We start from the raw sequence: 113337 nt of genomic DNA on the forward strand, positions 1-113337 counted from the left end.
CCCGCAGCGCGCTCTCGTCGCAGCCTTTGACGAACTCGCCGCTGGCAACCATCTCCGACACTACCATGCCGGCGCCGAAGCGCCGCGCCAGCCGCCGGAACGGCACGTCCGAGATCCCCGAAAGCGGCGCGAGGAACACGCGGTTCGCCAGCCTGTGGCCGCCGACACGCAGCGGCATCCGGACGCGGGGCTGGGCCGGGCCGGAATCGCCCAATGTTTGGGCGTCTACTGAATGTGTCGTTTCTTTCGCCATTTGGCTGTAACTTATCCGGGCATGCACAAAAGACAAGCACGTGCCTTGCATAGCTGCTTCCCTCTATGGTTCACGCGGGCGAGGCAAATGTGACGGGGATCGAACGATGAAGCGGAGCGTGGCTGCGGTCATCGTGGCGGCCGGACGCGGCGAACGCGCCGGCCAGTCGGTGGAAGGCCCCAAGCAGTACCGTTCGCTGGCCTCACAGGCGGTGATCGCGCATACCGTCCGCGTCTTTCTCGACCATCCCGGCATCGACCGTATCGTGATCGTCATCCACAGGGATGATCGCGCGCTGCTCGCCGCAGCCCTCGAAACCACCCTCGACCGCGCCCATGTCACCCTCGGTGGCGCGACTCGCCAGGAATCGGTGCGCCGCGGTCTGACCGCGCTGGCGAACCCTGCCCCTGATGTGGTGCTGATTCACGACGCCGTCCGGCCCTTCGTCGACGCCGGTCTGATCGACCGCACGCTTGCCGCCATTGGCGAGACCGAAGGAGCCATCCCGGCGATCGCCGTCCCGGACACGCTGAAGAAGGCGGACCCCGACGGGCATATCGCCGCCACGGTCGACCGGCGCGACCTGTATGCGGCGCAGACGCCGCAGGGTTTTCCCTTCGCAGCCATCTGCGCGGCCCACGAGGCGGCCGCGGCATCCGGGCGCGACGATTTCACCGACGACGCGTCCATTGCGGAATGGGCCGGCCTTCCTGTTCGTCTCGTCGAAGGCCTCGCCGAAAACGTGAAACTGACGACGGCCCGTGATATCGCGCTGGCCGACGAACGGATGCGGGGAATACGGTCGATGATCGATGTCAGGACAGGCAATGGCTACGACGTGCACCGCCTCGTCGCGGGCGACCACGTCACCCTCTGCGGGATCGCCATTCCGCACGACCAGGCGCTGGACGGCCATTCCGACGCCGATGTGGGCCTGCATGCTTTGACCGACGCGTTGCTGGCGACCTGCGGCGCCGGCGATATCGGCGACCATTTCCCGCCCAGCGATCCGCAATGGCGCGGCGCGCCCTCGCGCATTTTCGTCGAGAAGGCTGTGGAGATCGTCCGGGCCAAGGGCGGGCGTATCATGAACGCGGATATCTCGTTGATCTGCGAGGCGCCGAAAATCGCCCCGCACCGCGCTGCCATGTGCGCGGCGATCGCCGCGATGACCGGGCTCGATGCGGAGCGGGTCTCGGTGAAGGCCACGACCAACGAGACCATCGGCTTCGTCGGCCGCCGCGAGGGCATCGCCGCGATCGCGACGGCCAGCGTGTCCTATGGAGAGACCCGGTGAGCGCCGATGCGACGGTGATCGCGGCGAAGGCACGCGGCGTCATCGAGGCCTATGCGAAGGCGGGGCTCACCATTGCGACGGCCGAATCCTGCACGGGCGGCCTGATTGCAGCCGCCCTCACTGACATTGCCGGCTCGTCCGCCGTGCTCGATCGCGGCTATGTCACCTATTCCAATGCCGCGAAAATCGAGATGATCGGCGTCGATGCCGCGACCCTGGCAGAACACGGTGCGGTGTCCGAACCGGTGGCGCGCGAGATGGCCGAGGGGGCGCGCCGCGCCTCCGGCGCGAGCGTCGCAATCTCTGTCACCGGGATCGCGGGCCCGGGCGGCGGCTCGGCCGACAAGCCGGTGGGTCTCGTGCACTTCGCCTGCGCCGGCCCGGCGACCACCCGTCATCGGGAATGCCGCTTCGGCCCGCTTGATCGGGCGGACATCAGGAGCGCCAGCGTCGGTGTCGCGCTGGACATGCTGCTGGACGCGCTCGCGGATCAGCCGGCGCTCTGAGCGCTCCGGGCGCCGTCGCCATAGATCACGTCCGCCCGCGTCTCGAAGGCCTCGGCGAAGCGCCGGAAGGCGTAGTCGAACATCGAGCCCATCAAAAGTCCCAGCGTGCGGCTCTTGAACTCGTATTCGATGTCGAACTTGACGTCGCAGGCATCCTCGCCGACGGGCACGAAATCCCAGCGATTGTCGAGATAGCGGAACGGGCCCTCGACATATTTGACATCGATGCGGCGCTCGTCAGGCTTCAGCAGCACCTGCGTCGAGAAGGTCTCGCGGACCATCTTGTAGGCCACGGTCATGTCGGCCACGAGCAGCGTCTTGCCGTCGCGTTCGCGGCGCGAGCGCACGTTCAGTTGCTGGCAGAGCGGCAGGAACTCTGGATATTTCTCCACGTCGGCGACAAGCGCGAACATCTCGTCGGCGGAGTGGTGCACGCGCCGGGTGGTCTGGAAATGAGCCATGATCGTCGCTGTCAGGCGGCCGCGCGACGGGCGAGACGCGCCGCCTTCAGCCGTTCGAAATCCTCGCCGGCGTGATGCGACGAACGGGTCAGCGGGCTGGCCGACACGACCAGGAAGCCCTTGGACAGCGCCACGGTCTCGAAGGACTGGAACTCCTCCGGCGTGACGAACCGCATCACCGCATGGTGCTTCTTGGTCGGCTGCAGGTACTGCCCGATCGTCAGGAAGTCGACATCGGCCGAGCGCAGATCGTCCATGAGCTGCAGCACCTCGTTCCGCTCCTCGCCGAGGCCGACCATGATGCCGGACTTGGTGAAGATCGTCGGATCGAGCTCCTTCACCCGCTGCAGCAGCCGGATCGAGTGGAAGTAGCGCGCGCCCGGGCGCACCGTCAGATACTTGGACGGCACGGTTTCCAGATTGTGGTTGAAGACGTCGGGCCGGGCCGCGACCACGGCCTCGAGCGCGCCCGGCTTGCGCAGGAAGTCCGGCGTCAGGATCTCGATGGTGGTGCCGGGCGCCGCGGCGCGAATGGCGCGGATCGTCTCGACGAAATGCTGGGCGCCGCCATCGGCCAGATCGTCGCGATCGACCGAGGTGATGACGACATGGTTCAGCCCCATGGCCGCGACGGCTCGGCCGACGCTCTCCGGCTCGCTCTCGTCGAGCGGCTTCGGCATGCCGGTCGCCACATTGCAGAAGGCGCAGGCGCGGGTGCAGATCCCGCCCATGATCATAAAGGTCGCGTGCTTCTTCTCCCAGCAGCCGCCGATATTGGGGCAGCCGGCCTCTTCGCACACGGTGATGAGGTTGTTGGACCGCGCGATCTCGCGCGTTTCCTGGTAGCCCTTCGAGACCGGCGCCTTGACGCGCAACCATTCCGGTTTGCGCAGGGTCGTCGCCTGATCCGGACGATGGGCTTTTTCGGGATGCCGCGGTCGAGGCTTGGCCTCGACCGCAAGGCGGTTATCGAGCACGGTGACCATGGGCTTCAATTAAGCTCCCGGGAGCCCCGGTGCAATCCACCGCGGCGCAGTCATTCGTGCGGGACCGGTGACTAGCGCCGGAACAGACGCACGATGAAGATCAGCAGGCAGGCGCCCACGAATCCGACGATCAGATATTCCCAGGAGAAGGAAGCGCTCGCGCCCGAGCCCAGCCCTGTCAGACGCAGGATGAGGCTCAGCACGATGGCGCCAACCACGCCGAGGATGATGTTCATGAGAACGCCCATGTCGCTCTTCATGACTTTTTCTGCCAGCCAACCTGCAATGCCGCCAACGATAATGGCTGCGAGAAAACTACCGATCATTCCTGAGACTCCTTGTCGCGTTTGACTTCTCGGACGGTAGCTAGCGCGGGCGAAAACGAGGCAAGAGGGCAGCGGGCGGAATCTACATGTGGATGACGCGGCCATAGGCGTCGAGAACGCTCTCATGCATCATTTCCGACAGGGTCGGATGCGGGAAGACCGTGTGCATGAGCTCTTCCTCGGTCGTCTCCAGCCCCATGGCGATGACGAAGCCCTGGATCAGCTCGGTGACTTCCGCGCCGACCATGTGGGCGCCCAGGAGTTCGCCGGTCTTGGCGTCAAAGACGGTCTTGACCAGCCCCTCCGGCTCGCCGAGCGCGATTGCCTTGCCGTTGCCCTTGAAGTTGAACCGGCCGACCTTGACCGCGTGCCCGGCTTCCTTGGCCTTGGCTTCGGTCAGGCCGACGCTGGCGACCTGCGGCTGGCAATAGGTGCAGCCGGGAATCTCGGTCTTCTTCATCGGGTGGACTTCGAGACCCTTGATCTTCTCGACGCAGATCGTGCCCTCATGCTCGGCCTTGTGCGCCAGCATCGGCGGGCCGGCGACATCGCCGATGGCGTAGACGCCCTCAACATTCGTCTTGCCGTAGCCGTCGATCTTGACGATGCCGCGCTCGATGGCGACGCCGACATCCTCGAGGCCGAGCCCTTCGGTGTTGCCCTGCACGCCGACGGCGGAGATCAGCCGCTCGGCCTTCAGAACCTGCGACTTGCCGTCCTTGGTCTCGACGGTGACGGAGACGCCGTCGCCGCCCTTCTCGACCTTCGCCACCTTGGCGTCGGTGAGGATCTTCAGGCCTTGCTTCTCGAACTGCTTGCGGGCGACGGCGGCGATCTCGGCATCCTCGACCGGCATGATCTGCGGCAGCAGTTCGACCACCGTCACATCGGCGCCCATGGTGCGGTAGAAGGAGGCGAACTCGATGCCGATGGCGCCGGAGCCCATGACGATGAGGCTCTTGGGCATCGCCTTCGGCTTCATCGCCTCGAAATAGGTCCAGATCCGGTCACCGTCCGGCTCGATTCCCGGCAGCACCCGCGGGCGGGCGCCGGTGGCGACGATCACATGCTTGGCCTTGTAGCTGCCCTCGCCGAGAACGCCCTTCGGAACCGGGTTCTGCGGCTCGACGACGGGCTTCTTCATCTTGCCGACCGAGACCTCGACCGGGCCGCCCTTGCCGGCCTTGGTGATCTTCGCCTCACCCCAGATGACGTCGATCTTGTTCTTCTTCATCAGGTAGCCGACACCGCCGTTCAGCTGCGCCGAGACGCCGCGCGAACGCTTGACCACCGCTTCCATGTCGAAATCCGGCTTGGCAATCTTCAGGCCGTAGGCCGTGGCATTCTCGGCATAGTGGAAGATCTCGGCCGAGCGCAGCAGCGCCTTGGTCGGGATGCAGCCCCAGTTGAGGCAGATGCCGCCGAGATGCTCGCGTTCCACGACGGCGGTCTTGAAGCCGAGCTGGGCGGCGCGGATCGCCGCGACATAGCCGCCGGGGCCGCCGCCGATGATGAGGATGTCGTAGGTGTCAGCCATGGGTGGTCTCCTGGGACGCCGAAACTTCGTGGGCCGGGTGTGCGGGCGCAAACCGTGCGTCACCAGGCCGGATGGGTGCGGTCGCGAAGGCTGCCCTGCGCCGGACGCGAGGCAGCGGCGGCCGGCTCATGCCGTCTCGTCGAGCAATGCCTTGACCGGCGCGATCAGCGCCTCGCCGAGCGCGCGGGTATGCTCCGCCGACAGATGGATGCCGTCGAGCGGCGTCGTTTCGCAGACCTCGGACGCGTCGAACATGGCGCATCCATATTCCTCCGCGACCTTCGTGCAGGCCGAACGGAAATGCTGGGATTCCTCGAGCGCATGCCCGAAGAGCAGCGTGAAGTCAGGCTCCGTGGTCGCGCAGAACATCGGCGGCGCGACGATCAGGATCTTCGGTGCGTCATAGCCGCGCTGGTAGGGGAAGGTCAGGATGATCTCGACCAGCCGCTCCATGCCCTGACGCGACTCGAAGACCCGGCCGCCGCCAGTGTGCCGCTTCAGATCGTTGGTGCCCAACATCAGGACGACGAGGTCGAGCGGCTGGTGCGCGCCCAGCGCCGTCGGCAGGGTCTTCACCCCGTTGCGCTCCGCCATCACCATCTGGTCATCGAAGACAGTGGTCCGCCCGTTCAGCGCGTCGGTGATGACCACCACGTCCTCGCCCAGCGCCCTGGCCAGGACGTTCGGCCAGCGGCTGTCGTAGTCGTGGCGCAGCCCGGTCTCGGGGTTGTAGCCCCAGGTCAGCGAGTCGCCGTAGCACAGGACGGTTTTCATCGGCCCGCCCTAGACCAGCATCGACATCGGGTTTTCGATCAGCTGCTTGAACGCCACCGCCAGTTCGGCACCCAGCGCGCCGTCCACCGCCCGGTGGTCGGTCGACAGGGTCACGCTCATCATGGTGGCGACGGTCACGGCGCCGTTCTTGACCACCGCGCGCTGCTCGCCGGCGCCGACTGCCAGGATCGTCGCATGGGGCGGATTGATCACCGCGGCGAAGTCCTTGATGCCGAACATGCCGAGATTGGAGACGGCCGTGGTGCCGCCCTGATATTCCTCGGGCTTCAGCTTGCGGGCCCGGGCGCGCTTGGCCAGGTCCTTCATCTCGTTGGAGATCGCCGAGAGCGTCTTCTCCTCTGCGCGCCGGATGATCGGGGTGATCAGGCCGCCCTCGATCGACACCGCGACGCCGACATCGGCGTGCTTGTGCTGCAGCATGGCCGACTCGGTCCAGGACACGTTGGCCGTCGGCACCGCCTTCAGCGCCAGCGCCATCGCCTTGATGATCATGTCGTTGACCGACAGCTTGTAGGCCGGCTTGTCGCCCGCATCGGTCTTGATCATCGGCGCCGCCTCGTTGAGCTGCTTGCGCAGTGCCAGGAGTGCGTCGAGCTCGCAGTCGAGCGTCAGGTAGAAATGCGGGACCGTGGACTTGGCCTCGACCAGGCGCTTGGCGATGGTCTTGCGCATGCCGTCATGCGGTATCTTCTCGTAGGAGCCCTCTTCGAACAGCTTGAGAACGGCCTCGTCGCTGGTGCCCTTGGCGACAGGCGCCGCTGCCGGGGCCGGCGCGGCCTCGCTCTTGGCAGCCGGCGCATCGGCAGCCTTGCGGGCGCTGCCCGATGCCTTCGCGCTCTCGATGTCGGCCTTGACGATCCTACCGTGCGGACCGGAGCCCTGCACCGCGCCAAGATCGAGCCCGGCATCCTTGGCGAGCCGGCGCGCCAGCGGCGACGCGAAGACGCGATCGCCCGAACCGCCCTGCCCGGACGACGCGCCCTTGGCATCGGCCGCTGGGCGGCTGTCGCCGCGCTTTTCCGCATCCTTCGCGTCGGCTTCCGAACCGGTCACGGCAGCGTCGGCCTTCGGATCGGCAACCATCGCGCCGCCCTTGTCGTCCGACCCCTCAGCCGAGCCGCCGCCCTTGGCCGCATCCTCGACGCTCTCGCCGTCGGCGGCCAGAATGGCGATGACGGCGTTGACCTTCACGCCTTCGGTACCGGCGGGGACGACGATCTTGGCAATTTTGCCCTCGTCGACGGCCTCGACCTCCATGGTCGCCTTGTCGGTCTCGATCTCGGCGATGATGTCACCGGCCGAAACCGTGTCGCCCTCGGCCACCAGCCACTTGGCGAGGTTGCCCTCCTCCATCGTCGGCGAGAGCGCGGGCATCGTCACATTGATGGGCATCCGGAACGTCTCCTCAATGGCCCTTGCGCCGGGCATCATGTTCGTGTGCGTGGTCGGTCAGCCTGGACAGGTGATGCGACCAGCCATTCCTGTGGTCGAGCAGAAGGGCCGCGCGATCCGCTTCGGGCGCAGCCTGCCAGCCCTGATGTTCGATCGTCACCCGCGTGCCGTCCGCCAGCGACTCCAGCGACACCGACACGACGGTGTCGAAGCCCCAGTCCGCGTCGGCCCAGACCATCACCAGTCCGTGCGGCGGGTGATAGGCGGTGACTTCGGCCCGGGTCAGATGCTCGACGCCGTCGGCATCCGTCCACGGCTCCAGCAAATGGCCGCCGAGCCGCGGCTCGAACTCCACGGTCTCGCGCCACCAGCTCCTGAAACAGGCGGGTTCGGTCAGGCACTCCCAGACGGCTGCCGGCGACGCGTCGATATCCTGAACCAGGACAAGGCCCGCATCGTCACCTGCCGCACCGGGATGAGCCGTACCGCTCGCCATGGCATCAGTCCCGATAGGTCACGGCCTTGACCGCATCGATCACGTCCTTGACCGACGGCAGCGCCAGCTTCTCGAGATTGGCCGCATAGGGCATCGGCACGTCCTTGCCGCAGACCTTGAGCACCGGCGCGTCGAGATGGTCGAAGGCGCGGACCATCAGTTCGGAGGCGATATGCTCGCCGACCGAACCCTGCGGCCAGCCTTCCTCGACGGTGACGCAGCGATTGGTCTTCTTGACCGACCGCACGACGCTGTCGATGTCCATCGGACGGATCGTGCGCAGATCGATGACCTCCGCATCGATGCCCTCGGCCGCCAGTTCCTCGGCTGCCTTGACCGCATAGGTCATGCCGATGCCGAAGGAGACGATGGTGACGTCCTTGCCCTTGCGGTGGATGCGGGCCTTGCCGATCGGCACGGTCCAGTCGTCGATCGCCGGAACGTCGAAGCTCTGGCCGTAGAGGATCTCGTTTTCGAGGAAGATAACCGGGTTCGGGTCACGGATCGCCGACTTCAGCAGACCCTTGGCGTCGGCCGCCGTATAGGGCTGCACCACCTTCAGACCCGGAATGTGGCTGTACCACGCGGCGTAGTCCTGGCTGTGCTGGGCCGCGACGCGCGCCGCGGCGCCGTTCGGACCGCGGAACACGATCGGGCAGCCCATCTGGCCACCGGCCATGTACAGCGTCTTGGCCGCCGAATTGATGATCTGGTCGATCGCCTGCATGGCGAAGTTGAAGGTCATGAACTCGACGATCGGCTTCAGGCCACCGAAGGCCGCGCCGACGCCCAGACCGGCAAAGCCGTGCTCGGTGATCGGCGTATCGACGATGCGGCGAGCACCGAATTCGGCCAGCAGGCCCTGGGTGATCTTGTAGGCGCCCTCGTACTCGGCGACTTCCTCGCCCATGACGAAGACATCGTCGTCACGGCGCAGTTCCTCGGCCATGGCGCTGCGCAGCGCCTCGCGCACCGTGGTCGACACCATCTCGGTGCCCTCGGGGATCTCCTGGCCGAACGCGCCGACCTCGTCCTCGGGCTCGGGGTGAACCTTGCCCTCGGCGGGCACCCGGCGCGCCTCCATGTCACCGCCCGAAGACGCGGACGTCTCGGCGGGAGCCGGCGCCTCATCACTCTTCGCCGGCTCGTCGGGCGCGGACTTCGCCGCGGTCGCAGCACCGTCCTCCAGCGCGCTCTCGTCCTCGCCCTCGGCCAGCAGCAGGGCGATCGGGGCGTTCACCCGCACGCCTTCGGTACCGGCCGGGACCAGGATCTTGCCCAGCGTGCCTTCCTCGACAGCTTCGACTTCCATCGTCGCCTTGTCGGTCTCGATCTCGGCGATCACGTCGCCGGGCGATACGGTGTCGCCCTCCTGCTTGATCCACTTGGAGAGGTTGCCCTCCTCCATGGTCGGGGACAGGGCGGGCATCAGGATTTGAATCGGCATGGTCGGTTCCCCTACTCGGCCGCCTGCGGAAGCACGTCCGCATAGATGTCGGTCCACAGCTCGGAGACGTCCGGCTCGGGATCATTCTGGGCGAAATCGGCCGAGTCGGCGACGATCTCGCGGACCTTCTTGTCGATGTCCTTGACGTCGTCCTCGGACATGCCCTGCTCTTCCATGAGCCGGCGCTTGACCTGTTCGATCGGATCGGATTCCGACCGCATCTTCTGGACCTCGTCGCGGCTGCGATACTTGGCCGGATCGGACATGGAATGGCCGCGATAGCGATAGGTCATCATCTCGAGGATGATCGGCCCCTCGCCCGAGCGGCAATGCTCGGCGGCCAGATCGCCGGCGGCCTTGACCGCCCGCACATCCATGCCGTCGACCTGGATGCCAGGAATCTTGAACGACAGGCCGCGATGGGCGAAATTCGTCTCCGCCGAGGCCCGGTTCACCGAGGTGCCCATGGCGTAGCGGTTGTTCTCGATCACGTAGACGACTGGCAGCTTCCACAGCGAGGCCATGTTGAAGCTCTCGTAGACCTGGCCCTGGTTGGCCGCGCCGTCACCGAAATAGGTGATCGCGATCGAATCATTGCCCTTGTAGCGATTGGAGAAGGCCAGCCCGGTGCCGATCGGCACCTGCGCACCGACGATGCCGTGCCCGCCGAAGAACTTCTTCTCCTTCGAGAACATGTGCATCGAGCCGCCCTTGCCCTTGGAATAGCCCGAGCGGCGGCCGGTGAGCTCGGCCATCACGCCGCGCGCTTCCATGCCGGTGGCCAGCATGTGGCCGTGGTCGCGATAGCCGGTGACGACCTCGTCGCCTTCCTTCATCGCCATCTGCATTCCGACGACGACCGCCTCCTGGCCGATATAGAGGTGGCAGAAGCCGCCGATGAAGCCCATGCCGTAAAGCTGGCCGGCCTTTTCCTCGAAGCGCCGGATGAGGAGCATATCGCGATAGGCGCGGATCTCCTCGTCCTTGGAAAAGGTTGCGGGCGCGGGCGCGTCGAAATGCTCGAGCGTCTTGACGATCTCCGCGGACGAATCCGCCGTGGAAACCGCGCCGTCGCCCGAGGGGCCTGCGGCCTTCTTGGATGCGGGTGTCTTGCTCTGCCTGGCCGCCAATGCTGCCTCCGGGTCTTGATCCGCCAATTCGCGGCTACAATTCACCCCGAGTATAGATGCTCCGCACCGCCCATCAAGCGACGCCGCGCTCTTTAATCGAATTCCGGTTTACTTGCTGCAATGCAGCAAATTCAACCGAGATTGCGTTTAAGTCTATGATGGGTCGTTTTCGTGCGCGCAGGCGGTTGTTTGGCGTGCGAATTCGGGTCGGAATACACCGTCCGGCGGCACTGCCGCCGGTCAAACCCGCCATCACTGTGCAGGTGCAATATCGAGCGGCGCCTACCTATCGCAGGATGACGATCTCTTCGGGCGTCGTCACGTTGAGCGCGCGCCGCGCCCGCTCGTCGATCATGTCGCGTTCCAGCGTCCCGTCATGCAGCAGCTGCACCCGGCGTTCGAGACGTTCGCGGCGGCTCTCGAGTTCGTCGAGCCGCGCGCTCTTCACCGCGAGATCGCGTGTCAGTTCGGCCTTCGCCTCGATGCCGTATTTGCCGCTATGGGCGTGGATCGCGAAATAGGCGAGGAAGCTGACGGTGATCGCCGGCACGATGAGGCCGCCGATCCGGCTTTGACGTTTCTGGATGGTGCGCATCGGGCCCTCCTTTTCCCGACCCTTCGCATGTTCCGCTTAAGGCCGCGTAAACCACGGCACGCGCGGTGCAATCCGCACTGGCCAGCGGAATCGAACGCAGGCGCCGCCAGGCGATCTTCCGCAATCGCGCGACGGCGCTAGATGAGCCGCACCGGCGCCCATCCGCCGCGCCCCACTCGAGGATACATGCATGGCTCACGAAGAGGACGACCCGAAGGCGCGCCGCCACGAGGAAGAAGAGGAGGCGATGCGCCGGGCCGATCCGGAGGATTCGCTCGACAACGCGCCGTCCGAGGGCGAGACCCTGTCGGACTTCTTCGCCTTCGAGGAGATTTTCGCGCGGGTGCTGTCCACCGCCGATGACGAACTCGATGCCAACAACCGCTATCTCTTCTGGAGCGGGATCGGCGCCGGCGGCGCGCTCGGCCTGACCTTCCTGGCCCGCGTCGTCTTCACCGACGCCGCCGGCGAGGCGACGCCCGGCCTGTTGGGCAATCTGCTCTATCCGGTCGGCTTCCTGATCATCGTTCTCGGCCGCTATCAGCTCTTCACCGAGAACACGTTGACGCCGGTCGTCCTGGTCCTCACCAAGCTCGCCAGCCTGCGCAACCTCCTGCGCCTGTGGGCTGTGGTGCTGGTCGCCAACATGATCGGCGCCGTCGGCGCCGCCGGCCTCCTCGCCTATTTCGACGTGATGACGCCGGAGCGGCTGGAAAGAGCCCTGGAGATGGGCCACGAGGCCTACGAGACCGGCTGGTTCTCGCTGTTTTCCAAGGGCGTCATCGCCGGCTGGATCGTCGCCGCCATGGTCTGGCTGGTCCATGGCGGCCGCGACACGGTGTCGAAGATCCTGTTCGTCTGGCTGCTGATGTATTTCGTCGGCGTCGGCGGCTTCTTCCACGTCATCACCTCGTCGGTCGAGGTGTTCTTCCTCAGCTTCCGGCTGGAGGAGGTGGCGTTCCTGCCGCTGTTCCCGATGTTCGTGCTGCCGGTCCTGCTCGGCAACACCATCGGCGGCGTCACTTTCGTCGCCGTCCTGAACTACTCCCAGTTCGCCGCCCACGAGGATTCGGCCCTGTTCGAGCGTTATGGCGAGCGCCTGTCCTGGCGCGAATGGATGCTGGGCGCCAAGGGACGGCCGCCCGGCGAGCGTCCCAAGGTGAGCTGACGCAAAGGGCGGTGACCCGCTGTTCACCGCCCGGCTCTGTCGTCGCGGGCGCTCGGCCCCATGTTGGGGACAATGGCCGTCCCGCGGCGGCATCACCGAACGCGAAGATGGACATGGATGAACAGACATCGGCGAAAGCCGTCCATGATGCCGGCAAGCGCCGGCATTCGAACGACGTCACCGAACAGCGGATCGAGAAGGAAGGCTCCACCCTCACCGAGGGCGAACTGCACCAGATCGACGACCGGCTGAAGCTGCGCCCGCTGGCGGTCTACGAGATCGTCCGCCAAGAGGGCGAGGACGAACTGACCCGGCCGACGGCCAGCCTCTGGTGGTCGGGCCTTGCCGCCGGCCTGTCGATCGGCTTTTCGGTCTACACCATGGCGGCGCTCAGGGCGTATCTGCCCGATGCGCCCTGGCGACCGCTGCTGGAATCCTGGGGCTATACGGTCGGTTTCCTGATCGTCATTCTCGGCCGCCAGCAGCTCTTCACCGAGATCACCCTCAGCGCCACCCTGCCCGTCCTGGCGCGGCGACGCTGGAAAGGCGTCGTGGCGCTGGTGCGGCTGTGGACGGTGGTTCTGGCCGCCAACATGGTCGGAACGGCGGTGTTCGGCGCGGGCATCGCCTACGATGTCCTCAATGCGCCGGAGATCCGCGAGGCGGCGCTCACCCTTTCCGCCGAGGCGATGGAGCCGGCCTTCCACTACATGCTGCTGCGCGGCATCGCGGCGGGCTGGCTGATGGCGACGGTCGTCTGGCTGCTGCCCTCGGCCGATCGCTCGGGCTTCCTGGTCATCGCGCTCCTGACCTACCTGATCGCCCTCTTCCACCTCGCCCATGTGGTGGCCGGTTCGGTGGAAGCGATGGCGCTGATGTTCGCGGGCCGGATGTCGGTTGAGGACGCGCTTGTCGGCTTCTACCTGCCGGCCCTGCTCGGCAACGTTCTCGGCGGGTCCGCACTGTTCTCGCTGATCAGCTACGGCCAGGTCGTCAACGAGCTCGATCAGCGCGGCAACTGACCGCGGGACACGAAAAAGGGCGCCGGCTTTCGCTGGCGCCCTTTTTCCATACGTTCTCTGCGCCGCCGAAGCGGCAGGCTTTCAGCCCCGCGCGCGCAGGATCGAGCGACCGGCATAGACCGCCTGGTCGCCCAGTTCCTCTTCGATCCGCAGAAGCTGGTTGTACTTGGCGAGCCGGTCCGAACGGGCGAGCGAACCGGTCTTGATCTGCCCGCAATTGGTCGCGACCGCCAGATCGGCGATGGTCGAATCCTCGGTCTCGCCCGAGCGGTGCGACATCACGGCGGTGTAACCGGCCCGGTGCGCGACATTGACCGCGTCCAGCGTCTCGGTGAGCGTGCCGATCTGGTTGACCTTGACGAGGATCGAATTGGCGACGCCCTTGGCGATACCGTCGCGCAGGCGCTCCGAATTGGTCACGAAGAGATCGTCGCCGACGAGCTGCACGGTGGCGCCGGTCTTCTCGGTCAGCGTCTTCCAGCCGGCCCAGTCGTCCTCGGCCATGCCGTCCTCGATCGAGATGATCGGATAGGCGCCGGCGAGCTCGGCCAGATAGCCGGCCATGTCGTCCGGCGACAGCTTCCGGCCCTCGCCTTCCAGATCATAGACGTCGTTCTTGAAGAACTCGGTCGAGGCGCAGTCGAGCGCCAGGAACATGTCCTCGCCGGGCTTGTAGCCGGCCTTCTCGATCGCCCGCATGACGAAGTCGAGACCGTCCTTCGCCGATGCGAGACCCGGCGCGAAGCCGCCCTCGTCGCCGACATTGGTGTTGTGGCCGGCGTCCTTCAGCATCTTCTTCAGCGTGTGGAAGACTTCCGCGCCCATCCGCAGCGCGTCCGAGAAGCGCTCGGCGCCGACCGGCATGATCATGAATTCCTGGAAGTCGATCGGGTTGTCGGCATGGGCGCCGCCATTGATGATGTTCATCATCGGCACAGGCAGCACATGCGCCGAGGCGCCGCCGACATAGCGGTAGAGCGGCAGCGCCGAGGCATCGGCCGCGGCCTTGGCGACCGCCAGCGACACGCCGAGGATCGCATTGGCGCCGAGCCGGCTCTTGTTCGGGGTGCCGTCGAGCTCGCGCATGGCGGCGTCGATGCGGATCTGGTCCTCGGCCTCGTAGCCGCCGATCGCCTCGAGGATCTCGCCATTCACCGCGTCGACCGCCTTCTGGACGCCCTTGCCCATGTAGCGGCTGCCGCCGTCGCGCAGCTCGACCGCCTCGTGGGCGCCCGTGGAGGCGCCGGACGGCACCGCCGCGCGGGCCAGCGTGCCATCTTCCAGGATGACGTCGACCTCGACCGTGGGGTTGCCCCGGCTGTCGAGAATTTCGCGTCCGATGATGTCGATGATCGCGGTCATGCGGGGTGCCTCCAAATGTGGTTCTGCCAGCCTTCTAGACCAGGCATGTGACGGATTGAACTGATTCTGGTTGCGGTCGGCCGGCGATGGCGCTGACGGCCCTGCCGGCGCCCGGCATGGAGTGTTTCAGTCGAAGCCCTTGGCCACCGCATCCAGGGCCTGCAGGCGCTTCAGGAGCTCTGGCATGCGGTCCAGCGGCACCATGTTGGGGCCGTCCGACGGCGCGTTGTCCGGATCCTCATGGGTCTCGATGAACAGGCCGGCGACGCCGACCGCGACGGCGGCCCGCGACAGCGTCTCGACGAAGCGGCGCTCGCCGCCCGACGAGCCGCCCTGCCCGCCCGGCTGCTGCACCGAGTGGGTGGCGTCGAAGACCACCGGCGCGCCCATCCCCGCCATGATCGGCAAGGCGCGGAAATCGGAAACCAGCGTATTGTAGCCGAAGGACGCGCCGCGCTCGGTCAGGAGCACGTTGGGATTGCCGCTCTCGGTGACCTTGGCGAGCACATTGCTCATGTCCCAGGGTGCCAGGAACTGACCCTTCTTGATGTTGACCACCCGGCCGGTTCCGGCCGCCGCGATCAGAAGATCGGTTTGCCGGCAAAGAAACGCCGGGATCTGCAGGATGTCGCAGACCGTGCCGGCCTCGCGGCACTGTTCCTCGGTGTGGACGTCGGTCAGCACCGGCAGGTCGAAGGTCCGCGCCACTTCCTCGAAGACCGGCAGCGCGTCGGCCAGGCCGATGCCGCGCCGGCCCTTCAGGCTGGTACGGTTGGCCTTGTCGAAGCTTGCCTTGAAGACGTAGCCGATGCCCAGATCGTCGGTGATCCGCTTCATCTTCTCCGCGATCATCATCGCGTGGTCCCGGCTTTCCATCTGGCATGGGCCGGCGATCAGCGCGAAGGGCCGGGAATTGTCGAACACGGTATTGCGAGCCGCGACGGTGCCGTTGGGCGCTGTCATGATGGTCTCTCCTCGAAGGCGATGAAGGGGGTGCTGGCGGGACCGAGCGTGGCGACGATGCGTCCGTCGCGCTCCGTCACGACATCCGGCGCAAGCGCGGCGCGGGCCTGCTCGATATCCGCGACCGCCAGGACCATCCCGGCGAGCCGCAGCCGATCGTCAACGGCCGCGACGCCGTAGCGCGCCTGGGCAAGGGACGGCGTGAGGAACTCCAGAACGACATTTGCCAGGGTCAGTGTCGTGCCGCCGCTGCCGTCGCTTGTCAGCGCCGATCCGGCGATTGTCTCCAGAAGCCGCCGCGTCTCCTCATCCACCGTCCCGACGAGGACGATGCGCAGCAGGCCGTCGGCCCCGTTGGCATGGCGTGACAGCGCCGAGCGATCCGGCGCGACGCTGTGGCGGGCCTCGCAGAAGAACAGCGACGCGACGAATCCGGGCAGCAGGCGGGCGAAGGCGAGACGAAACGACAAGGTCGCCTCGGCGCCATCTCCCTGCCGGAAGGTACGGGAGAAATCGACGGTCGCCGGTTCGGCGAGATCCTGCGCCGTCAGCGCCTCGCGGTCGGCCAGCGCATCGGCAGACCGGAACGCCAGGCCCGAAAAGCCCGGCAGATTGTGTTCGGATCGGAACGCAGCATCCCGCGCGACGAAGACATTCCCCTCCGCCAGCGCTTCGGCCTGCGCCGCCGCGTCCACGACCGCCAGCGGTTCGAGATAGACGCCGTCGGCGAGGAACACGCAGGCATTGCCGGTGCCGAAGGGATGGACGGCGTCCGGTGCAACGGTGAAGCCGAGCGCACCCAGCCGTTCGCGGGCCGTGGCGAGGTCATCGAAGGACAGGACGAGATGATCGATCGCGCGCATGGTCACGGCCTATTCGATCTCCCCCGGCAATTCCAGATGCATGGCGCCCGGCCCGGCCGAGCCCAGATGCCGGACAGCGCCGACAACCGGCATTCCACCAAGGGCGGCATGCTCGTCACGGGGACGCAGCCGCACCGGGTCGGCACGGCCGCAGAGGCCTAGACCAGCCGCGAACGCTCGACGGCGGCGGCGATGAAGCTCGCGAACAGCGGATGCGGCTCGAACGGGCGCGACTTCAGTTCCGGATGGTACTGCACGCCGATGAACCACGGATGGTCGGCCAGTTCGACCGTCTCCGGCAGCAGCCCGTCCGGCGACATGCCGGCAAAGCTCATGCCGACGGCTTCCAGCGGCTCGCGATAGGCGCGGTTGACCTCGTAGCGGTGGCGATGCCGTTCCTCGATGGTGGTGTCGCCGTAGATCTCGGCGATCTTCGAGCCTTCCTTGAGGCTCGCCGCATAGGCACCGAGGCGCATGGTGCCGCCGAGATCGCCCTTCTTGGCGCGCTGCTCCAGCTCGTTGCCCTTCAGCCATTCGGTCATCAGGCCGACGACGGCTTCCTCGGGATCGCCGAATTCCGTCGAGCCGGCGTTCTGGATGCCGGCCAGCGAACGGGCCGCCTCGATCACGGCCATCTGCATGCCGAAGCAGATGCCGAAATACGGCACGTTGCGCTCACGGGCGAACTTGGCCGCGAGGATCTTGCCCTCCGAGCCGCGCTCGCCGAATCCGCCGGGCACCAGAATGCCGTTCACCCGCTCCAGATACGGCGTCGGGTCCTCCTGCTCGAAGACCTCCGATTCGATCCAGTCGAGCTTGACCCGCACCTTGTTGGCGATGCCGCCATGCTGCAGCGCCTCGATCAGCGATTTGTAGGCGTCCTTGAGGCCGGTATATTTGCCGACGATGGCGATGGTGACTTCACCCTCGGGATGGCGAATCCCGTCCGTCACCTGGTGCCAGAGCTGCAGCTGCGGCTTGGGGGCCGGATCGATGCCGAAGGCGGCCAGCACTTCCGTGTCGAGACCTTCGTGGTGATAGGCGATCGGCACATCGTAGATTGTCGCGACGTCCAGCGCCTGGATAACCGCCGTTTCCCGCACATTGCAGAACAGGCTCATCTTGCGGCGCTCTTCCGCCGGCACCTGCCGGTCGGCGCGCACCAGCAGAATGTCCGGCTGGATGCCGATGGCGCGCAGTTCGCGCACCGAATGCTGCGTGGGCTTGGTCTTCAGCTCGCCGGCCGTCGGAATGTACGGCATCAACGTCAGATGGACGTAGATCGCGCCGCCCCGCGGCAGGTCGTTGCCGAGCTGGCGGATCGCCTCGAAGAACGGCAGCGCCTCGATGTCGCCGACCGTGCCGCCGATCTCGCAGAGGACGAAATCGAAATCCTCGTTCCCGTCGAGAACGAATTCCTTGATGGCGTCGGTGACGTGCGGAATGACCTGGACCGTCGCGCCGAGATAGTCGCCGCGGCGCTCCTTGGCGATGATCTCCTGGTAGATCCGCCCGGTGGTGATGTTGTCCATCCGGTTGGCCGAGCGGCCGGTGAAGCGCTCGTAATGGCCGAGATCCAGATCGGTCTCGGCGCCGTCGTCGGTGACGAACACCTCGCCGTGCTGCGTCGGGCTCATCGTGCCCGGATCGACGTTGAGATAGGGGTCGAGCTTCCGCAGCCGCACGCGATAACCGCGTGCCTGCAGGAGTGCACCGAGTGCGGCCGATGCAATGCCCTTGCCGAGAGAAGAGACCACGCCGCCGGTGATGAAGATATATCGCGCCATGGGCCTTCCCGATATCGCGGCGGAGATGATTCCGCCAGTCACTTTTTACACATGCGAAAAACCAGCGGGGCACCCGAAGGTGCCCCGCCGATGACGTTCAATGGGCGAACGAAGCGCTACTGGCCGTTCTGCGGCGTGGCCGGCTCGTCGGACGGACGCGTCGTGCCCGCGGCCGGCTCCTCGACGGGCGGCACGGTCGGCGCGTCTTCGACGCCCGGTGCATCCTCGGCCGGATTGGCGGGAATTTCCTCGACAGGCGCCGCCTCGGTGGCCGGTGCGGGCGCTTCCTCGGCCGCCGGTGCCGGCTGCGCCGGAGCTGCGGTGGTCTCGCCGGTCGGGGCTGCCGGCGCCTCGTCGGGCAGCGACGGAGCCGCGCTCGGTGCGTCGGCGGCGACCGGTGCCGTCTCGGTCGCGGCGCCGCCAGCGGGAGCCTGCGGCTGCTCGGGAAGACCGCCCAGCTGATCCAGCAGGCTGCCACCCTGATCGCTGCCGTCACCGGCCGGCGCACTCTGGCCGCTCTGATTGACCGGCAGGCGGTCCAGGATGTCGGTCGGCTGGGCGCCGTAGCGGGCCAAGATGCCGAGGGAGAGCGAGGTGACGAAGAACGCCGCTGCCAGGATGCCGGTCGTGCGGGTCAGCGCATTGGCGGCACCGCGGGCCGACATCATGCCGCCGCCACCGCCACCGATGCCGAGCGCACCGCCTTCGGAGCGCTGCAACAGAACGACGACGACGAGCGTCACGACGATCATCAAGTGGATGATGATGAGAATGGTTTCCATGGAACTTTCGCAACGCGTCTATTCGATAATTGCGCGCCTTCTACAGAAGCGACGCCCGCTTTCCAACCGTATTCGGCATTTGCGGGCGATTGGGCGCGCGGCCCGTGTCGTTCCGGTCAGGCTGTCGGCGACGCCTGACATATCGCGATGAAGTCCGACGCCTTCAAGCTGGCCCCGCCGACAAGGGCTCCGTCGACATTGTCGATGGCCAGGAGTTCGGCCGCATTGCCCGGTTTCACCGACCCGCCATAGAGGATGCGGACCCCGTTTCCGGCCTCGCCAAAGCGCTCGACCAGCGTCCGGCGGATGAAGTCGTGGATGTGCCGCACGTCGTCCGCCGTCGGCGTCTTGCCGGTGCCGATCGCCCAGACCGGCTCATAGGCGACAACGACGCGGTCGCCGTCCATGTTGTCCGGCAGCGAGCCGGCCAGTTGCCGCGCCAGAACGTCCGTCGTCGCGGCGGCATCGCGTTCCGCCTCGGTCTCGCCGATGCAGATCACCGCGATCAGGCCCGCGGCCATCGCAGCCTCGGCCTTGGCGCGGACCAGTTCGTCGCTCTCGCCATGATCGGCGCGGCGCTCGGAATGGCCGACGATCACGTAGCGCGCGCCGACATCCTTCAGCATCGCAGCGGAAATGTCGCCCGTATGGGCGCCGCTTACGGCCGGATGGCAGTCCTGGCCGCCCACGGCGACATGGTTGCCGAGAATGCCGAAGCTCGCCGACAGCATCGTAGCCGGCGGACAGATCAGGATGTCGCGGCCCTGGTTGAGGCCAGCGCCGGCGGCTTCGGCCAGCGTCTGCAGCTCACCCAGCTCCTTCAGGAGCCCGTTCATCTTCCAGTTTCCGGCAATCAGCGGCGTCGGTGCCATCGTGTATCCTCAGCTCTTTGTCAGGCGCCCAGGGCCCGGCGCGGACCTTACGCATCGAAGGGCGTAAATCAATCGTGCGGGTCGCTTGCGTCCGATGGGCCCGGTTTCCTAAAAGGCACGGAACAGAATGCCCAGGATCGCCTCGCGCGCGACGATCCTTGTCGGGCGAACGGGAGACCATCATGCTCAACACGCTCCGCGGCAGCATTTCCGGCTGGACGGCCAAGATCCTGCTCGGCCTTCTCGTGCTCAGCTTTGCCGTCTGGGGCATCGGCGACGTCTTTCGCGGCGGGGTGGCGAATGCCGTGCTGACCGCCGGCGAGACCGAAGTGTCGCTGCAGGACTATGCGCTGGCCTACAACCGGGCTCAATCCCGCCTCGCCCAGCAGATCGGCCGCCGGCCCACCGCCGAGGAAGCCGAGATGTTCGGCATCGGCCAGTCCGTCATCAGCCAGCTGGTCGCAGGCGCCGTGCTCGATGAGCAGGGCCGCCGCATCGATCTCGGCCTGTCGCAGGACCGCCTCGCCCAGGTGATCGCCGAGGACCCGACCTTCCAGGATGCCTCGGGCAATTTCTCCCGCGCCCAGTTCCAGAATGCGCTCTACAACGCCCGGATCAGCGAGGCCGACTACATTCGCGGCCAGGAGAACCAGGCGGTGCGCAGCCAGATCGTGGACGCGGTCTCGGAAGGCATCGCCATTCCCGACGCCTTCTCCACGGCGCTCGGCCTCTACAATGGCGAGCGGCGCACGATCGAATACGTGACGCTGACCCCCGCCACCATCCCTCCCGTGGCCGACCCGTCGGACGAGGTTCTCGCGACCTATTTCCAGGAGAACAGCGAAACCTACGCCGCGCCGGAATATCGTTCGGTGGCCTACGCGGTGCTGACGCCCGAGGCGATGGCCGACCCGACGACGATCACCGACGAGGCGGTCGCGGCGGATTACGAGCAATACAAGGAGCGCTATACCACCGCCGAGCAGCGCCGGGTGCAGCAGATCGCCTTCCCCGACGAGGCGGCTGCGCAAGGCGCCAAGGCTGAGCTCGAGGCGGGCACCAGCTTTGCCGATGTCGCGAGCGAGGCCGGCCGCAGCGCCGCCGATATCGATCTCGGCCTCGTCACCCGGTCGCAGATTCCCGATGCGACGGTCGCCGAGGCGGCCTTCTCGCTCGCCGAGGGCGAAGTGTCGGACGTGGTCAGCGGCGCCTTCGGGCCGGTGCTTCTGCAGGTCACGGAAATCCAGCCGGAAACCGTGCAGACGCTGGAAGAGGTTTCCGACGAGATTCGCTCGGCACTGGCACTCGTGGCGGCCAGCGATACGGCCAACAGTGCCTACAACGCCTTCGAGGATGCCCGCGCCGGTGGCGCAACCTTCGCCGAAGCGGCGCAGAGTGCCGGCCTGACGGTGCAGACGATCCCGGCCGTCGACCGCGAGGGCAACGGCCCGGACGGCCAGCCCGTCGCCGAACAGCCGTCGGCGCAGGAATTCCTGCCCGGCGTCTTCGAGACCGAGCCCGGCCTCGACAATGTGCCGATCAACTTCCAGTCCAACGGCTACGTCTTCTATGACGTGATCAGCATCGACCCGGCCCGCGACCGCACCCTCGACGAGGTGCGCGACCGGGTGGTGGCCGACTGGAAGGCCGCCGAGACGGACAGGCAGCTCGCCGAGCGCGCCGAGCAGATGAAGACCGAGCTGCAGGCCGGCCAGAGCATGGCCGATGCGGCGGCCGCGGTCGGCGCGGAAGCCCGCACGGCAGCGGCGATCTCGCGCCAGTCCGGCGTGTCGGAACTCGGCCAGGCCGGCGTCAATGCGGCGTTCTCCGGCGGAACCGGCACGGTCGCCACGGCCGCTGGTCGCGAGGCCGGCTCGCAGATCGTCCTGCGCGTCGTCGAGGTTGCGCCCCCGGCTGACCCGGCGGCCAACGTCGCCGCCAACGAGCGCAGCCAGATGACCGGCATGCTGGAGAACGACATTCTGGAGACCTACGTGTCGCTGCTCCAGAACGACACCGCCATCGCCGTTCACCCGGCGGGCATCGAGCGGGCGAAGGCCCTGATCCGTTGAGCCAGAGCCTGAAACCCTTCATCGCCAAGGTCGCGGCGGGCGAGACGCTGGACCGCGCCGAGGCCGGCGAGGCCTTTTCGGTCATGATGTCCGGCGAAGCGACGCCGTCGCAGATCGGCGGCTTCCTGATGGCGCTGCGCGTGCGCGGCGAAACCGTCGACGAGATGGCCGGCGCGGTGGACGTCATGCGCGCCAACATGCTGCGCGTCGAGGCGCCGGCGGGAGCCGTCGACATCGTCGGCACCGGCGGCGACCACGCCGGCACGCTGAACGTGTCCACCTGCTCGGCCTTCGTTCTGGCCGGCTGCGGCCTTGTCGTCGCCAAGCACGGCAACCGTGCCCTGTCGTCCAAATCCGGCGCGGCCGATGTCCTGATGGCGCTCGGCGTCAATGTCGACCTGAAGCCCGACGCCATCTCGCGGGCCCTCGCGGATGCCGGCATCTGCTTCATGTTCGCGCCGACCCACCACGCCGCCATGCGGTTCGTGGGCCCGAGCCGCGTCGAGCTCGGCACCCGCACGATCTTCAACCTGCTCGGACCGATGTCCAACCCCGCTGGCGTCGGCAAGCTGCTCTTGGGCTCGTTCTCGCGGGAATGGCTGGTGCCGATGGCCGAGACGCTGCGCGCGCTCGGTACCGAATCCGCCTGGCTCGTCCATGGCGACGGTCTCGACGAGATGACGGTCTGCGGCACCACCGAAGTCGCGGCGCTGGAGAATGGCGAGATCCGCCAGTTCGCCATCGAGCCGGAGGATGTCGGCCTGCGCCGCTGGCCGCTGGCCGACATCAAGGGCGGCGACGCCGCGACCAACGCGACCGCCTTGCGTGCGGTTCTGGACGGGGCCGACAATGCCTATCGCGAGATCGTTCTTCTGAACGCGGCGGGCGCTCTGGTCATGTCGGGACATTCGGCCGATCTGCGCGAGGGCATCGCCAAGGCCGCCGACGCCATCGACAGCGGCCGCGCCCGCGCCGCGCTGGAGCGGCTGGCCGCGGTCACCCAGGCGATTGCGGGGGAAACCAAATGAGCGATATCCTGCAGCGGATCGAGGCCTACAAGCGCGAGGAGATCGCCGCCGCCAAGCAGCGGATCTCGCAGGCCGATCTCGAAGGCCAGTTCGCCGCCGTCGAGCCGCCGCGTGGCTTTGCGGCGGCGCTCGGCGCGCGCCACCGCGCCGGCGAGTTTGCGCTCATCGCCGAAGTGAAGAAGGCCAGCCCGTCCAAGGGCCTGATCCGCGAGGATTTCGATCCGCCCGCCCTCGCTGCCGCCTATGAGCGCGGTGGCGCCGCCTGTCTCAGCGTCCTCACCGACACGCCGTCCTTCCAGGGCGATCCGTCCTTCCTGACGGCGGCGCGCGCGGCGACCACCCTGCCCGCGCTGCGCAAGGATTTTCACTACGATACCTATCAGGTGGCCGAGGCCCGGGCCTGGGGCGCCGACGCGATCCTGATCATCATGGCCGCGGTCGACGACGCCCTCGCCCGCGACCTCGAAGCCGCGGCCATCGCCTATGGCCTGGACGTGCTGGTCGAGGTGCATGACGAGGCCGAGACCGAGCGGGCGCTTGCGCTCGCATCGCCGCTGCTGGGCATCAACAACCGCAATCTGCGCACCTTCGAGACCTCGCTGGACACCGCCGAGCGGCTCGCCGCCCTCGTGCCCGACGATCGCGTCCTGGTCGGCGAAAGCGGCATCTTCACCCATGCCGACTGCCAGCGCCTCGCCGGACACGGCATCCGCACCTTCCTCGTCGGCGAGAGCCTGATGCGTCAGGACGACGTCGAGGCCGCGACCCGCGCGCTGATCGGCGGCGATCCCGCCGTCACGGTGTCCGCATGAGCGATCCGCGCGACGTCACGCTGACCCATCTCGACGCCACCGGCGCCGCGTCGATGGTCGATGTCGGCGACAAGGAGCGCACGCGCCGCGTCGCCGAGGCCGAAGGCTTCGTGATGATGGAGCCGGCGACGCTCGACTTGATCCTGGCCGGCGAGGCCAAGAAGGGCGACGTCATCGGCATTGCCCGCATTGCCGGAATCATGGGCGCCAAGAAGACCCACGACCTGATCCCGCTCTGTCATCCGCTGATGCTGGAGAAGATCGGCGTCGAGATCACCGCCGAGCCGGCGCTGCCCGGCCTTAGGGTCACGGCGACGGCGCGGGTCGGCGGCAAGACCGGTGTCGAGATGGAGGCGCTGACCGCCGTCTCGGTTGCCTGCCTCACCATCTACGACATGGCCAAGGCGGTCGACCGCTCCATGACCATCAGCGGCATCCGCCTGCTGGCGAAATCCGGCGGCCGCTCCGGCGACTGGTCGGCGGACGCCGCGTCGTGAGTCTCATCCCCGTCGAGGAGGCCTATCGTCTCCTCGTCGAGGACGCCCGGCCCCTCGCCCGAACCGAGACGCTGCCGCTGCGCGACGCCTCGGGCCGCATTCTGGGCGCGGACCTCGCCTCGCTGCGCACCCAGCCGGCCTTCGACGCCTCCGCCATGGACGGCTACGCGGTCCGCGCCGCCGACCTCGGCGACGAAGCGCCCTTCCCCTCCCTGCGGCTCGTCGGCGAATCGGCCGCCGGCCACGCCTATGACGGCACGCTGCAGCCGGGCGAGACCATCCGCATATCCACCGGCGCGCCGGTTCCCGCTGGCGCCGACGCCATCCTGATCCAGGAGAACGCCCACCGTCGGGACAGCACGGTCACCGCGACGGCGCCGGTCGTCGTCGGCCAGCACATCCGCCCGGCGGGAATCGATTTCGCCGCGGGCACGCCGCTTCTCACCGCCGGCACCGTGCTGACCCCGGGCGCCATCGCGCTGGCCGCCAGCGGTGGTCATCCGTCGATCCCGGTACGCGGCCGGCCCCGCGTGGCGATCCTGGCGACCGGCGACGAACTCGTCCTGCCCGGCGAACCCATCGGTCCGTCGCAGATCGTCGCCTCCAACACCTTCGGTGTCGCCGCACTGGTGCGCGAGGCCGGCGGCCTGCCGCTGAATTGCGGGATCGCGCCCGACCGCGAAGCGGCCATCGATGCCCAGCTGACACAGGCGATCGCGGACGGCGCCGACATCTTCGTCACCATCGGCGGCGCATCGGTCGGCGACCACGATCTCGTCGGCAAGGTCTTCGCCGCTCATGGCGTCTCCCTCGACTTCTGGAAGGTGGCCATGCGACCCGGCAAGCCGCTGATGGCCGGCAGGCTGGGCGACATGCGGGTCGTCGGCCTGCCCGGCAACCCCGCCTCCTCCATGGTCGCCGCGACCCTGTTCCTGGCACCGCTGGTTCGGCGCCTCGCAGGCCGTCCCGCGCGTCCGCTGTACCGCCGGGGTATTCTCGCCGCGCCGATGCCGGACAATGGCGACCGCACGGATTTCGTGCGCGCCCGGATCGAACCGGACGGCGCCGGCCCACCCCGCATCGTGCCGTTGTCGCGGCAGGATTCCTCGCTGCTGTCGATCTATGCCGCGGCCGATGCGCTGCTCGTCCGCCCTGTCCGCGCCGCACCGGCCGAAGCGGGCGATCCCTGCGATTACGTCCCCCTGACGGCGCTGGAGCCACTTGCGGAACACAACTAGAACAGATAGGTTTGTTCAGGTTTTGTTTTGAGGAGTCGCCCGGATGCTGACGCGCAAGCAGCACGATCTTCTGGTCTTCGTGAACGATCGGGTGCGCGAGACTGGTGTGCCCCCGTCCTTCGATGAAATGAAGGACGCGCTGGACCTGCGGTCCAAGTCCGGCATTCACCGCCTGATCACCGCGCTCGAGGAGCGGGGCTTCATCCGCCGCCTGCCCAACCGGGCCCGCGCGCTGGAAATCCTGAAACTGCCCGAGTCGATTCAGGGCAACCGCCCGGCCCCAGTCGGGCGCACCGGCTTCAAGCCGAGCGTCATCGAAGGCAGCCGCGACGCGGCCCGGCCCGCACCCGCGGCTCAGCCGGCGCCGGCCAAGGCGTCCGCCTCGACGGCCATTCCTGTCATGGGGCGCATTGCCGCCGGCGTGCCGATCTCGGCCATCCAGCACAACACCCATTCCATCGTCGTTCCGCCGGATATGCTGGGCAGCGGCGAGCATTACGCCCTCGAAGTGAAGGGCGATTCGATGATCGAGGCCGGCATTCTCGACGGCGACACGGTGGTCATCCGCCGGGGGGACACCGCGACTCCGGGCGAGATCGTGGTCGCCCTCGTCGACGACGAGGAAGCGACGCTCAAGCGATTCCGCCGTCGCGGCGACACCATCGCGCTGGAGGCGGCAAATCCGGCCTATGAAACCCGGATCTTTGGCTCGGACAGGGTCAAGGTCCAGGGCAAGCTGATCGGCCTGATCCGCCGCTACTGACCGCTCCGGACGCGACGCGGTCGGCGCAGAACGGGTGATAGGGCCTCGCGACTTGCGCCCGAAGCGTTGAGGCCCGAAACCGGCTCGTCCTCGCTCAGGGCGCAGTCGTCGCGGTTCGGCCTGCGCTGGCCGAGCCGCCATTGCTGACGGTCGCCGACGCGGGTTGCGTGACAGGCACCTGCGGGTCCGGTGCAGCAGGCTTGCGCCAATATTCCGGCCAGGGCGCCAGCCGATGGACGTTCCAGCGTTCGGGTGGATCGCTGATTGCCTGCACGATGCGGGGCCGGCCTGTCGCCGCCTCCCGGCCGATCGCCAGCGAGCCGGTCCGCCGCAGCGTGCGCAGCGTCACCAGAGCCGCGCCGGACCGGCATTCGGCAAGCCGGATCGCCCGTGAGACGATGGCAACATCCGCCTCGTCGCAGGCATTGCCCGTGCGGGCATAATCCTCCGTCCAGACCACCCGCAGGCCGCCGCGCGTGGTGAAGCGGCAGTATTTGGCCGCGCACTCGGCGGGAATCGTCGCACGGATCCGCTCGGTGTCCGTGCCCCGCGGCGCCCGCGCCTCGAAGGCCCGCTCCCATTGTTCCGCGATGAAACCGCTGGGCCTTGCACGAAGGAAAGCAAGCTGGCCCTCCGCCGCGAGAGTCGCGACCTCCTTGCCGTCCTCGAAGATCAGCAGTTCCGGTGGGACCGTCCTGTCGGGCGCTGCGACGAATCCGGCGAGTGCCAGCGGCAGGCCAAGCCAGCGCAACCGGCTTGCCAGACAGGACGCGGTGAGGATCGCCGCCGTCAGCAGCAGAAGTCCCGATGCGGTCATGCGTCCGATCGCCTGGTCCGGCAGCCAGGCATAGACGTTGCGGGCGATCTCGAAGACGAGCCAGAGGCCGGCACCCATCGCCTGGAACGGCCAGGCGTCGAGCCCGAACGGAATCAGCAGCGTTCCCACCAGCGCCAGCGGCATGATCCACAGCGTGAACAGCGGCATGGTCAGGAGATTGGCGACGAAGCCGAAGGCCGCCATCCGGTGGAAGTGATAGGCGGCATAAGGCGCGGTCGCCGATCCCGCGAGAAGCGACGTGACCATGATCGCAGAGAGCGCGACGAGGATCTTGCCGGCGACGCCCCTATCCGTCTCGCGGCCGCGTTCGCGCCCTGCCCGCCATTGCGACAGGGCCGCATAGCCGCCGATCAGCGCCACGGTCGCCGCAAAGCTCATCTGGAAGCTGGCGGTCATCACCGCATGCGGAGCGACGAGGATGACGACGATGGCAGCGATCGCGACGTTGCGAAGCGTCAGGGCGGGGCGGTCGATCAGCACCGCGCCGAGCATGATCGCCAGCATGACGAAGGAGCGCTGGGTCGCGACATTGGCGCCCGAGATCGCCAGATAGATCGCCGCGACCACGAGCGCGACGATGGCGGCGATCTTCTTGGCCGGCAGGCGCAGCGAGATGGCCGGCACGAGCGACAGCGACGACCGCACGGCCAGCATGGCGAAGCCGGCGACGATCGCCATGTGCAGGCCCGAGATCGACAGGACATGGGCGAGCCCCGTGCCGCGCAGCCATTCGCGGGCATCGTCGGGGATACCGGCGCGCTCGCCGGTGATGAGGGCCGCGGCGATGGCGCCCTCGCGGCCTCCGATCACCGTGCTGATCCGCTCGGTCAGGGCGAGGCGCGTCTGCGTCTGCACATGCCGCAGTTCGGCCAGAAGGCCGCCTCCATCGCTGGTCGCCGTGGACGGCATCGGCTCGGCCTCCGGCGCGCCGAGCGAATAGCCATAGGCTCCGATCCCGGCGAAGAACGGCGCCATGGCAAAGTCGTAGCTGCCGGGAAAGGCCGGACCGGACGGCGGCCCGAGCCGAACGAGACCGCGATAGAGGCCGCCGGGCGCGATCGGTTCATGTCGGCTGCCGACGACGATGCGCACACGCTCCGGCGGTCGCGACAGGACCGGCCGCTCGGTTTCCGCGACGGCGATCACATAGCGATAGCGTCCGTCCTCTGTCCGCTCCCGTGAGACGACGGGTCCGGCGATGCGCACCGTGGCCTGGCCGGACAGGATCGTAGTTTTGGTGCGCTGGATCTCGCCGATCGCAAGGGCGGTACCGACGAGGGTGAAGCCAGCCAGGATCAGCATCGGGTGCAGAAAGGGGCGCCCCACCCGGCGCAGCGCGAGGCCGAGGCTGGCGATGGCGGCAAGGACGGTCAGCCAGATACTCGGGGCCCAGCCGGCGCCGTGGACGAGCGCCACGCCGATCATCAGGCCAAGCGGGACCAGCAGGAAACCGGTGCGAGCGCGGGTCTCGGCGGCAAGCTGGTCGGCGAGCCAGTCCCGGCCAAGTCGGCGCCAGCGGGCGCGCGGCGGCAGCACGATCGTCGCCCGCCAGCGCCGGAACGCCGCCCGAACGGCGTCGCGCCGCCCGAAGGCCGCGCCTGCGCGTTCGTCGCGATCGCTGGCGCTGTCCATGCCGTCCGGTCCCGTCGGCTTGTCTCTCCCCTCGCCTATGGTACACAGCCGCCAAGCGAAAGCGATCCATGCCGATCGCTCCCAACACTCAGCGTATCAATATCGGAGAGACCATGACGGACGCCGTCGTGACCCGCTTTGCCCCCTCGCCGACGGGCTTCCTGCATATCGGTGGCGCACGCACGGCGCTGTTCAACTGGCTCTACGCCAGGGCAACGGGCGGCAAGATGCTGCTGCGGATCGAGGACACCGACCGCGCCCGCTCGACCGAGCCGGCGGTCCAGGCTATCATCGACGGCCTCGACTGGATGGGCCTGACCGCCAACGAGCCGCCGGTGTCGCAGTACGAGCGGGCGGACCGCCATCGCGAGGTGGTCGAGGAAATGCTCGCCCGGGGCGAGGCCTATCGCTGCTACGCCAGCCAGGCCGAACTGGAAGAGATGCGCGAGACCGCACGCGCCGAGAAGCGTCCGCCGCGCTATGACGGCCGCTGGCGCGACCGCGACCCGTCCGAGGCCCCCGAGGGCGTCAAGCCGGTGATCCGTCTGCGGGCGCCGCTGGAGGGCGAGACGATCGTCCGCGACAAGGTGCAGGGCGACGTCCGCTTTCCCAACAAGGATCTCGACGATCTGGTGCTGCTGCGCTCCGACGGCAGCCCGACCTACATGCTGGCCGTGGTCGTCGACGACCACGACATGGGCGTCACCCACATCATCCGCGGCGACGACCATTTGACCAATGCCGGGCGCCAGACGCTGATCTACAAGGCGATGGGCTGGGACGTGCCGGTGATGGCGCACATCCCGCTGATCCACGGCGCCGACGGCGCCAAGCTGTCGAAGCGCCACGGCGCGCTGGGCATCGAGGCCTACCAGGCCATGGGCTATCTGCCGGTGGCGCTGCGCAACTACCTCGTGCGCCTCGGCTGGAGCCATGGCGATTCCGAGATCATCTCCACCGAGGAGATGATCGAATGGTTCGATCTGGGCGAGATCAACAAGGGCGCCGCGCGCTTCGACTTCGCCAAGCTGGAAGCGCTCAACGGCCACTGGATCCGGCGCAGCGACGACGCCGATCTCGTCGACATGCTGATGGCCGAGCGCGACGTGCTGCCCAATGGCGGCATCCTGAAGACCCGCTCGGACGACGAGATCCGATCCAAGCTGACCGCGGCCATGCCCGGACTGAAGGAGCGCGCCAAGACCCTCGTCGAGCTGACCGAGAGCACCGCCTATCTGTTCGCCGACCGGCCCTTGTCGTTCGAGGACAAGGCGGCGGCGATTCTCGACGATGGCGGCCGCGAGATCGTCGGCGCGCTCGCCAAGCGCTTCGAGGCGGCCCCGGACTGGTCTGCGGAAGAGCTGGAGGCCATAGTACGCGCCTATGCCGAGGAGAACGGTCTGAAGCTGGGCAAGGCGGCACAGCCCCTGCGGGCGGCCCTGACCGGCCGCACCACCTCGCCGGGCGTGTTCGATGTACTGGCCGTCCTCGGCCGGGACGAATCGCTGGCGCGGCTGGGCGACCAGTCGGCCTGACCAAGGACAGGACTATTGCGGCGCAACACACTGCGTGATCGGAAACTTGTCGCACTCCTGGGTTTGGAGTAGTCAGGCATCTGAACAATCTGTGTGCGCTGCGAGAGGTTGATACCTGAGCGGCTATCATCGAAGGGAAAACGCATGACGGAACAGTCGGCGAAGCTCACATTGGGTCAGAAAGATGCGGATCTGGCCGTTCGCAGCGGCAGCATCGGACCGGACGTCGTCGACGTCACCGCGCTGTACAAGCAGACCGGTCTCTTCACCTACGACCCGGGCTTCTCCTCGACGGCGTCCTGCGAATCCAAGATCACCTACATCGACGGCGACGAGGGCGTGCTGCTGCATCGCGGCTACCCGATCGACCAGCTCGCCGAGCGCGGTGATTTCCTCGAGACCTGCTACCTGCTGCTCTACGGCGAGCTGCCGACGACCCGCGAGAAGGACGATTTCGTCTACCGCGTGACCCGGCACACCATGGTCCACGAGCAGATGAGCCGGTTCTACACGGGCTTCCGCCGCGACGCGCATCCGATGGCCGTGATGGTCGGCTCGGTCGGCGCCCTGTCGGCCTTCTACCACGACTCGACGGATATCGCGGATCCGCACCAGCGGATGGTGGCGAGCCTGCGCATGGTCGCCAAGATGCCAACCATCGCGGCGATGGCCTACAAGTACCATATCGGCCAGCCCTTCGTGTATCCGCGCAACGATCTCGCCTATGCCGAGAACTTCCTGCACATGTGCTTTGCGGTGCCGTGCGAGCCCTACCGGATCAACCCGGTGCTGGCGCGGGCCATGGACCGGATCTTCATCCTCCACGCCGATCACGAGCAGAACGCCTCGACCTCGACGGTCCGGCTGGCCGGCTCTTCGGGCGCCAACCCGTTTGCCTGCGTTGCCGCCGGCATCGCCTGCCTCTGGGGCCCGGCCCATGGCGGCGCCAACGAGGCCGCGCTCAACATGCTGATGGAGATCGGCACCAAGGACCGCATCCCCGAGTTTATCGCGCGGGCCAAGGACAAGAACGATCCGTTCCGCCTGATGGGCTTCGGCCACCGGGTCTACAAGAACTACGATCCGCGCGCCAAGATCATGCAGCAGACCTGCCACGAGGTCCTCGACGAGCTCGGCATCAAGGACGATCCGCTGCTCGAAGTGGCGATGGAGCTCGAGCGCATCGCGCTGACCGACGAGTACTTCATCGAGAAGAAGCTCTACCCGAATGTCGACTTCTACTCCGGCATCACCCTGAAGGCGCTCGGCTTCCCGACCACCATGTTCACGGTGCTCTTCGCCGTGGCGCGCACGGTCGGCTGGATCGCCCAGTGGAAGGAGATGATCGAAGACCCGCATCAGCGGATCGGCCGTCCCCGCCAGCTCTATACGGGCGCCGAGATGCGCGACTACGTCGCGGTCGACGAGCGCGGCTGAGGCGTTTCCGCTTCGAGATCAACGAAAAGCGGGCGCTGCGGCGCCCGTTTCTATGTCTGGATGGACGTCCTGCCGCGCGCAATGCAATCGAGGACGATCGCGGCGGCCGCCTCGCCCGGCGCGACGTCGATCCGCATCATCTCGCGGATGTCGGCAAAGCCAGCGCGCTGCGCCGCCCGCTCCGGCGTCGGCGTCATCAGCCGCTCGAGCCGGCGGGCCAGCATTTCCGGGCGCACGAATTCGTGGAAATGCTCCGGCACCAGCGCGTGCCCGACGATGAAGTTCGGCATCGCCGCCGTCCAGGCCGAGATCAGGTGGCGAAACTGGTAGGCCACCGGGTCGAGCCGGTAGGCCAGCGCCATCGGCACGTCGGCGAGCGCCAGCTCCAGCGATACTGTGCCGGAGGCCGCCAGTGCCGCGTCGGCTTCGGCAAAGGCCGTCCATTTCGCGGTCTCACCGGTGACGATCTCGGGCTTCACCTCCCAGGCGGCGATCTTCTGTTCGATCAGACGACGGTGCCGTACGAGCGCCGGAATGACCGCCGTGACGCCCGGCATACGCCCGCGCAGGACATCGAAGGTACGGCCGAAATCGTCGATCAGCCGGTTGATCTCGCCGCGGCGCGACCCCGGCAGGATCAGGAGACGCGGCGGCGATGCCGGTGTGCGCTCCGGCGCGGTGCGTGCCGGGTCCGCGATCATCTGCGCCAGCGCCGGCACCCGCATCAGCGGATGGCCGACATAGGTCGATGGCGGCCCATCCAGCCGTTCCATGGTGGCCGGCTCGAAGGGCAGGATACAGATGGCGTGGTCCACATAGGCCCGCATCTTCTGGGCCCGCTCCTCGCGCCAGGCCCAGACCGTCGGCGGCACGTAATTGACGATCGGCACGTCAGGCAGCTTTTCGCGCACCCGCTTCGCCACCCGGTGGGAGAAGGTCGGGCTGTCGATGATGACGAGAATATCGGGACGCGCGGCGATCACTGCATCGGCCACTTGAGACAGTCGGCGCATCAGCTGCGGTAGCCGCGCCAGGATCGCGCCGATACCGATGATCGACAATTCGTCGATGTCGAACAGGCTGTCGAGACCCTCGGCCTGCATCGCCTCGCCGCCGAGCCCCACCAGCCGCAATTCGTCGCCGAGTTTCGGACGAAGGGCGCGGATGAGATCGGCGCCGATCCGGTCCCCCGACGCTTCCCCGACCACGAAGGCGATGGTCGTCATGGCCGGTCTCCCCCGTCGTCGCCGTTTGCCATACCGGTATCCTCTTCGAGCCCTACGATGGCGATTCCCGCGGCTTCGGCGGCCTCGAGCACATCGTCGATCCCGAGGACCAGACTGCGCCCGGCCGTCGCCCCGATCACCGTGATGCCGGCTGCGGCCGCCTCCTCGATGGTGGCGCCGCCGATGCTCGGCAGGTCGAAGCGCTCGTCCTGGGTCGGCTTGACGCTCTTCACCAGCACGCAGCGCTCGGAACGTCCGATGCGGCCGCGAATCTTCAGATCGGCGACCCTTTGGAGCATCTCGCGCGTGCCCTCGATCCCTTCCAGCGCGATCACCCGGTCCCGGGACGCAACGACCGCCTGTCCGATGTCGAGCTCGCCCAGCCGCGCCGCGGCCCCGACGGCAAGCACCAGCGCCTGCTGTTCGTCGACATCGGGCATGCGACGGGTCAACGTGCCGCCGGGGGTCAGGAGCTGCGGAACGATGTCCTGCACCGCCAGCATCTCGAAGCCCTGGCGCTCCATGTAGCGCGACAGGGCGCGCAACAGCCGGTCGTCGCCACCCCGCACGATCTTCAGCGCCGCAGGCAGCCGGATCAGGGTCTGGAAACTGGGAATGAGCGAGCGGAAATCGGGACGGTGGCTGACGGTGCCGCAGAACACCATGCGCCGGACCCCGCAGGACTTCATGTAGGCGATCGCGTCGCCGGTACGGCCCCAGGGATAGGCGCCCCCTTCGTAACCCGACCAGTCGCCGGCCATGCCGTCGCCGATACGCACCACGACGACCCGCCAGCCTGAGGCGCGCGCCGCTTCCGCCACCAGTCGCGGCAGCGAGCCGCCCCCCGCCACCAGACCGAGAACGTCGCCCGGCCGATCGGGAGCCAGTCCGGGCATTGTCAGCTTAGCTGGGGATGGCGCGGAAAGCACAGGGCGCGATCGCCGCCCGAGCGGATGAACCCGAGGAGATCCTGCACGAGCGGATCGTTGGGGAACTCGCTCTGCACCTCGTCCATGTTCTCCTTGAACGTCAGATCGAAGGAAAATAGCATCCGATAGGCGCGGCGGACATTGCGGATCGCTTCGCGATCGAAGCCGGCCCGCTTCATGCCGATGACATTCAGGCTCGACAGATAGGCACGGTTGCCCAGCACCATGCCGAAGGGGATGACGTCCCCCTCGACGGCCGCGAGGCCGCCCACATAGGCATGGTGGCCGATCCGGGTGAACTGGTGAATGCCCGAGCCGCCGGCGATCGTGGCATAGTCGCCGATCGTGCAGTGACCGGCGAGCATGACGTTGTTGATCACCGTGACGTTGCGCCCGACGATGCAGTCATGGGCGACATGGGCACCGGTGAAGAAGGCGCAATTGTCGCCGATGGTCGTTTCGGAGCGCCCCTGCACGGTGCCGGGGTTCATCGTCACATGTTCGCGGATCAGGCAGTCGCGGCCGATCACCAGCCTGGTGTCCTCGCCGCGATATTTCAGATGCTGCGGCGCATGGCCGAGCGAGGCGAACGGCCAGATCTGCGCATTCTCGCCGATCACCGTGTTGCCCCACAGCGCCACATGCGAGCGCAGGCGGCTGTTGGCACCAAGCTGCACCTGCGGCCCGACATGGCAGAACGGGCCGATCTCGCAGCCGTCACCGATCACAGCGCCGTCCTCGATGACGGCGCTCGGATGTATGGTCGTCTCGGCCATGATCAGTTCGGGCCGCGGGGCGACAACATTGCGCTGACGACCGCCTCGGCCACCTTGACCCCGTCGACCTGCGCGACGCAGTCGAATTTCCAGATGTTGCCGCGCTTCTTGGACTGGGTCACGTGGTATTCGACCCGGTCGCCCGGAACCACAGGCTTGCGGAACTTGGCGCCGTCGATGGTCATCAGATAGACGAGCTGCGGCGTGCCGCCTCCGGTCGCCCGGGTGCAGATGGCGCCGGCGGTCTGGGCCATTCCCTCGAGAATCAGCACACCCGGCATCACCGGCGCCGTCGGAAAATGTCCCTGGAAATGCGGCTCGTTCGCGGTGACGTTCTTGATCCCGATCGCGCTGCGGTCCCCGTCGATGTCGATGATACGATCGACCAGCAGGAACGGATAGCGGTGGGGTAGAAGCTCCATGATCTCCAGGATATCGGCGCTTTCGAGTACCATCGCGTCGTCACTCATCTGTCTTCCTTGGAGAACGTCCCCGTTGCGCAAGCTCAGATAACGTCATGAGCTCACGAAACCAGTCCCGAACGGGTTTTGCGGGCGTGCCGCCCCAGCGCGCGCCCTTCGGCACGTCGCCGGCGACCGACGATACGGCCGCGATCTGGGCCCCGTCGGCGATGGTCAAATGGCCGTTGATGCCGGTCTGGCCGCCGATCATCACGCCGTCGCCGAGTGTCGTGCTGCCGGAAATGCCGACCTGCGCGACGATCACGCAGTGCCGCCCGATCCGCACATTGTGGGCAATCTGGACCTGGTTGTCGATTTTGGTGCCTTCGCCGATCACCGTGTCGCGAACGCCGCCCCGATCGACGGTCGTATTGGCGCCGATCTCGACATCGTCCTGGATGATGACACGGCCGATCTGCACCGCCTTGACGAGACCGGTGGGCCCCGCCGTGTAGCCGAACCCGTCCTGCCCGATCCGCACGCCGGGATGCAGGATCACCCGATCGCCGACCAGCGCATGGGTCAAGGTCACGTTCGAGCCGATCCGGCAATTGCGGCCGATACGGCAGCCGGCGCCGATGACGGCGCCCGCACCGACGATCGTCCCGCGGCCGATCTCGACGCCGGGACCGATCGACGCGAAGGCTTCCACCGTCACGCCGTCTTCGAGCTTGGCTTCGCGGTGGATGTCGGCCTTGAGCGAGACACCGTGCGATCCGGTGGCCGGCGTCGGCAGGACGGCGCCGGGAAACAGCGCCCGGCCCGCCTCGGTGAAGGCGATCGCGGCACTGTGGGTCACCAGGGCCGGCATGCCCGACGGCAGCAGCCCGACATTCTTGGGAGAGACGAGAACGCAGCCGGCCCGCGTTGCCGCGAGCTCGGCGCTGTAGCGCTTGCTGTCGAAGAAGGACAGGTCCTGCGGCCCTGCCTCGGACAGGGCAGCGATGCCGGTTATCCGCAGAGCCGGGTCGGCCCCCTCGCCCAGGCTGGTGCCCGTCAGGCTTGCCAGCTCCGCAAGGGTGAGACCGTCGCCGCGCGGGAAGAAAGTCAATTCATGCATCGGGACGGTCTGGGCCGGACAAGCCGGCCCCCACATTGTCGATCAGAAGCGGGACGAGAATCCGAAGGAGAATTCCTGCAGCTCGTCGAAATCTTCCTTGGCCAGCGGATGGGCGTAGTTCACCCGCAGCGGACCGAAGGGCGATGCCCAGATCAGGCCGACGCCCGCAGACGCGCGCAGCGAGGCATCGACGCCGATGACACCCGGATCGTTCTCGTACTCACTGCCCCAGAGCGAACCGGCATCCGCGAAGACCGCACCCCGGAAGCCGAGGTCACGCGAGATACCCGGCAGCGGGAAGGTCGCTTCCGCCGAGGCGTTGGCATAATTGTTGCCGCCGATCGACACGCCGTTCTGGCGCGGGCCGATGCCCTTGTAGTCGAAGCCCCGAACGATGTCCTGGCCCTTGAAGAAGTTGTCGAACACCCGCAGGCCGTCGCCGCCGAAGGAGGTGACGTTGCCGCCGCCCGCATTGAGCGAGCCGATCACGTCGTATTCCTCGTTCAGAAGGTGGAAATAGCTGGCCTTGCCGGTCGTCTTGACGAAGTTCGCATCGCCGCCGACACCGGCAAATTCCTGCCCGGCCTGGATGAAGAAGCCGTTGCGCGGATCGTTGGTGTTGTCGAGCGTGTTGTAGGTCAGCGTGTAGGAGACCGACGACGTCAGATACGGGCTTTCGCAGATCGCCTGGTTGATGATCGGCGAGTCCGTATAGGGCGGCGCCACGGCGGCGTTGCCGTTCAGATCGACGATATTGCTGTTCGGGTTCGGCGTGCCGCAGGTGCTCTCGAAGAGATTGCCGCTTCCATCGATCAGCTGCGCATTGGTGAACTGGTTGTAGGTCGTGCCGTTATCGTCGCCGAACTTTTCCTGCTTGATGTTGTAGGCGATCTGGGCCGTCAGGTCCTCGGTGATCGGCGCCGCGATACGGATGTCGCCACCGGTGCGCTCGGAGTCGTAATCGCCCGAGCTGCTCTCGCTGTGATAGACATCGAAGCCGGCGGCCAGACGACGACCGAGGAAATACGGCTCGGTGAAGGACAGGCTGTAGTTCCGGGTGTCGGCACCGAAGCCGGCGGAGACCTTGATGAACTGGCCGCGGCCGAGGAAGTTGCGCTCGGTGACGCCGATCTCGGCGACCGGACCGGAGCTCTCGCCACCGGTCGTGTAGCCGCCGCCCAGCGACAGCTCACCGGTGGCCTTCTCGACCACGTCGACGATCACGATGACGCGGTCCGGCTCGGCGCCGGGCGCGGTCGAAACCGAGACCTTCTCGAAATACTTCAGGTCCTCGAGGCGCTGCTTGGCGCGCTGCACCAGCACCTGGTTGAAGGCGTCGCCCTCGGACACGTCGAACTCGCGACGAATGACATAGTCGCGGGTCTTGGTGTTGCCGCGGATCTCCAGACGCTCGACATAGGCCCGCGGACCTTGGTCGATGACGTAGTCGATGGCGATCGTGCGGCTGGCGAAGTCGCGGTCGCCGCGCGGGGTGACCTGCGCGAAGGCGAAGCCGGCATTGGCGAGGCTGTTGGTCAGGTTGACCAGCGTGTCCTCGACATCCTTGGCGCTGTAGACCTCGCCCGTCTGGGTCTCGATCTCGCCATAGAGCGACTCGGTGTCGACGCCGGCGACGGTGCTGTCGATCGTCACGTTGCCGAAGCTGTAGCGCTCACCCTCGTCGACGGTGATCGTGATGAAATAGCTGTTCTGGCTCTCGTCGAGCTCGGCCACCGACGACACGATGCGGAAATCCGCATAGCCGCGGTTGTAGTAGAAGCGGCGCAGCGTCTCTTCGTCGGTGCGCAGGCGCTCCGGATCATAGATGTCGTTGCGCTGGATGAAGCTCAGGATGCCGCTCTCGCGCAGCGCGATGACCTGCTTCAGCCGGCTGTCGCCGAAGGCGTTGTTGCCGACGAAGCTGATGCTCTCGATCTTGGTGCGGTCGCCTTCCTGGATGTCGTAGATGACATTGACGCGGTTCTCGCCGATCTCCTGCGTGCGCACGGTGACGATGGCGTCGCTGCGGCCGATGCTGGTGTAGGCGGCCTGGATGGCGTCGACGTCGGCCTGCGTGGTCGCGCTCGAATAGGCTGCGCGCGGCTGCGTCTGGACGGCGGCGATGAGCTGCTCGTCCTTCACCTTGGAATTGCCCTGGAAGAGCACCTGGTTGACGATCTGGTTCTCGTCGACCTGCACGATCAGCGTGCCGCCGGACTGGCTGATACGCACATCCGAGAAGAGGCCGGTGGAGAACAGGCGACGGACCGCCTGATCCTGATCGGCTTCGGAGACGTTCTGGCCGGCCGAGATCTGCATGAAGCCGCGGATCGTGTCCGCCTCCACGCGGCTGTTGCCGCGAACGTCGATGCGATTGACGACAGCCGCCTCGGCGACCGTGACAGCGGCAAGCTGGGCCCCGAGGGTCGCAGCTGCAAGAACCGTCGAGGAAAGCGCGACAGCGGAGACCGCGCGCATGATATTCGTTCCAGCCCTCATTGGCCCAGCCACCTTTTCATCATTGTATCGAGACGCAGTGGGAGCAATGCGCATCGTTGCCTTGTACCGGCTTTCCGAGTCCGTTCAAGCAAACTGGCCCGAGTCCCTTTAGGAATCGGAAAAGCCGTTGCAACGTTGTCACGGACATCGTCGCTTTGGTTAACAGTTTGCAAGCCCCCAAGTCCCCCGACCCGGCGGGACTCATCAGACGAGTCCCGAAATATCGTTCCAGAAGGCGAATACCATAAGCAGCATCACCAGTGCGAGCCCAATTCGGAAGCCGACTTCCTGCACCTGTTCGCTCAGGGGCCGGCCACGGATCGCCTCGAATGCGTAGAACAGCAGATGTCCGCCGTCCAGCATGGGAATCGGCAGAAGGTTGAGCAACCCGATGGAGACCGACAGCAGCGCCGCCAGATTGAGCAGCGCGCCCAGTCCTATCGTCGAAACCTGACTCGACACTTGCGCGATTCGGATCGGACCGCCGATCTGGTCGGCGTTCTGGCGACCGGTGATAACCTCGCCCATGAAGTCCACGGTCCGTGTCGTGACGAACCAGGTCTGCGAAACGCCGTAGGCGACCGCCTCCACCGGCGACAGGCTCTCCACCCGGAACGACGAGCCGTCATTGTTCGCCACTAGTCCGACGACCGGCACCTTGAACTCGTTGCCGAACCCGTCCGTCTGGACCTCGCTGCGCGGTGTCACCGTCAGCTCGACCGGCGAACCGTTCCGCTCTACCGTCATGCGGATCGGCGTGTCGGCCCGCGAGGACACATAGCGCTGCAGGTCGGAGAAATAGCGAATCGTCTCGCCGTCGGCGGACAGCACCTTGTCGCCCGGCTTGAAGCCGGCGGCCGCGGCAGGCGAACCGTCCCTCACCTCGGCAACGACCGGATCGCCGACGACGCGTCCCTCGACATAGGCGACGCCGGCGAAGATCACGATCGCCAGGATGAAGTTGGCGATGGGGCCCGCGGCCACCGTGGCGGCACGGCGCCCGACACTCTTGGCCGGAAAGGCCCCGCTGCGCTCGGCGTCCGACATCGCGTCCACCGCGGCTCTGTCCGGTACCGAGGCCGCGTTCTCGTCCCCGAGGAATTTGACGTAGCCGCCCAGCGGCACCGCCGCGAGCTTCCAGCGCGTGCCGCGCCGGTCGTTGAAGCCGATCAGTTCCGGGCCGAAGCCAACAGAGAAGACCAGCGCCTTGATGCCGCACCAGCGACCGACGAGGAAATGCCCCAGCTCGTGGAAGAAGACGATGATCGTCAGGACGAACAGGAACGGGACGATGTAGATGAGGCCTCCGCTCCAGATCTGGGCGAGCCCGACAGGCGATTCCATTCCGCACCCTTTCGCGTTCCAACCCGGACCGCCGGTTCCGGACCGGCATCGACATCCGGTCGGGACGATGCCGCATTCAAATGATCAGACAATGCCCGTGGCTGCGCGCTCTCGAGCGGCGCCGCGGGACCCTTTCCATAGCAGTTGACGAACAAGTCGCAATGATGACGGCGCCCGCGCTGCAATCGATGCGCTCAGAGGGCAAATATGCCACGGGCCGGTTCGCCGAATCCGGCGATTGCCACGCCGACGGCCCAGGTCACGGCCATCGCCACGACGAGGGCGTCGATACGGTCCATCAGTCCGCCATGGCCGGGAATGAGACGGCCCGAATCCTTCACGCCGAAACGCCGCTTGATCCAGGATTCGAACAGGTCGCCCGCCTGCCCGACCACCGACAGGACCGCCGCCAGGACGATGATGAAGGCCCCGACCTCGCCGCTGACGAAATGGGCATAGACCGCACCGAGGATCGTTCCGGCCAGGAGGCCCCCGGCCGCCCCCGACAGCGTCTTCTTCGGCGACACCGCCGGCAGCAGCTTCGGTCCGCCCAGCGTGCGGCCGGTGAAATAGGCGAAGATGTCCGTCGACCACACGACGACGATGATGAATCCGAGCGTCGCAAGGCCGGCAGGATCGGAGCCGCGCAGCATGCCGGGCGCCAGCGCCGCGGCGCCCGCGTAGAACAGGCCCCAATGCACCCAGCGCGCGCTGCGCTCGTCACGGTCCGTCGCGGCGATGAAGATCATCGCCGCACCGACGATCGCCACCGCCAGCAGGCCGAGATCGAAGACCAGCGCGACGACGGCGACGATCAGGGCACCGCGGGCAAAGTGGTAGATCGGCCGGACGCGCTTGGCGCGGGTCATGCGGGCCCATTCGTCGAAGACGATGATGCCGGTGAGCGCGCACAGCACCCGGAACGGCCAGCCGCCGATGGCGGTCAGGGCGATGACGATGATGCCGAGGATCAGCGCGGAGATGACGCGTGACTTCAGGTCGGACCAGCTGCCGGCGAGAAAGAACCGTCGAAGTTCCAGGCCCATCAGATCAGGAAGCGATTTCGCGCGACAACCCGCCGTAGCGACGATCCCGGCTGAAATAATCGGCGATGGCCTCCTCGAACGCCTTGCGGTCGAAATCGGGCCATAGGCACGGCAGGAAGACGAATTCCGAATAGGCCGCCTGCCAGAGCAGGAAATTCGACAGGCGCAGCTCGCCGCTGGTGCGGATGATCAGGTCGGGATCGGGAATGCCGGCGGTGTCCAAGTGCTCGTCGAGATACTCGGCGGTCAGCCCCTCGAGTTCGACCTCGCCCGCCGCGTATTTGGCGGCGACGCGGCGCATGGCCCGGGCGACCTCGTCGCGGGCGCCGTAATTGAAGGCGACCACCAGGGTCTGGCGCTGGTTGTCGCGCGTCAGGTTCTCGGCTTCCTCGAGCAGCGCGCGGATATCCGACGACAGGTTCTCGCGCTCGCCGATCACCCGGACGCGCACGCCCTCCTTGTGCAGTTCGGCGAGGTCGCGGCGGATGAAGTGCTTCAACAGCCCCATCAGCTCCTCGACCTCGGCCTCGGGGCGACGCCAGTTCTCCGAGGAGAAGGCGAACAGGGTCAGATACTGGATGCCGAGCTCGCCCGCCGCGCGGACCGCCTCGCGCACGGCCTCGACGCCCCGACGGTGCCCCATGCTGCGCGGCAGGCCGCGGGCATTCGCCCAGCGACCATTGCCGTCCATGATGATGGCGACGTGTTGGAGATCCCGCACCGTATCAGCCCTTCCCTCGATCATTCCGCCGCGACGACGAGGTCGACGCCCATGGCAGGCTAGACCTGCATGATTTCCGCTTCCTTGACGGCAAGCGCCGAGTCGATCTCGGCGATCGTCTCGTCGGTCATCTTCTGGACGCGGTCCGACTGCTGACGGCTCTCGTCCTGACCGATATCGCCGTCCTTTTCCAGTTTTTTCAAGGTTTCCATGCCGTCGCGCCGCACATGCCGGACCGCGACCTTGGCGCCCTCGGCATACTGGTGCGCCACCTTGACCAGTTCCTTGCGGCGCTGCTCGTTCAGCTCCGGCAGGGGAATGCGCAGCGTCGCGCCGTCGGTGATCGGGTTCAGGCCGAGATTGCTCTCGCGGATCGCGCGCTCGACCTTGCCCACCATCTGCTTGTCCCAGACGGTGACGGTGACCATGCGCGGCTCCGGCACCGAGACGTTGGCCACCTGGTTGAGCGGCATCTTCGAGCCGTAGGCGTCGACATAGATCGGATCGAGCAGGCTCGGCGAGGCGCGGCCGGTGCGAAGGCCCGTCAGGTCGCCCTTCAGGCTGGCGATGGCGCCATCCATGCGGCGCTTCAGTTCGTTCAGATCCATGTCGGCCATGATGTCCTCTTTTCGGCTCTCGACTGCGCGGACGCAGTTATTCGGTAACGATCGTCGCCCGGCCGCCGCCGGACAGGATCTTGGCGAACTCGCCCTTCTCGTGGATCGAGAAGACGACGATCGGGATGTCGTTCTCGCGCGACAGCGCGACGGCCGCCACGTCCATGACGGCCAGGCCCTTCTGCAGGACCTCGTCATGGGTCAGCGTGTCGTAGCGCACCGCGTCGGGGTGCTTCTTGGGATCGGCGGAATAGATGCCGTCGACCTGGGTGCCCTTGAACAGGGCCGCCGCCCCCATCTCGGCAGCGCGCAGCGCGCCGGCGGAATCGGTGGTGAAGAACGGATTGCCGGTCCCGCCGGCGAAGATGACCACCCGGCCCGCGGCCTGGTGCGCCAGCGCGCTGCGCTGGGAGAAGCTCTCGCAGATCTCGGGCATTGCGATCGCCGAAAGGACGATGGTGTCGACGCCCAGCTTGATCAGCGAGGTGCGCAGGGCCAGCGCGTTGATGACGGTGCCGAGCATTCCCATGTGGTCGCCGGTGACGCGGTCGCCGCCCTTGGAGGCCACCGCCACGCCGCGGAAGATGTTGCCGCCGCCGACGACGACGGAGACCTGGACGCCCAGCCGATGCGCCTCGGCGATGTCGGAGGCGATCCGATCGGCCACCGCGACGTCGATCCCGAAGCCCTGCGACCCCATCAAAGCTTCACCGGACACCTTCAGAAGCACCCGCGGGTATCGTATCTCGGAGGCCATTGCTCACCTTGCCTGCGTCCGGCGGCCCGCCCGTCAAGGCAGCGGCGACGGCAACGACGCCGTGCTGCCGGGAGGGCATCTGCGGACGACGCCGCGCCGGACCGGCGGGCGCATGTGGAAATCCGGCGGCAGGTCGTTCTCGCAAACGCCTGCCACGCTTGGGGGATGCGATACAATAAGGGCGCCCGCTTGTGAAGCGGACGCCCTCGATCGGTCTGTCGTGTCGCCGCCGGACGGGTGTCCGGCGTGCGGGACTTACTTCTTGCCGGCGGCGGCGGCGACTTCGGCTGCGAAGTCGGTCTCTTCCTTCTCGACGCCTTCGCCGAGGGCGAAGCGCACGAAGCCGGTGATCTTGGCCGGCGCGCCGAAGCTACCTTCGGCCTCGGCCAGCGCCTTCTCGACGGTCAGGTCGGGATTGATGACGAAGTTCTGCTTCAGAAGGACGACTTCCTCGTAGAACTTGCGCAGGCGGCCTTCGACCATCTTCTCGATGATGTTCTCCGGCTTGCCCGACTGGCGTGCCGAATCGCTGAAGATCGCCTTCTCGCGCTCGACGGTGGCCGCGTCGACTTCCTCGGCGGTCAGGGCCAGCGGGTTGGTCGCGGCGATGTGCATGGCGACCTGACGGCCGAACTGCGCCAGCGCGGCCTTGTCGCCGGTCGATTCGATCGCGACGAGCACGCCCAGCTTGCCGAGGCCGTCCACGACCTGGTTGTGGATGTAGGACGCCACGACGCCGTCATTGACGGTGAGCATGGCCGAACGGCGCAGGGTCAGGTTCTCGCCGATGGTGCCGATCGTGTCCTTGATCGTGTCGTTGACGCTCTTGGTGCCGCCCGGATAGGCAGCCCCGCCGACCGCCTCGACGCTGCCGTCGGTGGTCAGAGCAACCGATGCGACGTCGCGCACGAGACCCTGGAAGGCGTCGTTGCGGGCGACGAAGTCGGTCTCGGAATTGACTTCGACGACGACGGCCTTGGTGCCCTCGGACGCCGAACCGACGAGACCCTCGGCCGCGGTGCGGCCGGACTTCTTGTCGGCCTTGGCAATGCCCTTGGCGCGCAGCCAGTCGATGGCCTCTTCCATGTTGCCGTCGGTCTCGGACAGCGCGGTCTTGCAGTCCATCATGCCTGCGCCGGTCTTGTCGCGCAGTTCCTTCACCATCGAAGCGGTAATTGCCATTTTTGCCTCTTCAGAAATGATTGGGCGCACCGGCTCGGATGGAACGGGTGCGCCAGAATTGTGACGCCGTGATTACGACGCCGGAGACGGGCGCGGGCGTCGGCCGGGCATCCGCCCGACCGCGCCGTTCGCCGCCTCGCCTCAGGCGGCGGGCGTTGCGTTCTCGGCCGGAGCCTCGGCTGCCGGGGCGTCCGCGGCCGGGGCTTCCTCGGCGACCGGCTCGGCCTCGACGACCTCTTCCACCGGCGCTTCTTCCATCGCACCGACATCCATGCCGGAATCGCCCTGCTGGCGCGCGATGCCGTCGACGGCGGCGCGGGCGATCAGGTCGCAATACAGGGTGATGGCGCGAGCCGCGTCGTCATTGCCCGGGATCGGGTAGTCGATCGGTGCGGGATCGCAGTTCGAATCGACGACGGCGACGATCGGGATGTGCAGGCGCTTGGCTTCCTCGATCGCGATCGACTCCTTGTTGGTGTCGATGATGAAGATCATGTCCGGCACGCCGCCCATGTCCTTGATGCCGCCGAGGGCGCGGTCGAGCTTGTCGCGCTCGCGCTGCAGCGTCAGGCGCTCCTTCTTGGTGAAGCCCTGGGCTTCGCCGGCCAGCATCTCGTCGAGCTTGCGCAGGCGCTGGATCGAGTTGGAGATGGTCTTCCAGTTGGTCAGCATGCCGCCGAGCCAGCGGGCGTTGACGTAGTACTGGGCCGAACGGTTCGCCGCATCGGCGACGATGTCGGATGCCTGGCGCTTGGTGCCGACGAAGAGCACGCGGCCGCCACGGGCCACGGTGTCGGAGACCGCCTGCAGCGCACGATGCAGCAGCGGCACGGTCTGGCCGAGGTCGAGGATGTGTATGTTGTTGCGCGCCCCGAAGATGTAGGACGACATTTTCGGGTTCCAGCGATGCGTCTGGTGACCGAAATGCACGCCTGCCTCGAGCAGCTGGCGCATGGAATAGTCTGGCAATGCCATGGTTTTTTTCCTTTACCGGTTGAGCCTCCACGGAAAAGAAGCGGCCGAATGCCGCCACCGGTGGATCGCGGCGTCGGGACATGCCCGAACGTCGAAACCCGAGTTCCGTGTGTGGAATGGAAGCGCCGATACACCAAAAGCCCACGCGAGGCAACACGGCGACGGCGTTCAGGGTCGATATGGGGATCGTGTGCGCGCGGCGCCAGCCCCGTCAGGGACAGGCGGGTGTGTCCAGAAGATCGAGGCTCGCAAGGCCGCCGGCCAGGCGGTAGCCATCGAAGCTCAGCACCAGGTCGTCCGAGATCCCGTTCTCGTAGAGCGTATAGGCTGTCTCGAAGACCGGCATGCCGTCGGCATCGCTGTCGCTGTCATAGAAGGATTCGCTGATCCGCCAAGAGCGAAGACCCGACAGCTGGCTGGCCGGGGACACCTCGACCGCCATGGGGTTTTCGGCTTCGCCGCGGTCGTCATCGTCGTCGCGCATGTCGCCCTCGGCGGTCTCTGATCGCGTGTCCGCCGCCGGAGCCGCTTCGTCTGCGAGCGGCGCGCGTTCCTCCGCATCCTTGGGTTCTGCCGGGCTGTCCGGTGCCGGCCCGATGATCGCGGTCGTGGACAGGCCCTTTTCCGGTGTCGGGTCGCCATCATAGAGCGGCGACTGGACGATCAGCTCGCCGGCCTCCGCCTTCTCGATCAAAGCCAGCGTATGCTGCATCGGAAAGGCTGCCAGCGGCACGCTCACCGAGCGGCTCTCCGGTTCGACGAAGGCGACATGCGTCTCCTCCGCCGTATTGACGGCGGTGCCCCGCACGACCTGCTGCTCTGTGCCGTCGACCAGCGTCCTTGTCCTGAAGGCGAGCGTTCCGTCCGCGAGGTTTTCCAGCGTCTGGGTCTGCTGGTCGGTGACCACCAGCTCCTGCTCCTGCTGGAACCGCGCCACGAAGCGGTAGTCGATATCGTAGCTGTCGCAATCCGGCCGCGTGATCTCGACCGCTATCCGTGCCTGGGCGTCCACCAGATCGCCGCTGCCGTCCATCGCCAGTTCGTAGGAGGCGCGGTGCGGCGCGATCGTCGCGGCGGCCGCAAGAGCCGGTCCGGCGACAAGGCCGATCGCGAGAGGGGCTACGAGGCTGGCGCGCATGGCGGGACGATCTTTCACTGGGTCTGCGGATGGGCTACGCCTCTGCGGAACGGCGCGTCCGGAACGGGCTTGCGGCCATCTGGCCGGCACAGCCCCTCCCCGGCGCTCCTATCCGTCGAGCTAAAGGAAGACAACAACATGGCCGATACCATCGCAAGCCGCCTCGAAGCCGCCGGCGTCACCCTTCCGGAAGCCGCGGCGCCCGCCGCCAACTACGTGCCGAGCGTCATCTATGGCGGCCTGCTGCAGACCTCGGGCCAGTTGCCCCTCGACGGCGGCAAGCTGGCCGTGTCCGGCAAGCTCGGCGCCGGCGTCTCGCTCGAAGACGGCCAGAAGGCCGCGCGGCTGTGCGCCATCAACATCCTCGCCCAGGCGAAATCGGCCGTCTCCGGCGACTGGAGCCGCCTCGGCCGCCTTCTGAAGCTCACCGTCTTCGTCGCCAGCGACGCCGGCTTCACCGAGCAGCATAAGGTCGCCAACGGCGCGTCGGACTTCCTGGTCGAGATCCTCGGCGAGAACGGCCGCCATTCCCGCTCGGCCGTCGGCGTGCCGGCGCTGCCGATGGATGCCGCCGTCGAGATCGAAGCCTTGTTCGAGGTCGCCTGACATGGTGGCCTTCGATGGCGCGCTCGGCTGGCTGACCGCGAACCCGATCGCCCATCGCGGGCTTCATGACGGCAACAAGACGGTGGCGGAGAATTCGATTCCCGCCGCCGAAGCGGCGATCGCCGCCGGCTTCGCGATCGAATGCGACGTGCAGCTTTCGGCCGACGGCACGCCCTTCATCTTCCACGATCACACGCTGCAACGGCTGACCGGCCGCGAGGCCGATTTTCGCGCGCTGGACGATGAAGCGATCGCCGCCCTGCGGCTCGCCGGCACTGATGCCGTCATCCCGACCGTCGCGGACTTTCTTGCAACGGTCGCCGGGCGCGTGCCGGTGGTCATGGAACTGAAGGGCATCGCGCCGGACGTCGATGCAGAGTATTTCGCCCGCCTGCAGCCGGTTCTCGAATCCTACCGCGGCGAACTGGCCCTGATGTCGTTCGATCCCTGGCTCATCGACCAGATGCTGGCAGCCCGCCCCGGCCGTCCCATCGGGCTGACCGCGACGGGACACACGCCGGACGCCTTCGCCGCCCATCGGCAGGTGTTCGAACGCGGCTGCGATTTCTCTTCCTATGACATCCACCACGTGCCGAACCCGTTCACCGAATGGGTGCGCGGCAAGGGCGCGCCGCTGATCTCCTGGACCGTGCGCACCGAGGCGCAGATCCGCATCAGCCGGGACCATTGCGATCAGATGACCTTCGAAGGCATTGCGCCGCAGCAATGACGCCTTGCGCTGCCGGGGGACCGGCATAAATTCATCGCATGACACGCGAATCCGCCACCGCCCCGACCAGCAGCGAAGAGAGCTTCACGATCCGGGTGGTCGATCGGCTCAGCGCGATCGACGCCGCACGCTGGGACGCGCTGGCCGTGGAGCCCGCGCCGGCGTCTCCCGCTTCTACCGCGACTCCATCGGGCGTCGCCAACCCCTTCGTATCGCACGCCTTTCTTTCCGCGTTGGAGGATAGCGGCTGTGTCGGCGAAGCGACGGGCTGGCTGCCCCAGCATCTGGTTCTGGAAGATCCACAGGGCGCGCCGATCGCAGCCGCCCCAGCCTATCTGAAGGGCCACAGCCAGGGCGAATATGTCTTCGACCAGGGCTGGGCCGACGCCTTCGAGCGGGCCGGCGGTCGCTATTATCCAAAGCTGCAGATGTCGGTGCCCTTTACCCCGGCCACCGGGCCGCGGCTGCTGGTCGGAACCGCACCCGGCACGACGATCCGGCGGCAGGCGCTGGCCGAGGGTGCCAGGACCTATGCGGCCCAGACCGGCGTTTCCTCCGTTCACGCCACCTTCCTCAAGCCCGCGGACCGCGACGTCCTGACCGAGGCCGGCTGGCTGCACCGCACCGACCAGCAGTTCCATTTCCGCAATCGCGGCTATGCGACCTACGAGGAGTTTCTGGAGACGCTGGCGTCGCGCAAGCGCAAGGCGCTGCGCAAGGAGCGCCGCGAGGCGCTGGCCAACGACATCTCCATTTCCTGGCTGACCGGCAGCGACCTCACCGAGGCGGCCTGGGACGCCTTCTACGAATTCTACATGGACACCGGCAGCCGCAAATGGGGCCGGCCCTATCTCAACCGCGCGTTCTTCAGCCTGATCGGCGAGCGCATGGCCGACCAGACGCTGCTCGTCATGGCCTCGCGAAACGGCCGCTACATCGCCGGGGCGCTGAACTTCATCGGCGCCGACACGATCTTCGGCCGCAACTGGGGCTGTATCGAGGACCACCCCTTCCTGCATTTCGAGGTCTGCTACCATCAGGCCATCGACTTCGCGATCGCGCATGGCCTCGGCCTCGTCGAGGCGGGCGCGCAGGGACAGCACAAGCTGGCCCGCGGCTATGAGCCCGTGACCACCCATTCGGCCCACTGGATCGCCCATCCCGGTCTGCGCCGTGCCGTCGACGACTATCTCGACGCCGAGCGCGCCGAAATCGCCCATGTCAGCGACGTCCTGTCCGAGCATACGCCCTACAAGAAGGGTGGCTGACGGCGGGCTCAGCCGTCGACAATCGCGGCAATCTGCCTATCGTCCGGTCTGATTCTGATTGTGAAGGACCGGACACCATGAGCGGCTACGACGACGGCAACATCTTCGCCAAGATCCTGCGCGGCGAGATCCCGAGCCAGAAACTCTACGAGGACGACACGGCGCTGGCGATCATGGACGTGATGCCGGAATCGAAGGGCCATTGCCTCGTCATTCCGAAGGCGCCGTCGCGCAACATCCTCGATGCGTCGGACGAGACGCTCGGCGCGGTGATGCCGGTGGTCGCCAAGCTGGCGCGTGCCGTGAAGAAGGCGTTCGACGCCGACGGCGTCCGCATTGCCCAGTTCAACGAGACCGCCGGCGGGCAGACGGTGTTTCACCTGCATTTCCACGTGCTGCCGGTCTATGCCGGCGTGCCCCTGAAGAAGCATTCCGACGGCATGGCCGATCCGGAGATGCTGGCCGAGCACGCGGCCCTGATCCGCGCCGCCATCGACTGAGTTCGGCCGTGGGGCCCCGGCCCCGCAGCACGATCCGCCACAACGAAGAAGGGCCGCCCCGAGGGCGGCCCTTTCTGTTTCGATCAGCGCGACTTGCGCGGGACCTTGGGAACGGTCCCTGCCCGCTTGGCGGCGGCAGATCCCGTGGAGCCCGCTTCGGGCGCATCACCCGCCGGCTCGTCGTCCTCGATGTCCGAGCCGTCCGGCGCCACCTTGGCGCGCTTCCTGGCTGCGGGCTTCTTGGGCTTCGGCGGCAATTCGTCGGCAATGGCTTCCAGATGCAGCGCCTTGGCGCCGTCCTCGCCGTCGACGACGGACACCTTCACCGTGCCGCCGTTCTTCAGCTTGCCGAAGAGCACTTCGTCGGCCAGCGGCTTCTTGATGTGCTCCTGGATCACCCGGCCCAGCGGCCGCGCGCCCATCGCCTCGTCGTAGCCCTTGTCGGCGAGCCACGTGATCGCGTCCTCCGACAGTTCGAAGGTCACGCCGCGTTCGGACAGCTGCGCCTCGAGCTGCATGACGAACTTCTGGACCACCTGGTGGATGACCGGCGTCGGCAGCGGGCCGAACGGGATCGTCGCATCGAGACGGTTGCGGAATTCCGGCGTGAACAGGCGGTTGATTGCCTCCTCGTCGGCGCCCGTCCGCTTGGAGTGCCCGAAGCCGATCGTCGCCTTGGCCATCTCCGACGCGCCGGCATTGGTCGTCATGATCAGGATGACGTTACGGAAATCGATCTGCTTGCCGTTGTGATCGGTCAGCTTGCCGTGGTCCATCACCTGCAGGAGGATGTTGAACAGATCCGGATGCGCCTTCTCGACCTCGTCCAGCAGCAGCACGCAATGCGGATGCTGGTCGACGCCATCGGTGAGCAGGCCGCCCTGGTCGAAGCCGACATAGCCCGGAGGCGCGCCGATCAGCCGCGAGACGGTGTGCCGCTCCATGTATTCCGACATGTCGAAGCGCAAAAGCTCGACTCCGAGTGCCGCCGCCAGCTGGCGGGCCACCTCGGTCTTGCCGACGCCGGTCGGGCCGGAGAACAGGTACGAGCCGATCGGCTTGTCCGGCTCGCGCAGGCCGGCACGGGCCAGCTTGATCGCCGAGGCAAGGCTGCCGATGGCGGCATCCTGGCCGTAGACGACCCGCTTGAGCTGGGCGTCAAGATGTTCCAGCACCTCGGCATCGTCCTTGGAGACGGCCTTGGGCGGGATCCGCGCCATGGTGGCCACGGTCGCCTCGATCTCCTTGACGCCGATCTGCTTCTTCCGCTTGCCGGCCGCCAGCAGCATCTGCGACGCACCGGTCTCGTCGATCACGTCGATCGCCTTGTCCGGCAGCTTGCGGTCGTTGATGAAGCGGGCCGACAGTTCGACCGCCGACTTGATCGCCTCGTTGGTGTATTTGACCCGGTGGAAATCCTCGAAATAGGGCTTCAGGCCCTTCAGGATCGACACGGCGTCGTCGATGGACGGCTCCTTGACGTCGATCTTCTGGAACCGGCGCACCAGCGCCCGGTCCTTCTCGAAGAACTGCCGGTACTCCTTGTAGGTGGTCGAGCCGATGCAGCGGATCGCGCCGGAAGACAGCGCCGGCTTCAACAGGTTCGACGCGTCCATCGCGCCGCCCGAGGTGGCGCCCGCGCCGATCACCGTGTGGATCTCGTCAATGAACAGGACGGCGCCGGGATATTCCTCGAGCTCCTTCATCACCTGCTTCAGCCGCTCTTCGAAATCGCCGCGATAGCGGGTGCCGGCGAGCAGCGTGCCCATGTCCAGCGCGAAGATCGTCGCATCGGCCAGGACGTCCGGCACGTCGCCTTCGACGACGCGCTTGGCCAGCCCTTCCGCGATCGCCGTCTTGCCGACGCCCGGATCACCCACATAGAGCGGGTTGTTCTTGGACCGGCGGCACAGCACCTGGATCGTGCGGTTGATCTCCTCGGCCCGCCCGATCAGCGGATCGATCTTCCCGTTGCGCGCCTTCTCGTTGAGATTGCTGCAATAGGCCGTGAGCGCATCAGGGGCGTTCTTGCGCTTGCCCTCGTCATCCTGTCCCACTGTCGACTGCTCATCCTCGGCGCCGCGCAGCGGTCTGGTCTCGGAGGCGCCGGGGCGCTTGGAGATTCCGTGCGATATGAAATTCACCGCATCGTAGCGCGTCATCTCCTGTTCCTGCAGGAAATAAGCGGCATGGCTCTCGCGTTCGGCGAAGATTGCCACGAGCACGTTGGCGCCGGTCACCTCTTCGCGGCCGGACGACTGGACATGGATCACCGCACGCTGGATCACCCGATGGAATCCGGCCGTCGGCTTGGAATCCTCGTCATGTCCCGTGACGAGGTTGGAGAGTTCGCTGTCGATGTAGGTCGTCAGATTGCGGCGCAGGATGTCGAGGTCGACACTGCATCCCTGCATCACCGCCGCCGCGTCCTTGTCGTCGAGAAGCGCCAGCAGCAGATGCTCCAGCGTCGCAAATTCCTGTTGCCGGTCGTTTGCGAGCGTCAGGGCCGAGTGCAGCGACTTCTCAAGGCTTTGCGAAAATGTCGGCAAGCTTCACCTCAGTTCTTTTCCATCACGCATTGCAGCGGATGCTGGTGCTGGCGGGCGAAGTCCATGACCTGGGTCACCTTGGTCTCGGCGACCTCGTAGGTGAACACTCCGCATTCGCCAACGCCGTGATTGTGCACATGCAACATGATTCTGGTGGCTGCCTCGCGGTCCTTCTGGAAGAACCGCTCGAGGACGTGGATGACGAACTCCATCGGAGTGTAATCGTCGTTCAGAAGGAGCACTCTGTAAAGGCTCGGCTTCTGGGTTTTGGGTTTCGTTCGCGTGATGACCTCGGTCCCGCGATCGGGGACCTGATCGTCGTCCTTCCCGGCCTGGGACCGCACGGCAGGAGCGCCGTTGCCGGGAAACGCGTGCATGCTCAATTCAACCACCTTCGTCATCGCTCTGTATGTATGTGCCGTGGCACGGATTTTAAGACGCAACGCGGGCATGGCAAAGCATCATCGTGCGGCGTCTCGTCCCTGCCCGCGCCAAGGCATGGCCCGGACACGAAAAAGCCCGGCGGGAGAGCCGGGCTTTTCCTCGTACCGAATATGTGGTGCCCGCGGCCGCGGGACAACCGAGGCGCCGATCAGGCAGCCTTGGTCTCGGCGGCCTGCTTGGCGGCAGCGGCCGGCTTGGTCGCCACGGACGTGCCCGCGGTCGACAGCGTCGCGAGCGAGTGCTCGAACGGCTTGTAGGTCTCCTTGGCGACATCGGTGTAGATCTCGCCCATGCGCGTCGCCTGGCTGACCCAGCCCTGATAGGCGGTCTTGGCGTATTCGCTCTGCAGCGCGATGGCTTTGTCCGGCGAACGCACCTGGAAGAGCTTCTCCATGAATTCGGTCTGCTGCTCATAGGCGCGCTTGGCGAATTCGGACGTCTCCGACGCGACCTGCTGGAAGCCCTTGGTCATGGCCGACACCGACTTCAGCGCGCTGTCCATCGCGTCCTTGGAGAACTTGCTGGCATCTTCATATGCGTTCATCTGGATTTCCCTCGGATTGGTGGTGGTTTGTGGAAGGACGTCCATTCAGCAGGAAGTGCCGGTCCGACCGGTGCCCTGAGCTGCGCCCCGCCCAAAGATATTGCACTGCACAATAAGATTCAAGCGGAATGACGCGCCGCACGCTTCCCATAGGGAATTTCACCTCACTCCTGCCCGTTTCGTTTGGCAGGGTACGAGAAATTTCGATCCGGGATGGGAACGGTCCGGCAACCATAAACCGATTGGTAAGCCCGCCGGCATTAATCTGCGGATCGACACCCGAGGGAGTTGCCCGCTGATATTGCACGGCCTTTCCAAGCGCTGCGACGATATCGACCGGCTTCCTCGCCCATTGCCCGAGCCAGAGAGTTGCTGCGTGCGTAACCCGTTCCCCCGCCTCACCACCGCCGCCAGATCGCTCAGCAGGTTCGCAGGCGTCGTCGCCTTCGGCGCCGGCATGCTGCTGACCGGCGCCGGCCATGCCGAAGCCAACGCCAAATATGCGGGCTTCGTCATCGACGCCAACAATGGCCAGGTCCTCTACAACGACCGGGCCGACGAGTACCGCTACCCGGCGTCGCTCACCAAGATGATGACGCTCTACATGACCTTCGACGCGCTGAAGAGCGGTCGGATTTCCATGAAGGACAAGATGCCGGTGTCGGCCTATGCGGCCGGACGTCCGCCGTCGAAGATCGGCCTGAAGACCGGCTCGACCCTCACCGTCGAGGAAGCCGTCTATTCGCTGGTCACCAAGTCGGCCAACGATGCCGCCGTGGTGCTGGGCGAGTTCCAGGCCGGCTCCGAATCGGCCTTTGCCGCCCGCATGACCGCCAAGGCGCGTCAGATCGGCATGCCGAAGACCACCTTCCGCAATGCCAACGGCCTGCCGGATTCCGGGCAGAAGACCACGGCGCGGGACATGGCGACCCTGGGCATCGCCCTGCGCGAGCATTTTCCGGAATATTACAAGATCTTCTCGACCCGCTCTTACAGCTTCCGTGGCCGCCGGCTCGGCAACCACAACCGGGTCCTGGGCCGGGTGAAGGGCGTCGACGGCATCAAGACCGGCTACATCAACGCTTCCGGCTTCAACCTCGTCACCTCGATCGAGCGAGACGGCAAGAGCCTTGTCGCCGTGGTCATGGGCGGTCGCTCCGGCCGTTCGCGCGACGATCACATGGTCGAGCTGCTCTCGCGCTATCTGCCGAAGGCCAGCACTCGCGATTCCGGCATGCTGCTCGCCGCCCGCTCGGCCAGCCCGGCCATCGTCGCTGCGCTTCCCAAGCAGGGCCCGGTTCCCGATTCCCGCCCGGCCATGACCGAGATCGACCAGCGCATCGCAATGGCCTACGGCTCCGAGGCCGCCCCGGCCGTGGCGCGCATGGTCCAGCCGCAGTCCCGTCCGATCGTCGGCCGTGATGCCCTGAAGGCGGCCCTCGTCGCCGAGCGTCCGTCGGTGCGCATGCCGATCCCGGCCGCCAGCCGCGTGCCGAGCGCAGGCGTCCGCCTGCCGCCGGCAGCCGTCCCGGGTGGACGCGATCTCGATCCCTCGACGACCGGTGCAATAAAGGTTGCCAGCGTCTCGGAGACCGTTCGCACGCCGACCTCCCCCTGGGTGGTCCAGATCGCCGCCACGCCGGAAGCCGATGCCGCCATGGAGATGCTGGCCACCGCCAAGCGCAAGGTCGGCGGCGAGCTGGCGGATGCCGAGCCCTTCACCGAGACGGTGAAGAGCGGTTCGCAGACGCTCTACCGCGCTCGCTTCGCCGGCTTTGCCAGCAAGGACCAGGCCTGGTCGGCCTGTGCCGCGCTCAAGCGCAGCTCGTACAGCTGCTACGCCGTCGCCAACTGACACCGGTCCGGCGGCCCTTGTTCCGGGCCGCCGACCTCCTTGTCGCCGCCGTGCGACCGACCAGCCCGTCCGTTCAGACGGACCCTAAGATGTATCGCGTAGGAAGGGTTCCAGCATGACGACCGAGCACCAGGCAGCCAGCTTCGCCAACACGCTCGCCTTCGCCGGCAGCGCGCGGGCCGCCAATCCCCACCCGCTGCAGCAGGCCGCGCTTCGCCTCGGCGAAGCCCGCGACGGCCGTTCGCGGCTGAAGGCAAAGGATCTCGTGGGGCTGCTTCTGTCCCATGGCGCCCGCGCCTGGCGGGCATCGCAGCCGATCGCCTACACGCGGATCAGGACCATCGCGCCCGAAGGGCACGCGGCGATCCACATGCGCTTCGGCTGACAACGAGACAATATGAGTTTCAGGCGACCGCCGGATTCGGCGTCGCCTCAGAACAGCCCGAGCTCGATGAGTTCGCGCTGCATGTCCACGGGCAGGTCGCCCTCGCCCGCATCGCCGGTTCCGATGTCCCGCGGCACGTCGTCGGGCGTCAGGTAGCGCCAGCCCTGAAACGGGCGGCGCGGCTGGCGGGCGGTCCGCACGAAAGTCGGCTCCAGAACGAGCCGGCAACGCCCGACGCCTTCGGCATCCTTGAACGGCGCGATGGCGACGAGCGGCTGGCGGACCTGGATCTGGCCCTTGATCACCCAGTAGAGCGAGCCGCCATCGAGCAGTTCGTCGATCCGCTTGGGAACCATGCGTGTCACATGCGCCTGTTCGGCAGGCCGACCCTGAAGACGCGCCGCGTCGAGACGCGCGGCGACATGCTCCTCGAGGTCCTCGACGCTGCCGATTCCGACGCATAGCTTGATCAGATGCAAAGGCATGGGTGCTTCTCGAAGCAAACGGCCCGCCGCGTCAAGCCGGATCAGGCACCCGTGGCTGCCACCTCAGGACGCCGCCGGGCGGATTCCCCACCAGACGCCCGACACGCAATGTCCTGCCCGGCCATGCCGAACGAAAGCTTCGGCAAGGTTAAGACGGCCCGGCACTGGCGTGCCGAAGCGAAGCGGATCGGATCTGTCGGAAAAAGGTCTGCGTCGGTGGGCGCCTGGCGCCGACCGGTTCGGTCAGCTGGCGGCGATGGCGACGGTCTCGGGAACCGTGAAGAGGAACCCCAGAACGAGGAGCGTAGAGAAGATCGCGACCGTCCATACGGTCACGCCCCAGCACGACTTGCGCACGCTGTCATCCATGTAACTGAATATCCTGAATCGAGATGGCTTGCGAACCGGTCATGACCCCCGTCCAGCGGTTGCAGCTCTTAAATATCCGTTAAGCGACGACGCCACAAGGCGGGTGCGATGCATATTTCCTCATGGCTGCTATGTTCCACGGCAAGCTTGTCCCGGACTGATGCCGGCGTGTCGCGCGTCATCTGGCCTGCGTCCCGTTGCCGCGCTATGAAAACCTCATGGAAATCCGGCCCCTCGCCGCGAGGGGCGAAGCGGGGCGTGGCATTGTGACGATCGATACGGGGGATGGCGCCGCACTCGCATTCTTTCTGGCGGTGTGGCTCGTCTACAATATCGTGACGGAGCACGGGCCGCTGGCAGCCCGTGGCCTGTCCCAGGCGATGAACCGGCAACGCGAATGCTGGATGCAGGTGATGCTGCTGCGCGATCTGCGGATGATCGACACGGCGATCATGGCGGGGCTCCAGCAGGGCACCGCCTTCTTCGCCTCCGCCTGCATCTTCGCCATCGGCGGCTGCTTCGCCCTGTTCAGCTCGGCCGACCAGATCGCCACCATCGCCGCCGAACTGCCCTTCCACGCCCGGCTCGACCGCGCGCTGGTGGAGATCAAGCTGCTCGGCCTGGTGACGATCTTCGCCTATGCCTTCTTCAAGTTCGGCTGGGCCTACCGGCTGTTCAATTATTGCTCGATCCTGATCGGCGCGATTCCCATGCGGGCGGAAGCCGATCTCGACCCGGACGCCGCCGAGCGAGCCCTCGCCAAGGCCACGCGGCTGAACCAGCTCGCCGGCAAGCACTTCAACTCCGGACTGCGCGCCGTCTTCTTCGCCATCGCCTATCTCGGCTGGTTCCTCGGCCCGACGGCACTCGTCGCTGCGACGATCCTCGTCGTGGTGATTCTCGCCCACCGGCAGTTCATGTCGAATGCCCGTCGGGCGCTGCTGGACTGAACCGGCCGCTTACCTGTCTCAGGGCGTCGGAAACAGCGCGTCGGTGCGTCCGCTCAGACGGTAGGCGACGAGCCCCAGATATTCGCGAATGGCGAAATGCACCTTTTCCAGGTTGCGGGTCGTCGTGCTGGAGGGGCGGTACAGGGCCGGCCCCGACGGCGTGCGGTAATCCACCGGATAGGGCACGATGTCGAAGCCGGCGACGCGAAAGCATCCGACGGCACGCGGCATGTGCGACGCCGACGTCACCAGCACCCACGTCTCGGCCGGCTTCGGCTGCGCAAGCTCCTTGGCGAAGACGGCGTTCTCGAAGGTGTCGCGCGCGCGCCCGTCGAGAAGCAGGCGGTCCGGCGCCAAGCCCAGCCCCCGGTAGAGCGCCTCGGCGGCCTCGGTCTCGGGAATGTCCTCTTCCAGGAGCGCCGCCACGCCGCCGCTGAACAGCAGCTTCGCCTCCGGGTAACGCTGCGCCAGCTCCATGCCGGCGGTGACCCGGTCAGCCGCGTCATTCAGCTCGTTCATGCCCCGCGTGCGCGCCACCCGCGTGTCGAAGGCCCCGCCGAGGACGATGATACCGTCAATCGCCGGCGGCAGGTCGGGACGGGGAAACCGGTCCTCCAGCACCGCCGTCATCACGAGGCCCAGCGGCGTCAGGCTGCACACCGCCAGTGTCGCCGTCGCAACAACGAACAGACCCGCCGCGATGCGTGGCCGGCCGAGCCAGCCGGCCAGAAGCCCGAGAATCGCGACGAGCAGGATGGCGGCCAGCGGCTGCAGCACGAACCAGCCGATCTTGGCGGCATAGAAGAACAATGGCGGCCCTCTCCGGTCAGCTCTCGTCGCCGTCCCGGCGTGCGACCACCGGCGCATCCTCGCGCGGCTCCGTCTGTACGACGACCGGCGTGCGCATGAGGATCTCGCGATGCGGGAACGGAATGGCAATGCCGTTCGCCTTGAAGGCATCCCACAGGGCCAGCAGCACGTCACCCCTGACATTGGTCAAGCCGGCCTGCGGGTCGCGGATCCAGAACCGCACGACAAAGTCGATCGACGATGCCCCGAAGCCGGTCATCCAGCAGACCGCCGGCTTGTGGGAGACCACCCGATTGCAGCTCTCCGCGGCCTCCTTGGCGATCCGGATCACCGCATGCGGATCGCTGTCATAGGCGACGCCGAACTCCACATCGATCCGCACCAAGTCGTTCGAGAACGACCAGTTGATCACCTGGTTGGTGATGAAGTCCTCGTTCGGGATCAGATATTCGCGGCCGTCGCGGGTCACCACCGAGACGAAGCGCGCCCGCAATTCTCGGATCCAGCCGAAGGTATCGTCGAGCGAGATCGTGTCGCCCGGCTTGATCGAACGGTCGAGGAGAATGATAATTCCCGAGATGAAGTTCGACACGACCTTCTGCAGGCCGAAGCCGAGGCCGACGCCGATGGCGCCCGACAGGACGGTCAGCGCCGTCAGGTCGACGCCGATCGAGGCCAGCGCGATGGCCAGCGCCACCAGGATGAGGCCGATCTTGAGGAACTTGCCGATCAGCACCCTGAGGGTCGGCGTCAGTTCCTGATTGCGCTGGACGCGGGTGTCGAGGAAATTGCCGGCGACCGAGGCGAGCCACAAAGTGATGCCGATCACCGCGATCGCCTTGATCACCAGAAGCGCCGAGATCCTGCTCTGGCCGACCGTGATCGCCGACTGGTCCAGCACCGACGCCACCGGTTCCAGGAGGTCGAGGATCGAGAGGCCCGCGAGCAGCGAAGCGACGATGGTAATCAGACGGGCCAGAAGCCGGTTGCGCACGATGCGCGAGGCGACGGCGATCACCAGATAGGCCAGCGCCAGGTCGAAGACGACACCGATGATCTGCGAGCGCGGCCCGCCGGCCGCCAGGTCGATCCGGGTCGCCAGCCACAGAAGCAGCACGAAGAAGATCAGCCCCATGCGGCGGCGTACGGCGACGACCAACCGCAGGATCCGGGGGGCGCCCTTGATCCTGCGCGCCTGGACCTCGATCGGTTCGCGGGTCAGGCGATCGAGCACCCAGGCGAGGCCGAGGCAGGCGACGACAACGGCGATCTGGAACAGCGATGACGGCTCGTAGAAGAAGCCGAGCGCATCGCCCGCCCAGTTGGCGAGCGACTCGCCTGTCCGCCGCAGCGTCGCCTCGTCCATCAGGCGCGGTCCCAGTGGGGCGCGAAGGACGGATCGATCAGGCGTTTGCGCTGCAAGGTCAGCTGGTTCAGCGCCGTCCGCTCGGTCTCGGTCAGCTCGAAGTCGAAGATATCGAGATTCTCGCTGAGCCGCTCCGGCGTGCTCGTGCGCGGGATCGCGCCGACGATGTCCTGCTCGACCTCCCATCGCAGGACGATCTGCGCCGGGCTCTTGCCGTGGGCCTTTGCCGCCTCGGTGATCACCGGATCGGCCAGCAGCTCACCGCCCTTGCCGATCGGCGAATAGGCGATCATCGCCATGTCGTGACGACGGCAGGCGGCCAGGACGTTCTCCTGGCTGAGATAGGGATGGTATTCGACCTGGTTGCAGACCAGCGGGGCCGAGGACATGGCGGCCGCCTCGTCGACCATCGCGCTGGTGAAATTGGCGACGCCGATGTGGCGGGTCAGCCCCTCGCCGATCGTCGCGTTCAGCGCATCGATCGATTCTTCCAGCGGCACGTCGGTGTTGGGCCAATGAATCAGCAGGAGGTCGACCGGCCCCTGCCCGATCGCGTCCACCGCCGCCCGGGCGCTGTCCATCAGCTTGTCTTCGGTGATATCCGTCCACCAGATCTTGGTGGTTACGAACAGCTCCTCGCGGGCGATCCCGCTGGCCGCGATGCCGGCGCCGACTTCCTTTTCGTTCCCATACATGCGGGCGGTATCGATATGGCGGTAACCGGCATCGATCGCCTTTGCCACCATATCGACGCAAGTCTGGCCTTCGAGTGTGAATGTGCCAAATCCGATTGCGGGGATGCGGGCTCCGCCTGCCTCGATGATCTTCATGAACTGCCTTTCCGGATTGCGGCGTGCCGGGTCGCTCCGGCCGCTGTCCGTCCTGAAAGATAGGCGGACGGCAAGTGTGTCCAGCGTCAAGGAATGTGCGTGAGCCAGATAGACAACCCGCCCGTCAGCCGCGGGCGTATCGAGATCATCGACATCACGCGCGCCGTCGCGCTGTTCGCGATGGTGATCTACCACTTCACCTGGGATCTGGAGTACTTCAACTATGTCGAGCGCGGGCTGACGGGCCATGGCGGCTGGCGCATCTTCGCGCGCGCCATCGCGTCGTCCTTCCTGTTCCTGGTCGGCGTCAGCCTGGTGCTGGCCAATGGCCGCGGCATTCGCTGGCAGCCCTTCGGCAAGCGTCTGCTGCAGGTCGTGGCCGGCGCGCTCGCCATCACCGTCGCGACGTACTTCGCCACGCCCAACAGCTTCGTCTATTTCGGCATCCTGCATCACATCGCGGTCGCCAGCGTGCTGGGCCTGCTCTTCCTGCGGCTGCCCTGGTTCGTGACGGCGGCACTGGCGATCGCGGTGGTCGCCCTGCGCAGCTTCGTCGCGACGCCGCTACTCGATCCGAAATGGCTCAACTGGATCGGCCTGTTCCAGACCCCGCCGCTCTCCAACGACTTCGTGCCGCTGTTCCCATTCTTCGGGGCAGTCCTCGCCGGCATCGCGACCGCGCGGCTGGCCGTCGACCACGGTTGGATGGCGCGCATGCGCATGTGGAACGCCGGTCTTGCGCCGTTGTCGCCGCTGGGCGCCATCGGCCGCCATTCGCTGCTGTTCTACCTGTTGCACCAGCCGATCCTCTACGGACTGGTCTTTGTTTTCGCCCAGATCGCGCCGGCCGATCGCACCGCGGGCTTCCACACCGACTGCCAGCGCTCCTGCATTGCCGAGCGCGATGCGGCCTTCTGCGAACGCTATTGCGGCTGCGCGCAACGCGAATTGCAGCGGCGGGACCTGTTCGACGTGTTGATGGGCGGCGATCCGAGCGAGACGCAGATGTCGGCCATCCGCGACGTGACCCGCGAGTGTTCGTTCCGGTCAGAGTGACCGTCAGCCGGTTCGCACGCTCTGGCCGACGCCCAGCTCGGCCATGCGGGTGAGACAGGCTTCCTCGGCGGCGTCGAGTTCGCGCAGCAGGTCCTCAATGTCGCGGCGCTTCTGCTCGAGTTCGCGCCGCTTGTCGCTGACCCGCCCGATGATCGCCTTGAGCTGGCCCGCCTCGCCGGGCGGGCTCTTGTACATGCTCATGATCTCGCGGATTTCCGCGATGGAGAAACCGAGGCGCTTGCCGCGCAGGATGTTCTTCAGGAGCTGGCGGTCGGAATGCCGGAAGAGCCGGGTGCGCCCGCGACGGATCGGCGCCAGCAACCCCTCGTCCTCGTAGAAGCGGATCGTCCGCGTCGAGATGCCGAACTCACGGGTGAGCTCCGTGATCGTATAATAGTCTCGCATTCGACGTTCCGTATCCCTCGGTCGGCGCCCTCAGGGTGATGCATGCCGCCAGATTTACGTAAAAGTCAATCCGGGAACTGCCCCATGGTTACCTGACCGGGGGCATCTCTGACGTCAGCCGAGGCCGAACCAGAAGGCGGCCAGCCCAAGAAAGGCGAAAAAGCCCACCACGTCTGTGACGGTGGTCACGAAGGTACCAGACGCGATTGCCGGATCGGCGCCGAACCGGTCGAGAATCAGCGGAATCAGGATGCCGGCGAGCGCTGCGGCCATCATGTTGACCACCATGGCGACCGCGATCACCCCGCCGAGCCCGGCGCTTTCGAACCAGACGGCGGCGACGAGCCCGATGATCAGGGCGAACAGCACGCCGTTGAGGAGCCCCACCAGCGCCTCGCGCCGGATGATCCGGCCGGCATTGTAGAGGTCGATGTCGCGCGCCGCGAGCGCACGCACCGCGACCGTCATGGTCTGGGTGCCGGCATTGCCGCCCATCGAGGCGACGATGGGCATCAGGATCGCCAGCGCCACCATCTGCTCGATCGTGGCGTCGAACAGGCCGATGACGCAGGACGCCAGGATCGCCGTCGCCAGGTTGATCAGCAGCCAGGAGAAGCGCGACCGCGCCGCCGTCAGCACCGTATCGGAAATCTCTTCGTCGCCGACACCGCCGAGGCGCTTGATGTCCTCGTCGGCCTCCTGTTGCAGGATGTCGATGACGTCGTCGATGGTCAGGATGCCGACGAGACGCTCGTTCTCGTCGACGACCGCGGCCGACAGAAGATCGTACTGCTCGATGATTTGGGCGGCTTCTTCCTGGTCCATCTCGGCCGGGATCGCATGCCGCGTCTCGTGCATGATGTCTTCGATCTTCTCCGGCCGCTTGGCGCGCAGGATGCGGTCGAGATCGACGGCACCCTGCAGCTTGAAGCTGGGATCGATGACGAAGATCTGCGCGAAGGATTCGGGAAGCTCCTCCTCGTCGCGCATGTAGTCGATGGTCTGGCCGACGGTCCAGAACGGCGGCACCGCGACGAATTCCGTCTGCATGCGCCGGCCGGCCGATTCCTCGGGATATTCGAGCGAGCGCCGCAGCCGGATGCGTTCGCGAAACGGCAGCCGGTCGAGGATTTCCTTGCGGTCCTCCTCGTCCAGGTCCTCAAGGATGTAGACGGCGTCGTCGGAATCCAGCTCGCGCAGCGCCTCGGCGACCTGCGCGTTCGGCATCGCGTCGACAATGGACAGGCGGATCGCCTCGTCCACCTCGGTGAGCGCGGTGTAGTCGAACTCGTCGCCCATGAGCCGGACGAGCGACTGCCGGGCGTCGTTGTCGAGCGCTTCGAGAAGGTCGCCGAGCTCGGATTCGTGCAGCCGACCGACTTCCTCGCGCAGATAGGCGGGATTCTCGCCGTCGATCGCCGCTTCGATGCGCTCGAGAAAAGCACCGTCGACGAAGCCGCCCTCATCGTAGATGCCCGACAGTGCTTCGGCCTCGGGCACATCGCTTGTAAGCTGTGTGTCAGCCATGCACCCTCCGATTCTTGGGGTTACCAGAGAAACCCGTCGGCAGGGACGGTCGAGACGCGTCTAGAGGAAATGTCCGTCATTCGGAAGCCGCCCGCGGCAGGCATTCCGACGAATGTCGCAATCGATGCCAGTCGTCAGGTCGCGACCGAGGGTGCCGCAGACCGGGGCGGCAAGGCCGCATGACTGTCCGATTGTCGAAAGAAGGCTGGTGCGGTCGAGAAGACTCGAACTTCCACGGGTTGCCCCACAGCGACCTCAACGCTGCGCGTCTACCAATTCCGCCACGACCGCACGCCGTGTAACCGAGGGCCGGTAATGCCGTCGGTGGCGGGCATGTAACAAGAGTCGCGGAACCGCACAAGGGCTTTTCCAATCGCGACGCCGGCATTTGTCGGATCATCGCACGCCGCCGCCCCGGGCCTGCTTTTCGCGCCCTCCCCGAGCCGCTACATAGCAGCCATGACGACGTCTTCCGAAGCCGCGCCGGCGATCCCCCGCCTTGCCACCGTCACCGAACGATTTGCCGCCAAGGCGGGGTCGGACCCGGTCGAATGGCGCGTCGTCGACGGTCTTCTGCCCTATCCGGAGGCGCTGCAGATGATGGAACGCCGGGTGGCGGAGATCGCCGCCGGCACGGCGCCCGAGACCGTGCTCCTGGTCGAGCATCCGCCGCTCTATACGGCGGGCACCGGCGCCCGGGACGACGATCTCGTCGATGCCCGGCGGTTTCCCGTTTTCAAGGCCGGGCGCGGCGGGGAATACACCTATCACGGCCCCGGCCAGCGGGTGGCCTATGTGCTGCTCGACCTGAAGCGCCGCCGCGAGGACGTCCGCGCTTTCGTCGCCGCACTGGAGGCCTGGATCATTGGCACGCTCGACGGCTTTCAGGTCCGCGGCGAGCGCCGCGAGGACCGCGTCGGCGTCTGGGTGCAACGGCCCGAGCGCGCGCGGGCCGCCGACGGCACGATCGCCGAGGACAAGATCGCCGCCATCGGTATCCGGGTGCGCCGCTGGGTGACCTTCCACGGCATCTCGCTGAACGTCGATCCTGACCTCGACCATTTCACCGGCATCGTGCCCTGCGGCATTCGCGGCCACGGCATCACCAGCCTCGCCGATCTCGGTATCCTGGTGTCCATGCCCAAGGTCGACACCATGCTGCGGGCGCAGTTCGAGGCCGTGTTCGGGGACACGGCGGACGCGCGGCTGTAGGCGGCACGAGGCATCGGGCCTGTTTCCGCCGCTTACTGCCAAGCGGGGGGCCGCCTTTGGGTCGCGGCATGTCGGCCCCGGACAGGCGTGCGGCACACCGCCACCGGACACGCGTTGCGATGTCGAGGCATGGGTCCTCGGGTCAAGCCCGAGGATGACGCGCGGTGGCGTGGGGATCGCCCACACGCACAGGCCGCGGGTGACAGGGACGTCGGAGCGGACGCGGTAGAGGATAGGAACGAGCCCGCACTGACACCGTCTCCGACACGCGCATGTGTCGCGAGCCGGGTGGCCATGCCGACGAGCGAGCATGCCTTCGGCCCGATCCCTGCTACAGCACCCAACTGCTTCGAAGAGACCGATCAAACGCGGCGCACGGTGATTGGCGAAACCCTATATCAAGGTCGTCATCCTCGGGCTTGACCCGAGGACCCATGCCAAACCGGTCCCGCTGCACCGACGGATACAAGCAAGCGACAACATCCTGCCGGATCACGAGAATACGTTCGTACGCCCCCGCCCTACGCCGTCGCGCGCACAGCGAATTCTCCGTCCGGCACCTCATCGCTCTCCGCAACATCGACCGCCGACACGGACGCGCTGGACGGCCCCGTCCACAGCGCAGCGAGCATGTCGTCAACGATCGCGGGCTCGCCAGCGATGACGGCCTCGACGTCGCCGGACGCACGGTTGCGCACCCAGCCGGACAGGCCACGCCGCACCGCCTCGTCGCGGCACCAGGCGCGGTAGCCGACGCCCTGAACCCTTCCGGCGACGGTCAAGTGAACGGATTTCATCGACGCCTCGTCAGTGCTTGCGGATCCGGCCGGCAAGCCAGCCCTATTCGAACTCCATGATCACCGCGTCGACGGCGAGGCTGTCGCCCGGCTTGGCGTTGAGCTTGGTCACCGTCGCGTCGCGCTCGGCCCGCAGGATGTTCTCCATCTTCATCGCCTCGACGACGGCCAGCGTCTCACCGGCCTTGACCTCCTGCCCCTCTGAAACCGCGATCGAGACGACGAGGCCCGGCATCGGGCAGAGCAGCATCTTCGAGGTGTCCGGCGGCGTCTTCTCCGGCATCAGCCGGTCGAGCTCGGCAATGGCCGGGGACAGAACCTTGGCCTCGACCCACAAGCCGTCGACGAAGATCGCCGTCACGTTCTCGCGCGAACGCACCTGTGCGGCGAGTTCCTCGCCGTCGAGCGTCCCGAACCAGGGCGACTGGCCCGGCTCGTAGCCGGTCGCGAGCACGCATTCGGCGCCATCGACGCTCATGCGGTACTGCACCGGGCCGCCCGCGGTGCCGGCCTCCGGCACGACGGTCACCGCCAGATACTTGCCGTCGATCTTGGCGACCCAGTCCCGCTGGATTGCGCCGGAATGGACGCGCAGGCGGTCGATATGCCGGTCGAGCCGGGCCTTGCGGGCCATCTCGATGGTGGTGGCCACCAGCGCGGCCCGGCGAAGCGTTTCCGCTGAAGGGGTCGGCCGCGCGAAGCCATCGGGATATTCCTCGGCGATGAAGGCCGTCGACAGCCGGCCCTCGCGCCAGCGCGGATGCTCCATCAGCGCCGCGAGAAACGGAATGTTGTGTTCGATACCCTCGATCTCGAAACGCGACAGCGCGACGCTCATCGCGTCGATCGCCGCCTCGCGCGTCGCCGCGTGGGTACAGAGCTTGGCGATCATCGGGTCGTAGAACATGGCGATCTCCGAGCCCTCGGTGACGCCGGTATCGTTGCGCACGGTGGCGTCGCCGAGCGGCCCCTCCTGCGGCGGCCGGTAGCGGGCCAGACGCCCGATCGACGGCAGGAAGCCGCGGAACGGGTCTTCGGCGTAGATCCGGCTCTCGACGGCCCAGCCCTCAAGCCGCACCGCGTCCTGCGCGATCTGCAGCGTCTCGCCCGCCGCAACGCGGATCATCTGCTCGACGAGGTCGATGCCGGTGACGAGCTCGGTCACCGGATGCTCGACCTGCAGCCGGGTGTTCATCTCGAGGAAGTAGAAATTGCGCTCGGCATCGACGATGAACTCCACCGTGCCGGCGCTCTGGTAATCGACGGCCTGGGCCAGTGCGACCGCCTGTTCGCCCATGGCGCGCCGCGTCTCGGCGTCGAGATAGGGCGACGGCGCCTCCTCCACGACCTTCTGGTTGCGCCGCTGGATCGAGCATTCCCGCTCACCCAGATGGATCGCGTTGCCGTGCGAATCCGCCAGCACCTGGATTTCGATATGGCGCGGATCGACGATGAACTTCTCGATGAACACCCGGTCGTCGCCGAAGGAGGAACTCGCCTCCGATCGTGCCCGGTCGAATCCATCGCGGCATTCCGCGTCGTTCCAGGCAATCCGCATGCCCTTGCCGCCGCCACCGGCAGACGCCTTGATCATCACCGGGTAGCCGATCTCGCCGGCAATCCGCACCGCCTCAGCCGGGTCCTCGATGATCCCCAGATGGCCGGGGACGATGTTCACGCCGGCCTTCTCGGCGAAGAGCTTCGATTCGATCTTGTCGCCCATCGCCCGGATCGCCCTCGGCTTGGGGCCGATGAAGACGATGCCGTTCTCCTCGAGGAGTTCGCAGAAGCTGGCCCGCTCCGACAGGAAGCCGTAGCCCGGATGCACCGCTTCGGCGCCGGTGGCGCGGCAGGCCTCCAGGATCTTCTCGGCGACGAGATAGCTCTCGCCGGCAGGCGACGGGCCCACATGCACGGCCTCGTCGGCCATCGCCACATGGACGGCACGGCGGTCCGCATCGGAATAGACCGCCACGGTGGCGATGTTCATCGCCCTTGCCGTCTTGATGACCCGGCAGGCGATCTCACCGCGATTGGCGACCAGAATCTTCTTGAACATGATGGGGTGCTACTCCGGAACAGATCGTGCATCCTGCAATCGCGTCCGTTTTGACCTCTGGGCCGTCCGACTGCAAGCCGCATGCCCGTCCGCGCCGCGGACCTCGCCTGCGGCCGGCAGCGCCGCGACGGGTCCGGATGCGAACCGCGCCAGGAAGGAAGCAAGGGCCCGATGACGGATATCATGCAGATGGATGGCGATACGATGGGCGGGCGCATTCAGCGCGGCCGCGAATCGCTGGGCATCACCACCGCCGAACTCGCGGCGCGCCTCGGCGTGAAGCCGGAGACCATGCGCGGTTGGGAGCGCGACCGGTCCGAGCCGCGGGCCAACCGCCTGATCACCCTGTCCGGCATTCTCGGCGTCAGCCCGGCCTGGCTGCTCGGCGGCTATGGCGAGGTTCCCGACACCGTCGATCTCGACGAGAACGGCGTGGCCGCCCGGCTCGACAATCTGCGCGCCCGGCGCGATGTGCTGGACCGCGAGATCGCCCGGCTGGAAACCGCCATGGCAAGCGCATCCGCATGACGATACTCGCTACTTCGATGCGCCGACCGAGTCTCTGCCACGCGGCGCCCATGTCCTCCCGCGGATCCCTGTCCCGATGATCAAGGTTCTGATCGACGCCGACGCCTGTCCGGTCAAGGACGAAGCCATCGAGGTCGCCGGGCGCTACGGCGCCGAAGCCGTGCTGGTGTCGAATGGCGGCATGCGCCCGTCCCGCTATCCCGACGCGCGGATCGTGACGGTGCCCGAGGGCCCCGACGCGGCGGACGACTGGATCGTAGAGGCGATCGAGGCCGGCGACGTCGTCGTCACCGCCGACATTCCGCTTGCGGCGCGGGCTTTGGAGAAGAACGCCGCGGCCCTCGGGCCGACCGGCCGCGAATTCACGCCCGAGTCGATCGGCACGGCGCTGTCGATGCGCGCCTTCAAGCAGCATCTGCGGGAGACCGGCGAGAGCAAGGGCTACAACGCCTCCTTCACCAATGCCGACCGCTCCCGCTTTCTGCAAAGCCTCGACCAGATCCTGCGACGGCCGCCGGCCCGCAACTGACACGGAGCAACAATCGCGGCTGCAAGTACCGCGTGCGAACCGCCTGCCCTGTCAATGGGTTGCGACAACGCCAACCATCCCCAGCCCGGCAAAGAGAACAGCCACGAAAACCGGCGGCGTTTCTTTCAATTTTGCTTCAAATTCAAGCGGATGGCGAGACAAGGGCAGCATTTTGCCTGCAACATGGCAGACCGCAGACTTGCTGCATTGCAAAAGTATTGTGCAGAACAATTAATTCGTCAGGAATCTTTATATTCGACCAAGTTGGTTACCGGTCGTTAGGAAAGGGCCACTATCTTCACTTTACGGAAGTTTCAGGGGCACGAAAAATCGGTGTAGATCATTATGTTGGAGTATCGCGAGCAAGGGTTCGCCGTCCAGTTGATGGAACACCTAGTTGTTCCCACCTTCGTCCTGGATGCCAGCGGACATGTCACGATCTGGAATCGCGCCTGTGAGCGGCTGACCGGCGTGCGCGCCGCGGAGGTGATCGGGACCAAACTGCACTGGAGCGGCTTCTACGAGAGCGCTCGCCCGTGCCTCGCCGATCTGGTCCTCAATGGCGAGGACGATCTGGTCGACGAACTCTATTTGGCCAATCGCAGCGAGACCTACCAGCACGGCGCGCTGTCCGCGGAGAACTGGTGCGTCCTGCCGCAATGCGGCGCCCGCCGCTATCTGGCGATCGACGCCGGTCCGATCTATTCGCCCAGCGGCTCGCTGATCGCCGTCGTCGAAACCCTGCGCGACATCACCTCCCAGAAGGAAGCCCAGACGGCGCTCGAGACCCTCGCCAGCCAGGACGGGCTGACCGGCGTCGCCAATCGCCGCATGTTCGACCAGCGGCTGGCCGCCGAATGGCAGCACCCGGCGCATCTGTCGCTGCTGATGATCGATATCGATCACTTCAAGCCCTACAACGATGCCCTCGGCCATCAGCGCGGCGACGAATGCCTGCGGCGCATCGCCGATCTCATCGTCTCGGAGACCCGGCAGGAATGCGATCTCGTGGCCCGTTACGGCGGCGAGGAATTCGCCGTGATCCTGCCCCATGCCGACATGCAGATCGCCCTTGCGGTTGCCCGGCGAATCCTCGCGGCGCTGAAGCGGGCAGCGATCGAGCATCCCTGCCCGGCCTGCCCGCCCTGGGTCTCGCTGAGCATCGGCGCGGCGTGCCGCAGCGATCGCTCCGTCACGCCCGACGCGCTCATCGCCGCCGCCGACGCCTCGCTCTACCGCGCCAAGCAGCTCGGCCGCGACCGGATCATCATCGGCGAAACCGAGATCGCCGCCTGAGTCCGAGACAGTCTGCGAACATCATCGACCCGCGCGACCCGGTCGCGCGCAGCGCACGACGCAAGATTTTTCAGATGAAGAGAGACGGTCCCTGGTCGGACACGAAAGTGGCCGGCCGGTCTTCGTGCGACGGTACGAGGAAACCGCCATTGCACTAGACCGACCGACCGCCCCACGGGACCCAGGAGATGCGGCGGACCTGAGCATTCCATGGGGTAACTGCGAAGATGCCGGGTTAACCCCTTGACCTTCGGTGTAAAGGCAGGTTCGCGCAGAACCTCGCCAAATGCAACGATGTCACGTGCTCACCGCGCATGAAGTTTTAAACAATGGTTAAGATGCGTGCGTACGCGGCGCTTCGTGGAGCGTCAGGCCTCGCCGCAAAGCGCTGCGGAGGCCCGACTCAGGCGGCTTTCGCCAGCCCGACCCGGTTTCGCCCGTCGCGCTTGGCTTCGTACAGCGCCTGGTCGGCCCGCTCGATCAGCGTGGCGGCATTGTCCCGCCCTGCGTCGAAGACCGCGAGTCCTTCGCTGACCGTCACCGTGAGAAGTTCACCGGCTATCTGGAACGGCATGTCGCACACGCTCCGGCGGATGCGGTCGGCCACCGCCATTGCGGTGGTCTCGTCGGCGCCGATCATCAGCACGGCGAATTCTTCGCCACCGAACCGGCAGGCGAGATCGCTGGCCCGCAGGCAGCCGCTGAGCCGCCGGGCAAAGTCCTTGAGCACGAGGTCTCCGGCCGCATGGCCCCAGCCGTCATTGATGCGCTTGAAATGGTCGATATCCGCCATCAGCACGGAAAAGCTGATCCCGGTCTCCCGCGCCCGCACGACCGCCTTGTCCAGATGCGTCTCCATGAAGCGCCGGTTGTGCAGCCCTGTCAGCGGATCGGACAGCGCCATGGCGAGGGTTTCCTCGACGGAGCGGCGCAGGCAATCGTCATAGCGGCGACGGCGCAGCTGCGTGCGAATGCGCGCGACCAGCTCGTTGCGGTCGAGCGGCCGCTGCAGATAGTCGTTGGCGCCGAGCTCCAGCGCCTTGGCCGCACCGACATCGTCGCCGGCGGCCGCAATGCCGATGACCGGCAGATGCCGGGTCGCCGCATTGGATCGGAACTGCGAGACGAGCCGCAACGGATCGCCCGCGCTGGCCGCCAGATCGACGAGGACGACGTCCACCTGGCCGGCGGTGGCCGCTGCCAGGATCGCCGCCGGATCGTCGGTGACCTCGACGGTCGCGATTCCCTTGAGGTGCTTCTGCAGGCGACGCACCTCGTCGGCGTTGTCGGCGAACAGGGCCAGCCGCGTCGATGGCGGAAAGCCGCCGCCGCGCGCATCGTCCTGGCTCACCAGGCTGGCCGCGGTCTCGGCGCGCCGGCGCAGTTCGTCGGTGGTCAGCTTCAGCCGCGTCAGGCTGCGCACGCGCGAAAACAGCGGCAGGTCACGCACAGGCTTGGTCAGAAAATCGTCGGCGCCGGCCTCCAGCCCCGCCACACGATCGGAGGGCTGGTCCAGCGCCGTGATCAGGACGATCGGAAGATGCATCATCTCCGGATCGTTTTTCATCAGCCGGCACACCTCGAAACCGTCCATCTCTGGCATCATCACATCGAGAAGAACGAGGTCGATGCTCTGGTTGCGGCAGATCTCCAGCGCGGCGGCCCCGCTGGTGGCGGTCACCACGTCGTAATATTCGGCCGTCAGGCGCGCTTCCAGGACCCGGAGATTGATCTCGAGGTCGTCGACGATCAGGATCCGTGCGGTCATGACAACTCCTCAGGCGTCGCCGAGAAACGAGCGGATCGTCTCGATGAACTTGGTCACGGAGATCGGCTTGGAAATATAGGCTTCGCAGCCCCCCTGGCGGATCCGTTCCTCGTCGCCCTTCATCGCGAAGGCGGTGACGGCGATCACGGGGATGCGGAACAGCTCGGGGTCCTCCTTGAGCTGACGAGTCACGTCCAGCCCGGAGATCTCCGGCAGCTGGATGTCCATCAGGATCAGGTCGGGTCGATGTTCGCGGGCCAGCTCCGTGGCGGTCAGCCCGCTGCGGGTCTGGACCGTCCGATAGCCGTGCGCCTCGACCAGGTCGCGGAAGAGCTTCATGTTCAGCTCGTTGTCCTCGACGATCATCACGGTTTTCGCCATTGACGGCACTCCTTGCCTCGACCAGCCCTCATGCTTCGGCTATCGATGGCCTCTTCTACTCGGATTTGATTTAAGAAGTGGGAATGGACAGGTTGCCATCTCTTAACGATAACAAAAGGTTGCGGAACGGCGCGCGAGCGCCTGCAATGGACCGGGCCGCGGCCGAGACACTCGCGGTCACGGCCCTCTCCTTCCTTGCCGCCGACCCGAAGCTCTTCGACCGGTTCCTCGCCCTGACCGGCATAGAGATCGGCGCGATTCGCCAGGTGGCCGCCTCGTCCGGCTTTCTGCTCGGCGTCTTCGACTTCATTCTCGGCCACGAGCCGACGCTGATCGCCTTCGCTGAGGATGCCAAGATCGATCCGGCCCGCGTCGTGGCCGCGCGGCAGGCGCTCGCCGGTCCGGGCGAGTCGACCGAATGAGCCGTCCGCTCGTTACCGCAGGCCCGGCCATCGCCAGTCTCGAGCAGCGAAGCGATTCGCTGTTGATCCTCGACATCGACGAGGTGGTGCTGGAGTTCATCGCGCCCTTCGGGGCCCTGCTGGAGGAACACGGCGCGCGCCTCCACCCGGAAAGCTTCAAGCTGACCGGCAATGTACGCTCGATCTCGACCGGGACCGCGCTCACCGGCCACGAACTCGACCAGCTGACCGTCCGACTCTACGAAGAGCAGGAAACCCGCCAGCGTCCCGTCGCCGGCGTGTCCGACACGCTGCACCAACTGGCCCGCCGCACCGACATCCTGTTCCTCACGGCCATGACGCCGAGCTACTACGATGTCCGCCGCGCCCTTCTCGACCGGGAGGGCCTCGCCTATCCGATGATCGCCACCGAGCGCTCCAAGGGCGCCGTCGTTACCGAACTGCGCGAGCGCTGGCGCGGCACCAGCATCTTCGTCGATGATCTGCCGCCCAATCTCGCCTTGGTCCGCAAGAGCGCACCCGATACCCATCTCCTCCACCTCATGGCCAACGACGTCTTCCGCCAGTATCTGCCGGCCCTGCCGACCGGCGCCCGCGCCGCGACCAACTGGCAGGAGGCGAGCATCATCATCGACGAGATTCTCGGCGCCGTCGCCTGAGGGGTCCGCCCGGCTTCGTCCACCGCGCAGCGGCGAAACGCCACTGCGCGTACTGACCGTCGCGATCCCCGACGATCGCGATCCGCGTCATTACCCCACCAGTTCCGGCCGCCAAGGCCGCGGCGGGCGGGGCCCGTATCCGCCCTCGCCTACAGAAGCTCGACGTCGAGGACGCCGGGCGCCGCCTTCACCACACTCGCCATCTGCGGCGATACCCGGTAGCGGCCCGGCAGCGTGATCTCCACCTCCCGCTCGCCGCCGTCGCGGACCAGAACCAGCGAAATCTCGCTGTCGCCGTCGGCGCGCAACTGGCTCCTGAAGGCCTGCAGCGGGTTGGCGTCCCGCATGAACACGCGCAGCGCCTTCTGCATGCGCACGGCCTCGTCCTCCAGCGACTGCACCGACTGGACGCGGAACGAGACCCCCTCCGGCCGCTCCTCGGCCGACACGCCGACGATCACCGAAGACCCCGGCTCGAGCTGGTCGCGAAAGGCATAGAGCGCTTCGGAGAACAGGACGACCTCGTACTGGCCGCTCGGATCGGACAACTGGATAATGCCGAGCTTGCCGCCGCTCCGGGTCTTGCGCTCCTGGCGGGAGGTCACCGTGCCGGCCAGCTTGCCGGCCGTGGCGCCGCGCTTGACCGCATGGATCACCTCCGCATGGGTCTGCACCCGCAGACGCTTCAGCGTCGTCTTGTACTCGTCCAGCGGATGCGCCGAGAGATAGAAGCCGATCGCCTGGAATTCGCGCAGCAGCTTTTCCGACGAGGTCCAGAGCTGCGCGGGATTGAGATGCAGCGGCTCGGGCTCGCTGCCGGCGCCGCCGAACATGTCGTGCTGGCCGGATGTGCGGCCTTCGTGCACGCGCAGGGCATAGGACGCCATCAGGTCAATATTGGCGCACAGCAGCGCCCGCTCGTGGCCGAAACAATCCAGCGCGCCGGCGGCGATGAGGAATTCGAGCGTCCGCTTGTTGACGATCTTCGGGTCGATGCGGGCGCAGAAGTCCTCGAGCGACTGGAAGCTGCCGTCGCCGCGCGTCGCCACGATGTGGTCGACCGCCTGCTCGCCGACGCCCTTGATGGCGGCCAGCGCGTAGAAAATCTTGTTCTCGCCCACCTCGAACTGCCGGAACGAGGTCTGCACCGACGGCGGCACGATCTTGATGCCCAGCCGCATGGCGTCCATGCGGAAATCGTTGAGCTTTTCCGTATTACCGGCGTCCAGCGTCATCGACGCGGCGAGGAACTCGACCGGGTGGTTCGCCTTCAAATAGGCCGTCTGGTAGGCGACCAGCGCGTAGGCGGCGGCGTGGCTCTTGTTGAAGCCGTAGTCGGCGAACTTCGCCAGAAGGTCGAAGATCATGTTCGACTGGGCCTTGTCGAGGCCGTTGGCGACCGCGCCCTCGACGAAGCGGACGCGCTGCTTGTCCATCTCGGCGCGGATCTTCTTGCCCATTGCGCGGCGCAGGAGATCGGCTTCGCCGAGCGAGTATCCTGACAGGACCTGGGCGATCTGCATCACCTGTTCCTGGTAGATGATGACGCCCTGGGTCTCCTTCAGGATCGGCGCGATCTTGTCGTGGATGAAGTCCGGCTCTTCCTCGCCGTGCTTGCGCGCATTGTAGGTCGGAATGTTCTCCATCGGACCTGGCCGATAGAGCGCCACCAGCGCGATGATGTCCTCGAACCGGTCCGGGCGCATGCCGATCAGCGCCTTGCGCATGCCGACCGATTCCACCTGGAACACGCCCACGGTCTCGCCGCGGGTCATCATCTCGTAGGTCCTGGCGTCGTCCAGCGGGATGGCCGACAGATCGATGGTCGGCCCGGTGCGGGCGATCAGCTCGACCGCCTTCTGCAGCACCGTCAGGGTTTTCAGGCCGAGGAAGTCGAATTTCACCAGACCGGCCGGCTCGACCCATTTCATGTTGAACTGGGTGACCGGCATGTCCGAGCGCGGATCGCGGTACATCGGCACGAGCTGCGACAGTGGCCGGTCGCCGATCACGATACCCGCCGCATGGGTCGAGGCGTGGCGGTAGAGCCCTTCGAGCTTCAGCGCGATCGAGATCAGCCGGTCGACGATCTCTTCCTTCTCGCGCGCCTCCTGCAGGCGGGGCTCTTCGACCAGGGCCTGCGCCAGCGTCACCGGATTGGCCGGGTTCTGCGGCACCAGCTTGCAGAGCTTGTCGACCTGGCCGTAGGACATTTCGAGAACGCGGCCGACGTCGCGCAGCACGGCGCGCGCCTGCAGCGTTCCGAAGGTGATGATCTGGCCGACCTGCTCGCGCCCGTATTTCTCCTGGACGTATCGGATCACCTCCTCGCGCCGGTCCTGGCAGAAGTCGATGTCGAAGTCGGGCATCGACACGCGTTCGGGATTGAGGAAGCGCTCGAACAGCAGTGAGAAGCGCAGCGGATCGAGGTCGGTGACCGTCAGCGCATAGGCGACCAGCGAGCCGGCGCCCGAACCACGGCCGGGGCCGACGGGAATGCCCTGCGCCTTGGCCCATTTGATGAAGTCGGCAACGATCAGGAAGTAGCCCGGGAACTTCATCCGCTCGATGATCGACAGCTCGAATTCCAGCCGCTCACGGTAGCTCTCGGCGGTCTCTCCGGGTGCCAGCCCGTGCGCGGCAAGCCGCGCCTCCAGCCCCTCGATGGCCTGGCGCCGCAATTCGGCAACCTCGGCCGCCTCGGCCTCGGCCGCGTCGGCATCGGCGCCGGCAAAGCGCGGCAGGATCGGCGCACGGGTCCGTGGCCGGTAGCTGCAGCGCTGGGCGATCTCGACCGTGTTGTGCAGGGCTTCCGGCAGGTCGGCGAACAGCACCGACATCTCGTTCTGGGACTTCAGGCTGTGATCGCGCGACAGGCGGCGCCGGTCCTCCTGGCTGACCAGACGGTTGCTGGCGACGGCGATCAGGGCGTCATGGGCTTCGAAATCGTCGGCCTTCAGGAAGAAGGGTTCGTTCGTCGCCACCAGCGGCAGCGCCATGTCGTAGGCGAGTTGCAGCGTGTCGGCCTCGACCTTGCGGCTGCGCCCCTCGTGGCGTTGCAGCTCGACATAGAGCCGGTCGCCGAAGACCGGCACCATCCGCTCCATGCGGCTGCGGGCGAGATCGGACCGGTCCGCCGCGATCGCCGAGCCGATCGGGCCGAGCGGGCCACCGGTCAGGGCGATGATTCCCTCGGACCGCGTTTCCAGCCATTCGAACAGCACATGCGGGCGCGGATTGTCGGCATGCCCGAGATAGGCGAGCGAGACGATCTCCACGAGATTGGCGTAGCCGGCTTCCGTCGCCGCGATCAGCACCAGCGGCGCGATCGAGGACAGGCTCCGTTCGCGGCGCCCGCCCCGGCTCTCCTCGCAATCGGAGAACTCGACGTCGATCTGGCAGCCGGTGATCGGCTGGATGCCGGCCTTCGACGCCTTCTCGGAAAACTCCAGGGCGCCGAACAGATTGTTGGTGTCGCAGATGCCGATCGCCGGCGCGTCGTCACCCTTCGCGAACTTGATGATCTGGTCGAGCTTCAGCGCGCCTTCGAGCAGTGAGAAGGCGCTGTGGACCCGCAGATGGACGAATTTGGGTTTGGTATCCGACGCCATGCTGTTGCTCCATCATTCCCGAGCCGGCCATCCGCCGCGGCCGGCTCCGCCTCCCGGCGCTGGCCGCCGGCCATCATCCATCAAGGCAACCCAACGACTAGGCCGAGTGGCCGCCGGAGGGAACCGCCGACCCGCAACGGTGCACAGGAAAGCGGCGGCTACACCACATGAACGAGAAGGCTGAGACTGAACACGAAACCGGACACGACGGCGAGCGACAACAGGTCCTTGGCGATATCGAGCATGATGTTCCTCCTATGTTCTGTGTTCCTGATATGTTCTCGTTTGTTCCAGATTGTCAACCTCCCGGACGGAACGACCGGCGTGCATCCGTCGCGGCACCTCCCGCAGGCAAGAGACTTGTGTCGCCGCGCCAAACGGTTAGCGTGGACGGACGGCGACCTTCGACATGGTGAGGAAGAGATGACGCGTAGGGCAATCTTGCTGCTGGCCGGCCTTGCCGTCCTTGCGGGCGCGTCGGCAACGGCTGAGACGCTGGACGAGACAACTCGCTACTTCGCCATCCGCGGTACGACGTTGGCGGAGCTCGACCGCGATCTCAATCGCCGCGGTCCCTTCGTCGCCGAAACCGGGCTACGCCATCCCGGCGCAACGGAGGTGAAGTTCGATGGGCACGTCACCTACAAGCGCGTCGCGGAAGGCTGCGCCGTCGACATGGCCAATGTGAAGCTGACGCTCAACATGCTTCTGCCGAAATGGGCGCCGCCCCGCGGTGTCGCGCCGGAGACGATCCTGATCTGGCGAACGCTGGAATCGGATATCGAGCGCCATGAGAAGCATCATGCGGACATCGCCAAGAGCTGGCTGAAACGCATGGAGATGGCGCTGCGCAATTTGCGGCCAGAGCCGAGTTGCGCCCGGATGGAAGCCTTGGTGAACCAGGTGACCCAGCGCTATCTCGCCGGCCACGAGCGGGCCCAGGTCGAGTTCGACACCATCGAGGGGCGCGAGGTCAATTTCCGCCTGCGCCGCGCGCTGAGCCGGGCCGTGTCGGACTACCGGCGCTGATCGCACGCCGGACCGGCTCAACCAGGTTCGGACAAGCGATCACGATAAGGGCCCGCGACCACGAAGCCGCGAGCCCTTATCGTGTCTGAACATGCGGCCGCGTCCGGCGCACCGGCCGCAATGCCGTAAAAAATCGTGATCAGGCCTGCTGTGCCGGGACCGTCAGGACGAGACCGTCCAGTTCGTCGCGCATCTTGATCTGGCAGGAGAGACGGGAATTCGGCTGCGGTTCGTAGGCGAAGTCCAGCATGTCTTCTTCCATCGGCTCCGGCTCGCCGGTCTTCGCCGTCCAGGCCTCGTCGACATAGACATGGCAGGTGGCACAGGCGCAGGCACCGCCGCATTCGGCCTCGATGCCGGGCACGTCGTGCTTGACCGCGTTCTCCATGGCGGTGGTGCCGTTCGGCGCATCGATCTCGAAGCGTTCACCCTCCGGGGTGAGGAAAACGAGCTTGGGCATGAATGAGGCTTTCGGCTTGCGGGGTCGGGTCGGCGGCGGGCGCGTCGTGGCAAGGGCCAACGGCATGGCCCGCGCCGCCGCTGATGGTCGCGCTTGGTTAGAGTTCGCACGGGTCGGAAGTCAACCGGTCGCGGTGCCGCGGCGCCTCTCGAAGAGACGCCGCCGACCTATCGTGCGAGGCCCGTGACGAAGCCGAGCGTCTCGTCCACTTCGGCCCGAAGCGCCGCCAGACTGGCCGCGTCGAAGCCCGATCGCTCGCTCGCCTCGGCGGCGTCGGCCAGCGGAAACGCCCCGACATTGCGGCACGCTCCCTTCAGCGTATGGGCGATCTGCCGCAGCTCCAGCCCGCCGGCGGTCTCCAGCCGGACACCGACCAGCTGCAGGTGCCGCACGAACAGCCCGAGCACCTCCTGCTCCAGGCTGCGATCGCCGGCCGTCTGCCGGGCGAGATGCACCAGATCGATGGGCCGCTGACCGGAGGGGGAGCGCAGTGCGCCCTCGCCTGCCGGGGTGAAGGCGTCGTCGGGAAGTGAATGCGCAAGCGAGACCATGGGACCATCCGAACAATCGAGCGATGCGGTCCGGAGCTCATATATAGAGCTCCGTCCTGGACGCAGCTTCGATCATCCGCCGCCGGAATGGAGGAAGCGTTAAGCGCGCTGACCGGAACCTGCCCCAAAGCGTTGCAGATGTGCCATGTCGGCCTAGAATTGGACTCCAGCGGGCCCGGCGCGAATTTCGGTTTATCGTTAACCTTATGTTTAAACTTGTAGGGATCGGGCCCTTTTACGGTTTCTTTCGACGCGGTCGCTAACTAGCATCAATCGTGCGAAACTGTCCGATGGCCTCTGGCCGGGCGTTGACGGTTGACTGCGTCCGAATTCGGCGAGGCCTGAAAACCTGTCGCCGCTTCGGTGGCCCATATGCCGAGCGGGTCCAGAGTAACGAGTATTGAGGCGCGACGGAAATGTCCCAGACCAAATCCATCGACCAGCTTTCAGACGATACGGTCAACGAGATCGAGGAAGCGCTGCGTGAGGATTTCGAGGCCGGCTCCGACGATGGCGCGACAGTCGCTTCGGGACAGCTCGACCAACCCTCCGCCGCCGACCGCACCGATGTCGAGTTCTCCTTCGATGATTTCGAACGGCAGATCAGCGAGACCGCGGGCGAGCTGAGGACCGAGAGCGCCGAGGCCAGGCCCGCGACGGGTGTGCGCCGCGCCTCGCTGGCCGATTTCGTCGCGTTCGACACACCGACCGAGGAGCAGGCTCCGCGCACCGCTACCGAGTACGAGCCGCATACGGCCCGCCCGGCGCCCCGGCGCAGCCCTGCCCCGACGCCCCGCCAGGCACCGCCGGCCGCATCGCGCCCGGCCCGCCAGCCTGCCGCCGACGTGCCGCGCCAGAAGGCAGCGCCGTCGCCGCAGCCAAGCCCGGCCGCCGCTCCGGCGCGCGAACATCCGGCCGCGCAGGCCGCGCCACGCCCCGAAACCGCCGAGCGCCGCCCCGAGCCGAGCGAAGCGCCCCGCGCCTATTCCCAGCCCGCGGCCAATGACGAGGAGCGCCGCACCTCGGTGATGGCCGACGCCCTTCTCAGCCGTCGCGCGTCGATGCTGCCAATCTGGATCGGTGCCGCCGTCTCGGCCGCCTGGGTCGGCATCGTCGGCTATATCAGCTACGACCTCTACGGCTCGGACATCGCGACCCTGTCGAATGGCATTGCCGACCCGTTCCGCCAGTCGGAACTGGCGGTCATGGCCGCCGTGCTGGTCATTCCGGTGCTGCTGATCATGGCCTTCGTCGTGATGGTCCGCCGGTCGGCCGACATGCGCCTGATGAGCCGGTCCATGGCGGAAGTCGCCCTGCGACTGGCCGAGCCGGAATCCATCGCCACCGAGCGCGTCATGAGCGTCGGCCAGGCCGTGCGCCGCGAGGTCGCCGCCCTCGGCGAAGGCGTTGAGCGCGCCCTGGCGCGCACCGCCGAACTGGAGAATGTCGTCCACAACGAGGTGAGCTCGCTGGAGCGCGCCTATGCCGACAACGAGGCCAAGATCCGCGGCCTCGTCAACGATCTCGGCGCCGAGCGCGACGCGATGCTGTCCCACGCCGAGCGCCTGCGCTCGGCCGTCGTCGGTTCGCATCAGCGTCTCGTCGAGGATGTCGATGGCGCCTCCGACCATATCCTGTCGCGGATCGAGGACGCCTCCCGCCGCTTCACCACGCTGCTCGACGAGCGCGGCGACGCCCTCGCCCGCGACTACACCCGGCGCAGCGACGAGTTCGTCAGCCTGGTGGACGAGCACACCCGCAATGCACGGGAAAGCCTGGCGAAGGACAGCGACAGCCTGATCGCGCGTATCACCAAGAGCGCCGACGACGCGACCGGCCGTCTGAGCGAGAGCGGCGACGAGGTTGCCCGGCTGATCGAACTGCGCACGGCCGATCTCGACGACCGCAGCCGCAATCTGATCGAGCGTATCTCCGCCGCCGGCGAAGCGATCTCCGGCCTGCTGCAGACGCGCGGCGACACGCTGGCGGGTGACAGCGAGAAATTCCTCACCGATCTGACCGGCGTTCTCGACGACCGCGCCATCGGCATCGCCATGAATGGCGAGACCTTCCTGTCCAGCCTCGACGGCGCCTTCGAGGAACGCCTGCGCGAGATCGACGAACGCTCCAACGGCTTCGTCGGTCGCCTGTCCGACGTCGGCAACGACATCACCGCCCGCCTCTCCGCATCGGGCGACGCGGTCACTGGTCTCCTCAAGGCCCGCGGCGAAGCGGTCGCCGGCGAGAGCGAGAAGTTCCTCGCCGACCTCACCGGTGTTCTCGACGACCGCGCCATCGGCATCGCCATGAATGGCGAGACCTTCCTGTCCAGCCTCGACGGCGCGTTCGAGGAACGCCTGCGCGAGATCGACGAACGCTCCAACGGCTTCGTCGGCCGCCTCTCCGACGTCGGCAACGACATCACCGCCCGCCTCTCCGCATCCGGCGACGCGGTCACCGGCCTTCTCAAGGCGCAGGGCGACGCGGTCGCCGGCGAGAGCGAGAAGTTCCTCGCCGACCTCACCGGTGTTCTCGACGACCGCGCCATCGGCATCGCCATGAACGGCGAGACCTTCCTGTCCAGCCTCGACGGCGCGTTCGAGGAACGCCTGCGCGAGATCGACGAGCGCTCGAACGGCTTCGTCGGCCGTCTGTCCGACGTCGGCAACGACATCACCGCCCGCCTGTCCGCATCGGGCGATGCGGTCACCGGCCTGCTCAAGGCGCGCGGCGAAGTGGTCGCCGGCGAGAGCGAGAAGTTCCTCGCCGACCTCACCAGCATTCTCGACGACCGTTCGCTCGGTCTCGCGATGGACAGCCAGACCTTCCTGGCGAGCCTCGACGAGGCGTTCGAGACCCGCATGCGCGAGATCGGCGAGAAGAACGGTCTCTTCCTGTCCAGCCTGACGGAGGACATCGACAGCCGCCGCAACCGGCTCGAAGAGGAATCCGGCCGCTTCCTGCAGACGCTGGAATCGAGCCTCGGCGAGCGCACGGAACAGGCCGCGCGGATGCTGTCCGACACGTCCAGCCGCACCCTCGGCGATCTCGACAGCCGCCTCGCGGCGATCGATCACACGCTGACCGAGACCGGCGGCTCGCTCGTTGCCACCATCGAGGCGCGGGCCGAGGCCGTCGACCGGTCGACCGACCGCGTTTCGCAGGTGCTGGCCGAACGTTCACAGGAGTTTGCCGGCGCCCTCGCCGAGCGCTCGCGCGAGATCATGGACGCCTTCGAGCGCGGCCATACCGAACTGACGATGCGCGCCGGCGACGCCGTGACGCTGAGCCAGTCGGCGCTGGAGGAGCGCACCGGCCAGCTCCGCACCCTCTTCGACGAGCGCATTGCGGGCCTCAACGCCATCATGGACGAACGCGCCGGCATGCTTGCCGGAACGCTCGACGATCGCCTTCTCGCCTTCGATCTCGCCAGCGACAGCCGCGTAGAGAACATCCAGGCGCGGGCCGGCGAAATGGATGCCGCGCTCGAGCGGACCGCCGCGCGCCTCGAGGAACTGCTCGGGCAGCGCCGCGAGGAGATCGAGGCCATGGTCGAACGCAGCGCCGAAGGCCTGCGCGCCGCCCTCGACGGACGCGTCGGCGCCATCGAGAAGAGCATCGCCGACCACAGCGAGGACATCGAAGCCGCCTTCGCCTTCTCCCAGCAAAGCCTCATCGGCAGCCTGGACGATCGCGGTGCGTCGCTCACCCAGGCCATCGAGGCGACCGTCGCCAAGATGGAAAGTCTCGTCGGCAGCGCCCAGGGCGCCATGGCCGAGGGCGTCGACGAGAAGACCCGCGAAATGGCCCGTCTCCTCGACGAGCGCCGCGAGGCCATCGAGAGCCTCGTCGCCGACAGCCGTGACGGTCTGGTCAACGGGCTCGACCAGCGTATCGACGCCATTGCCAGCCTTCTGGCCGACCGGGTCGGCCGCTTCCACCAGTCGCTGCAGTCGGAATCCGTCCGCTTCATCAGCGGGCTGGAGGAACAGGGCGGCCGCCTGATCGGCGACATCGACGCCCGGACCGGCAATTTGACCGCCGGCCTCGCCGATCGCATCGCCGCCAACCAGACCCAGATGGCAAGCGCACAGGATGCCCTGCTCGCCGGTCTCGACGACCGCCACGCCGCCATCCGCACCACGCTCGACGAGCGCACCAGCGTCCTGCGCTCGCTGTCGGAGGAAACCCACGGCGCCCTTCTCTCGGCGCTCGACGAGCGCATCGCGGGTATCACCGGCGGGTTCGACGACGCCGTCCGCCAGGTGGCGGACGACCTCTCCGAGCGGGTTCAGGCCCTGCGCAACGTGGTCGAGGAATCGCGCACCGCGATCGTCGGCGACGTCGACAGCCAGACCGAGCGCCTGCGCCAGGAAATGGCCGATCGGACCCAGTCCTTCGGCGACGACATCGCCATCAATGCCGGCGCACAGCTCGTCGCGATCGAGAATGCCCTGTCGATGGTCGTGGAAGGGCTCGAAGAGCGCACCAGCCATCTGCGCAGCGCAGCCGAATCCGTCGAGGCGTCGCTGGGCCAGAGCCTGGACGGCCGCTTCGACCGGATCCGCACCGTCATGGAGCAAGGCCGCGACAGACTGATCGGCGAACTCGACGGCCGCACCTCCACGCTGAACGAGGAAGTCAACGAGCGCGTCATGCGCGTCACCGAGGGCCTCGATGCTCGCACCGCCGCCATGCGCGGATTGCTGGAGGAAGCCCGCACCGTCCTCATCGACGGGCTCGACGAGCGGATGGCCGCCATCCACGGCATGGTCGACGGCTCGCAGAACTCGATCCTCGACGGCCTCGACGAGCGCACCGCGCGGATCAGCCAGGAATTCGAAGCCGGCCGCACGTCGATCGCCGCGGCGATCGAAGAGCGCGTCAACGGCATGACCGAAGCGCTGTTCGAAGCCGACATGCGGCTGTCGGCAGCCCTCGAAGAACGGCGCGACAGCCTCGCCTCGATCGTCGAGGAGGCCGCACGCTCGGCTTCGGCCACCCTGGGCGACCGGGCCGACGACGTGCGCCGGGCCATCGAGCAGAGCGTCGGCGACGTCTCGACCTCGCTGGAAGCGCGCCGCGACGACCTGCTCAGCGCGCTGGAATCGGGTTCCAGCAACCTGACCGGCGCCATCGACCAGCGCTCCGACGCCATCTCGTCGGCACTGGAGCGCGGCCTCGGCAATGTCGAGCGCACCCTCAACACCTCGACGGCCAAGATCGCCGACTCGCTGCGCCATGCGATCGCCGAGGCGACCACGGCCATGAGCCTCGAAGCCAGGCAGGCCCGCGAAGGCCTCGAAGGCGAGACCGCGAAGATCGCCGAGAGCGTCTCCGGCATCGACCGCCTGTTCCAGGCCTCCGGCGAGGAAGCCCGTCTGCGCATTGCCGGCGAGGCCGATCGTCTGGCCGAACGGCTGGCATCCCTCGCCGACGATCTGGCGGGCCGCGCAGCCGAGGCCAGCACCACGCTGGTCGGCGAAGGTGGCCGGATCGCCGAGAACATCAGCGGCGCCGCCGAGGTCATCCGCTCCCTGTCGGAGCAGTCGCGTTCGCGCTTCGCCACCGAAGCGGAGGAACTCGCCCGCTCGATCACCGAGATTTCGGGCACCCTGCGCAGCGAGACCGAAGAGGTCCGCGAGAGCCTGGCGGGGCAGCGCGTTGCGCTCGCCGACAGCCTCTCCGGCATCACCACCACCATCGCCAGCGAGTTCGAGCGCAACACCCGCGACTTCGCCGCCCAGTTCGGCGAGGCCAGCGAGCAGATCCGCTCGGCCGGCGACGAAAGCCGCCAGCGCTTCGTCTCCGATGCCGGCGCGATCGCCGAGCAGGTCGAGGCGGCCACGGCGCGCATGCGCGAGATGACCGAAGCGGCCGAAGTGGCGCTGCGCGAGAACACCGAAGGCTTCACCCGCCGCCTCTCGGGCGCCTCCTACCAGATCCGCGGCGAAACCGAACGGGTCGCCGCGACCCTGGAAGAGCGTGCCGAGCGCTTCAGCGAGGAGCTTGGCGGCGTCACGACGCAGCTCTCGGAGATGCTGGCCAGCAACGCCCTGCGCGGCGAACTCGAAGAGGCGACCCGCCTCATCCGCGACGAGCTGGCCAATGCCTCGCAGTCGATGCGTGACGGCGTCTACGCCGTGGCAACGCAGCTGCGCGGCGATGTCGACAACGCCTCCCAGACCCTCAGCCGCGATGCCGAGAGCGCCCGCGAGCTGATGCTCGCCCAGGGCGGTGAACTGGCCACCCAGTTCGCGTCGATCTCCGCCGCGATCCAGCTCGAGACCGAGCGGGCCCGCCAGGAGCTTCTCGACAGTGCCGGCTCGCTGGGCCAGGACCTGTCGACCCGCATGGGCGAAGCCGACCGCATCATCGCAGCCCGGGCCCGTGTCATGGGCGAGGATATCGACGAGCGGACCCGCACCCTGGCGACCCTGCTCAGCTCGCGCAGCGCCGAAATCAGCCGCATCCTCGACGAGGAAGCTCGGCCGGTATTCGAGCGCCTCGGCGAGAATGGCACCGAACTCGCCCGGATGATCGAGACGACGACGCGCGACGCGTCCGACAAGCTGCGTAGCGAAAATGCGGCGCTGGTCTCGGCCCTCGGCCGCCGTGCGAGCGAAGTGGTGGAAACCCTCAATCGCTCGTCCGGCGACATCATCGGCAGCTTCGAGGAGAAGACCGCCAGCGCCGTCGGCGCCGTGTCGGACATCCGCGACAGCCTGCAGCAGGAGATCGGTTCGCTGGTCGGCCGGCTGTCCCAGACCAGCGGCTCGCTGCGCGGGCTGGTCGACGAGGCCGTCGAGAACCTCGGCGCGATCGATCAAACGCTGCGCGAATCCGGCGCCCGCTTCAGCCAGGAGACGGAGGAAGCGTCCAACTCGATCTCGCTGTCGTCGCGCCTTCTGGAGAGCAACGTCGAACGTCTCGACAAGCTGTCCATGACGGCCTTCTCCAAGGTCTCGGCGATCGCCGACCGCTTCCAGGATCACGGAACGGTTCTCGGCGAGGCAGTCCGCCTCATCGAGACCGGCGAAGCCAACCTCCGCGCGACCCTCGAAGCCGGCCATGGCGGCATCGAGGAATTGTCGGCAGGTCTCGTCAAGCGCTCCGAGGAGATCGGCTCGCTGCTCCATTCCTTCGAGGAACTGATGGGCGGCCTGTTCGATCGCACCGAGCAGCGTTCGCGCCTCATCTCCTCGCGTCTGTCGACCGAGATGGGCGAAACGCTGGTCGAGGCGGACCGTCAGCTGCAGACCACCGAGGAGCGCTCCCGCGCCACCGCCGAGGCCATGCGTCAGGCAATCCAGTCGGTCATCGAGGACGCCAGCGCGCGCTTCGACGGCGCGACCGCGGAGATCCGTCGCACTGCCGAGGAAATCCGCCAGGAGCTGGAAACGGCGCGCGCCGACATCAAGCGCGGCGTGTTCGAGCTGCCGGACGAGGCGCGCGAGAGCACCGAGGCCATGCGCCGTGCTGTCGCCGACCAGATCCGCGCCCTGCGGGACCTGTCGGATGTCGTCTCACATTCGGGCCGTGCCTTCGACGTGTCGAGCCGTGGCCCCGAGCGGAGCCAGGCACCCGCCGAGCCGCGGGCCAGGACCGCGGCGCCGAGCTACAGCCAGTCCGCACCGCGGCAGTCGGCAGCGGCCGCCGTGGCACGCCAGCCCGAGGCTCCGGTGTTCACCGCCGAGGAAGAGCAGGATGTGGAAGACCAGATCGCTGCGTCCTTCATGACCGACGGCAATCTGGCGCATGATCTGCGTGGCTCGAACTACGACACGCCGCCGCGTGCGCAGGCGCCGGCCGCCGAGCCGCGGAGCGAGGCCCCGGCCCGTCCCGCACCGGCACCGGCCCAGCAACGCACCCCCGCGGCACCGCTGCGTGCTCCGGCCCGTCCTGCCGCACCGGCACCGAGCGCTGCGCGCAGCGAACCAGCCGCCGATCGCGGAACAAGTGAGCCCGGCGGTTGGGTCTCCGACCTTCTGCGCCGCGCGTCGCAGGATGAGGACGACAACGCTCCCGTCCAGCCGGCGGCACCTGCCGCGGGCCAGGACCGCAACCCGACGGCGCCGGAAGGCCGTTCGCCCGACCATGTGGTGGAATCCCTGAACTCGCTGTCGGTGGATATCGCCCGGGCGATCGACCACAAGGCGTCGATCGAATTGTGGGAGCGCTATCGCAAGGGTGAGCGCAACGTCTTCACCCGCCGCCTCTACACGATGAAGGGGCAGCAGACCTTCGACGAGATCCGGCGCAAATATCAGCGGGACACCGAGTTCCGTGCCGCGGTCGATCGCTATATTGGCGACTTCGAGACGCTTCTGGCCGACATCGCCAAGAGCGACCCGGACAATGCCCGCAGCCGGACCTACCTCACCTCGGACACCGGCAAGGTCTACACGATGCTGGCCCACGCTTCGGGCCGCTTCGACGCCTGATCCAGACGAACAGGCGGCCGCCATCCGGCGGCTGCTCCCGGCACATCTTCGGCCACGGACGATTTTTTCGTCCGTGGCCGAAGTTTTTTTGGCGGGCGGAAAGCGCTGTGCCGCGCTCCGTTAACAGCCGAGGACACTCTCGAAGGCGCTGACGCGCCTGCAAGCGGCCGGCTGCACCCGTCGCAGGGTCCTGGCGAACATGCACGCACCGACGCGGTTCCTAAGACCGACGACCCTGCCGGCATCCCCAGTGCGGCGTCTCCCATGCGGCCCGGAGCCAGTGCTGTCCCGCTTGCAATCCCCTCGGATTCCGGCTTTCCCGTGCAGATCCCACGATCGAAAGCTCCGACGGGCCCGGCGCCTGGCGACCCGTCCCGGGCGCAGCCACCCCGCTGTCCGCCACCCTGACGCGTCTGCGCAAGTTTCCGGCCCCGCCAGCGTGGTTGCCGAAAGGCAAACGACGACGCTGCAATTTGGCCTGACAGCTTCAGCATCACGAAAGTATACCCGGTAACAAACCGCCTAAAATTCGATGCAAATGCGGTGACTACATTTCGCTTCAAAGTAAAATGGAACGCGCATTGTCTCCTCACGAACGAGGAGAAAGCACATGCAGAACGTCATCAAGCAGGTTGCGATCGCAGCAGGGTTCCTCCTCGCCATGGGCGCGGGGACGACGAGCGCCGCAGCGGCCCCCGCCATGGCCACGACCAGCCAGACCTCCCAGCCGGTCGGCCATTACGAGTTCTGCAAGAGCTACCCCAGCACCTGTACCCGCAACGCCTCTGTTGCCGTGGTCAAGCTGACCCGCGAAGTCTGGGCGCAGATCGTCGAGATCAACACGGCGGTCAACACCAACATCTTCCCGCGCACCGATGCGGAAATGCACGGCGTGCCGGAGCTCTGGTCCTATCCGACCGTCCAGGGCGATTGCGAAGACTTCGTTCTGCTCAAGCAGTACATGCTGGAGCGGGCCGGCATTCCGACCTCGGCGGTGCTGATCACCGTGGTGCGCCAGCCCAACGGCGAAGGCCATGCCGTGCTGACCGTGCGCACCGACCAGGGCGACTACGTTCTCGACAATCTCGACGACCGCGTTCTGGCGTGGACCGACACCGACTACCAGTATCTCAAGCGCCAGTCCGAGCGGAACGCCGGCAAATGGGTGGCCATCGCCGACGACCGCAACCTCCTGGTCGGCAGCGTTCGCTGAGGCGAGCCCGGCGCGGGGCCTGACAGACACAAAAGAGCCGGCCGTTTTCACGGCCGGCTCTTTCGTTTGCCGGGTCGATTCGTCGGGACGTCTACTCGAGGTCGATGTCCAGGATCGTCATGGTGAGGTGGTAGGACAATTCGCCCTCCTCGGTATCCTTCGCGAGCAGTCCGACGAATTCGTCGTTGAGATAGACTTCCGCCGAGTCGGCACTCTTCGGCAGCGCGCGGACCTTGATGTCGGCGGTCTTGAAGCTGCTCCTGAGGTAGGCTTCGAGCTTGCGGATTTCGTCGGGCTTCACAGCATTCTCCTGGATCGTCTGGGACGCCTGTAGCTAGGCGCCGGTCACTCGTTTCAATCCTCGGACGCCGCTCAGTCGTTCCGTTCGAAGCACTGGTCCATCGCCCGGGCCGGCTCGTCGCAATCGCCGGCCGATCCGATGACCCGCGCGGGAATGCCGGCCACGGTGGTGTGCGGCGGCACTTCCTTCAGCACCACCGAACCCGACGCGATCTTCGAGCACTCGCCGACGCGGATATTGCCGAGGATCTTCGCACCTGCCCCGATCAGGACGCCGCTGCCGATCTTCGGATGGCGGTCGCCGAATTCCTTGCCGGTGCCACCGAGCGTGACGTCCTGAAGAATCGAGACGTTGTCGCCTATCACGGCGGTGAAGCCGACGACCAGCCCCGTCGCGTGATCGAGGAAGATCCCGCGGCCCATGCGCGAGGCCGGATGGATGTCGGTCTGGAACACCGCCGAGGAGCGCGCCTGCAGATAGAGCGCGAAGTCGCGCCGCCCGGCGTTCCACAGCCAGTGGGCCAGCCGGTGCGTCTGGATGGCGTGGAAGCCCTTGAAGTAGAGCAGCGGCTCCAGATAGCGCTCGCATGCCGGATCGCGGTCGTAGACCGCCTGGATGTCGGTCCGGAGCGTCGCGCGGAAGCTGTCGTCGGCATCCAGCATGTCGGCGAAGGCCTGGGCGATGGTCACCGCCGGCAGATCCGGATGGTCCAACCGCTGCGAGACGCGGTGAATCAGCGCCGCTTCCAGGCTGCGCTGATTGATGATCGTCGGATAGACGAAGCCGGACAGAACCGGTTCACGCGCCGCGACGTCCTCCGCCTCCAGCCGGACCTGGGCCCAGATCGGATCGACGGCCTGGAGGGTCTCGTGGGAATGCGAGCTCATGCTGCTCATGGAAGTCTCCCGGTCGGGATGCGCCGAAACGGCGCCTGGTCAGTGTCAAAGATAGGCGCGCGAGGCCGTCAGGGGAAGCCGCGGCGGCGGAACGCTGCGTTCCGGCGGCGCGATCGGCCCTTGCGGGGGCTCGGTGCGCGCATCAGCCAGCCGGCGTTGCAAAGCCGTGCCGGGTGAGAAAGTCGAGGATCGCGTCGCCGAAAACGTCGTTGCGGTCGCCCGCCACCATATGCCCCGCACCGGCGATGTCGACGAACTCGGCCGCGGGGACGAGGGCCCGGAATTCGTCGATCTCGGCACTCGTGACCATGTCCGAACGGCCGCCGCGCACCAGAAGCGTTGGAATGGTCAGGGCCTGCGCCGCGGCGATCATTGCCGTGCGCGCCGCGTCCCGGCGCATGGCGACGCTGTTCGGGCCGTCGATGAACGCCGGGTCCCAGTGCCAGCGATAGCGACCATCCGCAGAGCGCCGCAGGTTCTTGGCCAGTCCCTTCGACGATCCCGAGGGCCGCCGGTTCGGCAGATAGGCGGCGACCGCCTCCGCCGCTTCCTCGAGGCTGGCGAAGCCGTCGGCCAGCCGCTCGGTCATGAAGCGGTGGACGCGGGCAACGCCGTCCTCGTTGAGGCTCGGCGTCACGTCGACGAGGATCAGCGCGGCGAAGCGGTCAGCCTCGCCCTGCGCTAGCAGGCTGGCGATGCCACCCAGCGACGCGCCGACCGCCACGGGCTTGGCCCCCGTCTCACGAGCAATGGCATCGGCAAGCGTGCCGGCATCCGCGCCGAAATCGAAGAAGCTGTAGCCGCCACCGGCGATCCATTCGCTGTCGCCATGGCCGCGCTGATCGACGGCGATCGGCGACAGGCCGCGTCCGGCCATAAGGCCCGCGACATGCGACCAGGCCTGCCGGGTCTGCCCGCCGCCATGCAGCAGCAGCACCGGATGGCCGTCCGCCACCGGACGGTCGGCGACGAGACGATGGCCGCCGGCCCCCGCCCATTCCATACGCCGTGTGGTCACGCGGCTGCGCCCAGGAAGCGCAGGACCTCCGCCTTGAAGGTGCGGTCGCCAACCGAGAGCATGTGGTCCCGGCCTTCGATCGCGAAGACCCGGGCGTTCGGCATCAGCGCGGCGAGCGCGTCGGGCGAACCGGCAATGTCGTCGGTGGTGCCGACACCGATCAATGTCGGCTGGGCGATCTGCCCGACCTCGGCCTCGGTCAGTTCCTGCCGCGAGGTGGAGATGCAGGCGGCCAGCGCGTGCCGGTCGCTGCGGGTGCGGTCGGCAAAGGCCCGGAACATGCGCCCGCGCGGATCGGTGACGTCGTCGAGGGACGGTGCCAGCAGCGCCGCGGCGATCGGATCCCAGTCGCCGACACCCTCGACGAGGCCGATGCCGAGACCGCCGAAAACGATCCTCGAGATCCGCTCCGGCGCCGCCAGCGCGGTGAAGGCCGACACGCGCGCCCCCATGGAATAGCCGAAGATCACGGTCTCGCCGATCTCGAGATGATCGAGCAGCTTGACCACGTCGCCGGCCATCTTCTGCGGCGTGTAGGCCGCCTCGTCCTGCGGCTTGGCGCTCTGGCCATGGCCGCGATGGTCGAAGGCGACGACGCGGTAGCCGGCCTCGTTCAGGGTCTTCACCCAGCCCGTGTCGATCCAGTTCACCCGCATCGACGAGGCGAAGCCGTGGACGAGCAGCACGGCGGGCCGGTCGCGCTCGCCGGTATCGGTGAAGGCCAGTTGCAGACCGTCGCTGGTGAAGGTGTCCATGGCTGCCATTCTCGTGTTTTTCCGATCGGACGTCACAGGCGCATTAGAGCCATGACGGAGGTTTCGCCACCCCCTGTTCATTCGCGACCGGCGCCATTATGGTCCGCGCCATAGCGCAACCGAGCCGAGGGCGAGCCGCAATGGCCGGGCACACGATCCCCCATTTCCAGAACGATGCCGGACATGATCTGATCGAGGTCGGCGTCAACGAATTCATGTGCTGCGGCGCCAACCCGCCGCACGACCATCCGCATGTCTATCTCGACATGGGCGACGAGGGTGAGATGGTCTGCAGCTACTGCTCGACCCTCTACCGCTACAATTCCTCGCTGAAGGGCTGGGACACGATTCCCCCCGGCTGCCAGTTCGAAGAGAAGGCCGCCTGACATAGGCGCCATCGACCGGACGCGGCCGGTCGTCATCATCGGTGCCGGCATGGCCGGCCTGACGATGGCGCTGGAACTGGCGCGCCGCGATCGCCCCTCCATCGTCGTCGAGCGTGCCCCCCGGCTGGAAGAGGTCGGGGCTGGCCTGCAATTATCGCCCAATGCGCTCCGGGTTCTCGCCCGTCTCGGCGATCTGGACGATCTGAAGGCGCGCGGCACGGTGGCCGAAACCGTCACCCTGCATGCCGCCCGGACCGGACTTTCAATTGCGTCGGTGCCGGTCAGTTCGGCCGACGGAACGCCCTACCTCTCCATTCACCGCGCCGATCTCCAGGCGTGGCTCGTACGCGCCGCTGCAGCCTCGAGCCGGATCGATCTACGACTCGGCCTAGACATAGGCGCCATCGCACGGGACGGCGCCGATCTACGCGTCGAAGCCATCAGCTCGGGCGGCACCGAAATCCTGCAGGCGCCGCTGGTCATCGCCGCGGACGGCGTGAACTCGCCCACGGCCCTGCGGCTTGGCCTGGGCGGATCGACGACGACGGGCGCCCTCGCCTGGCGCGGCCGTGTTGCCGACGGCGCAACCATGCCGCCTGCCGGTATCGAAGCCTGGCTGGGGCCACGGCGTCATGCGGTGGCCTACCCCATCGCAGGCGGCAGGGAGACGAATCTCGTCCTCATCGAGCCTGCGGGCGCTTCGGCGGACCCGGCAGACCTTCCGGCACGCTTCTCGAAATGGGACCGGCGGCTCGGCGGCCTGATCGCGTCAGTGGACGGTTTCACCGCCTGGCCGCTGAAAGCGGTGCCCGGCGCACGGCCCTGGCGCCATCTCGATGACCGCCTGGTCCTGATCGGCGATGCGGGGCACGCCATGCTGCCCTATGCGGCGCAGGGCGCGGCCATGGCCATCGAGGATGCGGCGGTGCTGGCCGCCCATCTCGACCGCGCCACGGACTTGAGCATCGCGCTTCGCGGCTACGAGACAGAGCGGCGGCCACGGATCGACAAGGTACGGTCGCGGGTCGACTTTCACCGCTTCGTCTATCACCTGCCGTTTCCGCTCAGCCTCGGCCGCAATGCGGTGCTGGCATCGCGCTCGGCGGCCAGCCTCGCCGGCGATCTCGCCTGGCTCTACGACTGGCGCCCGCCCAGGGATTAATCAGCCGGACAGCGCCCGTCGCGGAACAGCGGCACCGGTGGAACGTTCCTGCCTCGCCTCGACATGGGTGCACCGGCCAGCAGGCCGGTAGCCATGGCGGGCGGGAGGACTGGCACCGGACCGCGAAACCGGCCGTGCGACCTCTCAATGCTGCAAGGGACGGTTTCGAAAAGGTCATTTACATGCCGAAAAGTAACAGGACCGGCAGGTTCGTCGGTGTCGCCGCGCTGGCGGCCTCGACAGCCCTCTCAGGGCCCATCGCCGCTTACGCGCAGGAGGCGGCGACTATCCGCGTCGCGCAGGCCGAGGAATTGCTGCCGCAGGACGCGGCCCCTGAGGCCGAAGCTCCGGCTGCACAGGAACCCGCCCCGGTAGAGGAAGCCGCGCCGGTCGAGGAACCCGCCGCCGAGCCGCAGCCCGCTCCCGTCGAGGAGCCGCCGGCCGAGCCGGCACCGGAACCCGAGGCACCGCCGGCCGAAGCGCCGGCAGACCCCGTCGCGCCGGCACCGGAGCCGGCAGCCGAAGCCCCCGCCGATGAACCTCAGGCTGAAGAGCCCCAGGCCGAAGCACCGGAGGCCGAGCCTGAGCCGGCTGTCGAGGAAGCGGCCCCGGTCGAGGCCGAAGTCCCGGCGGAACCCGTCGAGGAAGCGGCTCCTGCAGCCGAGCCGCAGGCCAGCGAACCGACCGCCGAGACGCCGGTAGAGGAGCCCGCCGCCGAACCCGAAGCCCCGTCCGAGCCTGCGGCGGAAGCCGCGCCTCAGGACGTCGCGCCCGAAGCGCCAGCGGCGGAGAATACCGACGCCACGTCGGCCGAGCCGGCCGCCGAGGCACCTGCCGAGGCAGCGGAGCCGGAGACCACGGACGGCGACACCATTGCGCCGACCGATGACGCTGCGCCCGCGGCCGACACCGCCGGACAGCCGGCGGAAACGTCGCCTGACCAGCCGGCCGATGCGGCAACCGGGGAGCAGCCTGCGGCCGACCAGCAGCCCGCTGCCGAAGAACAGCCCGCCGCCGAGACCGCCGCGCAACCCGAGCCGACCGCTCCGGAATCGCAGCCGGAAGCGGTGGACGAATCCGTCCAGACCGAGGCCGTGCCGGAAGGCGGCGTCGCCGCGAGCGATGCCCGCGTCCAGCAGCTCGCCGAGCCGGTCGAGGTGACCCCGATCACCGCCGAGGAAGGCGAACGGATCGAGGCGCCGAACGCCGCGGCGGCGGACGGCAGTGCCGGCAGCACCACGACGAACAATACGGTGATCAACAACAGCACGACCACCAACAACACCGTCGTGAACAACACCACCGTCAACCAGCAGGCGCCGCTGCCGCCAGGCGTCGAAGTCGTCGACCGCGTCGGCAATCGCGACATCCTGTCGATCGTCGGCGCCGGTGCCGTCGGGGCGCTCGCCGGCGGAGCTGCGGCCTATTTCATCCGCGGCAATGACGACGACCGCATCGCGGTCGATGCGCAGGAGCGTTACTATGACCGCCTGCGCGGCGATCGCACCCGCGAGACGGTGGTCCGCCCGAACGGCGTCCAGGTGGTCACGATCACAAACCGCTACGGCGACGTCGTGCGCCGCTCGCGCATCATGCCGGACGGCAGCGAAGTCGTCCTGTTCTACGATCCGTATCAGGATGACGAGCGTCAGGACGACTATTACTACAGCGACGTCGGCGCCGACCTGCCGCCGCTCGATCTGCGCATCCCGCGCGAGGACTATATCGTCGACGTGACTGATCCCGACGAGGAGCTCTACTACCGGACCATCGTCGCCCCGCCGGTCGAGACCGTCGACCGCATCTACTCCCTCAACGAGGTCCGCCGGTCGGAGCGCGTGCGGGACAAGGTGCGCCGCATCGATCTCAGCACGATCAACTTCAACTTCGGGTCGGCGGAGATCACCCAGGAGGAAGTCGGCGACCTGCAGGCCCTGGCCGATGCCATCGCACGGGTCATTGCCGAGAACCCGGACGAGACCTTCCTGATCGAAGGCCATACCGACGCGGTGGGCAGCGAGCGGGCCAATCTCGCCCTCTCCGACCGGCGCGCCGACGGCGTCGCCACGGCACTGACCCAGTATTTCGACGTGCCGCCGGAGAACCTCGTCACCCAGGGCTATGGCGAGCAGGACCTGAAGGTCGATACGCAGGCGGAGAACCGCGAGAACCGGCGGGTCACCGTCCGGCGCATCACTCCGCTGGTCAAGCCGGTCAACACCGCCCAGCGCTAGGCTGAACGGTCACACCCGAACAAAGAAAGGGCGGCCCTCGGGCCGCCCTTTTTCGTATCCGCAATGATGGGATGGGGACGGACCGCCCCGCCGCGAAGCCCGTCAGTCGTCGTCGTCGTTCGTCGGTCGTTTCGAACCGACCGACAGGAAATCGCCGAAGGGTCCGAGCGGCTCGACATAGCTCGCCAGCACCTTGAGAGCGACCATCACCGGCACCGCCAGGAACATGCCGACGACGCCCCAGATCCAGCCCCAGAACGCCACGGAGAGGAAGACCGCGGCTGCGTTCATCTCCAGCCGGCGGCCGACGATCATCGGCGTCACGAGCTGCCCCTCCACCGTCGTGCAGGCGAGATAGACCAGCACCGGCGCCAGCGCGTTGGACAGGCTGCCGAACTCGGCCAGCGCGATGACGCCGACGAGGAACATGCCGATCAGCGCGCCGATATAGGGGATGAAGTTCAACAACGTCGCCAGCGCGCCGAAGATGATCGGCGTCGGCATGCCGACCCACCAGAGCAGCGTGCCGATGGTGAGGCCGAGAGTGACGTTGATCAGCGTGATCGTGAACAGGTAGCGCGACAGCTCGCGCTCGATCTCGTGGGCGATGTTGAGCGCCCGCTTCTTGTCCGACAGGGTCGGCATGGCGCGGACGAGCTTCTGGTAGAAGAGGTCGCCCGACGCCAGCAGGAAGAACAGGAAGACCAGCGAGAAGCCCACCGAGGCGACGATCTGCGGCGCGGCGGTGGTCACATTGTCCAGGAGCCCGGGGTTCTTGACGACGACCTCGTCGGGCTGGCCGTCATTGGGGGCATTCCGCCCCGCGGCCTGCTCGACATTCTGCTGTGCCGCCTCCAGCCGGGCGAACCGCTCCTGCACCGAGCGCAGTTCCTGGTCCACGGCGGCGGCGTAGCGCGGCGCGTCGTTGACGATGTTCGTGATGGGGTCGCTCAGCATGTAGAAGCCGAGCACCATCGTCACCAGTGCGCCGACGACGAGGAAGAAGGCCGAGATCGGCTCCCAGATCTTCAGCCGCCTCCTCATGAACCGCACCACCGGGCTCATCACCAGCGCGAAGAGCAGCGCGATGATCACCGGCAGGACGAAGCTCGCCGTCAGATACAGCGCCCCGAACAACAGGATGAAGAAGATGCCGATCACCGCCCAGCGCGGGCCGGCTTCGATATGCTGGTTGGTGACGAGGCCGATCGTCGGGGACAGGGTGGTGGAACGCTTGTCTTCACGCCCCTCGCTCGATCGTTCAGACAATGGCGCATCCCCTCGGGTCAGATATGCACCAACGGACTGATCACAATCAGGTTCCCTTGCCGTGACGGAGGAACGGCGCCGGGCAGGCCGGCGCCGTCCGCCCTGCTCCATCGGCCCGCTGCGCGGCCGATGCCGGCCGCGCTGTGTCAGGGTGTGTGCTAGTGCAGGATCTGCGACAGGAAGAGCTTGGTGCGCTCGTGCTCGGGATTGGTGAAGAACGCCTCCGGCTCGTTCTGCTCGACGATCTGACCCGCATCCATGAAGATGACGCGATTGGCCACCTGCCGCGCGAAGCCCATTTCGTGGGTGACGCACAGCATCGTCATGCCCTCTTCCGCCAGCCCGACCATGACGTCGAGCACTTCCTTGATCATCTCGGGATCGAGCGCCGAGGTCGGCTCGTCGAACAGCATGATCTTCGGGCTCATGCACAGCGAGCGGGCGATGGCCACGCGCTGCTGCTGGCCGCCGGAGAGCTGGCCCGGATATTTGTGGGCCTGCTCGGGGATCTTGACCCGCGAGAGGTAGTGCATCGCCACCTCCTCGGCCTTCTTCTTGGGCATCTTGCGGACCCAGATCGGCGCCAGCGTGCAGTTTTCCAGGATCGTCAGATGCGGGAAGAGGTTGAAGTGCTGGAACACCATGCCGACCTCGCGGCGCACCTCGTCGATCTTCTTCAGATCGTTGGTCAGCTCGATCCCGTCGACGGTGATGGTGCCCTTCTGGTGTTCCTCCAGCCGGTTGATGCAGCGGATCATCGTCGACTTGCCGGAGCCCGACGGCCCGCAGATGACGATCCGTTCGCCGCGGCGCACGGTCAGGTTGATGTCACGCAGCACGTGGAATTCCCCGTACCACTTGTTGACGCCCAGAAGCTCGACCGCGATCTCGTCGGAGATAGCCATGCGGTCTGCATTGCCCGGCTTGGTGTCGATGTCGACGGCCATGGGAGATTCCTTCAGCTTTTGTGTCCGGTATCCAGTCGCCGCTCGGTGTAGATCGAGTAGCGCGACATGGAGAAGCAGAACAGCCAGTAGATGAACGCGGCGAAGACCAGGCCGGTCGCCGGTGTGGTGGGGGTGATCCAGTCGGGATCGTTGAAGCCGCGCCGGACCGTGCCCAGAAGGTCGGCCAGGCCGATGATGTAGACGAGGCTGGTGTCCTTGAAGAGGCCGATGAAGGTGTTGACGATCCCCGGGATCACCAGCGTCAGCGCCTGCGGCAGGATGATCATCCGCATCTTCTGCCAATAGGTGAGCGCCATGGCATCGGCGCCCTCATACTGTCCCTTCGGGATGGCCTGCAGGCCACCGCGGATGACCTCGGCCATGTAGGCCGCCGAGAACAGCGCCACGCCGACCAGCGCCCGCAGGAGCTGGTTGAAGGTCACGCCCTCCGGCAGGAACAGCGGCAGCATGAAGTTCGCCATGAACAAGACGGTGATCAGCGGCACACCGCGCCAGAACTCGATGAACACGATGCAGAACAGCCGCACCGCCGGCATCGACGACCGCCGGCCGAGCGCCAGCAGGATACCCAGCGGCAGTGACGCGGCAATGCCGCTGACCGCCACGACCAGGGTCACCATCAGGCCGCCCCACAGATTGGTGGGGACCGGCCGGAGCCCGAAGTCGCCGGTCATCAGCACCATGAAGGCCAGCGCCGCAAGGGTCGGAACCAGGAGCCCGAAGACGCCCGCCCCCTCGGACCCGGCACGGAAGCCGGCCCAGACCGCCAGCGCGATCGCCGCCAGCGACGCGAAGAACGCGGCGACCGAGAGGATCGAGAACCGGTAGCCGAGGAAGCGGAACAGATCCGGATCCAACGCCGCCGAAACCAGCAGCAAAAGAAGAGCCAGACCTGCGAGGCCGGCGGCGATCTTGACCGGCATCTGCGAGATGTCGACGTCGGGCTTGGCGAGGACACTGCTCAGCGTGGCAACGGCCGCGACCAGGAAGACCAGCGCCACCGTGCCGCCGGCGAAGCGGAACTCGCCGCCGGTCAGGAGCACCAGCGCCACGAACGGGAACACCGCGAACAGCAGGATCGCGTTCAGGCGCTTGTGGGGCACCCGCGGGATCGCCAGCCCTGCCACCAGCAGTGCCAGGAGCACCACCGTGACGTCGATGCGCCAGCGTTCGCCGAACGGATAGACGCCGTACATGAACTGGCCGAACTTGGCGCTGACGAAGGCCCAGCAGGCGCCGCCATGGCCACCGCCCTCGACCAGGCACGCAGTGCGATCGCTGCCGGTGAAGACGGCGTCGAGCCAGGCCCAGTTGAAGATGTTCATCGCGGCCCAGACGATGAACGCGCCGGCGATCACGCTGAGGACGCTGTCGAGCGGCGTCGCGAAGAGGTTGCGGCGGACATTGCCGATGAACCCGACCTCGCTCGGCGGGGGCGGCAGCGGCAGCTTTTCCTCGGTGGAAACGAAACGGGCGACTTGTTCTTCCATGATCTATTCGCCCCCGATCATCGCTCGACGAGCGCCATTTTGGCGTTGAACCAGTTCATGATGAGCGACACCGTGATGGAGAGGCCGAGATACACCGTCATCCAGATCACCACGACCTCGATGGACTGGCCGGACTGGTTGAGGACGGTCGAGCCGACGGCGACGAGTTCGGGATAGCCGATCGCCAGTCCGAGGGACGAGTTCTTGGTCAGGTTGAGATACTGGCTGGTCAGCGGCGGAATGATCACCCGGAATGCCTGGGGCACGACGACCAGCCGCAGCAGCTTGCCGCGCGTCAGCCCGAGCGCCGAGGCGGCCTCGGTCTGTCCCTTGGAGACGGACAGGATGCCGGCACGCACGATCTCCGCCACGAAGGCCGCGGTGTAGATCGACAAGGCCAGCCACAGGGCGATGAATTCCGGCCGGATCTGGATGCCGCCGGCGAGGTTGAAGCGCGTCGCGGTCGGAAACTCCAGCGTCGCCGGGATACCGGTGGCCACGAAGACCAGCAGCGGCAGGCCGACGATCATGCCGATGGCCGGCCACAGCACCGGCCGGCGCTCGCCCGTGGCCATCTGATGCTTCTTGCTGCGCCGCGCATAGAGGATCGTGGCCGCGGTCCCGACGGCGAAGGCCGCAAGGGTGGCCCAGGCGACCGGTTCGAACAGGATGGCCGGAATCTGCAGGCCGCGATTGGTCAGATAGACGCCGACCGGACTCTCGTCGATGCCGCGCGGACCGCTCAGAACCGACAGCACGCCGAAGTACCAGAACAGGATGACCAGCAGCGGCGGGATGTTGCGGAAGGTCTCGACATAGACGGTCGAGATCGAGCGGACGAGGAAATTGCGCGACAGGCGCCCGATGCCGACGAGAAAGCCGACGATGGTCGCCAGGATGATGCCGCTGATCGCCACGACCAGCGTGTTCGCGATACCGATGAGGATCGCGTCCCCATAGGTGGCATTGCTCGAATAGGTGAAGGGCGTGATGGCGATGTCGAAGCCAGACCGCTCGGCGAGGAAGCCGAAGCCGGACGCGATGTTGGCGGCTGCGAGATTCCGCGCCGTGTTGTCGACGATCCACCACGTGAAGAGCGCGATACCGACCACCAGGGCGACCTGGATGACGATGCTGCGGACGGTCGGATTGTTCAGGAAACTGGCCCCGCCGCCCTGACGCGGCACGGAATGGGTTTCGACGGTCATCTACGCTCCCGGGCGTTGCGGAAGTTGACGATCCCCGGCGGCCGCAAGGGGCAAACGGGCCACGCCGGGCGAGCCGGACGCGAAAGACGCGCCCGGCCCGGCTTGATCAGCTCAGCGGATCGGCATGCCGTACTGCAGGCCGCCCTTGGTCCACAGGGCGTTCTGGCCACGGGCGATTTCCAGCGGCGTATCGACACCGATGTTGCGCTCGAAGATCTCGCCGTAATTGCCGACGGCGTTGATGATGTTCACGGCCCAGTCCTGCGACAGGCCGATGGACTCGCCGAAGTTCTTGTCTTCGCCGAGCAGACGCCGGATCTCGGGATTCTCCGAGGTCTTCATGTCTTCGACGTTCTCCTGGGTGACGCCCAGCTCTTCGGCGTTCAGCAGCGCGTTGTGCGTCCACTTGACGACGTTGAACCATTCGGTGTCGCCCTGGCGCACGGCAGGTCCGAGCGGCTCCTTGGAGATGATCTCCGGCAGGATGGTGTGCTCGTCGGCATTGCCCATTTCGAGGCGCGAGGCCGCCAAGCCCGACGCATCGGTGGTCAGCACGTCGCAACGACCGCTGTCATAGGCCGAGTTCACGTCCGACTGGGACTCGATGACGACCGGGTTGTATTCCATGTTGTTGGTGCGGAAATAATCCGCCAGGTTCAGCTCGGTGGTCGTGCCGCTCTGCACGCAGACCGTCGCGCCGGACAGTTCGAGCGCGGAGTTCACGCCGAGGTCCTTCTTCACCATGAAGCCCTGGCCGTCATAGTAGTTCACGCCGGCGAAGGTCAGGCCCAGCGTGGTGTCGCGGTCCATCGTCCAGGTGGTGTTGCGGGCCAGAACGTCGACTTCGTTGTTCTGCAGCGCCGGGAAGCGCTGAACGGCCGACAGCGGCGAATATTCGACCTTGGACGGGTCGCCGAAGACGGCGGCGGCGATTGCCTTGCAGTAGTCGATGTCGAGACCCTGCCAGGCACCCTGATCGTTCTGCGAGGCGAAGCCCGGCAGACCGGTGTTGACGCCGCAGCGCAGGACGCCGCGATCCTTGACCGTCTGCAGCGTCTGGGCGGACGCACCGCTGACGGCCACTCCGGCGACGGTCAGACCCAGCACGGCAGTCAAAAGTCTCAATTTCATCAGGAAACCTTTCCAGGCATGGTTTTCAGTTCAATTCTTTTCTTTGTCGTTGAGAGACGCACCCATGCAGCCAAGGCCGCATCGCAAACGCATCTTCACGAGGCGGCTTGATCTCATGTCATAAATTTGTGCAGGTCAAGCATGTGACGCTTTTCTCCCGCCGATTTTGACGATTACGGCAATCCACGTCTCGCAAACAATCAGGAAGCCCAACAATTGAGCACTCGATCCGCGCAGCCCGGCAACACGCGTCTGGGGGTGAATACGCAGCTCGCGCACGGCCCGTTCGACCCATCCACGCAGCATGGTTTCGTCAATCCGGCCGTCGTGCACGGCTCCACCGTGCTGTTTCCCACCGCCAAGGAGTTGAAGAACCGAGCCAAGGCACCGTTCAGCTATGCCTTGTCCGGCACCCCCACGACCAAGGTTCTCGAAGATGCGCTGAGCGAACTTGAGGGCGCCGCGGGCACGATCCTTGTGCCGTCAGGGCTGGCCGCCGTCACCGTGCCGTTGCTGGCGTTCCTGTCCGCCGGCGATCACTGCCTGGTGGTCGATTCGGTCTATTTCCCCACCCGCCGCTTCTGCGACGGCACGCTGCGGCGGATGGGCGTCGACGTCGAATATTACGATCCGCATATCGGCGCGGACATCGCCGGGCTGATGCGTCCCGAAACGAAGGTCGTCTTCCTCGAGGCACCCGGCTCCAACACTTTCGAGATCATGGACGTCGCCGCGGTCTGCGAGGCGGCCCATGCCGGCGGCGCCGTGACGATGCTGGACAATACCTGGGCGACGCCGCTGTTCTTCCGGCCGCTCGAGCATGGCGTCGATCTGTCGATCCATGCGCTGACCAAATATCCGGGCGGCCATTCCGACCTGATGATGGGCAGCGTATCGGCGAACGCGGCGACCCTCGCCCAGCTCCGCGACACGCAGATGCAGCTCGGCGTCAACGGCGCGCCCGACGACACCTATCTCGTCCTGCGCGGCCTGAAGACCATGGGCGTTCGGCTGGAGCGGCACCAGTCGTCCGCTTTGGCGCTGGCGCAATGGCTGGAAGGTCGCGACGACGTCCTCGACGTGCTGCACCCGGCCCTGCCCTCCTTCCCCAACCATGCCCTGTGGCAGCGTCAGTTCAGCGGCGCGAGCGGCCTGTTCGGCTTCGTTCTCGACGGGGATACGGATGCGGCCGAGCGCTTTCTCGACGCGCTGCGCGTCTTCGGCCTCGGCTATTCATGGGGCGGGCACGAGAGTCTCGCCGTGCCGGCGTCGCTGGGCGACCGGACTATCGCGAAGGGACCGGCCGCGGGCAGCCTGATCCGGTTGCAGATCGGGCTCGAGGATGTGGCCGACCTGCAGGCGGACATGGAAGCGGGCTTCGCCGCCGTTCACGGCCGCTGATCGTCAAGGCCCCGCGTCGCTATGCCGATGCGGGGCCGGCCTGGCTGAATACCCGGCCTGCGGGCTGGCCGCGGCGCGGCTCAGCCGATGGCGCGGACGTAGGACGGCAGTCCCCGCGGGACGTTCGTGCATCCATGGAAGACGCGGACGTCCACGCGCGGATCGTCCTGCGCGTATTCGTAGTCGATCCCCAGCATGTTCATCACACTGGCCGGATGGCGAAAGTCGCCCGCCATGGCCGCCTTGCAATGATCCACCAGGATCGTCGAGCGTGCCTGTAACATCGTCTGCCTCCAAGCGTGTCTGCCTGTCGATGATGCCCACACCCGCCTCACTAGCCGATGAAGATTGTTGGTGGCTGGAGTGTGAAGGGTGCGAAAACAATCATACGCCCGGATCCGCTTTGCGGCTGTGCCCTTCCCGCCGCAACCGGCGCGGAAACGGTCCCGAGAAGCGGGCGAACGCCGCTGTCCGGGCGATTGGCGTCCCGCATCTCCTTGACCGGACGGCAACCATCCGGCACGCGGTGATGCCACGACGACGTTCGAAACGGGCACTGCCGGCGAACGGAAAAAACCGGCTTGCAGACCGCGCGTTCTGCATCGCCCTTCCAGCGGGTCACGGCCTGCCGACATTGATGGTGCCGACATGGCCGAAACCGAACGTTCCCATGCGCCCAATGTGCGATGGCAGACCTTCGATCTCGACAAGCAGCGCCGTGCGGCCGCCATGGGGCAAAAGCCGGCGGTGATCTGGTTCACGGGGCTCTCCGGCGCCGGCAAGTCAACGATCGCCAATCTCGTGGAGAAGAGCCTCTTTGCGCGCGGCCGGCACACCTATCTTCTCGACGGCGACAATCTGCGCCACGGCCTCAACCGCGACCTGGGCTTCTCCGAAGCCGATCGTGTCGAGAACATTCGCCGCGTGGCGGAAGCGGCACGCCTGTTCGTCGATGCCGGCCTGATCGTCCTCGCCTCCTTCATCTCGCCCTATCGGTCAGACCGCAGGATGGCGCGCAGCCTGTTCGAGGACGGCGAATTCATCGAGGTCTTCGTCGACACCCCGCTGGAGATCGCCGAGCAGCGGGACCCGAAAGGCCTCTACAAGCGCGCCCGCGCCGGGCTGATCAAGGATTTCACCGGCATCGACAGCCCCTATGAGGCACCCGAGCAGGCGGAGATCCGGCTGGAGGCAGGAACACGAGATCCGGACGTTCTGGCCGACCAGATCATGCGCTATCTTGAAACCCACGGATATCTCGCCCCCCGCTAACGAGGCGAGTGATGCGGAGGTCATTCAAGGACCGGACAATCCACGATCTGAAGGTTGAAGTCACCGCGAGGTGTCGGGCAAGGTCGCGGTTCGTGGACACGTCGAAATACGGGCACATCTATTCGCGCCCGGTGAATACGTCACCCTGGCCTGCCACTGGTGGCCTCAGAGCGGATCGAAGAATCGCATGACGACAGAACCGGGAAACACTCCCAACTCCCCCGTTTGTTTCATGCATATCGGCAAAGTGGGTGGCCATTCCATATCGCAGGAGCTTCTGAGCCGGTTTGACCTGTCGGAGGCGGTCAATGCGTCCCCCGAACAGTTCGACAATTTCACGCCCGAGACTTTTGCCGGCAAACGTCTGGTGATCGGCCACTACGCATACAATCACACGCTCCTGCTTCCTCCGAGCCGGTTCCTGTTCTCGATTGTTCGCGAACCGGTCGACCGGGTATTGTCCAACTACTGGTTTCTGCGCGCCCACGCAGACGTGGAGGACACGCGCGCGCAGCAGATGATCGACCTTGCACGCCGATGGCCTATCGAGGAGTTCGTCCGGATCGATGACCCCGCCGTCCGGCAGGTCGCGGACAATCATCAAACCTGCTTCTTCGCGCATGACTGGCGCCATAGCGATCCTGTGACCGAACAGGACTTCAGTCTGGCGATGGCACATCTCGACGATTTCGACCTGATCGGCGTGCATGCCGCCTACGACGATTCGATGCAGATGCTCTGCACGATGCTGGACTGGCTTCCGTGGCCAAGTGACAACCGCTTCAACACGACAGCGAGCCGCGTGGCGACGGACGCCCTCAGTCCGGCGGTCAGGAGGCAACTGGAGGAGCTCAACCGGTTCGACGTCGCTCTGTATCAGGAAGTCCATCGCCGCTTCTGCGCAAAACGCAGCAACTTGCTGCGTACGATGGCGAGGCAGGCCTGGCGCAAACACCGGGAAGCTGTCGGGCAGGCTCCGGAGATGGCGTTGCCCACGGCTGTCGAACTCTACGCCAGTCAGACCGTCGAGGGGGACAACTGGCATGTCCGCCAGATCCAGAACGGCAGCTATGCACGCTGGCTAGGCCCTGCCACACAGACGCGGCTCTTCACCGCGATCGCCGCATCGCCATGCTACGACGTCGAGATTCATCTCGTCGGCTGGATCGACAGGGAAACGCTCGACAGCCTCACCGTGGCTATGACCGGCTGGGATTGCGAAGAGACAAGCTATCATGTGTCGATGGAGGACATGCGTGCTGTCAAGCGTTGGCGATTGCGGGCGGCGGACAATGCCAAGGCCGGCCCCTTGCTGGAACTGGATATCAACGCGCTGCGCACGGGACGCCTCTCCGATCATGGCGTCGAGAGCACCCATGATCTGACCGCATCGGTCGCCGTAAGCTGCGTCAAGATTTCCGCTGTTTCCGAAGCAGAAGCAACGGCACTCGCCAGCGGTCAGGATCAGACGTCCGCGACCGTATCCGACGATGTTATCGCCAAAGGTGTCTCGCTGCTGCACGGGGCCGCTGGCAAGGTTTCCAAGATCGTCGCTGCGGAACGGCTGTTCCGTTCCGCCGTCGAGGACGATCCGGAGTCCGTGACCGCTCACGTCTGGCTCGGTGAGGCATTGTGCTACCAGGGACGCTCGCCAGAAGCAGTCGGGATCTTCGAGACGGCGTTGGCGCTTGAAAAGGCGTCGGCGACGGTTCAGCTCGACGAGCGGACACGGGCGCATCTGCTTGAGCGACTCGGTGAAGGGCTGATCCTTGCCGAGATGCGCCTGGACGATGCCCGCGCCTATCTGACCGAGTCAGTCAGGCTTGCGCCGGTGACGGAAGCCGAGAGCCACCGCCTGAACGGTGCCGCCTACATGCTCGACGGACTCACACGGCTGGATTCATCGGCGCCGAAGCGCAAAATCGCGCGGTGGCCCGTACAGAATGCCGCATTCCAGGACCTCGATGAGGTCGCACGGCAGTTTGCGGACAATACGAAGGCTGCGGGCACCCGCCCGATCGGCCGCGACACGAGAGTCGTGACCTTGGGTTCATGCTTTGCCGGCAACATTGCCATTGCATTGAAGGATCGAGGGGTCGAGACGACTGCACTCGGCCTCGGCGAACTGATCAACAGCACGTTCGCGAACCGCGCCTTGATCGAATGGGTGAACAATGATCCGCTCGATCGCTACAGCCCGGAAACCATAGAGACGCTGAAAGTCTATTTCGGCGCATCCCCGGACACGCTCCGCGCCACACTGACGAGTGCGAACACCATCATCTACACACTCGGCGTGGCACCGGGTTTCTTCGACAAGCGCACCGGCCTTTTCCACCTCACCCAGGCTGGCAAGAACACGCTGCACCTGCTCAAAACGAACGATTTCAGAACCACGACCGTGGAAGAGAACGCCGACAACATCGAAGCGGTGATCGCAGGCTTGCGTCGGTGCAATCCCAACATCAACATCGTTTTCACCGTATCGCCGGTGCCGCTCTACTCGACTTTCGAGTACGATTCAGCGATTATTGCCGACTGCGTGTCCAAGTCTGTGCTGCGGGCTGCAATCGATGTCGTTTTGAAGCGGGCGCATGCAGGCGTGAACTACTGGCCGGCTTTCGAGATGGTGCGATGGGTCGGCGCATACCACCCAAATCTCTTCGGAGAAGAGGACGGCACGACGCGGCACGTGTCCGAGCGCGCGGTTTCAGCCATCGTCAACGGCTTCATCCACGCTTTTGGCGACGAAGCATTGAAACAGTAAGGCGTATTGTCGGTGGTTCTGGCGACCCCGGCAGGATTCGAACCTGCGACCATCGGCTTAGAAGGCCGGTGCTCTATCCTCTGAGCTACGGGGCCGTAGGCGACCTGGCGCCGGGACGGACGGTTCGACCGTCAGTGTGTCCAGGGCTGGCGCCGGTCATAGCGGAAATTGTCCGCATAGGCGATCTTCGGGCGCCGCGTTTCCTTCGGCTCCTCGACCCGGTACGGAATGTCGTTGCGCTCGGCGTATTCGACGGCCTGCTCGCGGGTCTCGAAGGAGAGTCTGAGCTGGGAGAGCATGTCGCCGGACGAGGTATAGCCCATCAGGGGCTCGACGCGCTTGGGCTGCTCGGGTTCGTAGACCAGCATCCAATCGCGCGTCTTCGCCTTGCCCGACTGCATGGCGGTACGGGTCGGACGATAGATTCTCGCAACCATCTGGGCCTCGTCGGCGGCGGCGCGGCTTCGCCACGCCCGTGTCAAAAACCGGTGTCCGTCGACCATTGGTCGGAGCGGCAGGATTCGAACCTGCGACCCTCTGGTCCCAAACCAGATGCGCTACCAGGCTGCGCTACGCTCCGGACACTGGTGACGTGCCTGTCGATGCGGGGTTTGGCGGGCAATGGTCGGGAAGTCAAGGCTGCGGAATGATCGGGTGACGAAGTCGGTCCCCGGCGGCCACGCCGAAGCGGGCCGCGGCGCCGCCATTCAGCTCCAGAACGTATTTCACCGGCGCCCCGGACGGGATCGTCTCCAGCGACAGCGGCTGGGCGTTGGTCTTCACCCGCTTCACCACCCCGTCCGAATCGATGAACAGCATGTCGAGGGGAATCAGCGTGTTCTTCATCCACATGGCAACCGGGCGGGTCTCGTCGAACTCGAACAGCATGCCCTGGTCCGCCGGCATCGATTCGCGGTTCATCAGTCCGGTGGCACGCGTCTCCGGTGTCTGCGCCAGTTCGACCTTGATGGCATGGCTCCCGGTCGCCGTCTCCAGCGTCGCCGTCGACAGGCCGTTGCCCGCCACCGCGTAATAGGCCGCCCCGACGACGACGGCCGCCGCCGCAAAGCCGGCCGCCAGGATCGCGCGTCTCATTGCCATCGGATCTGCCTCAACTCAGTGGGACGGCGGCTGGACGGGACCCGTCCCGGGATGGATCTCCGCCGCCATGCGTCCCTTGTCGCCCTGCCCGAAACGCACCAGCACGTCCTGGCCGGGCCGCAGCTCGGTCATGCCGAACCGGCGCAGGGTTTCCATGTGAATGAAGATGTCCTCGGTCCCCTCGCCGGTCGTCAGGAATCCGTAGCCCTTGGTGCGGTTGAACCATTTTACCACGGCCGAGACGAGGTCGCTGCTGGCGGTGACGACCGAATGGGTGCGCGGGGCCGGAAGCTGCGAGGGATGGACGGCGGTGGACTGGTCCATCGACAGGACCCGGAACGCCTGCAGGCCGCGCTCGCCCTGCTGCACCTCGCAGACGACGCGGGCGCCCTCGAGCGCCGTCGCATGGCCGTCGCGCCGCAGGCAGGTGACATGAAGGAGAATATCCGCGCCGCCGTCGTCGGGCACGATGAAGCCGAAGCCCTTCGAGACGTCGAACCATTTGATATGGCCCGAGACGACGGACAGGCCGACATCCGCGCTGTCGGACCGACCGGCCCGGTCCTCGGCGTTTTCAGATATTCTGTCCGGCATTCGGGGTTCCGCCTGTACTTCCACCATCCGAATCGCAATGGCCGAACTTAGCATCAATGAGCCCGATCGGGGCAAGGCCACCGGCGGGCTTTTCCAAGGATATGCCGGTTGTCGCCCAGACATGGCGGCGTTCTATTGCCGCGACGACAGCAACAACGGCGCCGGCTGCAGCCACCAACTGACGCCGTCTGCAATGCCGCTCCGACAGACATATCAGCGCCACAGGCTGCCGGCAGCGCCCTGCCCGATCCGGGGCCGAACCCGTCTCCCGTCGTCGCTTTTTCTGCGCCGCAAGGGTTGGCTCACCGGTCAAACACGCTACCATCGGCGCCATCACCACAAGAGAGGCAAGACCGAATGCGCTATCTGCACACGATGGTTCGCGTCAGCGACGTGGACGCGTCGCTCGACTTCTACTGCAACAAGCTGGGAATGGTGGAAACCCGCCGTGTCGAGAGCGAAAAGGGTCGCTTCACCCTGATCTTCCTCGCCGGGCAGGAAGACATGCCGGGCGCCAAGGAGACCCGTGCGCCGCTTCTGGAGCTCACCCACAACTGGGACCCCGAGGAATATTCCGGCGGGCGCAATTTCGGCCACCTCGCCTATGAGGTCGACGACATCTACGCCACCTGCCAGGACCTGATGGACAAGGGCGTCACCATCAACCGCCCGCCCCGCGACGGTTACATGGCCTTCATCAAGTCGCCCGACAACATCTCGATCGAGTTGCTGCAGAAGGGCGAGGCCAAGGAGCCCGCGGAGCCCTGGGCCTCGATGCAGAACACCGGAAGCTGGTAAGCTTCCACCGGGACATGCGGCGACCATCGTGCCGCCGCATTCCCACCATAGACGGCAGAGCGTTATTGAGAGACAATGCTTTCGCCGTGCACGACCTGACGCTTGGTAAGATCATCGAGACTGTCAGTGGCGACACATGGTGGGGACCATGGAGACGCGGCAGGATGGCCGGGTCGTTGCAGGACTGACGTGGCGGGTTCGCGAACACGCCGCCGAGAGGGGAAACGATTGAAAACTGACCGCCCGGGCCACCGCCGCCTTGCGATGACGCCGCATCTCCTGATGCTGGCGCTTCTGTCGACCGCGCCGATCCTGTCAGGATGCGTCTCCGCCATCGACGATACCTCGGCCTTCGGATTTGCCGGGACCGCTACGGCGCCCGAAACCGAAGACGCGGCTGCCGTCGATGTCGCGGCTGCATCCGAAGCCGACGCCGGGACGTCAGCGAGCGGCGAAGCGCAGGGCACCGAGGCTGCGAGCGCAGCGGCCGAGACCAATGCGCCGGCGACCGAGACGGCCGAAGCACAGACGCCGCCGCCCGCCATCGCCGACATGCCGGCCGCCACCCCGCTGATTCCGACCGGCAGCGAGAATAAGGCCATGGTCGCCTATGCGACCGAGGCGTCCACCAGTGGCGCGGCAGGCCGTTCCTCCGACCGTTCGCTGTTTTCCTCGCTCTTCGCCCGCTCGGAGGCCCGCACACCCATCGCCAATGTCGACAAGGGCAAGTCGCGGCGCGTCGTCCTGCAGCGAGAGGGCGCGGCGGCCGGCACCGACGCACTGCCCGGCGTGGACCCCTCCTCGCTGTTCGAGATCGGCCAGCGCGCCTCGGCCGACGAGGACATGATCGAGGACGTCGAGACCTCCTACCGGGTTGCCTCCCTGTCGACCGGCATGGCCCGGCTCGCGCCGAACGGCCTGATGGTTCAGCGGGAGAGCGTCGAGACCTCCTGCTTCCCGTCGAACCTCGTGCGCATCCTGCGCAGTGTCGAGCGGCGCTACGGCACCAAGGTGATCGTCACCTCCGGCTATCGCAGCCCGACCCACAACAAGCGGGTCAACGGTGCGCGCCGCTCCCAGCACATGGGCTGCAAGGCCGCCGACATCATCATCCCCGGCGCCGACAACATGGCCGTTGCCGCCTATGTGCGCTCGCTGCCGGGCCGCGGTGGCGTCGGCACCTATTGTCACACCAAGGCGATCCACGTCGATGTCGGGCACAAGCGCGACTGGAACTGGTCCTGCCGCGGTCGCAAATAGCCAACCCTCTGGTTCCATAGGCGGATGGGCGCCCGGCCAAGGCCGGCGTGGCCAGCTTTTTAAAGCTCCCCGACCGGCAAAGCGCGGAATTCCGGCCTGTCGCAAAAACTTCTCGCAACAGCGAAAAACCCCTTTTCCGGCTCTTGCGGTCGCCGGAGACTCACCGTATACACGCCGTCGCTGCGCCCATCGTCTATCGGTTAGGACGCCACCCTTTCACGGTGGAGAGAGGGGTTCGATTCCCCTTGGGCGTACCATTCCCCCTTTGAATCGCCTGCCACATGGCAGGACCTATCCAGCGCCTCCGGCGTGTCTACGCGACCGCTATGTCAGGGCGCTGACAGATGCCGTGCGCATCGCAACGAACGTGCCGCGTCCGGCCGTCACCCGGATGCCGTTAGCCTAGCGCAAGCGACCTGACGAGCGCATGGCGGCCAGCGACCGATCAGTGCCCTCAACGCTCCCATATCACTCAGCGCGACCGGCGCCCCGCATTCCGAATCCCCACTCACACACTCATCTGCCCTTCGCGCGCGCCAACTGGTCCGTCGCCGCGGCGCTGGCGAACGGATTGACGTAGAGCCGGTCATGGCTCTCGACGCCGACATCGAGGACACAATCCTCCTTCGGCCGCGCCACGCAGAGCAGCACGTAGCCGGCCTCCGACTGGCGCCGGTTGAGCGCCGTGCCATTCGGCTGGCGGACAGAGCCGGATACCAGCCGGGCGGCGCAGGTGATGCAGCCGCCATAGCGGCAGCCGATCGGCAGGACATGGCCGGCCGCCTCGACGGCGTCGATGATCGGCTCGTCCTCGCCCACCGAAAAGACCAGCCCGCCGCGGTTGCGCAACGTGACCATGTGCCTGCGCATGCCGGCGCTCCCAAAAACCGCATCCGGTCCAGCCGGACGCGGATGACCGCCGCCCGTCAGACCCAGATATCCGACGAGCAGTCGCCGCCGGGATAGCGGGTTTCGTGGGCGCGGGCCGGTCCATGCGGTTCGTCGTTGAAATCGATGATGAAATCGTCGCGGATCGTCATGCCGCCCTTTTCGGTGTCGCAATCCACGATCAGCATGATCCCGCCCTTCTCCTTCATCGACGGGTAGAACTGGTTGTCCCAGGTCGAGAAGAGCGACGTCGTCACGTAGAGCCGCTTGCCGTCCAGCGACAGCTGGATCATCTGCGGCGCGCCGTCGACCGTACGGCCGTTCACCTCCGGCGCCTTGCCCAGCATCCCGCCGATCCAGACCTGCCCGGTCAGCTTCGGGTTCGCCGGGTCGGACACGTCGTACTGCCGGAGATCGCCATGCAGCCAGTTCGAAAAATAGAGGAAGCGGTCGTCCATCGACACCAGGATGTCGGTGATCAGGCTGGGCATGGGAACCGGGAAGCCGTCGACATCCACGGTGGGCACGTCGATGATTTTCTCGATCTCGATCGTCCCGTTGTCCTTGTGGTAGTGGAAGATATTCGAGGCCAGGGCCGCCCCTACGAAGCCATGCGTGCTGTCGGGGTTGTGGTGGAACCGGGCCTCCAGCGGGATCATGCCCTCCGCGCCCAGATCGATGCTCTGCTCGACCCTACGATTCGCGAAATCCCAGAAATGCACGTGCTGGCCGTATTTGCCGCGCGCCACGTCCTCCAGATCGAATCCCGGCATGAAGGTGTTGGGCGACGCCCATTCCGTCGAGATCATCATGTTGTGGCGCGGCTGGTACCAGAAGTCGTAATTGTACCGCATCGCGCCGAGATCCTCCTCCCAGCGCCCGATGATGTTGAAATCCTTGTCCAGATGCAGGAAGCCGCCGGGCCCGTTGCCTTCGGCGTCGCCGAGCATCGACACGATGATGTCGGCGCCGAGGCAATGCACCGTGTGCGGCGCCGAGAGGTTCGTCTTCGCCTTGATCTCGCTTCCGTCGATCGTCTTGAACAGCGTCGGCCGGCGCGGATCGGTGGCGGTGTCGACGATGTAGAAATTCGTCGTGCGCACGCCCGGAATGATCAGGTACTTGCGCTCCATGCTGCCGTCGGTGTTGCAGGACGAGCAGGCGTTCCAGCCCATGTGGTGGAGTTCGTCCCCGACATTCGGCATTTCGGTCCGGTGGATCACCTCGCCATAGGTCGCACTGTCCGGATCGACGTCGATGGTGGCCAGGTAGTCGGGCTTCTCGATCCCGGTCCCGGTGTAGATGCAGATCGTGTAGACGACCGTCTCCCGCGGCGCCTTCATCGCCTCCTGCGGCGATGCATAGCCCGGACCTGCACAGCAGCTCCCATTGGTCTTGGACATGACTTCCTCCCTTGGCTCTGTCGTGGTGATGCGTGTCCCTATGCTTGCGTCCGATTAGAGAACGGGAGCTTCCAATCCCGCCAATGGATTATGTTGCCGCACCAAACTGCGGGCCTGTCCTTCGGTAAAAGCGCGTTCGGGACGTGGCCGAGGGGCCTGCGATGCCGGAAAACGCGGATGGGACGCGCGCCGGTCAGGCGATGTGCGTCTGGGGCGGGCTCAAGGAGCCATCGACAATCCGGGGAAATCTGCGACAGCCGGAAGAGCGCGGCGCGTGGCGGACGCTTCGCTGCCTGAACCCGGATGGGCGCCCGACCGCAGCCCGCCATGGCGGCGGCGTCCAGCGTGGTCCCGAGGCGGTCCAGATACACCGGCATGTCTCACGATCCGAGTTCCTGCCGCCCATCCTGACCACTCTTCACCGGTTCGCACAACGAGAGAATCGGCGACCCGGCTCCGGAACCGGCTGCGAACGCGGGCGCCGGGCTGTCGCCGACACGGCGATCCCCTGCCCTGCGCGATCCCGAACACCTCGTCTCGCGGTGGCCGAACGGCAAAGGCCCCGCTGACCCGAGGGTCGCGAGGCAAATGCGCGGAGGTCTGCAGGACTGGGTCTAGAGGCGGTACAGGATCTGGTCGTTCCAGAAGCGGTCCAGCCGCTGCAGCGAACGGTTCATCTTCTGGAATTCCTGCTCGTCGAGGCCGCCGACCTTGTCGATCGAGCCGATATGACGGTCATAGAGCTCGGCGACGATCGCGGCGACTTCGCGGCCC

101 protein-coding genes, 4 tRNA genes and 2 pseudogenes (2 of these 107 only partly in view) are annotated in these 113337 nt (G+C 66.6%); 39 read left to right on the forward strand and 68 right to left on the reverse strand.

What is annotated here, in order from left to right; translation table 11 throughout:
* On the reverse strand, window positions 1-178 hold the 5' end (the start) of the coding sequence (gene dusB, locus J3367_RS14920; protein WP_421461504.1) for a tRNA dihydrouridine synthase DusB. 848 nt of this gene lie to the left of the window's left edge; only the first 178 of its 1026 coding nucleotides appear in the window; its start codon is at window positions 176-178; its stop codon lies beyond the left edge, outside the window.
* Between the two features lie 181 nt (window positions 179-359).
* Between dusB and J3367_RS14925 the strand changes: the two genes are divergently transcribed.
* Window positions 360-1550: a bifunctional 2-C-methyl-D-erythritol 4-phosphate cytidylyltransferase/2-C-methyl-D-erythritol 2,4-cyclodiphosphate synthase gene (locus J3367_RS14925; protein WP_024350636.1), complete on the forward strand. Its 1191-nt coding sequence runs from the start codon at window positions 360-362 to the stop codon at window positions 1548-1550.
* Window positions 1547-2056, forward strand: coding sequence for a CinA family protein (locus tag J3367_RS14930; protein ID WP_024350635.1), 510 nt, complete (start codon window positions 1547-1549; stop codon window positions 2054-2056). The genes J3367_RS14925 and J3367_RS14930 overlap by 4 nt, the downstream gene beginning before the upstream one ends.
* Here the strand turns inward: J3367_RS14930 and J3367_RS14935 are convergent.
* The 10 genes from J3367_RS14935 to J3367_RS14980 form a co-directional block, all read right to left on the reverse strand.
* Window positions 2041-2517 carry a type II toxin-antitoxin system RatA family toxin gene (locus tag J3367_RS14935; protein ID WP_024350634.1) on the reverse strand — a complete coding sequence of 159 codons (477 nt, stop codon included), beginning with the start codon at window positions 2515-2517 and terminating at the stop codon, window positions 2041-2043. The two genes, J3367_RS14930 and J3367_RS14935, sit on opposite strands and share 16 nt — an antisense overlap.
* 11 nt (window positions 2518-2528) lie before the next feature.
* A complete protein-coding gene (lipA, locus tag J3367_RS14940) occupies window positions 2529-3503 on the reverse strand; it encodes a lipoyl synthase (protein WP_024350633.1) in 975 nt (324 codons plus the stop codon).
* 71 nt (window positions 3504-3574) lie between these two features.
* The gene (locus J3367_RS14945) at window positions 3575-3829 is read right to left on the reverse strand and encodes a GlsB/YeaQ/YmgE family stress response membrane protein (RefSeq protein WP_024350632.1); all 255 of its coding nucleotides are present in this window, start codon (window positions 3827-3829) and stop codon (window positions 3575-3577) included.
* Window positions 3830-3911: 82 nt separating this feature from the next.
* The gene (lpdA, locus tag J3367_RS14950; RefSeq protein WP_024350631.1) at window positions 3912-5366 is read right to left on the reverse strand and encodes a dihydrolipoyl dehydrogenase; all 1455 of its coding nucleotides are present in this window, start codon (window positions 5364-5366) and stop codon (window positions 3912-3914) included.
* A 126-nt stretch (window positions 5367-5492) separates the two neighbouring features.
* A complete protein-coding gene (locus J3367_RS14955; protein ID WP_024350630.1) occupies window positions 5493-6140 on the reverse strand; it encodes an SGNH/GDSL hydrolase family protein in 648 nt (215 codons plus the stop codon).
* Between the two features lie 9 nt (window positions 6141-6149).
* Window positions 6150-7553, reverse strand: a complete 1404-nt coding sequence (locus tag J3367_RS14960) for a pyruvate dehydrogenase complex dihydrolipoamide acetyltransferase (protein ID WP_024350629.1) — start codon at window positions 7551-7553, stop codon at window positions 6150-6152.
* Window positions 7554-7566: 13 nt separating this feature from the next.
* The gene (locus J3367_RS14965) at window positions 7567-8049 is read right to left on the reverse strand and encodes an SRPBCC family protein (RefSeq protein WP_024350628.1); all 483 of its coding nucleotides are present in this window, start codon (window positions 8047-8049) and stop codon (window positions 7567-7569) included.
* Window positions 8050-8053: 4 nt separating this feature from the next.
* Window positions 8054-9496 (reverse strand): pyruvate dehydrogenase complex E1 component subunit beta, encoded by a 1443-nt coding sequence (locus J3367_RS14970; RefSeq protein ID WP_024350627.1) that lies wholly within the window; start codon window positions 9494-9496, stop codon window positions 8054-8056.
* Window positions 9497-9507: 11 nt separating this feature from the next.
* Complete coding sequence (pdhA, locus tag J3367_RS14975) at window positions 9508-10533, reverse strand: pyruvate dehydrogenase (acetyl-transferring) E1 component subunit alpha (protein WP_051141587.1); 1026 nt, start codon at window positions 10531-10533, stop codon at window positions 9508-9510.
* A gap of 379 nt (window positions 10534-10912) precedes the next feature.
* The gene (locus tag J3367_RS14980) at window positions 10913-11221 is read right to left on the reverse strand and encodes an FtsB family cell division protein (RefSeq protein WP_024350625.1); all 309 of its coding nucleotides are present in this window, start codon (window positions 11219-11221) and stop codon (window positions 10913-10915) included.
* Window positions 11222-11411: 190 nt separating this feature from the next.
* Here J3367_RS14980 and J3367_RS14985 point away from each other — a divergent pair, with 190 nt between their 5' ends.
* Both J3367_RS14985 and J3367_RS14990 read left to right on the forward strand, forming a co-directional pair.
* The gene (locus J3367_RS14985) at window positions 11412-12389 is read left to right on the forward strand and encodes a formate/nitrite transporter family protein (RefSeq protein ID WP_244495417.1); all 978 of its coding nucleotides are present in this window, start codon (window positions 11412-11414) and stop codon (window positions 12387-12389) included.
* Between the two features lie 113 nt (window positions 12390-12502).
* On the forward strand, window positions 12503-13411 hold the full coding sequence (locus J3367_RS14990) for a formate/nitrite transporter family protein (RefSeq protein ID WP_029703120.1): 909 nt from the start codon (window positions 12503-12505) through the stop codon (window positions 13409-13411).
* Between the two features lie 81 nt (window positions 13412-13492).
* Here the strand turns inward: J3367_RS14990 and eno are convergent, their stop codons facing one another.
* The 3 genes from eno to J3367_RS15005 all read right to left on the reverse strand — a co-directional run bounded on the left by eno (window position 13493) and on the right by J3367_RS15005 (window position 16599).
* Window positions 13493-14773: a phosphopyruvate hydratase gene (gene eno, locus J3367_RS14995; RefSeq protein ID WP_024350622.1), complete on the reverse strand. Its 1281-nt coding sequence runs from the start codon at window positions 14771-14773 to the stop codon at window positions 13493-13495.
* Window positions 14774-14899: 126 nt separating this feature from the next.
* Window positions 14900-15736, reverse strand: coding sequence for a 3-deoxy-8-phosphooctulonate synthase (gene kdsA / locus J3367_RS15000; protein ID WP_024350621.1), 837 nt, complete (start codon window positions 15734-15736; stop codon window positions 14900-14902).
* On the reverse strand, window positions 15733-16599 hold the full coding sequence (locus J3367_RS15005; RefSeq protein WP_024350620.1) for a VOC family protein: 867 nt from the start codon (window positions 16597-16599) through the stop codon (window positions 15733-15735). Before J3367_RS15005 ends, kdsA begins: the two co-directional genes overlap by 4 nt.
* Between J3367_RS15005 and J3367_RS15010 the strand changes: the two genes are divergently transcribed.
* On the forward strand, window positions 16582-16761 hold the full coding sequence (locus tag J3367_RS15010; RefSeq protein WP_024350619.1) for a hypothetical protein: 180 nt from the start codon (window positions 16582-16584) through the stop codon (window positions 16759-16761). The two genes, J3367_RS15005 and J3367_RS15010, sit on opposite strands and share 18 nt — an antisense overlap.
* Here J3367_RS15010 and J3367_RS15015 read toward each other — a convergent pair.
* From J3367_RS15015 to tpiA, 3 genes and pseudogenes are all read right to left on the reverse strand, one after another.
* Window positions 16758-18386 (reverse strand): CTP synthase, encoded by a 1629-nt coding sequence (locus J3367_RS15015; RefSeq protein WP_024350618.1) that lies wholly within the window; start codon window positions 18384-18386, stop codon window positions 16758-16760. The genes J3367_RS15010 and J3367_RS15015 overlap by 4 nt on opposite strands.
* A 287-nt stretch (window positions 18387-18673) precedes the next feature.
* Window positions 18674-19168: pseudogene (gene secG, locus J3367_RS15020) on the reverse strand (preprotein translocase subunit SecG); the annotation flags it as partial.
* A 116-nt stretch (window positions 19169-19284) separates the two neighbouring features.
* Entirely contained in the window at window positions 19285-20040 is a 756-nt protein-coding gene (gene tpiA / locus J3367_RS15025) for a triose-phosphate isomerase (protein ID WP_024350616.1), read from the reverse strand.
* A gap of 182 nt (window positions 20041-20222) precedes the next feature.
* Between tpiA and J3367_RS15030 the strand changes: the two genes are divergently transcribed.
* Genes J3367_RS15030 through lexA form a run of 6 tightly spaced genes read left to right on the forward strand, consistent with a single transcriptional unit; the run spans window position 20223 to window position 26450 of the window.
* Window positions 20223-22112 (forward strand): peptidyl-prolyl cis-trans isomerase, encoded by a 1890-nt coding sequence (locus tag J3367_RS15030; RefSeq protein ID WP_024350615.1) that lies wholly within the window; start codon window positions 20223-20225, stop codon window positions 22110-22112.
* Complete coding sequence (gene trpD, locus J3367_RS15035; protein ID WP_024350614.1) at window positions 22109-23140, forward strand: anthranilate phosphoribosyltransferase; 1032 nt, start codon at window positions 22109-22111, stop codon at window positions 23138-23140. Before J3367_RS15030 ends, trpD begins: the two co-directional genes overlap by 4 nt.
* Window positions 23137-23952 carry an indole-3-glycerol phosphate synthase TrpC gene (gene trpC / locus J3367_RS15040; protein WP_024350613.1) on the forward strand — a complete coding sequence of 272 codons (816 nt, stop codon included), beginning with the start codon at window positions 23137-23139 and terminating at the stop codon, window positions 23950-23952. The genes trpD and trpC overlap by 4 nt, the downstream gene beginning before the upstream one ends.
* Complete coding sequence (gene moaC, locus J3367_RS15045) at window positions 23949-24449, forward strand: cyclic pyranopterin monophosphate synthase MoaC (protein WP_024350612.1); 501 nt, start codon at window positions 23949-23951, stop codon at window positions 24447-24449. Before trpC ends, moaC begins: the two co-directional genes overlap by 4 nt.
* Window positions 24446-25687: a gephyrin-like molybdotransferase Glp gene (gene glp / locus J3367_RS15050; RefSeq protein ID WP_024350611.1), complete on the forward strand. Its 1242-nt coding sequence runs from the start codon at window positions 24446-24448 to the stop codon at window positions 25685-25687. Before moaC ends, glp begins: the two co-directional genes overlap by 4 nt.
* 43 nt (window positions 25688-25730) lie before the next feature.
* On the forward strand, window positions 25731-26450 hold the full coding sequence (gene lexA, locus J3367_RS15055; protein WP_024350610.1) for a transcriptional repressor LexA: 720 nt from the start codon (window positions 25731-25733) through the stop codon (window positions 26448-26450).
* Between the two features lie 94 nt (window positions 26451-26544).
* On the opposite strand, the gene J3367_RS15060 is transcribed toward lexA, so the two are convergent.
* A complete protein-coding gene (locus J3367_RS15060; RefSeq protein ID WP_024350609.1) occupies window positions 26545-28920 on the reverse strand; it encodes a ComEC/Rec2 family competence protein in 2376 nt (791 codons plus the stop codon).
* A gap of 68 nt (window positions 28921-28988) precedes the next feature.
* Between J3367_RS15060 and gltX the strand changes: the two genes are divergently transcribed.
* Together gltX and gltA are read left to right on the forward strand one after the other, a co-directional pair.
* The gene (gene gltX, locus J3367_RS15065; protein ID WP_373279279.1) at window positions 28989-30455 is read left to right on the forward strand and encodes a glutamate--tRNA ligase; all 1467 of its coding nucleotides are present in this window, start codon (window positions 28989-28991) and stop codon (window positions 30453-30455) included.
* A 144-nt stretch (window positions 30456-30599) separates the two neighbouring features.
* Window positions 30600-31892 (forward strand): citrate synthase, encoded by a 1293-nt coding sequence (gltA, locus tag J3367_RS15070; protein ID WP_009209493.1) that lies wholly within the window; start codon window positions 30600-30602, stop codon window positions 31890-31892.
* Between the two features lie 50 nt (window positions 31893-31942).
* Here gltA and lpxB read toward each other — a convergent pair whose 3' ends face one another.
* From lpxB to J3367_RS15140, 14 genes are all read right to left on the reverse strand, one after another.
* Complete coding sequence (gene lpxB / locus J3367_RS15075; RefSeq protein WP_024350607.1) at window positions 31943-33118, reverse strand: lipid-A-disaccharide synthase; 1176 nt, start codon at window positions 33116-33118, stop codon at window positions 31943-31945.
* Entirely contained in the window at window positions 33115-34014 is a 900-nt protein-coding gene (locus J3367_RS15080; protein ID WP_024350606.1) for an LpxI family protein, read from the reverse strand. The genes lpxB and J3367_RS15080 overlap by 4 nt, the downstream gene beginning before the upstream one ends.
* Window positions 34015-34016: 2 nt before the next feature.
* On the reverse strand, window positions 34017-34823 hold the full coding sequence (gene lpxA, locus J3367_RS15085) for an acyl-ACP--UDP-N-acetylglucosamine O-acyltransferase (protein WP_009209490.1): 807 nt from the start codon (window positions 34821-34823) through the stop codon (window positions 34017-34019).
* A gap of 2 nt (window positions 34824-34825) precedes the next feature.
* Complete coding sequence (gene fabZ, locus J3367_RS15090) at window positions 34826-35293, reverse strand: 3-hydroxyacyl-ACP dehydratase FabZ (RefSeq protein ID WP_024350605.1); 468 nt, start codon at window positions 35291-35293, stop codon at window positions 34826-34828.
* The gene (gene lpxD / locus J3367_RS15095) at window positions 35286-36344 is read right to left on the reverse strand and encodes a UDP-3-O-(3-hydroxymyristoyl)glucosamine N-acyltransferase (RefSeq protein ID WP_024350604.1); all 1059 of its coding nucleotides are present in this window, start codon (window positions 36342-36344) and stop codon (window positions 35286-35288) included. Before lpxD ends, fabZ begins: the two co-directional genes overlap by 8 nt.
* A 42-nt stretch (window positions 36345-36386) precedes the next feature.
* On the reverse strand, window positions 36387-38843 hold the full coding sequence (gene bamA / locus J3367_RS15100) for an outer membrane protein assembly factor BamA (protein ID WP_024350603.1): 2457 nt from the start codon (window positions 38841-38843) through the stop codon (window positions 36387-36389).
* A 204-nt stretch (window positions 38844-39047) separates the two neighbouring features.
* Window positions 39048-40187 carry an RIP metalloprotease RseP gene (rseP, locus tag J3367_RS15105; protein WP_029703115.1) on the reverse strand — a complete coding sequence of 380 codons (1140 nt, stop codon included), beginning with the start codon at window positions 40185-40187 and terminating at the stop codon, window positions 39048-39050.
* 194 nt (window positions 40188-40381) lie between these two features.
* Window positions 40382-41233: a phosphatidate cytidylyltransferase gene (locus J3367_RS15110; RefSeq protein ID WP_024350602.1), complete on the reverse strand. Its 852-nt coding sequence runs from the start codon at window positions 41231-41233 to the stop codon at window positions 40382-40384.
* 4 nt (window positions 41234-41237) lie between these two features.
* Window positions 41238-41978, reverse strand: a complete 741-nt coding sequence (locus J3367_RS15115; protein WP_024350601.1) for an isoprenyl transferase — start codon at window positions 41976-41978, stop codon at window positions 41238-41240.
* Between the two features lie 35 nt (window positions 41979-42013).
* Window positions 42014-42571 (reverse strand): ribosome recycling factor, encoded by a 558-nt coding sequence (frr, locus tag J3367_RS15120; protein ID WP_029703112.1) that lies wholly within the window; start codon window positions 42569-42571, stop codon window positions 42014-42016.
* Window positions 42572-42608: 37 nt separating this feature from the next.
* Window positions 42609-43328, reverse strand: coding sequence for a UMP kinase (pyrH, locus tag J3367_RS15125; protein ID WP_024350599.1), 720 nt, complete (start codon window positions 43326-43328; stop codon window positions 42609-42611).
* A 255-nt stretch (window positions 43329-43583) separates the two neighbouring features.
* On the reverse strand, window positions 43584-44510 hold the full coding sequence (gene tsf / locus J3367_RS15130; protein ID WP_024350598.1) for a translation elongation factor Ts: 927 nt from the start codon (window positions 44508-44510) through the stop codon (window positions 43584-43586).
* A gap of 141 nt (window positions 44511-44651) precedes the next feature.
* Entirely contained in the window at window positions 44652-45485 is an 834-nt protein-coding gene (gene rpsB / locus J3367_RS15135) for a 30S ribosomal protein S2 (protein ID WP_024350597.1), read from the reverse strand.
* Between the two features lie 211 nt (window positions 45486-45696).
* The gene (locus J3367_RS15140) at window positions 45697-46641 is read right to left on the reverse strand and encodes an EipB family protein (RefSeq protein ID WP_155898466.1); all 945 of its coding nucleotides are present in this window, start codon (window positions 46639-46641) and stop codon (window positions 45697-45699) included.
* Between the two features lie 120 nt (window positions 46642-46761).
* Between J3367_RS15140 and J3367_RS15145 the strand changes: the two genes are divergently transcribed.
* The 4 genes from J3367_RS15145 (at window position 46762) to J3367_RS15160 (ending at window position 49727) form a co-directional block, all read left to right on the forward strand.
* Window positions 46762-47229 carry a RidA family protein gene (locus J3367_RS15145; RefSeq protein WP_024350595.1) on the forward strand — a complete coding sequence of 156 codons (468 nt, stop codon included), beginning with the start codon at window positions 46762-46764 and terminating at the stop codon, window positions 47227-47229.
* 1 nt (window position 47230) lies between these two features.
* The gene (locus J3367_RS15150) at window positions 47231-47959 is read left to right on the forward strand and encodes a glycerophosphodiester phosphodiesterase family protein (protein WP_024350594.1); all 729 of its coding nucleotides are present in this window, start codon (window positions 47231-47233) and stop codon (window positions 47957-47959) included.
* Between the two features lie 38 nt (window positions 47960-47997).
* On the forward strand, window positions 47998-49227 hold the full coding sequence (locus J3367_RS15155; protein WP_024350593.1) for a GNAT family N-acetyltransferase: 1230 nt from the start codon (window positions 47998-48000) through the stop codon (window positions 49225-49227).
* Between the two features lie 77 nt (window positions 49228-49304).
* Window positions 49305-49727: an HIT family protein gene (locus J3367_RS15160; protein WP_024350592.1), complete on the forward strand. Its 423-nt coding sequence runs from the start codon at window positions 49305-49307 to the stop codon at window positions 49725-49727.
* A gap of 83 nt (window positions 49728-49810) precedes the next feature.
* Here J3367_RS15160 and clpA read toward each other — a convergent pair whose 3' ends face one another.
* The 3 genes from clpA to J3367_RS15175 form a co-directional block, all read right to left on the reverse strand.
* Window positions 49811-52276: an ATP-dependent Clp protease ATP-binding subunit ClpA gene (gene clpA, locus J3367_RS15165; RefSeq protein WP_024350591.1), complete on the reverse strand. Its 2466-nt coding sequence runs from the start codon at window positions 52274-52276 to the stop codon at window positions 49811-49813.
* 8 nt (window positions 52277-52284) lie between these two features.
* On the reverse strand, window positions 52285-52653 hold the full coding sequence (gene clpS / locus J3367_RS15170; RefSeq protein WP_009209473.1) for an ATP-dependent Clp protease adapter ClpS: 369 nt from the start codon (window positions 52651-52653) through the stop codon (window positions 52285-52287).
* A gap of 215 nt (window positions 52654-52868) precedes the next feature.
* A complete protein-coding gene (locus J3367_RS15175; protein WP_024350590.1) occupies window positions 52869-53264 on the reverse strand; it encodes a phasin family protein in 396 nt (131 codons plus the stop codon).
* Window positions 53265-53640: 376 nt separating this feature from the next.
* On the opposite strand from J3367_RS15175, the gene J3367_RS15180 reads away from it, so the two are divergent.
* Complete coding sequence (locus J3367_RS15180) at window positions 53641-55119, forward strand: serine hydrolase (RefSeq protein ID WP_024350589.1); 1479 nt, start codon at window positions 53641-53643, stop codon at window positions 55117-55119.
* Between the two features lie 115 nt (window positions 55120-55234).
* Window positions 55235-55504: a hypothetical protein gene (locus J3367_RS15185; RefSeq protein ID WP_024350588.1), complete on the forward strand. Its 270-nt coding sequence runs from the start codon at window positions 55235-55237 to the stop codon at window positions 55502-55504.
* Window positions 55505-55551: 47 nt separating this feature from the next.
* Here J3367_RS15185 and J3367_RS15190 read toward each other — a convergent pair whose 3' ends face one another.
* Together J3367_RS15190 and J3367_RS15195 are read right to left on the reverse strand one after the other, a co-directional pair.
* A complete protein-coding gene (locus tag J3367_RS15190) occupies window positions 55552-55989 on the reverse strand; it encodes a DUF1489 family protein (RefSeq protein WP_024350587.1) in 438 nt (145 codons plus the stop codon).
* A gap of 243 nt (window positions 55990-56232) precedes the next feature.
* Window positions 56233-56358: a hypothetical protein gene (locus J3367_RS15195; RefSeq protein ID WP_266102132.1), complete on the reverse strand. Its 126-nt coding sequence runs from the start codon at window positions 56356-56358 to the stop codon at window positions 56233-56235.
* A gap of 218 nt (window positions 56359-56576) precedes the next feature.
* On the opposite strand from J3367_RS15195, the gene J3367_RS15200 reads away from it, so the two are divergent.
* A complete protein-coding gene (locus tag J3367_RS15200; protein WP_024350586.1) occupies window positions 56577-57308 on the forward strand; it encodes a DUF599 domain-containing protein in 732 nt (243 codons plus the stop codon).
* Between the two features lie 18 nt (window positions 57309-57326).
* On the opposite strand, the gene J3367_RS15205 is transcribed toward J3367_RS15200, so the two are convergent.
* From J3367_RS15205 to J3367_RS15215, 3 genes are read right to left on the reverse strand one after another with little or no spacing between them, the layout of a single operon-like run.
* A complete protein-coding gene (locus tag J3367_RS15205) occupies window positions 57327-58118 on the reverse strand; it encodes a YdcF family protein (RefSeq protein ID WP_024350585.1) in 792 nt (263 codons plus the stop codon).
* A 16-nt stretch (window positions 58119-58134) separates the two neighbouring features.
* Window positions 58135-59484, reverse strand: a complete 1350-nt coding sequence (locus J3367_RS15210) for a mechanosensitive ion channel family protein (protein ID WP_024350584.1) — start codon at window positions 59482-59484, stop codon at window positions 58135-58137.
* Window positions 59484-60314 carry an aldo/keto reductase gene (locus tag J3367_RS15215; RefSeq protein WP_024350583.1) on the reverse strand — a complete coding sequence of 277 codons (831 nt, stop codon included), beginning with the start codon at window positions 60312-60314 and terminating at the stop codon, window positions 59484-59486. The genes J3367_RS15210 and J3367_RS15215 overlap by 1 nt, the downstream gene beginning before the upstream one ends.
* 93 nt (window positions 60315-60407) lie before the next feature.
* On the opposite strand from J3367_RS15215, the gene J3367_RS15220 reads away from it, so the two are divergent.
* Window positions 60408-61370 (forward strand): heparan-alpha-glucosaminide N-acetyltransferase, encoded by a 963-nt coding sequence (locus J3367_RS15220; protein WP_421461534.1) that lies wholly within the window; start codon window positions 60408-60410, stop codon window positions 61368-61370.
* A 3-nt stretch (window positions 61371-61373) separates the two neighbouring features.
* On the opposite strand, the gene J3367_RS15225 is transcribed toward J3367_RS15220, so the two are convergent.
* The 3 genes from J3367_RS15225 to J3367_RS15235 form a co-directional block, all read right to left on the reverse strand.
* Complete coding sequence (locus J3367_RS15225) at window positions 61374-61775, reverse strand: MerR family transcriptional regulator (protein ID WP_009209463.1); 402 nt, start codon at window positions 61773-61775, stop codon at window positions 61374-61376.
* A 114-nt stretch (window positions 61776-61889) separates the two neighbouring features.
* The gene (mgtE, locus tag J3367_RS15230; protein WP_024350582.1) at window positions 61890-63302 is read right to left on the reverse strand and encodes a magnesium transporter; all 1413 of its coding nucleotides are present in this window, start codon (window positions 63300-63302) and stop codon (window positions 61890-61892) included.
* Window positions 63303-63508: 206 nt separating this feature from the next.
* A tRNA-Leu gene (locus tag J3367_RS15235) sits at window positions 63509-63593 on the reverse strand.
* Window positions 63594-63761: 168 nt separating this feature from the next.
* On the opposite strand from J3367_RS15235, the gene lipB reads away from it, so the two are divergent.
* Entirely contained in the window at window positions 63762-64514 is a 753-nt protein-coding gene (gene lipB / locus J3367_RS15240) for a lipoyl(octanoyl) transferase LipB (protein ID WP_024350581.1), read from the forward strand.
* Window positions 64515-65035: 521 nt separating this feature from the next.
* Here the strand turns inward: lipB and J3367_RS15245 are convergent.
* Both J3367_RS15245 and J3367_RS15250 read right to left on the reverse strand, forming a co-directional pair.
* Window positions 65036-65311, reverse strand: a complete 276-nt coding sequence (locus J3367_RS15245) for an acylphosphatase (RefSeq protein ID WP_024350580.1) — start codon at window positions 65309-65311, stop codon at window positions 65036-65038.
* Window positions 65312-65354: 43 nt separating this feature from the next.
* The gene (locus tag J3367_RS15250) at window positions 65355-67370 is read right to left on the reverse strand and encodes an acetyl-CoA carboxylase biotin carboxylase subunit (protein ID WP_024350579.1); all 2016 of its coding nucleotides are present in this window, start codon (window positions 67368-67370) and stop codon (window positions 65355-65357) included.
* Between the two features lie 171 nt (window positions 67371-67541).
* On the opposite strand from J3367_RS15250, the gene J3367_RS15255 reads away from it, so the two are divergent.
* The 3 genes from J3367_RS15255 to J3367_RS15265 all read left to right on the forward strand — a co-directional run bounded on the left by J3367_RS15255 (window position 67542) and on the right by J3367_RS15265 (window position 69723).
* Window positions 67542-67898, forward strand: a complete 357-nt coding sequence (locus J3367_RS15255) for a helix-turn-helix domain-containing protein (RefSeq protein WP_024350578.1) — start codon at window positions 67542-67544, stop codon at window positions 67896-67898.
* Window positions 67899-67974: 76 nt separating this feature from the next.
* Window positions 67975-68427, forward strand: a complete 453-nt coding sequence (locus J3367_RS15260) for a YaiI/YqxD family protein (RefSeq protein WP_029703101.1) — start codon at window positions 67975-67977, stop codon at window positions 68425-68427.
* 384 nt (window positions 68428-68811) lie between these two features.
* Window positions 68812-69723 carry a sensor domain-containing diguanylate cyclase gene (locus J3367_RS15265; protein ID WP_244877509.1) on the forward strand — a complete coding sequence of 304 codons (912 nt, stop codon included), beginning with the start codon at window positions 68812-68814 and terminating at the stop codon, window positions 69721-69723.
* 403 nt (window positions 69724-70126) lie between these two features.
* Here the strand turns inward: J3367_RS15265 and J3367_RS15270 are convergent, their stop codons facing one another.
* Window positions 70127-71491, reverse strand: coding sequence for a PleD family two-component system response regulator (locus tag J3367_RS15270; RefSeq protein ID WP_024350575.1), 1365 nt, complete (start codon window positions 71489-71491; stop codon window positions 70127-70129).
* 9 nt (window positions 71492-71500) lie between these two features.
* The gene (locus J3367_RS15275) at window positions 71501-71872 is read right to left on the reverse strand and encodes a response regulator (RefSeq protein WP_024350574.1); all 372 of its coding nucleotides are present in this window, start codon (window positions 71870-71872) and stop codon (window positions 71501-71503) included.
* A gap of 146 nt (window positions 71873-72018) precedes the next feature.
* Here J3367_RS15275 and J3367_RS15280 point away from each other — a divergent pair, with 146 nt between their 5' ends.
* Together J3367_RS15280 and J3367_RS15285 are read left to right on the forward strand one after the other, a co-directional pair.
* Entirely contained in the window at window positions 72019-72294 is a 276-nt protein-coding gene (locus tag J3367_RS15280; protein WP_029703099.1) for a DUF3572 domain-containing protein, read from the forward strand.
* Window positions 72291-72953 (forward strand): hypothetical protein, encoded by a 663-nt coding sequence (locus J3367_RS15285; RefSeq protein ID WP_051141580.1) that lies wholly within the window; start codon window positions 72291-72293, stop codon window positions 72951-72953. Before J3367_RS15280 ends, J3367_RS15285 begins: the two co-directional genes overlap by 4 nt.
* Before the next feature lie 149 nt (window positions 72954-73102).
* Here the strand turns inward: J3367_RS15285 and dnaE are convergent, their stop codons facing one another.
* Entirely contained in the window at window positions 73103-76564 is a 3462-nt protein-coding gene (dnaE, locus tag J3367_RS15290) for a DNA polymerase III subunit alpha (protein ID WP_024350572.1), read from the reverse strand.
* 423 nt (window positions 76565-76987) lie between these two features.
* Between dnaE and J3367_RS15295 the strand changes: the two genes are divergently transcribed.
* Window positions 76988-77593 (forward strand): DUF922 domain-containing Zn-dependent protease, encoded by a 606-nt coding sequence (locus J3367_RS15295; RefSeq protein WP_024350571.1) that lies wholly within the window; start codon window positions 76988-76990, stop codon window positions 77591-77593.
* 139 nt (window positions 77594-77732) lie between these two features.
* Here the strand turns inward: J3367_RS15295 and J3367_RS15300 are convergent, their stop codons facing one another.
* Together J3367_RS15300 and J3367_RS15305 are read right to left on the reverse strand one after the other, a co-directional pair.
* A complete protein-coding gene (locus tag J3367_RS15300; protein WP_024350570.1) occupies window positions 77733-78053 on the reverse strand; it encodes a 2Fe-2S iron-sulfur cluster-binding protein in 321 nt (106 codons plus the stop codon).
* Between the two features lie 167 nt (window positions 78054-78220).
* A complete protein-coding gene (locus J3367_RS15305) occupies window positions 78221-78604 on the reverse strand; it encodes an Hpt domain-containing protein (protein ID WP_024350569.1) in 384 nt (127 codons plus the stop codon).
* Window positions 78605-79020: 416 nt separating this feature from the next.
* Here J3367_RS15305 and J3367_RS15310 point away from each other — a divergent pair, with 416 nt between their 5' ends.
* Window positions 79021-87048 (forward strand): hypothetical protein, encoded by an 8028-nt coding sequence (locus J3367_RS15310; RefSeq protein WP_421461547.1) that lies wholly within the window; start codon window positions 79021-79023, stop codon window positions 87046-87048.
* A gap of 610 nt (window positions 87049-87658) precedes the next feature.
* Window positions 87659-88261, forward strand: a complete 603-nt coding sequence (locus tag J3367_RS15315; RefSeq protein ID WP_188076840.1) for a transglutaminase-like cysteine peptidase — start codon at window positions 87659-87661, stop codon at window positions 88259-88261.
* A 91-nt stretch (window positions 88262-88352) separates the two neighbouring features.
* Here the strand turns inward: J3367_RS15315 and J3367_RS15320 are convergent, their stop codons facing one another.
* The 4 genes from J3367_RS15320 to J3367_RS15335 all read right to left on the reverse strand — a co-directional run bounded on the left by J3367_RS15320 (window position 88353) and on the right by J3367_RS15335 (window position 91231).
* A complete protein-coding gene (locus tag J3367_RS15320) occupies window positions 88353-88562 on the reverse strand; it encodes a DUF3126 family protein (protein ID WP_024350566.1) in 210 nt (69 codons plus the stop codon).
* A 71-nt stretch (window positions 88563-88633) separates the two neighbouring features.
* Window positions 88634-89458, reverse strand: coding sequence for a serine O-acetyltransferase (cysE, locus tag J3367_RS15325; protein ID WP_024350565.1), 825 nt, complete (start codon window positions 89456-89458; stop codon window positions 88634-88636).
* Window positions 89459-89600: 142 nt separating this feature from the next.
* On the reverse strand, window positions 89601-90476 hold the full coding sequence (locus J3367_RS15330) for an alpha/beta fold hydrolase (RefSeq protein WP_024350564.1): 876 nt from the start codon (window positions 90474-90476) through the stop codon (window positions 89601-89603).
* Window positions 90473-91231, reverse strand: a complete 759-nt coding sequence (locus J3367_RS15335; RefSeq protein WP_029703095.1) for an alpha/beta fold hydrolase — start codon at window positions 91229-91231, stop codon at window positions 90473-90475. The genes J3367_RS15330 and J3367_RS15335 overlap by 4 nt, the downstream gene beginning before the upstream one ends.
* A 140-nt stretch (window positions 91232-91371) precedes the next feature.
* Here J3367_RS15335 and J3367_RS15340 point away from each other — a divergent pair, with 140 nt between their 5' ends.
* The 3 genes from J3367_RS15340 to J3367_RS15350 all read left to right on the forward strand — a co-directional run bounded on the left by J3367_RS15340 (window position 91372) and on the right by J3367_RS15350 (window position 95013).
* Window positions 91372-91617 (forward strand): zinc-finger domain-containing protein, encoded by a 246-nt coding sequence (locus J3367_RS15340; RefSeq protein ID WP_024350562.1) that lies wholly within the window; start codon window positions 91372-91374, stop codon window positions 91615-91617.
* A 37-nt stretch (window positions 91618-91654) separates the two neighbouring features.
* Window positions 91655-92779, forward strand: a complete 1125-nt coding sequence (locus J3367_RS15345) for an FAD-dependent monooxygenase (RefSeq protein ID WP_280137474.1) — start codon at window positions 91655-91657, stop codon at window positions 92777-92779.
* 182 nt (window positions 92780-92961) lie between these two features.
* Window positions 92962-95013: an OmpA family protein gene (locus J3367_RS15350; protein WP_024350560.1), complete on the forward strand. Its 2052-nt coding sequence runs from the start codon at window positions 92962-92964 to the stop codon at window positions 95011-95013.
* A 102-nt stretch (window positions 95014-95115) separates the two neighbouring features.
* Here the strand turns inward: J3367_RS15350 and J3367_RS15355 are convergent, their stop codons facing one another.
* The 5 genes from J3367_RS15355 to J3367_RS15375 form a co-directional block, all read right to left on the reverse strand.
* A complete protein-coding gene (locus tag J3367_RS15355) occupies window positions 95116-96282 on the reverse strand; it encodes an AI-2E family transporter (protein WP_024350559.1) in 1167 nt (388 codons plus the stop codon).
* Window positions 96283-96440: 158 nt separating this feature from the next.
* Entirely contained in the window at window positions 96441-97187 is a 747-nt protein-coding gene (locus J3367_RS15360; RefSeq protein WP_187391889.1) for an amino acid ABC transporter ATP-binding protein, read from the reverse strand.
* A gap of 53 nt (window positions 97188-97240) precedes the next feature.
* Complete coding sequence (locus J3367_RS15365; protein WP_024350557.1) at window positions 97241-98740, reverse strand: amino acid ABC transporter permease; 1500 nt, start codon at window positions 98738-98740, stop codon at window positions 97241-97243.
* A 17-nt stretch (window positions 98741-98757) separates the two neighbouring features.
* Window positions 98758-99948 (reverse strand): amino acid ABC transporter permease, encoded by a 1191-nt coding sequence (locus J3367_RS15370; protein ID WP_024350556.1) that lies wholly within the window; start codon window positions 99946-99948, stop codon window positions 98758-98760.
* 111 nt (window positions 99949-100059) lie between these two features.
* Entirely contained in the window at window positions 100060-101079 is a 1020-nt protein-coding gene (locus J3367_RS15375) for an amino acid ABC transporter substrate-binding protein (RefSeq protein ID WP_024350555.1), read from the reverse strand.
* A 216-nt stretch (window positions 101080-101295) separates the two neighbouring features.
* On the opposite strand from J3367_RS15375, the gene metC reads away from it, so the two are divergent.
* Window positions 101296-102480, forward strand: a complete 1185-nt coding sequence (gene metC / locus J3367_RS15380) for a cystathionine beta-lyase (RefSeq protein WP_244495418.1) — start codon at window positions 101296-101298, stop codon at window positions 102478-102480.
* A gap of 80 nt (window positions 102481-102560) precedes the next feature.
* Here metC and J3367_RS15385 read toward each other — a convergent pair whose 3' ends face one another.
* Window positions 102561-102764 carry a hypothetical protein gene (locus J3367_RS15385; protein WP_024350553.1) on the reverse strand — a complete coding sequence of 68 codons (204 nt, stop codon included), beginning with the start codon at window positions 102762-102764 and terminating at the stop codon, window positions 102561-102563.
* A 355-nt stretch (window positions 102765-103119) separates the two neighbouring features.
* Between J3367_RS15385 and cysC the strand changes: the two are divergent.
* Together cysC and J3367_RS15395 are read left to right on the forward strand one after the other, a co-directional pair.
* Window positions 103120-103752 (forward strand): annotated as a pseudogene (gene cysC, locus J3367_RS15390) (adenylyl-sulfate kinase); the annotation flags it as partial.
* Between the two features lie 187 nt (window positions 103753-103939).
* A complete protein-coding gene (locus J3367_RS15395; RefSeq protein WP_081651900.1) occupies window positions 103940-106519 on the forward strand; it encodes a GSCFA domain-containing protein in 2580 nt (859 codons plus the stop codon).
* 19 nt (window positions 106520-106538) lie between these two features.
* On the opposite strand, the gene J3367_RS15400 is transcribed toward J3367_RS15395, so the two are convergent.
* The 5 genes from J3367_RS15400 to J3367_RS15420 all read right to left on the reverse strand — a co-directional run bounded on the left by J3367_RS15400 (window position 106539) and on the right by J3367_RS15420 (window position 108214).
* A tRNA-Arg gene (locus J3367_RS15400) sits at window positions 106539-106614 on the reverse strand.
* A 36-nt stretch (window positions 106615-106650) separates the two neighbouring features.
* Window positions 106651-106956 (reverse strand): ETC complex I subunit, encoded by a 306-nt coding sequence (locus J3367_RS15405; protein ID WP_024350550.1) that lies wholly within the window; start codon window positions 106954-106956, stop codon window positions 106651-106653.
* Window positions 106957-107022: 66 nt separating this feature from the next.
* A tRNA-Pro gene (locus J3367_RS15410) sits at window positions 107023-107099 on the reverse strand.
* A 53-nt stretch (window positions 107100-107152) separates the two neighbouring features.
* Window positions 107153-107620 carry a DUF192 domain-containing protein gene (locus J3367_RS15415; protein WP_024350549.1) on the reverse strand — a complete coding sequence of 156 codons (468 nt, stop codon included), beginning with the start codon at window positions 107618-107620 and terminating at the stop codon, window positions 107153-107155.
* A 15-nt stretch (window positions 107621-107635) separates the two neighbouring features.
* Window positions 107636-108214 carry a cold-shock protein gene (locus tag J3367_RS15420; RefSeq protein ID WP_024350548.1) on the reverse strand — a complete coding sequence of 193 codons (579 nt, stop codon included), beginning with the start codon at window positions 108212-108214 and terminating at the stop codon, window positions 107636-107638.
* Between the two features lie 357 nt (window positions 108215-108571).
* Here J3367_RS15420 and J3367_RS15425 point away from each other — a divergent pair, with 357 nt between their 5' ends.
* The 3 genes from J3367_RS15425 to J3367_RS15435 all read left to right on the forward strand — a co-directional run bounded on the left by J3367_RS15425 (window position 108572) and on the right by J3367_RS15435 (window position 110529).
* Window positions 108572-109012 carry a VOC family protein gene (locus tag J3367_RS15425; protein WP_024350547.1) on the forward strand — a complete coding sequence of 147 codons (441 nt, stop codon included), beginning with the start codon at window positions 108572-108574 and terminating at the stop codon, window positions 109010-109012.
* Between the two features lie 228 nt (window positions 109013-109240).
* Window positions 109241-110272, forward strand: coding sequence for a YcbK family protein (locus J3367_RS15430; RefSeq protein ID WP_244495419.1), 1032 nt, complete (start codon window positions 109241-109243; stop codon window positions 110270-110272).
* A 182-nt stretch (window positions 110273-110454) separates the two neighbouring features.
* Window positions 110455-110529: transfer RNA gene (locus tag J3367_RS15435), tRNA-Glu, on the forward strand.
* Window positions 110530-110788: 259 nt separating this feature from the next.
* Here the strand turns inward: J3367_RS15435 and J3367_RS15440 are convergent.
* The 3 genes from J3367_RS15440 to ldtR all read right to left on the reverse strand — a co-directional run.
* Window positions 110789-111142: a 2Fe-2S iron-sulfur cluster-binding protein gene (locus J3367_RS15440; RefSeq protein ID WP_024350545.1), complete on the reverse strand. Its 354-nt coding sequence runs from the start codon at window positions 111140-111142 to the stop codon at window positions 110789-110791.
* A 56-nt stretch (window positions 111143-111198) separates the two neighbouring features.
* Window positions 111199-112563 carry a selenium-binding family protein gene (locus tag J3367_RS15445; protein ID WP_024350544.1) on the reverse strand — a complete coding sequence of 455 codons (1365 nt, stop codon included), beginning with the start codon at window positions 112561-112563 and terminating at the stop codon, window positions 111199-111201.
* 614 nt (window positions 112564-113177) lie between these two features.
* On the reverse strand, window positions 113178-113337 hold the end of the coding sequence (gene ldtR / locus J3367_RS15450; RefSeq protein ID WP_370195042.1) for a transcriptional regulator LdtR. 338 nt of this gene lie beyond the right edge of the window; the window shows 160 of its 498 coding nt (coding positions 339-498); its start codon lies beyond the right edge, outside the window; its stop codon occupies window positions 113178-113180.

This window comes from Aurantimonas sp. NFXS3 (assembly GCF_049132005.1).
Taxonomy (GTDB): Bacteria; Pseudomonadota; Alphaproteobacteria; order Rhizobiales; family Rhizobiaceae; genus Aurantimonas; species Aurantimonas coralicida.

Excerpts from the sequence above, each read along its gene's own strand:
- J3367_RS14925 (WP_024350636.1), top strand. The coding sequence starts at position 360 with ATGAAGCGGAGCGTGGCTGCGGTCATCGTGGCGGCCGGACGCGGCGAA.
- J3367_RS14935 (WP_024350634.1), bottom strand. The coding sequence starts at position 2,517 with ATGGCTCATTTCCAGACCACCCGGCGCGTGCACCACTCCGCCGACGAG.
- lipA (WP_024350633.1), bottom strand. The coding sequence starts at position 3,503 with ATGGTCACCGTGCTCGATAACCGCCTTGCGGTCGAGGCCAAGCCTCGA.
- J3367_RS14945 (WP_024350632.1), bottom strand. The coding sequence starts at position 3,829 with ATGATCGGTAGTTTTCTCGCAGCCATTATCGTTGGCGGCATTGCAGGT.
- lpdA (WP_024350631.1), bottom strand. The coding sequence starts at position 5,366 with ATGGCTGACACCTACGACATCCTCATCATCGGCGGCGGCCCCGGCGGC.
- J3367_RS14955 (WP_024350630.1), bottom strand. The coding sequence starts at position 6,140 with ATGAAAACCGTCCTGTGCTACGGCGACTCGCTGACCTGGGGCTACAAC.
- J3367_RS14960 (WP_024350629.1), bottom strand. The coding sequence starts at position 7,553 with ATGCCCATCAATGTGACGATGCCCGCGCTCTCGCCGACGATGGAGGAG.
- J3367_RS14965 (WP_024350628.1), bottom strand. The coding sequence starts at position 8,049 with ATGGCGAGCGGTACGGCTCATCCCGGTGCGGCAGGTGACGATGCGGGC.
- J3367_RS14970 (WP_024350627.1), bottom strand. The coding sequence starts at position 9,496 with ATGCCGATTCAAATCCTGATGCCCGCCCTGTCCCCGACCATGGAGGAG.
- J3367_RS14980 (WP_024350625.1), bottom strand. The coding sequence starts at position 11,221 with ATGCGCACCATCCAGAAACGTCAAAGCCGGATCGGCGGCCTCATCGTG.
- J3367_RS14985 (WP_244495417.1), top strand. The coding sequence starts at position 11,412 with ATGGCTCACGAAGAGGACGACCCGAAGGCGCGCCGCCACGAGGAAGAA.
- J3367_RS14990 (WP_029703120.1), top strand. The coding sequence starts at position 12,503 with ATGGATGAACAGACATCGGCGAAAGCCGTCCATGATGCCGGCAAGCGC.
- eno (WP_024350622.1), bottom strand. The coding sequence starts at position 14,773 with ATGACCGCGATCATCGACATCATCGGACGCGAAATTCTCGACAGCCGG.
- kdsA (WP_024350621.1), bottom strand. The coding sequence starts at position 15,736 with ATGACAGCGCCCAACGGCACCGTCGCGGCTCGCAATACCGTGTTCGAC.
- J3367_RS15010 (WP_024350619.1), top strand. The coding sequence starts at position 16,582 with ATGATCGATCGCGCGCATGGTCACGGCCTATTCGATCTCCCCCGGCAA.
- J3367_RS15005 (WP_024350620.1), bottom strand. The coding sequence starts at position 16,599 with ATGCGCGCGATCGATCATCTCGTCCTGTCCTTCGATGACCTCGCCACG.
- J3367_RS15015 (WP_024350618.1), bottom strand. The coding sequence starts at position 18,386 with ATGGCGCGATATATCTTCATCACCGGCGGCGTGGTCTCTTCTCTCGGC.
- tpiA (WP_024350616.1), bottom strand. The coding sequence starts at position 20,040 with ATGGCACCGACGCCGCTGATTGCCGGAAACTGGAAGATGAACGGGCTC.
- J3367_RS15030 (WP_024350615.1), top strand. The coding sequence starts at position 20,223 with ATGCTCAACACGCTCCGCGGCAGCATTTCCGGCTGGACGGCCAAGATC.
- trpC (WP_024350613.1), top strand. The coding sequence starts at position 23,137 with ATGAGCGATATCCTGCAGCGGATCGAGGCCTACAAGCGCGAGGAGATC.
- moaC (WP_024350612.1), top strand. The coding sequence starts at position 23,949 with ATGAGCGATCCGCGCGACGTCACGCTGACCCATCTCGACGCCACCGGC.
- lexA (WP_024350610.1), top strand. The coding sequence starts at position 25,731 with ATGCTGACGCGCAAGCAGCACGATCTTCTGGTCTTCGTGAACGATCGG.
- J3367_RS15060 (WP_024350609.1), bottom strand. The coding sequence starts at position 28,920 with ATGGACAGCGCCAGCGATCGCGACGAACGCGCAGGCGCGGCCTTCGGG.
- gltX (WP_373279279.1), top strand. The coding sequence starts at position 28,989 with ATGCCGATCGCTCCCAACACTCAGCGTATCAATATCGGAGAGACCATG.
- gltA (WP_009209493.1), top strand. The coding sequence starts at position 30,600 with ATGACGGAACAGTCGGCGAAGCTCACATTGGGTCAGAAAGATGCGGAT.
- lpxB (WP_024350607.1), bottom strand. The coding sequence starts at position 33,118 with ATGACGACCATCGCCTTCGTGGTCGGGGAAGCGTCGGGGGACCGGATC.
- J3367_RS15080 (WP_024350606.1), bottom strand. The coding sequence starts at position 34,014 with ATGCCCGGACTGGCTCCCGATCGGCCGGGCGACGTTCTCGGTCTGGTG.
- lpxA (WP_009209490.1), bottom strand. The coding sequence starts at position 34,823 with ATGGCCGAGACGACCATACATCCGAGCGCCGTCATCGAGGACGGCGCT.
- fabZ (WP_024350605.1), bottom strand. The coding sequence starts at position 35,293 with ATGAGTGACGACGCGATGGTACTCGAAAGCGCCGATATCCTGGAGATC.
- lpxD (WP_024350604.1), bottom strand. The coding sequence starts at position 36,344 with ATGCATGAATTGACTTTCTTCCCGCGCGGCGACGGTCTCACCCTTGCG.
- bamA (WP_024350603.1), bottom strand. The coding sequence starts at position 38,843 with ATGAGGGCTGGAACGAATATCATGCGCGCGGTCTCCGCTGTCGCGCTT.
- rseP (WP_029703115.1), bottom strand. The coding sequence starts at position 40,187 with ATGGAATCGCCTGTCGGGCTCGCCCAGATCTGGAGCGGAGGCCTCATC.
- J3367_RS15110 (WP_024350602.1), bottom strand. The coding sequence starts at position 41,233 with ATGGGCCTGGAACTTCGACGGTTCTTTCTCGCCGGCAGCTGGTCCGAC.
- J3367_RS15115 (WP_024350601.1), bottom strand. The coding sequence starts at position 41,978 with ATGATCGAGGGAAGGGCTGATACGGTGCGGGATCTCCAACACGTCGCC.
- frr (WP_029703112.1), bottom strand. The coding sequence starts at position 42,571 with ATGGCCGACATGGATCTGAACGAACTGAAGCGCCGCATGGATGGCGCC.
- pyrH (WP_024350599.1), bottom strand. The coding sequence starts at position 43,328 with ATGGCCTCCGAGATACGATACCCGCGGGTGCTTCTGAAGGTGTCCGGT.
- tsf (WP_024350598.1), bottom strand. The coding sequence starts at position 44,510 with ATGGCAATTACCGCTTCGATGGTGAAGGAACTGCGCGACAAGACCGGC.
- rpsB (WP_024350597.1), bottom strand. The coding sequence starts at position 45,485 with ATGGCATTGCCAGACTATTCCATGCGCCAGCTGCTCGAGGCAGGCGTG.
- J3367_RS15145 (WP_024350595.1), top strand. The coding sequence starts at position 46,762 with ATGGCCGATACCATCGCAAGCCGCCTCGAAGCCGCCGGCGTCACCCTT.
- J3367_RS15150 (WP_024350594.1), top strand. The coding sequence starts at position 47,231 with ATGGTGGCCTTCGATGGCGCGCTCGGCTGGCTGACCGCGAACCCGATC.
- J3367_RS15155 (WP_024350593.1), top strand. The coding sequence starts at position 47,998 with ATGACACGCGAATCCGCCACCGCCCCGACCAGCAGCGAAGAGAGCTTC.
- J3367_RS15160 (WP_024350592.1), top strand. The coding sequence starts at position 49,305 with ATGAGCGGCTACGACGACGGCAACATCTTCGCCAAGATCCTGCGCGGC.
- clpS (WP_009209473.1), bottom strand. The coding sequence starts at position 52,653 with ATGCACGCGTTTCCCGGCAACGGCGCTCCTGCCGTGCGGTCCCAGGCC.
- J3367_RS15175 (WP_024350590.1), bottom strand. The coding sequence starts at position 53,264 with ATGAACGCATATGAAGATGCCAGCAAGTTCTCCAAGGACGCGATGGAC.
- J3367_RS15185 (WP_024350588.1), top strand. The coding sequence starts at position 55,235 with ATGACGACCGAGCACCAGGCAGCCAGCTTCGCCAACACGCTCGCCTTC.
- J3367_RS15190 (WP_024350587.1), bottom strand. The coding sequence starts at position 55,989 with ATGCCTTTGCATCTGATCAAGCTATGCGTCGGAATCGGCAGCGTCGAG.
- J3367_RS15195 (WP_266102132.1), bottom strand. The coding sequence starts at position 56,358 with ATGGATGACAGCGTGCGCAAGTCGTGCTGGGGCGTGACCGTATGGACG.
- J3367_RS15200 (WP_024350586.1), top strand. The coding sequence starts at position 56,577 with ATGGAAATCCGGCCCCTCGCCGCGAGGGGCGAAGCGGGGCGTGGCATT.
- J3367_RS15210 (WP_024350584.1), bottom strand. The coding sequence starts at position 59,484 with ATGGACGAGGCGACGCTGCGGCGGACAGGCGAGTCGCTCGCCAACTGG.
- J3367_RS15215 (WP_024350583.1), bottom strand. The coding sequence starts at position 60,314 with ATGAAGATCATCGAGGCAGGCGGAGCCCGCATCCCCGCAATCGGATTT.
- J3367_RS15220 (WP_421461534.1), top strand. The coding sequence starts at position 60,408 with ATGTGCGTGAGCCAGATAGACAACCCGCCCGTCAGCCGCGGGCGTATC.
- J3367_RS15225 (WP_009209463.1), bottom strand. The coding sequence starts at position 61,775 with ATGCGAGACTATTATACGATCACGGAGCTCACCCGTGAGTTCGGCATC.
- mgtE (WP_024350582.1), bottom strand. The coding sequence starts at position 63,302 with ATGGCTGACACACAGCTTACAAGCGATGTGCCCGAGGCCGAAGCACTG.
- lipB (WP_024350581.1), top strand. The coding sequence starts at position 63,762 with ATGACGACGTCTTCCGAAGCCGCGCCGGCGATCCCCCGCCTTGCCACC.
- J3367_RS15245 (WP_024350580.1), bottom strand. The coding sequence starts at position 65,311 with ATGAAATCCGTTCACTTGACCGTCGCCGGAAGGGTTCAGGGCGTCGGC.
- J3367_RS15250 (WP_024350579.1), bottom strand. The coding sequence starts at position 67,370 with ATGTTCAAGAAGATTCTGGTCGCCAATCGCGGTGAGATCGCCTGCCGG.
- J3367_RS15255 (WP_024350578.1), top strand. The coding sequence starts at position 67,542 with ATGACGGATATCATGCAGATGGATGGCGATACGATGGGCGGGCGCATT.
- J3367_RS15260 (WP_029703101.1), top strand. The coding sequence starts at position 67,975 with ATGATCAAGGTTCTGATCGACGCCGACGCCTGTCCGGTCAAGGACGAA.
- J3367_RS15265 (WP_244877509.1), top strand. The coding sequence starts at position 68,812 with ATGGAACACCTAGTTGTTCCCACCTTCGTCCTGGATGCCAGCGGACAT.
- J3367_RS15270 (WP_024350575.1), bottom strand. The coding sequence starts at position 71,491 with ATGACCGCACGGATCCTGATCGTCGACGACCTCGAGATCAATCTCCGG.
- J3367_RS15275 (WP_024350574.1), bottom strand. The coding sequence starts at position 71,872 with ATGGCGAAAACCGTGATGATCGTCGAGGACAACGAGCTGAACATGAAG.
- J3367_RS15280 (WP_029703099.1), top strand. The coding sequence starts at position 72,019 with ATGGACCGGGCCGCGGCCGAGACACTCGCGGTCACGGCCCTCTCCTTC.
- J3367_RS15285 (WP_051141580.1), top strand. The coding sequence starts at position 72,291 with ATGAGCCGTCCGCTCGTTACCGCAGGCCCGGCCATCGCCAGTCTCGAG.
- dnaE (WP_024350572.1), bottom strand. The coding sequence starts at position 76,564 with ATGGCGTCGGATACCAAACCCAAATTCGTCCATCTGCGGGTCCACAGC.
- J3367_RS15295 (WP_024350571.1), top strand. The coding sequence starts at position 76,988 with ATGACGCGTAGGGCAATCTTGCTGCTGGCCGGCCTTGCCGTCCTTGCG.
- J3367_RS15300 (WP_024350570.1), bottom strand. The coding sequence starts at position 78,053 with ATGCCCAAGCTCGTTTTCCTCACCCCGGAGGGTGAACGCTTCGAGATC.
- J3367_RS15305 (WP_024350569.1), bottom strand. The coding sequence starts at position 78,604 with ATGGTCTCGCTTGCGCATTCACTTCCCGACGACGCCTTCACCCCGGCA.
- J3367_RS15310 (WP_421461547.1), top strand. The coding sequence starts at position 79,021 with ATGTCCCAGACCAAATCCATCGACCAGCTTTCAGACGATACGGTCAAC.
- J3367_RS15315 (WP_188076840.1), top strand. The coding sequence starts at position 87,659 with ATGCAGAACGTCATCAAGCAGGTTGCGATCGCAGCAGGGTTCCTCCTC.
- cysE (WP_024350565.1), bottom strand. The coding sequence starts at position 89,458 with ATGAGCAGCATGAGCTCGCATTCCCACGAGACCCTCCAGGCCGTCGAT.
- J3367_RS15335 (WP_029703095.1), bottom strand. The coding sequence starts at position 91,231 with ATGGACACCTTCACCAGCGACGGTCTGCAACTGGCCTTCACCGATACC.
- J3367_RS15340 (WP_024350562.1), top strand. The coding sequence starts at position 91,372 with ATGGCCGGGCACACGATCCCCCATTTCCAGAACGATGCCGGACATGAT.
- J3367_RS15350 (WP_024350560.1), top strand. The coding sequence starts at position 92,962 with ATGCCGAAAAGTAACAGGACCGGCAGGTTCGTCGGTGTCGCCGCGCTG.
- J3367_RS15360 (WP_187391889.1), bottom strand. The coding sequence starts at position 97,187 with ATGGCTATCTCCGACGAGATCGCGGTCGAGCTTCTGGGCGTCAACAAG.
- J3367_RS15365 (WP_024350557.1), bottom strand. The coding sequence starts at position 98,740 with ATGGAAGAACAAGTCGCCCGTTTCGTTTCCACCGAGGAAAAGCTGCCG.
- J3367_RS15370 (WP_024350556.1), bottom strand. The coding sequence starts at position 99,948 with ATGACCGTCGAAACCCATTCCGTGCCGCGTCAGGGCGGCGGGGCCAGT.
- J3367_RS15375 (WP_024350555.1), bottom strand. The coding sequence starts at position 101,079 with ATGAAATTGAGACTTTTGACTGCCGTGCTGGGTCTGACCGTCGCCGGA.
- J3367_RS15385 (WP_024350553.1), bottom strand. The coding sequence starts at position 102,764 with ATGTTACAGGCACGCTCGACGATCCTGGTGGATCATTGCAAGGCGGCC.
- J3367_RS15395 (WP_081651900.1), top strand. The coding sequence starts at position 103,940 with ATGACGACAGAACCGGGAAACACTCCCAACTCCCCCGTTTGTTTCATG.
- J3367_RS15405 (WP_024350550.1), bottom strand. The coding sequence starts at position 106,956 with ATGGTTGCGAGAATCTATCGTCCGACCCGTACCGCCATGCAGTCGGGC.
- J3367_RS15415 (WP_024350549.1), bottom strand. The coding sequence starts at position 107,620 with ATGGCAATGAGACGCGCGATCCTGGCGGCCGGCTTTGCGGCGGCGGCC.
- J3367_RS15420 (WP_024350548.1), bottom strand. The coding sequence starts at position 108,214 with ATGCCGGACAGAATATCTGAAAACGCCGAGGACCGGGCCGGTCGGTCC.
- J3367_RS15425 (WP_024350547.1), top strand. The coding sequence starts at position 108,572 with ATGCGCTATCTGCACACGATGGTTCGCGTCAGCGACGTGGACGCGTCG.
- J3367_RS15440 (WP_024350545.1), bottom strand. The coding sequence starts at position 111,142 with ATGCGCAGGCACATGGTCACGTTGCGCAACCGCGGCGGGCTGGTCTTT.
- J3367_RS15445 (WP_024350544.1), bottom strand. The coding sequence starts at position 112,563 with ATGTCCAAGACCAATGGGAGCTGCTGTGCAGGTCCGGGCTATGCATCG.